General features: G+C 40.9%; 82 protein-coding genes, 7 pseudogenes and 2 riboswitches (1 of these 91 only partly in view). Of the genes and pseudogenes, 68 read left to right on the top strand and 21 right to left on the bottom strand.

Annotated features, from left to right (window positions below; genetic code table 11):
• The 11 genes and pseudogenes from AC623_RS04370 to AC623_RS04420 form a co-directional block, all read left to right on the top strand.
• A protein-coding gene (locus AC623_RS04370) for a purine-cytosine permease family protein (protein ID WP_049660909.1) crosses the window boundary here: on the top strand, positions 1-1223 show its 3' portion. It extends 154 nt beyond the left edge of the window; the window shows 1223 of its 1377 coding nt (coding positions 155-1377); its start codon lies beyond the left edge, outside the window; its stop codon occupies positions 1221-1223.
• 166 nt (positions 1224-1389) lie between these two features.
• The gene (locus AC623_RS04375) at positions 1390-2769 is read left to right on the top strand and encodes an aminotransferase family protein (RefSeq protein WP_049660911.1); all 1380 of its coding nucleotides are present in this window, start codon (positions 1390-1392) and stop codon (positions 2767-2769) included.
• Positions 2770-2862: 93 nt separating this feature from the next.
• Positions 2863-4344 carry an aldehyde dehydrogenase family protein gene (locus AC623_RS04380; RefSeq protein ID WP_049660914.1) on the top strand — a complete coding sequence of 494 codons (1482 nt, stop codon included), beginning with the start codon at positions 2863-2865 and terminating at the stop codon, positions 4342-4344.
• A 190-nt stretch (positions 4345-4534) separates the two neighbouring features.
• Entirely contained in the window at positions 4535-5953 is a 1419-nt protein-coding gene (locus AC623_RS04385) for an APC family permease (protein ID WP_049660916.1), read from the top strand.
• A 186-nt stretch (positions 5954-6139) separates the two neighbouring features.
• Positions 6140-6607, top strand: a complete 468-nt coding sequence (locus AC623_RS04390; RefSeq protein ID WP_049660918.1) for a RidA family protein — start codon at positions 6140-6142, stop codon at positions 6605-6607.
• 158 nt (positions 6608-6765) lie between these two features.
• Entirely contained in the window at positions 6766-7350 is a 585-nt protein-coding gene (locus AC623_RS04395; protein WP_049660920.1) for a hypothetical protein, read from the top strand.
• Between the two features lie 66 nt (positions 7351-7416).
• Entirely contained in the window at positions 7417-8712 is a 1296-nt protein-coding gene (locus tag AC623_RS04400) for a Zn-dependent hydrolase (protein ID WP_049660923.1), read from the top strand.
• Between the two features lie 351 nt (positions 8713-9063).
• A pseudogene (aspA, locus tag AC623_RS04405) lies at positions 9064-10510 on the top strand (aspartate ammonia-lyase).
• 171 nt (positions 10511-10681) lie between these two features.
• Positions 10682-12349: an FMN-binding glutamate synthase family protein gene (locus tag AC623_RS04410; RefSeq protein WP_049660929.1), complete on the top strand. Its 1668-nt coding sequence runs from the start codon at positions 10682-10684 to the stop codon at positions 12347-12349.
• Positions 12350-12421: 72 nt separating this feature from the next.
• Positions 12422-12508, top strand: a riboswitch (cyclic di-GMP riboswitch).
• Positions 12509-12559: 51 nt separating this feature from the next.
• Positions 12560-13450, top strand: coding sequence for a hypothetical protein (locus tag AC623_RS04415; RefSeq protein WP_049660931.1), 891 nt, complete (start codon positions 12560-12562; stop codon positions 13448-13450).
• A gap of 167 nt (positions 13451-13617) precedes the next feature.
• A complete protein-coding gene (locus AC623_RS04420) occupies positions 13618-15327 on the top strand; it encodes a methyl-accepting chemotaxis protein (RefSeq protein ID WP_442853557.1) in 1710 nt (569 codons plus the stop codon).
• A 237-nt stretch (positions 15328-15564) separates the two neighbouring features.
• Here the strand turns inward: AC623_RS04420 and AC623_RS04425 are convergent, their stop codons facing one another.
• Positions 15565-16302, bottom strand: a complete 738-nt coding sequence (locus tag AC623_RS04425) for a helix-turn-helix transcriptional regulator (protein WP_049660934.1) — start codon at positions 16300-16302, stop codon at positions 15565-15567.
• A gap of 136 nt (positions 16303-16438) precedes the next feature.
• Between AC623_RS04425 and AC623_RS04430 the strand changes: the two genes are divergently transcribed.
• The 3 genes from AC623_RS04430 to AC623_RS04440 all read left to right on the top strand — a co-directional run bounded on the left by AC623_RS04430 (position 16439) and on the right by AC623_RS04440 (position 21293).
• Positions 16439-17398 carry a carbon-nitrogen hydrolase family protein gene (locus AC623_RS04430; protein ID WP_049660936.1) on the top strand — a complete coding sequence of 320 codons (960 nt, stop codon included), beginning with the start codon at positions 16439-16441 and terminating at the stop codon, positions 17396-17398.
• Positions 17399-17767: 369 nt separating this feature from the next.
• Positions 17768-18634: an HD domain-containing protein gene (locus AC623_RS20890; RefSeq protein WP_082174323.1), complete on the top strand. Its 867-nt coding sequence runs from the start codon at positions 17768-17770 to the stop codon at positions 18632-18634.
• Positions 18635-18875: 241 nt separating this feature from the next.
• Positions 18876-21293 carry a penicillin acylase family protein gene (locus AC623_RS04440; protein ID WP_049660937.1) on the top strand — a complete coding sequence of 806 codons (2418 nt, stop codon included), beginning with the start codon at positions 18876-18878 and terminating at the stop codon, positions 21291-21293.
• Positions 21294-21349: 56 nt separating this feature from the next.
• On the opposite strand, the gene AC623_RS04445 is transcribed toward AC623_RS04440, so the two are convergent.
• On the bottom strand, positions 21350-22441 hold the full coding sequence (locus AC623_RS04445) for a DUF4236 domain-containing protein (protein WP_049660938.1): 1092 nt from the start codon (positions 22439-22441) through the stop codon (positions 21350-21352).
• Positions 22442-22630: 189 nt separating this feature from the next.
• Between AC623_RS04445 and AC623_RS04450 the strand changes: the two genes are divergently transcribed.
• From AC623_RS04450 to AC623_RS04460, 3 genes are all read left to right on the top strand, one after another.
• Positions 22631-22972 carry a hypothetical protein gene (locus AC623_RS04450; protein ID WP_049660940.1) on the top strand — a complete coding sequence of 114 codons (342 nt, stop codon included), beginning with the start codon at positions 22631-22633 and terminating at the stop codon, positions 22970-22972.
• Between the two features lie 337 nt (positions 22973-23309).
• A riboswitch (cyclic di-GMP riboswitch) is annotated at positions 23310-23397 on the top strand.
• 501 nt (positions 23398-23898) lie between these two features.
• Positions 23899-25386 (top strand): class I adenylate-forming enzyme family protein, encoded by a 1488-nt coding sequence (locus tag AC623_RS04455; protein WP_049660941.1) that lies wholly within the window; start codon positions 23899-23901, stop codon positions 25384-25386.
• 718 nt (positions 25387-26104) lie between these two features.
• Entirely contained in the window at positions 26105-27547 is a 1443-nt protein-coding gene (locus AC623_RS04460) for an aldehyde dehydrogenase family protein (protein ID WP_049660942.1), read from the top strand.
• 99 nt (positions 27548-27646) lie between these two features.
• Here AC623_RS04460 and AC623_RS04465 read toward each other — a convergent pair whose 3' ends face one another.
• Positions 27647-28063 (bottom strand): PaaI family thioesterase, encoded by a 417-nt coding sequence (locus AC623_RS04465; RefSeq protein WP_049660944.1) that lies wholly within the window; start codon positions 28061-28063, stop codon positions 27647-27649.
• Between the two features lie 249 nt (positions 28064-28312).
• On the opposite strand from AC623_RS04465, the gene AC623_RS04470 reads away from it, so the two are divergent.
• From AC623_RS04470 to AC623_RS04485, 4 genes are all read left to right on the top strand, one after another.
• Complete coding sequence (locus AC623_RS04470; protein WP_049666229.1) at positions 28313-29383, top strand: type III polyketide synthase; 1071 nt, start codon at positions 28313-28315, stop codon at positions 29381-29383.
• Entirely contained in the window at positions 29380-29892 is a 513-nt protein-coding gene (locus tag AC623_RS04475) for an isoprenylcysteine carboxyl methyltransferase family protein (RefSeq protein WP_049660945.1), read from the top strand. Before AC623_RS04470 ends, AC623_RS04475 begins: the two co-directional genes overlap by 4 nt.
• Before the next feature lie 163 nt (positions 29893-30055).
• Positions 30056-30652, top strand: a complete 597-nt coding sequence (gene yyaC / locus AC623_RS04480; RefSeq protein ID WP_049660946.1) for a spore protease YyaC — start codon at positions 30056-30058, stop codon at positions 30650-30652.
• A gap of 11 nt (positions 30653-30663) precedes the next feature.
• Positions 30664-31347 (top strand): NAD(P)-binding domain-containing protein, encoded by a 684-nt coding sequence (locus AC623_RS04485; RefSeq protein WP_049660947.1) that lies wholly within the window; start codon positions 30664-30666, stop codon positions 31345-31347.
• A 51-nt stretch (positions 31348-31398) separates the two neighbouring features.
• Here AC623_RS04485 and AC623_RS21860 read toward each other — a convergent pair.
• Positions 31399-31682: pseudogene (locus AC623_RS21860) on the bottom strand (LamB/YcsF family protein); the annotation flags it as partial.
• Positions 31683-31912: 230 nt separating this feature from the next.
• Here AC623_RS21860 and AC623_RS04495 point away from each other — a divergent pair.
• The 18 genes and pseudogenes from AC623_RS04495 (at position 31913) to AC623_RS04575 (ending at position 54251) form a co-directional block, all read left to right on the top strand.
• Positions 31913-32341, top strand: a complete 429-nt coding sequence (locus AC623_RS04495) for a cell wall hydrolase (RefSeq protein ID WP_049660950.1) — start codon at positions 31913-31915, stop codon at positions 32339-32341.
• 212 nt (positions 32342-32553) lie between these two features.
• Positions 32554-34527 (top strand): methyl-accepting chemotaxis protein, encoded by a 1974-nt coding sequence (locus tag AC623_RS04500; protein ID WP_049660952.1) that lies wholly within the window; start codon positions 32554-32556, stop codon positions 34525-34527.
• Between the two features lie 175 nt (positions 34528-34702).
• A complete protein-coding gene (locus AC623_RS04505; RefSeq protein ID WP_049660954.1) occupies positions 34703-36304 on the top strand; it encodes a PucR family transcriptional regulator in 1602 nt (533 codons plus the stop codon).
• 147 nt (positions 36305-36451) lie between these two features.
• Positions 36452-37909 (top strand): CoA-acylating methylmalonate-semialdehyde dehydrogenase, encoded by a 1458-nt coding sequence (locus AC623_RS04510; protein WP_049660956.1) that lies wholly within the window; start codon positions 36452-36454, stop codon positions 37907-37909.
• Positions 37910-37936: 27 nt separating this feature from the next.
• Positions 37937-39277 (top strand): aspartate aminotransferase family protein, encoded by a 1341-nt coding sequence (locus AC623_RS04515; protein ID WP_049666230.1) that lies wholly within the window; start codon positions 37937-37939, stop codon positions 39275-39277.
• A gap of 140 nt (positions 39278-39417) precedes the next feature.
• The gene (locus tag AC623_RS04520) at positions 39418-41133 is read left to right on the top strand and encodes a sigma-54 interaction domain-containing protein (protein WP_049660957.1); all 1716 of its coding nucleotides are present in this window, start codon (positions 39418-39420) and stop codon (positions 41131-41133) included.
• A gap of 214 nt (positions 41134-41347) precedes the next feature.
• Positions 41348-42511 (top strand): saccharopine dehydrogenase family protein, encoded by a 1164-nt coding sequence (locus AC623_RS04525; RefSeq protein WP_049660959.1) that lies wholly within the window; start codon positions 41348-41350, stop codon positions 42509-42511.
• 113 nt (positions 42512-42624) lie between these two features.
• Positions 42625-44706, top strand: a complete 2082-nt coding sequence (locus tag AC623_RS04530) for a hydantoinase/oxoprolinase family protein (RefSeq protein ID WP_049660961.1) — start codon at positions 42625-42627, stop codon at positions 44704-44706.
• Positions 44703-46463 carry a hydantoinase B/oxoprolinase family protein gene (locus tag AC623_RS04535; RefSeq protein WP_049660962.1) on the top strand — a complete coding sequence of 587 codons (1761 nt, stop codon included), beginning with the start codon at positions 44703-44705 and terminating at the stop codon, positions 46461-46463. Before AC623_RS04530 ends, AC623_RS04535 begins: the two co-directional genes overlap by 4 nt.
• Positions 46464-46493: 30 nt before the next feature.
• A complete protein-coding gene (locus AC623_RS04540) occupies positions 46494-47861 on the top strand; it encodes an APC family permease (RefSeq protein WP_049660964.1) in 1368 nt (455 codons plus the stop codon).
• 93 nt (positions 47862-47954) lie between these two features.
• Positions 47955-49442 carry an aldehyde dehydrogenase family protein gene (locus tag AC623_RS04545; protein ID WP_049660966.1) on the top strand — a complete coding sequence of 496 codons (1488 nt, stop codon included), beginning with the start codon at positions 47955-47957 and terminating at the stop codon, positions 49440-49442.
• A gap of 225 nt (positions 49443-49667) precedes the next feature.
• A pseudogene (locus AC623_RS04550) lies at positions 49668-49929 on the top strand (HU family DNA-binding protein).
• A 215-nt stretch (positions 49930-50144) separates the two neighbouring features.
• Positions 50145-50286 (top strand): annotated as a pseudogene (locus AC623_RS21865) (aspartate aminotransferase family protein); the annotation flags it as partial.
• Positions 50287-50481: 195 nt separating this feature from the next.
• Complete coding sequence (locus AC623_RS04555) at positions 50482-51318, top strand: STAS domain-containing protein (protein WP_049660967.1); 837 nt, start codon at positions 50482-50484, stop codon at positions 51316-51318.
• 59 nt (positions 51319-51377) lie between these two features.
• Positions 51378-52601: a YbfB/YjiJ family MFS transporter gene (locus AC623_RS04560; protein WP_049660969.1), complete on the top strand. Its 1224-nt coding sequence runs from the start codon at positions 51378-51380 to the stop codon at positions 52599-52601.
• 166 nt (positions 52602-52767) lie between these two features.
• Complete coding sequence (locus AC623_RS04565) at positions 52768-53163, top strand: hypothetical protein (RefSeq protein ID WP_049660970.1); 396 nt, start codon at positions 52768-52770, stop codon at positions 53161-53163.
• Between the two features lie 236 nt (positions 53164-53399).
• Positions 53400-53765 (top strand): YidH family protein, encoded by a 366-nt coding sequence (locus AC623_RS04570; protein ID WP_049660972.1) that lies wholly within the window; start codon positions 53400-53402, stop codon positions 53763-53765.
• A gap of 132 nt (positions 53766-53897) precedes the next feature.
• The gene (locus AC623_RS04575) at positions 53898-54251 is read left to right on the top strand and encodes a rhodanese-like domain-containing protein (protein WP_049660973.1); all 354 of its coding nucleotides are present in this window, start codon (positions 53898-53900) and stop codon (positions 54249-54251) included.
• 78 nt (positions 54252-54329) lie between these two features.
• Here the strand turns inward: AC623_RS04575 and AC623_RS04580 are convergent, their stop codons facing one another.
• Positions 54330-54722: a hypothetical protein gene (locus AC623_RS04580; protein ID WP_049660976.1), complete on the bottom strand. Its 393-nt coding sequence runs from the start codon at positions 54720-54722 to the stop codon at positions 54330-54332.
• Positions 54723-55233: 511 nt separating this feature from the next.
• Here AC623_RS04580 and AC623_RS22235 point away from each other — a divergent pair.
• The 5 genes and pseudogenes from AC623_RS22235 to AC623_RS20910 all read left to right on the top strand — a co-directional run.
• Positions 55234-55422 (top strand): annotated as a pseudogene (locus AC623_RS22235) (hypothetical protein); the annotation flags it as partial.
• A complete protein-coding gene (locus AC623_RS22075; protein ID WP_269429904.1) occupies positions 55419-55541 on the top strand; it encodes a hypothetical protein in 123 nt (40 codons plus the stop codon). The pseudogene AC623_RS22235 and the gene AC623_RS22075, both read left to right, overlap by 4 nt.
• A gap of 49 nt (positions 55542-55590) precedes the next feature.
• The gene (gene glnA / locus AC623_RS04585; protein ID WP_049660977.1) at positions 55591-56925 is read left to right on the top strand and encodes a type I glutamate--ammonia ligase; all 1335 of its coding nucleotides are present in this window, start codon (positions 55591-55593) and stop codon (positions 56923-56925) included.
• Positions 56926-56968: 43 nt separating this feature from the next.
• Positions 56969-58819 carry an asparagine synthase (glutamine-hydrolyzing) gene (asnB, locus tag AC623_RS04590; RefSeq protein WP_049660979.1) on the top strand — a complete coding sequence of 617 codons (1851 nt, stop codon included), beginning with the start codon at positions 56969-56971 and terminating at the stop codon, positions 58817-58819.
• Between the two features lie 79 nt (positions 58820-58898).
• Positions 58899-59551: pseudogene (locus AC623_RS20910) on the top strand (hypothetical protein).
• A 146-nt stretch (positions 59552-59697) separates the two neighbouring features.
• Here the strand turns inward: AC623_RS20910 and AC623_RS04600 are convergent.
• Positions 59698-60237 (bottom strand): chromate transporter, encoded by a 540-nt coding sequence (locus AC623_RS04600; RefSeq protein ID WP_082174326.1) that lies wholly within the window; start codon positions 60235-60237, stop codon positions 59698-59700.
• Between the two features lie 9 nt (positions 60238-60246).
• On the bottom strand, positions 60247-60840 hold the full coding sequence (locus AC623_RS04605; RefSeq protein WP_049660981.1) for a chromate transporter: 594 nt from the start codon (positions 60838-60840) through the stop codon (positions 60247-60249).
• A gap of 425 nt (positions 60841-61265) precedes the next feature.
• Between AC623_RS04605 and AC623_RS04610 the strand changes: the two genes are divergently transcribed.
• From AC623_RS04610 to AC623_RS04630, 5 genes are all read left to right on the top strand, one after another.
• Positions 61266-62726: an NAD-dependent succinate-semialdehyde dehydrogenase gene (locus tag AC623_RS04610; protein WP_049660983.1), complete on the top strand. Its 1461-nt coding sequence runs from the start codon at positions 61266-61268 to the stop codon at positions 62724-62726.
• 46 nt (positions 62727-62772) lie between these two features.
• Positions 62773-64155, top strand: coding sequence for an aminotransferase family protein (locus tag AC623_RS04615; protein WP_197090941.1), 1383 nt, complete (start codon positions 62773-62775; stop codon positions 64153-64155).
• 102 nt (positions 64156-64257) lie between these two features.
• Complete coding sequence (locus AC623_RS04620; RefSeq protein WP_231603366.1) at positions 64258-65610, top strand: APC family permease; 1353 nt, start codon at positions 64258-64260, stop codon at positions 65608-65610.
• A gap of 211 nt (positions 65611-65821) precedes the next feature.
• A complete protein-coding gene (locus AC623_RS04625) occupies positions 65822-66676 on the top strand; it encodes an MBL fold metallo-hydrolase (RefSeq protein WP_049660985.1) in 855 nt (284 codons plus the stop codon).
• A 181-nt stretch (positions 66677-66857) separates the two neighbouring features.
• Positions 66858-68207, top strand: a complete 1350-nt coding sequence (locus AC623_RS04630; RefSeq protein WP_231603368.1) for an APC family permease — start codon at positions 66858-66860, stop codon at positions 68205-68207.
• 57 nt (positions 68208-68264) lie between these two features.
• On the opposite strand, the gene AC623_RS04635 is transcribed toward AC623_RS04630, so the two are convergent.
• On the bottom strand, positions 68265-69494 hold the full coding sequence (locus tag AC623_RS04635; protein WP_049660986.1) for an ROK family transcriptional regulator: 1230 nt from the start codon (positions 69492-69494) through the stop codon (positions 68265-68267).
• A 310-nt stretch (positions 69495-69804) separates the two neighbouring features.
• Between AC623_RS04635 and AC623_RS04640 the strand changes: the two genes are divergently transcribed.
• Together AC623_RS04640 and nhaC are read left to right on the top strand one after the other, a co-directional pair.
• Positions 69805-70902: an amidohydrolase gene (locus AC623_RS04640; protein ID WP_049660988.1), complete on the top strand. Its 1098-nt coding sequence runs from the start codon at positions 69805-69807 to the stop codon at positions 70900-70902.
• Positions 70903-71033: 131 nt separating this feature from the next.
• Entirely contained in the window at positions 71034-72455 is a 1422-nt protein-coding gene (gene nhaC, locus AC623_RS04645; protein ID WP_049660989.1) for a Na+/H+ antiporter NhaC, read from the top strand.
• 119 nt (positions 72456-72574) lie between these two features.
• Here nhaC and AC623_RS04650 read toward each other — a convergent pair whose 3' ends face one another.
• Positions 72575-73840, bottom strand: a complete 1266-nt coding sequence (locus AC623_RS04650) for a transcriptional regulator (RefSeq protein ID WP_049660990.1) — start codon at positions 73838-73840, stop codon at positions 72575-72577.
• 106 nt (positions 73841-73946) lie between these two features.
• On the opposite strand from AC623_RS04650, the gene AC623_RS04655 reads away from it, so the two are divergent.
• Positions 73947-75056: a mandelate racemase/muconate lactonizing enzyme family protein gene (locus tag AC623_RS04655; RefSeq protein ID WP_049660992.1), complete on the top strand. Its 1110-nt coding sequence runs from the start codon at positions 73947-73949 to the stop codon at positions 75054-75056.
• Between the two features lie 17 nt (positions 75057-75073).
• The gene (locus AC623_RS04660; RefSeq protein ID WP_049660993.1) at positions 75074-75778 is read left to right on the top strand and encodes a GNAT family N-acetyltransferase; all 705 of its coding nucleotides are present in this window, start codon (positions 75074-75076) and stop codon (positions 75776-75778) included.
• A gap of 74 nt (positions 75779-75852) precedes the next feature.
• Here AC623_RS04660 and AC623_RS04665 read toward each other — a convergent pair whose 3' ends face one another.
• Positions 75853-76827: an aromatic ring-hydroxylating oxygenase subunit alpha gene (locus AC623_RS04665; RefSeq protein WP_049660995.1), complete on the bottom strand. Its 975-nt coding sequence runs from the start codon at positions 76825-76827 to the stop codon at positions 75853-75855.
• Between the two features lie 184 nt (positions 76828-77011).
• Between AC623_RS04665 and AC623_RS04670 the strand changes: the two genes are divergently transcribed.
• Positions 77012-78349 (top strand): uracil-xanthine permease family protein, encoded by a 1338-nt coding sequence (locus tag AC623_RS04670; RefSeq protein WP_049660996.1) that lies wholly within the window; start codon positions 77012-77014, stop codon positions 78347-78349.
• A 64-nt stretch (positions 78350-78413) separates the two neighbouring features.
• Here AC623_RS04670 and AC623_RS04675 read toward each other — a convergent pair whose 3' ends face one another.
• On the bottom strand, positions 78414-78755 hold the full coding sequence (locus AC623_RS04675; RefSeq protein ID WP_049660998.1) for a hypothetical protein: 342 nt from the start codon (positions 78753-78755) through the stop codon (positions 78414-78416).
• Between the two features lie 47 nt (positions 78756-78802).
• Positions 78803-79066, bottom strand: coding sequence for a YtzC family protein (locus AC623_RS04680; protein ID WP_049660999.1), 264 nt, complete (start codon positions 79064-79066; stop codon positions 78803-78805).
• A gap of 171 nt (positions 79067-79237) precedes the next feature.
• Here AC623_RS04680 and AC623_RS21350 point away from each other — a divergent pair, with 171 nt between their 5' ends.
• The 4 genes from AC623_RS21350 (at position 79238) to AC623_RS04695 (ending at position 82444) form a co-directional block, all read left to right on the top strand.
• Positions 79238-79375 carry a small, acid-soluble spore protein L gene (locus AC623_RS21350; protein WP_095407466.1) on the top strand — a complete coding sequence of 46 codons (138 nt, stop codon included), beginning with the start codon at positions 79238-79240 and terminating at the stop codon, positions 79373-79375.
• Positions 79376-79687: 312 nt separating this feature from the next.
• Positions 79688-80518 carry a methyl-accepting chemotaxis protein gene (locus AC623_RS04685; protein ID WP_049661000.1) on the top strand — a complete coding sequence of 277 codons (831 nt, stop codon included), beginning with the start codon at positions 79688-79690 and terminating at the stop codon, positions 80516-80518.
• A gap of 220 nt (positions 80519-80738) precedes the next feature.
• Positions 80739-80951 (top strand): copper chaperone CopZ, encoded by a 213-nt coding sequence (gene copZ, locus AC623_RS04690; protein WP_049661002.1) that lies wholly within the window; start codon positions 80739-80741, stop codon positions 80949-80951.
• A gap of 218 nt (positions 80952-81169) precedes the next feature.
• The gene (locus AC623_RS04695) at positions 81170-82444 is read left to right on the top strand and encodes a DUF3238 domain-containing protein (RefSeq protein WP_049661003.1); all 1275 of its coding nucleotides are present in this window, start codon (positions 81170-81172) and stop codon (positions 82442-82444) included.
• 29 nt (positions 82445-82473) lie between these two features.
• Here AC623_RS04695 and AC623_RS04700 read toward each other — a convergent pair whose 3' ends face one another.
• On the bottom strand, positions 82474-82863 hold the full coding sequence (locus tag AC623_RS04700) for a thiol-disulfide oxidoreductase DCC family protein (protein ID WP_049661004.1): 390 nt from the start codon (positions 82861-82863) through the stop codon (positions 82474-82476).
• 113 nt (positions 82864-82976) lie between these two features.
• The gene (locus AC623_RS04705) at positions 82977-83285 is read right to left on the bottom strand and encodes a hypothetical protein (protein WP_049661006.1); all 309 of its coding nucleotides are present in this window, start codon (positions 83283-83285) and stop codon (positions 82977-82979) included.
• Between the two features lie 351 nt (positions 83286-83636).
• Between AC623_RS04705 and AC623_RS04710 the strand changes: the two genes are divergently transcribed.
• A complete protein-coding gene (locus tag AC623_RS04710; RefSeq protein WP_197090942.1) occupies positions 83637-84317 on the top strand; it encodes a superoxide dismutase family protein in 681 nt (226 codons plus the stop codon).
• A gap of 41 nt (positions 84318-84358) precedes the next feature.
• Here AC623_RS04710 and AC623_RS04715 read toward each other — a convergent pair whose 3' ends face one another.
• Both AC623_RS04715 and AC623_RS04720 read right to left on the bottom strand, forming a co-directional pair.
• On the bottom strand, positions 84359-84835 hold the full coding sequence (locus AC623_RS04715; RefSeq protein WP_049666240.1) for a DUF2306 domain-containing protein: 477 nt from the start codon (positions 84833-84835) through the stop codon (positions 84359-84361).
• A gap of 308 nt (positions 84836-85143) precedes the next feature.
• Positions 85144-85344, bottom strand: coding sequence for a cold-shock protein (locus AC623_RS04720; RefSeq protein ID WP_049661009.1), 201 nt, complete (start codon positions 85342-85344; stop codon positions 85144-85146).
• Between the two features lie 358 nt (positions 85345-85702).
• Here AC623_RS04720 and AC623_RS04725 point away from each other — a divergent pair, with 358 nt between their 5' ends.
• Entirely contained in the window at positions 85703-86842 is a 1140-nt protein-coding gene (locus AC623_RS04725; protein ID WP_231603371.1) for a M14 family zinc carboxypeptidase, read from the top strand.
• 136 nt (positions 86843-86978) lie between these two features.
• Here the strand turns inward: AC623_RS04725 and AC623_RS04730 are convergent, their stop codons facing one another.
• From AC623_RS04730 to AC623_RS04740, 3 genes are all read right to left on the bottom strand, one after another.
• Positions 86979-89066 (bottom strand): hypothetical protein, encoded by a 2088-nt coding sequence (locus AC623_RS04730; RefSeq protein WP_049661012.1) that lies wholly within the window; start codon positions 89064-89066, stop codon positions 86979-86981.
• A 119-nt stretch (positions 89067-89185) separates the two neighbouring features.
• Positions 89186-89560: a nucleotide excision repair endonuclease gene (locus AC623_RS04735; protein WP_049661015.1), complete on the bottom strand. Its 375-nt coding sequence runs from the start codon at positions 89558-89560 to the stop codon at positions 89186-89188.
• An 80-nt stretch (positions 89561-89640) separates the two neighbouring features.
• Complete coding sequence (locus AC623_RS04740) at positions 89641-90822, bottom strand: DHH family phosphoesterase (protein WP_049661017.1); 1182 nt, start codon at positions 90820-90822, stop codon at positions 89641-89643.
• Positions 90823-90944: 122 nt separating this feature from the next.
• Between AC623_RS04740 and uvsE the strand changes: the two genes are divergently transcribed.
• Complete coding sequence (gene uvsE / locus AC623_RS04745) at positions 90945-91916, top strand: UV DNA damage repair endonuclease UvsE (protein WP_049661019.1); 972 nt, start codon at positions 90945-90947, stop codon at positions 91914-91916.
• Between the two features lie 106 nt (positions 91917-92022).
• Here uvsE and AC623_RS04750 read toward each other — a convergent pair whose 3' ends face one another.
• Positions 92023-92214: a hypothetical protein gene (locus AC623_RS04750; RefSeq protein ID WP_049661020.1), complete on the bottom strand. Its 192-nt coding sequence runs from the start codon at positions 92212-92214 to the stop codon at positions 92023-92025.
• Positions 92215-92430: 216 nt separating this feature from the next.
• On the opposite strand from AC623_RS04750, the gene AC623_RS04755 reads away from it, so the two are divergent.
• The 5 genes from AC623_RS04755 to ptsP all read left to right on the top strand — a co-directional run bounded on the left by AC623_RS04755 (position 92431) and on the right by ptsP (position 96953).
• Entirely contained in the window at positions 92431-93345 is a 915-nt protein-coding gene (locus AC623_RS04755) for a cation diffusion facilitator family transporter (RefSeq protein ID WP_049661022.1), read from the top strand.
• 120 nt (positions 93346-93465) lie between these two features.
• Positions 93466-94239, top strand: a complete 774-nt coding sequence (locus tag AC623_RS04760) for a YhfC family intramembrane metalloprotease (protein ID WP_049661023.1) — start codon at positions 93466-93468, stop codon at positions 94237-94239.
• Positions 94240-94256: 17 nt separating this feature from the next.
• A complete protein-coding gene (locus tag AC623_RS04765) occupies positions 94257-94793 on the top strand; it encodes a helix-turn-helix domain-containing protein (protein WP_156186994.1) in 537 nt (178 codons plus the stop codon).
• Positions 94794-94974: 181 nt separating this feature from the next.
• Positions 94975-95241 carry a phosphocarrier protein HPr gene (locus tag AC623_RS04770; protein ID WP_049661026.1) on the top strand — a complete coding sequence of 89 codons (267 nt, stop codon included), beginning with the start codon at positions 94975-94977 and terminating at the stop codon, positions 95239-95241.
• A complete protein-coding gene (gene ptsP / locus AC623_RS04775) occupies positions 95238-96953 on the top strand; it encodes a phosphoenolpyruvate--protein phosphotransferase (protein WP_049661028.1) in 1716 nt (571 codons plus the stop codon). Before AC623_RS04770 ends, ptsP begins: the two co-directional genes overlap by 4 nt.
• Before the next feature lie 372 nt (positions 96954-97325).
• On the opposite strand, the pseudogene AC623_RS04780 reads toward ptsP, so the two are convergent.
• Positions 97326-97655 (bottom strand): annotated as a pseudogene (locus tag AC623_RS04780) (YetF domain-containing protein); the annotation flags it as partial.
• Between the two features lie 441 nt (positions 97656-98096).
• On the opposite strand from AC623_RS04780, the gene AC623_RS04785 reads away from it, so the two are divergent.
• Both AC623_RS04785 and AC623_RS04790 read left to right on the top strand, forming a co-directional pair.
• Entirely contained in the window at positions 98097-98810 is a 714-nt protein-coding gene (locus tag AC623_RS04785) for a hypothetical protein (protein ID WP_049661030.1), read from the top strand.
• Positions 98811-99611: 801 nt separating this feature from the next.
• Positions 99612-100124, top strand: coding sequence for a DUF421 domain-containing protein (locus tag AC623_RS04790; RefSeq protein WP_049661032.1), 513 nt, complete (start codon positions 99612-99614; stop codon positions 100122-100124).
• Positions 100125-100546 lie beyond the last annotated feature (422 nt).

The following is a 100546-nucleotide window of genomic DNA, read 5'->3' on the forward strand; positions in this document are numbered from 1 at the left end:
TCATTGGTTTAAATTTTTGGTGGGCGGGCTTGTCCATTATTTTAGGACATGGAATTGGAGCAGCGGTTATGGGGCTCCATTCTGCTCAGGGACCGAAGCTAGGCATTCCTCAAGTTATGCAGAGCAGGGCGCAGTTTGGATATTTCGGGGTTATCTTGCCCATGCTCATTATTTTCACGATGTATTTAGGATATGGGGCGAGCAATACTGTATTGGTTGGTCAGGGAATATATGAAACACTGGGAATCAATCTTAATGTAACAGTTATCATTAGCTTAATTCCAATGGTATTGCTAGCGATATACGGCCAAGGACTGATACAGAAGTCGATGAAGCTATATACGATTTCTTACACAGTGATCTTTCTAGTACTCACTCTCCTCGTAGTTAGCCAAGTATCTATGGAAATGCTTAATCAAGGAGGCTTCTCGTTCAGCCAGTTCATTTTGGCTACCTCTATCTCGGTTACCTGGCAGATTACTTATGGTCCGTATGTATCTGATCACTCAAGATATATGCATCCAACTGAATCGAAAAAAACGTTTATCTATACTTATTTAGGAAGCTTTTTGAGTTCTGTCTGGTTAATGCTTTTAGGAGCAGCTTTAGCCAGTATGGTTACAGACGGCAATGTAATGGCACAAATAAAAGAAATGGGCCACGGTGCCGGAACAGCAATTGTTATTTTGCTCTCCCTTGGGTTGATTGTCATTAACTCATTAAATATTTATGGGGCTGGAATTATCGTTTTATCTATAGCAAGCAATTTCTTCAAGTTTGCTACAACGATAAAAATACGCGTGCTCACCTCTGCGATGGTGGGAATTCTTCTTGCTCTGGCGGCTACTATAGGCGCAGGCAACTTCATGAGTAATTTTCAAATCTATTTAGGATTTATCTTGTTCTTCATCGTTCCTTGGAGTGTCATCAACTTAACAGACTTTTATGTGTTGGGCCGACAAAAACATGATCCAGAGGATTTTATGAATAAGAATGGGGCCTTTGGAAAACTGCGTGTTAGTTCATTGGCTATTTATCTTTTAACGGTCTGCTGCCAAATCCCTTTTATTAACAATGGAATCTATCAAGGACCGGTATCTAAAATGTTGAATGGATTAGATATCGCCTGGTTGGTAGGGATCGTTGTTGCTTTTTGCTTGTATTATAACTTTGAAAAATTGAAGAACAAAACTGAATCCAAGCCTATTAAAGAAGTAGTGTAAGAAAATAATAAAGTTATATAAATATTGTTGACAATATTCTAAAAATTAAGTATATTTTTCATTAAGGAAAATATCTCTAATTATTCCTATTTAATACAAATTTGAGAGCGGGATAGAATGACGTTCCTGAATGTTTATCCACTATTAAAATCTGGAGGTAAAGAAAATGGTTGTATCTCAAACAGCACTAAACATTGCAGAGTTAATTGAAGCCGATAAAAAGCACTACCTTCACCCAACAACAGTACCTAAATTATTTGTTGAAAATGGTCCTAAAATTATTTTTGCCAAAGGCGAAGGGGTTCGTGTAACGGATGTGCAAGGAAAGTCTTATATTGATGGCGCTTCTATGCTTTGGAATGTGAATTTAGGGCATGGGAACAAGGAGCTTGCACAGGCAGCTTATGACCAAATGACAACGCTTGCCTACAGTTCTTCCTTCTATGGCTACTCTAATGAAAAAGCTGTGCGTCTTGCAGAAAAAGTAGTATCTATCGCACCGGGGGACTTAAGCGCAATTTTCTTTACATCTGGTGGATCAGAATCAAACGATACAGCCTTTAAATTAGCACGTTTTTATTGGGATTTAAAAGGACAGCCGACAAAGAAAAAAGTAATTTCTATCAGCCGCAGTTATCATGGAGCTACTGTTTCAGCCGGAACAGCTACACGCATTGAGGGCTTCCATAGCTTTTCCGGATCAAAAGATCCCGATATGGTAAGAGCCAAATCTCATTTAACGAATTGTGAGCTGGGAGACAAAAATGATCCGAACTATGAAGGATGCATTCGTGATGTGATTGAGAAAGAAGGAGCAGACACGATTGCTGCTGTAATCCTTGAACCAATACAAGGAGCAGGCGGGGTTCATGTTTCACCAGATGGCTATTTACAAGCAGTTAAAGCACTTTGTGAAGAAAATAATATTCTCTTGATTGCCGATGAAGTCATTTGCGGGTTCGGCCGCACAGGTAAAATGTTCGGTGTGGATAATTGGAATGTTGTGCCTGATATTATGAGTGTTGCGAAGGGCATTACAGGTGGTTATGCGCAGCTTGGCGGCGTTTTAGTAAGTAAGGAAATTAGAGATACGATCGTACAATATGACAAAATTTTGGGTCATGGCTTTACGTATAGCGGCCATCCAACAGCTTGTGCAGTAGGCTTAAAAACGATTGAGATTCTTGAGCGTGACAACATTATTGAAAACGTTAACAACATGGAGAAAGAGTTGAAAAAGGGATTTGCCTATTTAACAGATAAATATCGTTATTTCACGAAATCAAGAGCAGTAGGCTTGCTCGCTGGATTTGAACTTCAGCAAGATCGAGAGGCAGACTTGCCATTTGCAGAAACGGTCCGACCAGCCACCTTCGTTGTAGAGCAATGCTTTAAACGCAATTTGATCTTAAGAGCGGCTGATTTTGAAAAAGGAAAAGATATCGTGGCGATTGCTCCGCCGCTTATCATTAATAAAGAAGAAATTTCTGAAATGATTAATATCATTGATGCGGCAATGACTGAATTCGAAAGAACAGTGAAGTAATACGTTATGACAGCATGTCAGGGACTATACAGGCTTAGCAGCTAGCTCTCTGGCATGCTTATTTTATTTAAAATAAAGGAGGAAAAATGAGAAATGGCTAACCAAACACTTGAATTAAGCAGTAAAGTAAGTGAGTTTTTAAAAGGAACAAAAAAGCTGTATATTAATGGGGAATTTGTTGAATCTGCTTCTTCTAAAACGTTTGAAACGATTAATCCGGCTACGGGAGAAGTATTAGCGACAGTCTATGAAGCAGAAGAAAAAGACATTGACCTTGCTGTAAGAGCGGCAAAAAGGGCGTTCGAACAAGGACCATGGTCGAAAATGAGTGGAGCTGAAAAAGCTAAACTGATTTTTAAACTAACCGATTTTATTGAGGAACATCAAGAAGAATTAGCACAGCTGGATACTTTAGATAATGGCAAGCCAATTAGTGAATCACGTGCTCTTGATGTGCCGAATGCCATTGAGGAATTCCGTTATTTTGCTGGATGGGCCACGAAGAATATGGGACAAACCATTCCTGTTTCCGGCAATTTCTTGAACTATACACGTCACGAACCAGTTGGAGTAGTAGGACAAATTATTCCATGGAACTTCCCTATTAGCATGCTCTCATGGAAAGTGGCTCCGGCATTAGCTGCTGGCTGTACAGTTGTATTGAAGCCTGCTGAGCAAACACCGCTCTCCGCTCTTTATTTTGCGGAGCTTGTTGAAAAAGCAGGATTCCCTCCTGGTGTAGTGAACATTGTCCCAGGATTCGGACCAGTAGCTGGGCAAGCGCTTGTAGAACACCCGGATGTGAATAAAATTGCTTTTACGGGCTCCACTGTTGTAGGGAAAAAATTGATGAAACAGGCTGCTGATACGATGAAGCGAATAACGCTAGAGTTAGGTGGAAAGTCTCCTAATATTATTCTTCAAGATGCTGACCTTTCAAAAGCTATTCCAGGCGTGTTCACAGGCATTATGTTTAATCAGGGAGAAATTTGCAGCGCAGGTTCGCGAGTATACGTTCATAAAAGCCAATATGAGGAAGTAGTGGCCGGCATGGTCGAGCTGGCTAAAGAAGTGAAGCTCGGAAACGGACTGGATGCCGAAACAACGATGGGCCCTTTAGTATCGAAAAAACAACAGGACCGTGTATTTGAGTATATCAATATCGGTATAAAGGAAGGAGCAAAGCTGGCGACAGGCGGAGGAAAATCAGATAAAGGGTTTTTTATAGAACCCACGATCTTTATTGACGTCGAAGAGCATATGACGATCGCGAAAGAAGAAATTTTTGGGCCGGTTGTCGTGGTGATGCCTTATGACACGCTAGAAGAAGTGATTGAACGGGCAAATAGCTCAGCGTACGGATTAGGAGCGGGTGTATGGACAGAAAACTTGAAAACCGCCCATAATGTAGCGAACCAGTTAAAGTCCGGAAGTGTGTGGATTAATTGCTACGATGCTATCGATCCGGCTTCTCCATTTGGCGGCTACAAAGAATCTGGCTTTGGTAGAGAGATGGGGTCTTATGCTTTAGAAAATTATACGGAAGTAAAGAGTGTTTGGGTGAATTTAGACTAGAAGCCAGTTTTGTTTCTTGATCTTTTTAAAAGAAAGCTAAACTTGTATCGGCAGACGTTAACAGGCTGTCCTTAAATCAGTGAATATCTGACTTTTGGACAGCCTTTTTATTCTTAATTATATGGTATTACCTAGTGTGAACAGTTTTGCTTCATAAAATTTTATTCAGAAACAGGAGGATTAAAAATAAGTGACTAAACAATTAAAGAGAAGGTTAGGGCTATGGGCAGCTGTTGCTACAGGAGTGGGGATTGTTGTAAGCTCTAGTGCGCTAGTGTCGCTGGGGCAAGGGTTTGGTGCGGCAGGACCGGGATTCATACTAGCAATGGGCGTTGCTTTATTTCTAAATCTTTGTGTAGCTTTTTCCTTTGCTGAGCTTTCAAGCATTGTGCCTCGTGCTGGAGGAATCAATCATTTTACACTTCCGGCGCTCGGGCCTTTTATGGGAATGGTTGCTGTCATTAGCGGCTATGTACTCGTTACGATCTTTGCAGGAAGCGCTGAGGCAGGAATTGCTGGGATTGTATTTCGTGATGTATTTGCTCCAGGAATCAATCCGATGGTCATTTCCCTTGCTTTTGTTATATTGCTCGGAATCGTGAACGTATTAGGAGTAGAAGTGTATAGCACGATACAAATTATCCTAACCACTCTTTTAATTGCTTCTACCGTTATTTTGGGCATTATCGGTTTAACGGGAATAGGAGCTACCGGAACCCCCGTGCCAACTACTTTAGAGTTCAATCCTTCCGGCTGGGGAATATTTAGCTTTACAGCGCTGGCTATTTGGCTATTCGTTGGTGTGGAATTTGTGACACCAATGGCAGAGGAAATAAAAAAACCAAAGATTTACGTACCATTAGCTATGATCCTAAGCTTAGTCATCATTTTGCTAGCCGATGCACTTTTCGGATTTGCAGCTATTAAATATGCTCCCCTGCAGCTTTTAGGTGAATCCGCTTCTCCACATGTTGAGGCAGCTGGCGCAATTTTAGGGAAAACAGGGCAAACGTGGATGGGAATTGTCACCATCCTTGCAACCGTTAGTACATTAAATACGTTGATATGTGCGATCGCCCGGATGATTTATTCGATGGGAATAGAAGGGCAGATGCCTAAAGTCTTCGGAAAAACCAACCGATATGGCTCTCCTTGGGTCGCTGTAGCGCTTATGTGTGCTTTGTTTGTTGTATTTTTGCTTGTAGGCCTTACAAATAGCGCATCCATCGTCACGTTCATTTTAGCAGGCTGTTTCTGTTGGCTGGTGACGTATTTTATTGCCCATTTGAATGTTGTTATTTTGCGATATAAATATCCAAAGGTAGAGAGAACGTTTAAGTCCCCTTTAGGATTTACTTTCCAGATTATAGGGATGATCGGAATCCTTTATGTCATGTTTAATATGTCTCCTGATGCAGCTTTAAGAACGGAGATTTATAAGTACTCGCTATTGTTTTTGGGATTAACTGTAATTTATGCTGCTCTTTGGGTCAAATTTGTTATGAAAAAGGGAATCTTCCAAACGACCCCTTTAGAAGAGTTAATTGAGACGACAAGTACCACACCGAGAGATTCAACTCACGAGTTAAAAGAAGACATGAGTATATAAATAAAACCGTTTGCTGGGAAGCTGACAGGCAGAAGAGAGAGTGGATGATAGGCAGAATTTTTAAAATATTCAATAATATCGTTGACTTACAGAAAAAAAGATTGTATATTTCTATTAAGGAATAATTAAGGATAAGTTCCTTAATTAAGTGTTGTAAAAATGTTTATTTAGGAGGAATGGAAGACGATGACGGTACAAGGCGAAGTGAAAAGTCCAGCTATTAAAAGAATTAGAAAGTTCAAAACGGATGAGTACTATCCTTCAAGCTTAGGAAAACCAGAACACCATATTAAGAATGAGCTGAGTATGGCGGTACGGGCAGGAAATCACATCTTTTTACGAGGACAAACTGGTTTTGATTTAGATGGCAATTTTCACGGAATCGGGGATGTAGCAAAGCAAGCAGATCAGGCATGTAAATGTGTGAAGCAGCTGATTGAAGAAGCGGGCGGCACAGTCAAGGATATCTGTAAAATGACTGTATATTTACTGAACAGAGAAGATCGCAGCAAGGTTTACCCAGTTTTAGCAGAGCATTTTAAAGATGTGTATCCTTGTAGCACTGGGTTGATCGTAAGTGGTTTTGCTATGCCGGAAATGTTAATGGAAATTGATATTGAGGCTGTTATTAGTGAAGGAAATGAAGAGGATTAAGGCAGTAGGCTTGTCGTGAATGGCTAGTACGGAAGAAACCGCAATACTCTAAAATATAGGGATTTGCGGTTTCTTTTTTCTATAAAAGATGAGGCAGCAGGCAGTCGTTTATTTTCTCGCTAACGAAAATAATGAGCAAATAATTAAGGAGCTATCACATGAACTTAATCCAAACGGTAAATGTAGAGAAAATTCAATCTCATGTAGAATCTATTAAGGAATTCCAGGCCTTTGCTAAACAACTATTCTTATCTGTTGGGGAAGAAGCAAAGCGTCGTCTTTCTTCCTATTTCGACGGAGTAGAGTATAAATATCAGTTGGCGAGATTACCCGATGTGATTGCGAGGTTCGAAGAAGAATATGGAGAGGCACCTATCGTTGGCTGGGTAGCGATGTCTTTTGCAGATCAAGAGCCTCAGCGCGTACACATTGGGACCTTGCTTAATTACGAAAAATGGCCGCTCACTTATACGATAGGGTTTCACTTGCTTGAAGATGAGTATAAGCAGGTGGCTGAGGAGCTTCATTCTTTAAACTGGGAAAAATTGATTGGCTGCGAGCCAGCTTATCAATACTCAAAGCCAAATGGAGAGCATATGTTCAACAGTACAGCGGTTGAACTCAATTTAGCTTCTTTAACAGAAAGTAAAGAAAAAATGGTTGAAATGATCGTCCGTTATTACGAGCAGGCTGCTCCAGTTGTAGCAAAGTTAAGGAAGAAGAGCTGTATCGTGAGTGATTGAAGGCCTCTTATGATGTGAAGTTTTTACATATTCATTTTTAGAAAAAAGAGAGGAGCGGAACGAGCCGTGCAAATAAATCTAGATCGGTTAGTACGAGATATCGAAAAATATGCCGAGTATGGAAAAAACAACAATGGAGGCATTACAAGGCCTAGTTTTTCTAAGGCTGACCATGAAGTAAGAGCGTTGTTTATCCAAGAACTAGAGGAGTTGGGGCTAAACGTTACAATTGACGGAGCCGCTAACATTTGGGGAAGAAAAAAAGGAACAGGAAAACAAGAAGGAACAATCGTCATTGGTTCCCATTTGGATTCTGTTCCAAACGGCGGCAAGTATGATGGGCCGTTAGGGGTTTTGACAGCAAAAGAAATTATCAAAACATTAATAGAACATGATATTATGCTAGACCATGATCTTGAAATTGTTTCCTTTACAGCTGAAGAATCGAATGACTTCAATTTATCTACATTCGGGAGCCGGTCATTCGCCGGCAAATTACCAGCAGAAATGTTGGAGACCGTTCATGATTCCAAAGGAAATCTTATTAAAACAGAATTAGAAAAAGTCGGCGGCGGTTTAGAGAAATTTCCGGCGATGGGCCAAATGGCAGAAGAGAAAAAGGCGTTTATTGAGCTTCATATTGAACAAGGGAAGCGGTTAGAGAGCCGCAATCTTTCAGTAGCGGTTATTAATAAATTTGTCGGTATGTACCGTAGTACCGTCCGAGTAAGTGGGCAGGCGAATCATTCAGGGACAACGATGATGGAACATCGTCAGGATGCGTTAGCCGCTGCTGCTGAAATCATTCTCGAAGTAGAACGCCATTGTCGTGAAGACGAGACAGATTTAGTCGGTTCTGTCGGCAAATTAAATGTTTTTCCTAATGCTACTAATATTATCCCAGGTCAGGTTGAATTTAATCTTGAGGTGAGAGGGGAAGATGGAGACCGAATTTACAAAGTCGTGGATCTTATCCGAGAGAGCTGGAAAACCATCGCTCAAAAAAGACAAGTAGAAGTCGAGGAAGAAATCTTTTTACGGCAAGACCCTATTGACCTCGATCAAGAAATCGTTAGTATCTTGCAGCGTACGGCTGAGGAAATGAAGGAGCCATACAGAACCTTTGCCAGCATGGCAGTTCACGACGCTGCCCACATGGCGGCTGTCACAAAATCAGCGATGATCTTTGTAAAAAGCATCAATGGGAAAAGTCATTGTCCAGAAGAGATCAGCCTCCCTGAAGACATTGAAAAAGCGGGAAACTTGATGTTAAAAAGCCTTATGAATATCGACCGGGAGTTATCAAAAAATATGACGGAGAAGAATGGTACCCAAGTATTCAGAGAAGCAGCTAATAGATAACATTATTTTTAAAGGGAGCAGGTAACTGTAAGTGGCCAGCTCCTTCTTTTTATATTTTCAAAAAATGCTATAGATAGATGAGAATGTGCTATAGTTGGATATGGAGAGGAATTTTTGTGACAGAAAAAATATTCTTCTAGTAACATTGACTTACACACAGTCCAGTTGTATTCTTAATTGAGTATATTTTAGGAATAATTCCTAAAAATGGATTTGGATCAAGTGCTGTAAAAAAGAAGGTTGTTTATGATGTAAAGAATGTATAGTTGATTTTCAGACATTTTTTAGAGTCGATAATAAGAATTGTTCTAGGTACAGCATGTCAGAGAGAAATGTTTCTGAAAGGAATGGATTTACAATGGTCAAAGATAAAGTGAGAATTGAAAAAGATTTTTTAGGTGAAAAAGAGATTGCTTCAAATGCATACTATGGCATCCAAACAATGCGTGCTTCTGAAAACTTTCCTATTACTGGTTACCGCATTCATGAGTCATTAATCAAAGCGTTGGGGATAGTGAAAAAAGCAGCGGCATTGGCAAATATGGAGACTGGCCGTTTACATAAAGAGCTTGCTGAGGCCATTGTCCAGGCGTCAGAAGAAGTAATAGAGGGAAAATGGAATAACCAGTTTATTGTCGATCCAATTCAAGGCGGGGCTGGTACTTCAATAAATATGAATGCGAATGAAGTAATTGCGAATCGCGCACTCGAATTATTAGAGCACGAAAAAGGTAATTATCGTTATTTAAGCCCTAATAATCATGTGAATATGTCACAGTCTACGAATGATGCTTTTCCTACTGCTATTCACATTGCTGTACTCGCATCGCTAGAAAGCTTGCTTACGACGATGAACGAGATGCACAAAGTCTTTAAGGAAAAAGCGGCGGAGTTTGACCATGTAATTAAGATGGGCCGTACTCACCTTCAGGATGCTGTTCCGATCCGTCTAGGCCAGGAATTTGCTGCGTATAGCAATGTCGTAGAGCGCGACATGGAGCGAATTCAGCGATCACGTACTCATTTGTACGAAGTTAATATCGGAGCAACAGCTGTCGGAACAGGATTGAATGCTGATCCGGCCTATATTAAGAGTGCAACTAACCATTTAGCTGCATTAAGCGGGTTTCCTCTAGTGAGTGCGAGCCACCTCGTTGACGCGACTCAGAACACAGATGCGTACACTGAAGTGTCTGCGGCTTTAAAAATTTGTATGATTAATATGTCTAAGATCGCTAATGATCTCCGGTTAATGGCTTCCGGTCCGCGCGCAGGGCTTGCTGAAATTAGCTTGCCGGCACGCCAGCCTGGCTCATCCATCATGCCCGGAAAAGTCAATCCGGTCATGGCAGAAGTGATCAACCAAATTGCTTTTCAAGTAATCGGAAATGACCATACGATTTGTTTAGCTTCTGAAGCAGGGCAGTTTGAGTTGAACGTGATGGAGCCTGTATTAGTGTTTAATTTACTTCAATCTATCAATATCATGAATAATGGATTCCGCACTTTTACAGAGCGTTGTCTTTCTGGCATTGAAGCGAACGTAGACCGCATGGAAGAGTATGTAGAAAAAAGCGTAGGAATCATTACAGCGGTTAATCCTCATATTGGATATGAGGCGGCTGCTCAAATCGCGAAAGAGGCGATCGCAAGCGGTAAGTCAGTTCGTGAACTGTGCTTGCAGCAAGGAGTTTTAACAGAGGAAGAAATAGATCTTATTTTAAATCCTTTTGAAATGACTGAGCCGGGTATTGCGGGTTCTGCGTTTTTAAATAAGCACACTGTTAGTGCGAAATAGTCACGAGTAACTAAAAGAGCTTTCGAAAAAAGTGTAGGATGATACACTTTTCGGAAGCTCTTTTTATTTATTAAACTGATGTGCTTCCGTCTCAACTCTCTTCATTGCATACATTCTTTTATCTACGTACAAATTAAGAGAAGTTGAATTGTATGACTTGGAGGGGTAATCATGAACGTTGCAGATTTTTTGATTATTATGGGCGCTGTTGTGTTGGCCATTGTTTTCATTATCCTTGTTGCTTTTCTAGTTTATATGGTTTTATTTGACCGCAATCAGAAAAGCCATTCGATTCTAAGAAATTACCCGCTGCTTGGGCGAGTCCGTTATTTCCTTGAAAAGATCGGACCGGAGATGCGGCAATATTGGTTCAACAGTGACACTGAAGGACGGCCTTTTTCTAGAGAGGATTACGAACATATCGTTAAAAGTGCTAAATATAGCCGTGATGTTGTTGGGTTTGGATCAAAGCGCGATTTTGAAGAGGAAGGTTTTTTTATACGGAATGACATGTTTCCGAAGTTAACAGAGGAACTGAAAATGGATAAGGAGGCAAAGGTATTAACGCAAAGATATATTTTATTAAAAGATCCTCTTTTCATGCAAAGAGAGGAAAAACGGGAAGACAATGAAGCGCTCGCTTATTTATTGCATGATGAAGACGCAGTAGTGATCGGACCTACTGCAGAGCAGCCTTTCATTGTTAAAGGATTGATTGGCATGTCAGCAATGAGCTACGGTTCGCTAGGCGATCGGGCTATTACAGCCTTATCAGAAGGATTGGCCTTGGCAAAGGGATCGTGGATGAATACAGGAGAGGGTGGATTGTCTCCTTATCATTTAAAAGGCGGCGTCGATATTATTATGCAGATCGGTCCGGGCTTATTTGGGATTCGTGATAAGCAAGGCAACGTCGATTGGGAAGAATTAAAACGAAAAAGCGAAATCCCCCAAATAAAAGCATTTGAAATTAAGCTGGCTCAAGGTGCTAAGGCACGCGGCGGGCACATTGATGCGGAAAAGGTAACTCCAGAAATCGCGGCGATACGAAAAGTGGAGCCATATAAATCTATTGACAGCCCTAATCGCTTTCGAGATTTTAGTGATGTACCGGCCATATGTGAGTTTATGGAGAAAATTCGCAATCAGACTGGAAAGCCAGTCGGGATGAAAATCGTAGTCGGCAGCAATGATAGTGTAGAAGAGTTGGCTAAGTATATGAAGGAAACTGGAAAAGGCCCTGACTTTATTACGGTGGACGGGGGAGAAGGCGGAACAGGAGCTTCTTACCAAGAGCTAATTGACAGTGTTGGATTGCCGATTAAATCGGCTTTGCCTATTCTTGTAGCGACTCTTCAGAAATACGGAGTGCGTGAACGGGTAAAAATTATCGCTTCCGGCAAGCTGTTTACCCCCGATAGGATCGCGATTGCTCTGGCGATGGGAGCAGACCTTGTTAATATTGCACGTGGGTTTATGATTACGGTCGGATGTATTCAGACATTGAAATGCCAATCCAATATTTGCCCGGTAGGAGTGGCGACGACTGACCCTGATTTGCAAAAAGCACTCGTTATTGATGAAAAGAAGTACCGGACAGCGAATTATTTAATCACGCTTCGACGAGGGCTGTTCCGCCTTTCTGCTGCTGCGGGTATCGAATCGCCTATTCATTTTGAACCGAAACATGTGATGCATAAGGACGACAAAGGAGTCGTCACTTCACTAGAAGATATTTTCCATGAGGTAGAACGCCAAATAGGAACGGATCAAAGTGTGAAAAAGAAGGATGAGGCTCCTTATCAACAACAGCCTTCTATTGAGACAGGTCTTATTTAAAAAGACACAATTCATTCTAGCTATTTTTTTTATAAAATGTTTAAACAATTGCTGCGTTTCCTCCGATAAAAAAAGAGTAAAAGGCAAACTTGGTGAAAGCCAGGGGCGCAAAGCTACGGACCTAAGCAGTGAAGACTGTATGGCCGCCGGGCTGCCATTCTCCTCGTAATTGAAGAGCAATGGCCATTCAATCATGAGGAGGAAAAGAGGATGGGCAAAGTAAGAAAGTTGTTTTTGCTAATGGTTGTGTTATTAATGGCATTCCTAATGGTGAATGAGAGAGCGGCGGCAAGTGAAGGAAGCGGGCCTCGTTCCACATGGTTATGGGATACGCAACAAATTGTCACAAATAAAGATCAATTGCTTACTTTCATGCAAGAACATCAAGTTAGCCAAGTGTATTTGCAAATTAATGGCAGTATTTCAATGGATCGTTACAAAGAGTTTATTAAACAAGCACGGCTGAAGGGCATACAAGTACATGCATTAGATGGCGCTCCATCTTGGGTATCGAGCCAGGGACTTTCCCAGCAGCGCAGCTTTTTCTCATGGGTAACAAATTATCAATCAAAGGCATTACCGGAAGAACAGTTTACAGGCATCCATTTAGACGTGGAACCTTATTTATATGCAGACTGGAACAGTCAGTATAAGAAAACAGTTTTAGCGTATCAAACACTTTTATTAGAAGCTCGGCAGTCTTCTCAGCGCTTAGGTTTGCCTCTTGCAGTAGACATTCCGTTCTGGTTTGATGGACAGTCTTATAGCAATACTTTAGGAAAAGGAAAGCTATCAGAATGGGTCATTTCCAATACAGATGCCATTACGATCATGGCTTATCGCGACACTGCCATTGGAGCGAACGGTATTATTGAGCTCGTACGCAACGAAATGAACGACGCTGCATTGAAACATAAAAAGGTATCGATCGGAGTGGAAACAACTCCTTCCGCGGAAGCAAATTTTGTCTCTTTCTATGAAGAAGGAGAAAGCTATATGTGGGAGCAATTAAATAGCACTAGCTCTTATTATGAGCAACTTTCTAGCTTTAATGGCTTTTCCATCCATTCCTTACACGGCTGGATGGCATTGAAACCATAAAATATGAAACGCGACTTTTTTAGTCGCGTTTTTTGTTTGCTTTTTCTTTCTTTACTAAGTTTGTGGTGTGAGAAAAAATTTTTTGTTAAGTGAAATAAGTACTACATAATCTGGGTTAAACGTCCGATATAACTTAATAAAAACTTCGCAAAAGAGGGAATAAAATGATGATTTTAAATAATTTGAAAATAGCTCAAAAGCTGTTAATGCTAATTATTCTTTTTGCAGTGATGGGAAGCGCTGTTGGTATGGTGGGGTACAAGAATATGAGAGACATGGCTTCTGGATCAGAAACCATGTATAAGGAAAATGTACAACCAATCGATTGGCTTGGACGGATTAATACTAATAACCGTGCGATTGATTCTTTTACGTTAGAGGCATTAATTACTAAAGATTCGGCTAGATACAATGAGTTAATGACGAATATTAGTGATGCGATAAAAGAAAATAATGAGAACATGAAGAAGTATAAAAAAACAAACTTATCTTCCGAAGAAGAGAAGACATTAGAAGTTTTTCAAACAACGTTACTTCAGTTCTCGGAAGTGAGACAACAAGTGCTCGATTTGGCTAAACAAAATAAAAAGGATGAGGCATACGCCCTTTATGTTCAATCGGCAGCTGAAAAACGCACGCAAATTAACAAGGCGATCAATGATTTGCAAGAGTATAATGAACAGTTAGCGAACAAAATTAAAGAGAGAAACAATGAGAAATTAAAGACAGCTACATCCATTTTAATAACAGTTAGTTTAGCAGGAATCGCTATTTCCATTTTAATTGGACTCGTGATAACACGAAGCATTGTGAACCCAATCAGACAAATCCAATCTTTAATGTCCCGAGCTGAAGATGGCGACTTTACAATTGCAGGAAGCTATCGTTCTAAGGACGAAATTGGGCAGCTTGTTTCCTCTTTTAATAACATGATTAATGGTTTAAAACAAATTATCAAAACAGTTAGCGAAACCTCTGAGCTCGTTGCCGCTTCTTCTGAGGAGTTAAGTGCTAGTGCCGAGCAAAGCAGCCGAGCGGGGGAAAGTGTTTCCATTAACATCCAAGAATTAGCTAAAGGCTCAAGCCGGCAATTACAGAGCGTCGGGGAAAGCACCAAAATTATCAATGAGATGGCAGGCTATGCTGAAAAAATCACTTTAAACGCGGAGCAGGCATCCCAAAAGGTAGCCCAAACGTCTGATATGTCATCTGAAGGAAAGCAGTCTATTGAAAAAGTCGTAAAGCAGATGAATTCCATAAACGAAAATGTGACAGGCTTAGGAATCTCTATAAGGGGACTTAGTGAAAGTTCAAGTGAAATTGGAAGAATTAACGAGGTTATTACAGCGATTGCGGCGCAAACCAATCTGCTGGCATTAAATGCCGCCATTGAGGCAGCAAGAGCAGGAGAAGCGGGGAAAGGCTTTGCTGTAGTAGCTGATGAGGTGAGAAAACTTGCCGAACAATCGGCAGCCTCAGCCGAACAAATCACAAATTTAATTGAAGTCATTCAGAACAATACAGGCCAGACGCTGCAATCCATGAAGTCAGCGGCAACAGAAGTGGAGGCCGGTCTGACTGTCGTACAAGAAGCCGGAGACTCCTTTGAGAAAATTGAACGCTCTATTCATGAAGTTGTAACCCAAATCAAAGATGTGGCTAGTGCCATTAACGAATTATCTTCAGGCACCGTACAAGTAGCCACTTCTATGAATATCGTAAAAGATGTAGCAGAAGAATCAGCCGCAAGCAATGAAAGTGTATCCATTGCGACAAAAGAACAGCTAGTGTCGATGGACGAGATTTCCACAGCTTCCGCTACTCTAGCGAAGATATCAGAAGAGCTGCAGCAGTTGATTACGAGATTTAAAGTGTGATTCTAAGTTGTGTTTATCAGGCTCTTGAAAGCATTAAGTGATTGAACGGCTAACGCAAAAATAACTATCACATAAGAGAAGACAAAGGCTGGGCCATCTAAATGCGAAGATTTAGATGGCCCAGCCTATTATAATACTCTCGAAATGTGTAGTTGGTCAATGTACTAGCGTGGAGAACGATTTAAGAGCTGGCGTTTATCGTAATGGCTGATGCTTTCTCATTGCAGAAGAAGCGGCTTATCCATTTTTTTGTATCATTCGTGATAACAAGCTAGTTCTATTCGTCACACCTAACTTTTTATAGATATTCTGCAAATGCTTTTTTATAGTGTGTAAGCTGACAAATAAATGATCAGCCATCTCCTGATTAGTGAGTCCTAATTGTAACAAATCACAAATTTTTTCTTCACTAGGTGTTAACTTTACATCTTCTATTGGGCTATTATTGGGTGAATGCTTGAGAATGTACTGAAGCTTGAGCGAGATAAAATGAGAAAGAAGGTCGATGCTGTTAGCTGCTTTATCATTAAAGCCGGCATTCCCCTGTTCTCCTATGAAGGAAATTCCACCAATTAATTTGTTTTGGCTTATTAAATAAACGCCCATTTCATGATAATGATGATGAGGCTTCATAAAACCATTATAAAACAGACTGTCTTCATACTCTTGTTTAGATACAATATCTTCTATCCGTAATACTCTGGTGTTAGATAACAGAGAAGATACACGTATCGGCAGCAAAAAATCCTCGTCATGGTAATGATGAATGTATTGATGAAGGGATTTCTCTGGTGTATTTCTAGTAACGGGACTATAAATTTCTCCTTTGTCTCTACATAGCCAGAAAATCGAGTGTTCAAGCCCAAAGTGTTTTTCGAATAAGTATAATACCTGTTCCCGAAATTCTGAAAGGGTACGTAAGTCATCTAAATGAAGCAGCATCTCTTTATAAGTATTGAACGGTATCTCTTTCATGCTCTCACCTCGTTAAATCGTATGTATTTAACATAATAAAACTAATTTGTTGATACAGTGATAAGAATATTACACTTTCGGATAATTTTCATACTATTCCCTCTATTTTATAATAAAAAGGAAGGGAGAGGATAGAATGAGTTACTTAAATATGGCAATTGTTCAAGTGGCATCACCTAGTATGAGCCATGATCTAGAGCAGAGGAAGAAAGAAAACCTAAAAAAAATGATGGAGTACATCGACCAAGTTTGTTTTGTGAACCCGACCATTGACCTGATTGCTTTTCCAGAACTATACCTGAACGGACTCGAAGCGGTCTATTGGAAGGAAATGGCGGAACCTATACCAAACGGGCCGATGGTACAAGAGTTGATAGAGAAAGCAAAACAGATTAACAAATGGCTGGCACCAGGTTCTTTTTTTGAATTAGGCGAAAATGGAAGCGTATACAATACCGCTATCTTAATTTCTCCTCAAGGGGAAATTGTTCTTAAATATCGAAAAGTATTTATCCCTTATCCATTAGAGCCATCTACTCCAGGAAATGAATTTCCTGTTTTTGAAATCCCGAATATCGGAAAGGTTGGCTTTTTAATTTGTGCGGATGGCCATTATCCGGAAGCCGCCCGTAATCTTGCATTGAAAGGGGCAGAAGTTATTATTAAACCAACTCTTCAAGGAGAATGGATTGGCGGACTGAGAAATCATACTCCTGTGGCGATTACCCGGGCGATTGAAAACCAATGCTTTGTCGTCAGCATTAACCATCCGTCACCAGTTGGCATGGGAAATTCAGTAGCGGTTGACCCAGAAGGAAGAATTATTGAAGAGTTAGGCATTGCGGAGTCTTTTACTTTCGTACATTTAAACTTAGAAGAAGTTCGACGTGTAAGAGAAAATGGCTCCTGCGGAATGTTCGGCTTTTTAAAAATGCTGAAGGAATTTAAAGAAGCTGGATGCAACGTAGATGAGTGTTATGAAGATGGTATTGAGAATGCAGAAGTATATAAGAACCTTTCTTTTCCTCATGCAAAGACGCCAGATCAGATTACTCGCTATAAAGGTCCAAAAGATTTGAAACCTTCGACTCTCTAAGGTGGAATTATTGGTCGCTGTTTCTACTTCAATAAAATAAAAGTGAAAATTTTTGAATGACAGTTCAAAATTAGCTATCGATCAAACGGTCACGGCAAGGTGAAAACTTTTTTCATCCAGTCGTGGCCGTTTCTGTTTTTATCCTGCTGATTCAATAGCTTTCCTCTTTTTTAATTTCCCATATCATAATGGAAAACAAGGATTAATGCACTGTGGTGAAGAATGAAGTTGATCGTATGGTTTTCAATTCTTTTAACGGATAGAAATATTAATTACACAAAGATTATTGAAAAATACGCGCACAATTGGGTATAGAGGAAAAAAGTGAGAGGGATTGAAACAAAATCTTTGAAAAAAGGATGAAAAACTATGAACTTAATTGAAAAAGCAATTAACTTCGCTGCAACAGCACATAAGGGACAAGTCCGGAAAGTGGCTGATATTCCATACATTGCTCATCCATTTGCCGTTGGAATGATGCTGCAAAAAGCGGGATGCGCTGATGAAGTAATCGCAGCAGGTATTCTTCACGATACGTTAGAAGATACAGAAGCCACTTATGATCAGCTTGTCACGGAGTTTGGCAGACAGACAGCAGATATTGTGCAAGCGGCGTCTGAACACGATAAGTCTTTATCTTGGGAAGAAAGAAAACGGGCGACGATCGAAGCGCTGCCGTTCGTTACGAAGGAAGCACTTCAAGTGATTGTCTGTGATAAGCTGCATAATATTCGCAGCATTTATGAGTCAGTAGAGACAGAGGGAGCGAAAGCCTGGGAGCATTTTAACCAGGGAAAAAGTAATCAGCATTGGTATTACTCGAATATTCTAAAGCAGCTCAAAGCGCGCAGAGGAGAGTTTAAGCTTATTCGTGATTTGGAAAGTGAAGTGAACCGGCTATTCATCGGCAGAGAAAAGTTAACAAACGAAACCATTGATTTGTTATTTGATGTACCTTACCAAATAATAGAGGAGAAAATTCCACTTTTAGAAAAGGCCGGGCTTTTGGAGTTTGTCAAAGAAGTACATGCAGAAGCAGACTTTTATTACCGAAACGGTCGAATGGACTTTGCTTATCGATTGATGGAAGCTTTTCAGACACGAGGAATCGAATTTCAAAGTAATTCGGATGGGCCGATTCTTTTAATGTTATACACAGCCGTTTTGCAAAAACGGCTCGCCTGGTCTGACGATGAGATATACCGGTATTTTAAACGTAATGAGAAGAAGCTGTAGTTTACATGGAATGCACTGCTCGGAATGTGAGCAGTGCTATTTTATTTATCTCTAGAACAAAAGATATGTCATCATTTATGAGCTTTCCACCTCATTAGTTGGAGATATAAAGAAAAAATTGTAAGTGAGCACCTGACTATTTGACTAAATATTCTAAATGTTTAAAAATTTTATTGCTATTGCATAACGGTGAAATTATAATTCGTTTTGTAAATGTAATGAAGAACAGGAGGAATAAGGGATGAAGAAAAAGTGGCTCATGGTCATAATGATGGTGTTCGTGCTCGTTCTTCCACAAAATTTTGCATTGGCTAAAGACCAAAAGAAAGTGGAGAATGTGACGATTATTCGTGATTCATATGGAGTTCCGCATCTATATGCCAAAAATAAAAAAGATTTGTATAAGGCATATGGCTACGTAATGGCACAAGATCGTCTGTTTCAACTAGAAATGTTCAGACGGGGAAATGAAGGAACCGTTTCAGAAATCTTTGGTGAAGAATATGTAACGAAAGATGAGCAGTCAAGACGAGACGGTTATAGCGACCAAGAAATTCAAACAATGCTGAACGGTCTTGATCGTGAAACGAAGCAGTTAATTGAACAATTTGCTGAAGGTATCACAGCCTATGTGAATGAAGCAGTGAAAGCTCCTGATCAAAAGCTTTCAAAGGAATTTCATGACTATGGCTTTTTACCGAGAAAGTGGAAAGCAACAGATGTTGTCCGTCTCTACATGGTGTCGATGACTTATTTTATGGACAACCATCAGGAATTGAAAAATGCAGAAATTCTAGCACGGCTTGAACGTACATATGGAAAAGAGAAAGCGGTAAAAATGTTTGATGACCTTGTTTGGAAAAATGATTTGGAAGCGCCTACAAGTATTCAGCCAGATGACCAAACAGACATTAAAAAGGAAGGAAAAACTTCCATCCAGCCGTTTTCATCGGCCGTGATCGATGCCTCAAAGAAAATTGTAAAAGAAAGAGACAAGTTTGTTCAGTCATCAGAAGAATTAGGATTGCCTTTGAAAATCGGCAGCAATGCGATGATTATTGGGGCAAAAAAGTCTAAATCAGGCAACGCTTTATTGTTCAGCGGTCCGCAAGTTGGCTTCGTGGCACCTGGCTTCCTGTATGAAGTAGGATTGCATTCTCCTGGCTTTGATATGGAGGGATCAGGATTTATCGGCTATCCTTTTATCATGTTTGGCGCTAATCAACATTTAGCTTTAACGGCTACTGCTGGTTATGGAAATGTTACGGATATTTTTGAAGAAAAACTAAACCCAGCTAATTCAACACAATACTTCTATAAAGGAAAATGGAGAAACATGGAGAAGCGGACAGAAACATTCATCGTCCGTGGAGAAGATGGAAAGTCAAAGAAGATAGAAGAGACATTCTTCCACACTGTTCACGGTCCTGTCATCAGCCTCGATAAAGAAAAGAACGTAGCTTACAGTAAATCATGGTCATTCCGCGGCACAGAAGCCAAGAGCATCCAGGCTTATATGAAGGCTAACTGGGCGAAAAACGTAAAAGAGTTTCAGCAGGCAGCTAGCGAGTTCACAATGTCATTAAACTGGTACTATGCTGATAAGAAAGGAAACATTGCCTATTATCACGTTGGTAAATACCCGATCCGGAGCAATCAAATCGATGATAGATTCCCAACACCAGGTACAGGGGAATACGAGTGGAAGGGATTCCAGTCATTCGCTAAAAATCCGCAAGCTATCAATCCGAAAAAAGGATATGTCGTCAATTGGAACAATAAACCGTCTAAGTATTGGAGAAACGGTGAATACAGCATTGTTTGGGGAAAAGATAACCGCGTTCAACAATTTATCAATGGAATAGAAGCAAGAGGCAAGGTAGATTTAAAAGACTTAAACGAAATCAATTACACAGCAAGTTTCGCGCAGCTGCGCACTCATTATTTCAAGCCATTATTAATAAAAACGCTTGAGAAATACCAATCTGAAAATAAAGAGTATGCTTATTTAGTTGAGCAGCTGAGAAAATGGAACAATTTAAAAGAAGATAAAAATCATGATGGCTACTATGATGCCGGAGTCGCCGCTTTCTTTGATGAGTGGTGGAACAACACCCATGATAAGTTGTTCAATGATTCATTAGGCATCGTCTCCGATTTAACGAGAGAAATCACAGATCACCGTATGGGAGCGACACTCGCTTATAAAGTATTAAGCGGGGAGCCAACAAATTATCAATGGAAGTCAAAAGAAGAGGCAGAAAAAATTATTTTGGAAAGTACCGATGAAGCACTTGCTAAGCTTCATAAAGAAAAGGGAGAAGAAGCAGATAAGTGGCGTGCGCCAATTAAAACAATGACATTTGGTGCAAAATCGTTAATTGCTATTCCACATGGATACGGATCAAAGACAGAAATAATCGAAATGAATCGTGGAAGTGAAAATCACTATATTGAAATGACACCAAAACAGCCGGAAGGTTTTAACGTCACACCGCCAGGACAAATTGGCTTTATTCATAAGGATGGGACACTCAGCGAGCATTATGAAGACCAGCTCAGCCTATATGCTAACTGGAAGTTTAAGCCGTTCTTATTTGATAAAAAAGACGTGAAACGAGCTTCCGTGTCAGTAAGTGAGTTTAATGCTCGCAAATAAATAGTACCAAACCGGCAGTCTCATCAGACTGCCGGTTTTTATTAAATAAGATAGAATTATAGTTTTTCTACAGGTTTAAAGCCCTGTGTTTTCTTGAAGTCCATTCGATGCTCGAAATTAATCATAGCATCCGAGCAATCGATCGCATCAAAGTTTAGCTTGTTGAGCGTTTCTTTATCAAACTTTACCGATAAAATCGGAACGAGATTCGGTCGCCCTGTTGAGGTATCAAGCACTTCATCCATCGCATGCACCGTAACCGTATTGAACGGTAAAATTGCAAACATGTCTCGGGCAATTCGGATGGCACAGCTGCAGACGTAATCCTGCTGAATATCGAAATACTTCGTTTTAGACATGTTTTTTACAGAGAGTTTGCCAGTTTTCGTTAATGTTTTGATTTGCGTTGGCACTACATTTTTAGAATGAACGAGAAATTCAACTTCTAATGCACCGGGATCTTCTATAAAAAATTCAAAGCCGCTTCCGAATTCCAATAAGTCATCAAGGGGCGCTAATTCCTCTATTACTTCAAAATAAGCATCAACGTCTTTATTCAGAATTCGATTAGCGATGCTGATCGTTCTCTCTAGTTCGCTGCATTCTTCGGCATCCTTCTGTCTAGCTTGAATAACAGCTGCCTTTAATTCTTCTTCTTTCTTATCAGCGGTTTTTAAAAGCTTTTGAAAAAGAGTTGGTTGAAAGGAATCCAATTCCTGTTGAGCTTCTATTTCAAATTGCCCCTTGTCATTTTTTTGATGAGGATGAGTAGAGCGGCTAATTTCCTCCCAATCAAATGTATCATCACATTCCTTGTGAATCGAGCGAATGAGATCAAGCGTATTTTCGTATACTTCCACTTCATACCTAGCGCGCTCGAGTTCTTGTTGTTTAGCTATTTCTTTTTGTTGCTGTGCAAGTCTTTGTCTTTGCTGCTGTGCAGAGCTTTTATACTTCCTTCCTGAGCCGGAGGTGTGCGTATAAGAAATGCCAGTGCCTGGTAGACTGGCTGTCGTTCTTCGTTGTCCGCTCGAGTTAATAGAGTAGCGTAATCCTCTCACGCCTGCACTGACACCAATACCTCTTTTTGATACATTTATCCGGACGCCTGGCGCTATTTTAAAGCTTTTTCTAAAGCCTAGTCCCATTTCCAAAACTCTCCTTTTAGTAGTGATTATATCACCGGTGCACCAAATACTAAACATAACGAGCAGGCTGTTACTTATTTTTTATTTTCATGTAATTTCATAGACATCTAGACGAAAAGTTCAATTGATACAATGAAAGGTAAGCAATTAAATGAGATACATATTACAACGAATAAAAGGAGTTTCGACATGGAGGAACATGTAAAAAAATCTTTAGAAGAATGGAAACAGGAAATTGGTGAATTGTTAAATGACATTGATAAGGAATATGAAGAAATTAAGCGCGAGCTGCAGGTATATTCTTATAAATTTAGCATTACGAAACAAGTCATTCAGTCAACAATTAATGAAGACATTATCCGCAACATTCGCGAGCTTTATCATACTCCTTTTGAAAAGCGATTTAATCAGTTGAAGGAAGAAATTACAGACTTGGAAGAAAAGAAAAAAGTGTTTCAAATGTTTATTGATAAGATTGATAAAGTAAAGGGAAAAAGCGAAGAGAAGCCCCAGGATGTTGTTCAATTGTAACCAACTAGTGGGCTGTTTTAGGGAAAACAGGTGCTTAAGTGCCCGTTTTCTTTTTTATTTTTCTTTGTTTTTTGATTCAATAGCTAGATGAATAACTTCGATGCTCCTTTTTAAGTAGAACTATCCCTCTTTCTTTTTCAAAAGGTAAAGTGTGAATAAAAAATGATAAAAATGTAGGTTTGGTATTAAAACACCTTAATTTTCGACAGAAAAAGCGATAAAAAGACAAAAATATACATTGTTATTTACAAAATTTAGTCAATGGGTTATGATATAAATCAAAAGTACCTATGACTAAAGTAATAATTATTTGATGATCTATTTATAAATCTACCATACACGATAATGGCAAACTTATTGAAAGATAAGGACGCAAAGCCACGGATCTAAGGTTATATAGTAACTATGATCGCCGGGTTACCGAAAGAGGTTGGATATAGTGAGGAGTACCTTGCGATAGAGGTAATCCCTATCTACTTATGCTCACCAATCTTTTGGTGGGCTTTTTTGTGTGAATTTTTATTTTCGGGAAATTATTAAGGGAAAAAAGCAGATCTCCTAGAGATGATTTCCTTTTATTCTGCAGTTCAACATTACTATACTTTATCCATTAGTCATCGAGAGCTTATGTTGACAGACTTACCATTGTGCCGTCTTTAGGATTCTATAAGGGGATTCAGCAAGGAGGCGATTAGATAAGCTTTTTTGCGACACCCTCCGAATATTCTTCTTGAAGTATCATTTTCCTCTTACCTTCCTTTTATTAAAGATAACAAAGTATCTGTACAGGAGAATGGGTGATCTTAGAATAGATTCTTTTCGTCCTTTTAAATAAATGATCTAACCTTTTGTGTCATCAGCATATATACAGGGGTTTCTGAAGATGTTTTGTGTACGTCAGAAATTTCTAAGAAAGGAATACAGAAATGTCTTATTTATATGATTGGATTTTTAATGAAGAGGCAGATTTATCGAAGAGAGTTTTAACAACACAAGCAGGCACTTATACTCTAGGGGATCTAAAGCAAAATGTAAAAAAGTATTGTTACCTTTTGGAGGAACTAGAAGATTTAAAGGGGAAAAGAGTCGCTATCATTATGCCGGGAGCAGTGAGTTTCCTAAACATCGTACTGGCGGTAAATAAATTAGGAGGGACCGTTATCCCAATTAACCCACTTTTGAAGAGAGAAGAGTTAAATCAAATTCTGTCCTATATTAATCCGCATGTTATTTTTACCATTAAACAACACAATAGTTTTAGCTTAGGGAATGCTGTGCAAATGTGGGCCGAATCTTCAAATGAAGAAGCCATCATTATTCAGTCAGAGGACGGTTTCTACTGGGAAACTAAGATGATTGATGGAGAGGAGAAAATATCTGAAAAAGATCCAACCCCTTATGTAATAGGCTGTACATCCGGCGGTACAGGGATGCCTAAGGGAATAATGGTTGATTGGGAATTTTTTAAGTTTGCCCAAAGGTCGTTAACTGCGGCTGCTGATCTATCAAAAAAAGACAAAATCTTTTTAATGGTACCGGCATCAGGGTTATACGGACTTTGTTGGCTGCTATCAGGGATTTATTCGCAAGTTCCAGTGGTGGCTACTGAATCATTTAGCTTTCCTCATATTATAAAACTGATGAAATGGAATCCCACTAGTAAATTGGTAGCAAGTCCTTGGCTATTCAAAGCTCTATGCATGTTCGATAATATTAATGATGTATCCGTACTTAAACCATTATCAGCCGTGTATCTTGCCGGAGAAATGATCTCAGATGAATTTCTTGAAGGAATTCCCCCTTTAAAAGGCTGCAAGATTACCAGCCTATACGGGCTTTCAGAGTTAGGAGTTATGATGTACACCAAGACGGATATCCGTGAAGGAATAGAATGGACATTATCACCTGAAGTAGAATTCAAATTGGCAAACCGGTCGCCTGAAGGAGTAGGAGAGTTATGCTTTAAAACACCTTGTGGCTTTCTCGGTTATTATAAACATCCTCAATTGATGAAAGAGATTTATGGTGACAGTTGGTTCAGTACAGGAGACCTAGCAAAAGTGACAAGTGAACAGACTATACAAATTGTGGGCCGAAAAAAAGATATGATCAAAAAAGCAGGGAAACAAGTGATCCCAAGTGAAATTGAACAACTCTTAACAGAACTTGAAGTGGTGGAAAAAGCTGTAGTTTTAGGTGTACCCCATTCTGTATTAGGTGAGCAAGTGGTCGCTTTTATCGTGAACAAAGAAGAAATACAGTTAAGAGAGATTCATACTTACTGCAGAGAAAGATTAGCTAGCTTCAAGGTCCCAGATCAGTTTTTTGTTCTGAAGGACATACCGCTAACGCAGGGGAAAATCGATAAGGTGACCCTGAGAAAGAAAGCGATGAGCTTAGCTGCTGTTAATTAAGGGGATAGACATTCTCTTTTGTTAATATGTGGTGCAGCAGATTAGAATCAGCACAAGAAGATGAAGCAAAATAAAAAAGCCAGTGGAATGTAAAACTCTGGTTTTTTTATGCTGTCTATTTAAGAGAGAACATGATTCTCATTGAATGGGATGGTGGCCATCCTTTATTCTAATTTGCCGTTCTAGAGGGCTGGAGAAATAGGAAGACTTCGTTCATTACGATGAGTCTATAAAAATACTTGATCATGAAATAGATCATGATCAAGATACAAAGGCAGCTCTAATTATTACAACAACCGCCACCTGTTTAGTGCGAATCAAACAGAGATAGAGAATGAGAAGTTCTCATTACAAGTTCTTATAATATCAATATTTTTCCAGGCGACAGAAGTTTTATACTAATTAGCGGGATGATACAGCTGTTCTAAGTAAAGTTATCAAGCCAGAGTCCCAAAACAGACAGAAATCCCTGCTAGTAAAAGCGCGATTTCGCTATTTTAATTAACTGAAAATATGCTAAAATAAAAAAAGTTCCACTATTCACGACACTTTTACCAAATGTAGAATTCGCATTTCCGCTCACTTTTCGGCATAGTCAGGGGAAAAACTGCCACTCATTTGCGAGTGAAGTACAGATAGACAAGCTAATAGGAACTTATGCCCAACTGCTTTTTTATAAGCAGTATAAGTGATTATTGTTGTAAGAGGAGGAGAAACAATGCGTTATTTAAATTACATCAATGGACAGTGGAAAGAACCAACGACAGGGGAGTACAAAGAAAATCACAGTCCCCACAATGGAGAGAATCTAGGGGAATTTCCTTCTAGTGCAAAAGAAGATGTTCAAGAAGCAGCAGCTGTTGCGAAGAAGGCGTTTTTGTCATGGAAAAAATGCTCTTTCCAAGAGCGGGCCTCTTATCTTCGTAAAGCTGCAGCGATCTTAAAAGCCAACGTGGAAGAAGTAGGTCGGGACTTGGCACTTGAAGAAGGCAAAACGCTGGCAGAAGCAGTTGGGGAAACGCAGCGTGCGATCAGCATTCTAGAATATTATGCAGCAGAAGGATTGCAGCCAATTGGTGATGTGATCCCGTCTGCTAATGCAGAAACATTATTATATACGAACCGCGTGCCGCTTGGTCCAATTGGATTAATCACTCCTTGGAATTTCCCGATTGCTATTCCAGTTTGGAAGCTTGCACCGGCTCTGATCTACGGAAACACTATTGTCATTAAACCAGCAGACCTCACACCGAAGTCGGTATATCACGTTATGAAAGCTTTTGATGAAGCAGGCATGCCGGCCGGTGTCGTGAACTGTGTGTTCGGAAGAGGTTCGGTAGTCGGCAATGAACTTGTAGAAAATCCAGCTATTAAAGCGATTTCTTTTACCGGTTCCAATCAGGTTGGTCTTCAAATTCAAAACCAGGCTACAGCGAATGGCAAAAAGGTACAGTTAGAAATGGGCGGGAAAAACCCATTGATCGTGCTAGCTGATGCCGAAGTAGAAAAGGCAGTAAATATCGCCATCAACGGTGCTTTTAAATCCACTGGCCAAAAGTGTACAGCAACAAGCCGTGTGATCGTAGAAGAAGGAATTTACGAAGCCTTCCGTGATCGGTTAGTGGAGCGTACAAAGGAACTAAAAGTAGGAAATCCGCTTGAAGCAGATTCGTTCATGGGGCCAGCAGTATCGAAAAGCCAGCAGGATGGAGTGTTGGCTATGATTGAAGCTGGCAAGGCAGAAGCGACTCTTCTTTGCGGAGGAGAAGTGCCGGCAGATGACGACTTGGCAAATGGTTTTTACATAAAGCCGACCGTGTTTGAAAACGTATCTTGTGATGCCAGAATTGCCAGAGAAGAAATTTTTGGTCCTGTCATTGCCTTATTCAAAGTAAGCAGCTACGAGGAAGCCATTGAAATGGCCAATGATACAGAATACGGATTAAGTGCAGCTATTTGTACAAATAACCTTACGTTAGCCAATCGTTTCGTTGACGACATTGAAGCGGGTATTGTTCATGTGAACTCAGAAACAGCGGGCGCTGAGCCGCAAGTTCCATTTGGCGGCTGCAAAGCATCCAGTACGGGATCACGCGAACAAGGGAAAACAGCCATTGAATTTTACACACAAGTGAAGACGGTTTACATGGATCGGATGTAATCTTTCTTTATAAACTAAAAACACCCCTTTTGACTAGGGGTGTTTTGTCTTGCTCGAAGCTGTCTCATAGCTTCTCCACAAAGGATGAGAAGGATATGGTTATTTTTTATCCATAATCATAATAGAAGAGGTTACGCTTGCCGTCAATTTGCCATTTTGTTTTAAGTCCGCTGTCAAGTAAGAAACCGTGCGCCCGAGCCTTTCAACCTTTACGTCAATGTCAACTTCGCCAGTAAAGGTTGGGCGGTGAAAAGTGGTCTGCAGATTAATAGAAGCGAACGTTTGGTTTTCGTTTATTAGCGGAGTAATGGCGTAGGCCATCATAATATCAGCAGCAGCTGCCACAAAGCCGCCCATAATGACCCCGTTTCCATTTAATAAGTGTTCTTCGATCGTCCAAATTCCTTTTGCATAGCCCTCGCCTGCTTCTAACACTTTTACACCGAGCGTCGTATCGCATGCTGGTGGCAAACTCTCCCCGCGAATGACTTCATTCAAGTTGATGGTTTTAATCATTTGTCTCGATCCCCCTATGTATATAAGCGCTTTCAAACTGATACATACACTATTCGCCAGCTCATGGGACATTTCCTGCATTATAGTTGAATAAACGGTCGTAAATAAAGTGTTATGTTTAAAGTTCCTTATTAGAGCGAGAAAAAATCCAATGAACTGGAAAATAAAGTATCAATTGGGTGTATGAGCTATTTAAAGAGGGAAAGATATCAGTAAATTATTTAGTTGGCAGAAGGGATGAAGAAAGAGATGCCGTTTATTAGAAGTGTAGTGACTGAGAATCCATCCTATCGATTTGATCAGAAAGAGGTGGTTGAGGTAGTCCGGAGTTTATTTGGGGGTCATTATAACGATATTGAGCGCCTATTGCGGGTATTTGGCAATGGACAAATTGAAAGCCGTTATTTTGCGGCTCCACTGTCATGGTTTGAAAAGGAGCGGGGATTAGAAGAGAAAAATGACAAATATATGGAGGAATCCGTGCGGCTTGGAAGAGAAGCGGTGACAAAGTGCTTGCAAGAAGCAGGGGTTAATAAGGAAGAGATTGACGCTTTTATTTTCGTTTCCAGTTCAGGAATGGCAACTCCGACTATCGATGTCCGAGTGATGAATGAATTAAAATTTCCCGCTCACGTAAAACGGATTCCGCTTTGGGGGCTTGGCTGTGCAGGCGGAGCAGCCGGCATGAGTAGGGCGCATGATTATTGTCTCGCTTATCCAAAAGCAAAAGTGCTTGTGCTCTGCATCGAATTATGCAGCTTAACCTTTCAGCACGCTGACATGTCAAAAAGTAATTTGATTGGTACATCTTTATTTGCCGATGGGGCAGCGTGCGCTTTAGTAACGGGCGAAGAAGCTCAAATTACGGGTGCCGGATTTTTTACAAAAGATACACAGTCTACATTGATGCCCGATTCCGAAGACGTAATGGGGTGGGATGTGAAGGATGGGGGGCTGCATGTCATTTTCTCTCGAGACATCCCGAGTATTATTGAAAGTTGGTTAAAGCCTAATGTGGAACTTTTTTTAGAGAGGATTGGTAAAAAATTAGATGAGATCGATTACTTTGTTGCTCATCCAGGTGGAAAAAAAGTAATTGATGCCTATGAAGAATCATTAGGATTTAGCAGTGAAAAAACGACTCCTTCTCGAAAAGTATTAGCTTCTCAGGGAAACATGTCTTCTCCAACAGTATTATATGTATTAAAGGAAGTGATCAATCGCCAGCCTTCTTCTGGTGAGCAAGGGCTGCTGACAGCACTTGGTCCTGGCTTTAGCTCGGAGATGGTGTGGCTTGAATGGGGAGAGATGAACCAATGACTTTTTTCTTTATTTTATTTGTCTTTGTCGTGGCACAGCGGCTATTAGAGGTCTTCTATGCTCGCTCTAATGAGAAACGAATGCGGGAGCAGGGGGCGATCGAAGTAGGTTCTGATCATTATAAATGGATTGTTTTATTACATATTTTATTTTTTATTTCTTTTTTAGGAGAAGTCCTTTATTTGAAACTGGGTCTAGCCCCGGGCTGGCAATGGTTCTCTATCATTTTCCTGCTTGCTCAAGTGCTTCGTGTTTGGTCTCTTGCTTCCTTGGGGCCGTTCTGGAATACGAAAATTCTCGTCCTTCCCGGCGCATCACGAGTAAACCGCGGTCCTTACCGCTGGATTTCTCATCCTAACTATGTCGTAGTGGCGACTGAGATTGCCACCCTTCCCCTTATTTTTGGAGCTTGGAGAACAGCTTTAGTCTTTTCGGTTGCCAATGCTCTACTTTTACTGTATGTGCGAATTCCTGCGGAGGAGCAAGCATTACAAAAGCTGAAAAGTTAGTAATAAATATTCGCAAAATAACAAGCCTGCTTTCTTTTATTCCATTACAATGAAGTTAGTGGATTAAGCATAGTGAAGTAGAAATAATGTAAAGAGCCCCGTCTAGTTATTGAAATAGGAGATAGGGGCTTCTATATGATTAGCTGAACAGGGGAGGGGTAGGATGAGCATCTGGTTTCTGAGGAGAAAAAAGCGGCGAACAAAGGGAACGATCAATTGTTACGTAACAGAAAAAGCTAAAATAAAGGAGATGGAGACAGAGGTTATTGTCGAAAAAATAAAAGATGCATTAGAAAAATCAGTGAAAAAAGAGATTGTTTTTCTATGTGTTGGCACAGACCGCTCGACAGGAGATTCGCTTGGTCCTCTCGTTGGAACGATGCTAAAAGAAAAGACGATTCCATACGATGTTTATGGTACGTTAGAGCAGCCTGTTCATGCATTAAATTTAGAAGAGATGATACGGAACATTTATAAGAAGTACGAGAATCCGCTGATATTTGGTATTGATGCTTGTTTAGGGGAGAAACAGAGGATAGGCCTTATTCTTTTTGAGGAGGAACCTTTTATTCCTGGAAAAGCCCTTAATAAAGGGTTTTCTGAGGTGGGGGATGTTCATTTACGAGCGATCGTAAATTATTTAGATCCGTTGTCACCTGCTCAAACCTTGAATAATACACGGCTTTATACGGTTATCAATCTTGCAAAAACAATAACAGATATCATTTGTCTGTCTATACAGAGTAAAAGAATAGAATAGGGGTGAAGAAGATGAAAGTTGGTTTAGTGGGGATTGGAAAATTAGGAAGAGCCATGATGAAGCATTGGTCTTGCAAAGGCCGGGCCATTGGTATTTATCATCCGGAAAGAACAAAAGCGGAAACGTTTATTCAACATTATCCAAGCGGGTACATATTGAACGAGAAAGAACTTTCAACATTGGATATGATCATATTAGCTCTTCCGGCACAAGAGATTGTCCCATTTCTAAATGAATGCATGGACAAAGGGATTCCATTAACCGAGACGCGGATTATCAATATGGCGACAACACTTTATACAAAAGAAGTGAAAAATCAATTTCCTCACCTTTCTATTTGGGGAGTGAAATTTATGGGGCATGCGAGAGATTTATTAGAACGGGGAGATGGTTTGTTTATTACAGAATCTCCTTTGCCAGCCGAAATGGCTGAAGCCTTTCGTGACCTTGGAAGAATCAAGATAGATGGTGAAGAGAAACTATTGCAAGTAAATAAACTAGCCACTTATTATGCGGTGAAAACGGCATTAGAATTGGAGGACCATTTTACAGAACAGGGATTGGCTGCTGACTACATCGAGAGAGCGCTTAGATCACTCGCTCCAGAAGTGATGCGTTCCTATAGTGAGGGGGAGCTTGGCCACTTTGGAAAAGAGATTGTCCGCGAATTGAAAACAGATCGTATAAGTAAATAAAAAAGTCAGACTGCTTCAGAAGGCAGTCTGACTTTTTTGGATAAGAGAAGGCGTTAATGTGCCGTCTGGCGTATAGGTTCGGTCAGCGGATACTTCACTTGCTGTTACTAATCCAGCTGCTTTTCCTGCCTTCATTCATTCCCTGCAAGTCCATACAAAATAAGAGAGGAATCGACAGCGGCAACGATTGCCTGGGAAATTTCTTTGCTAGCCACAGTTTGGTTGTAAAGCACGCCGTGTGGTTTTACATGCTTTAATTAGGTTCCCTCTGCTTTGGCAACTGATGAAAGTTCGTTGCCAAATTGAACAGTCACTGCTGCCTCACAGGGGGGTATTAAAGTTTTTTCTTTTTTCAGTTTTGATTGGCGCATTCTTTTGCTCTTTCTTTAAGTATAAAAGCGTTCAAAATGTCCTGTCACTTTAGTAATCATAGAAATAGAAAGCAAGAGATCTAAGAGGGAAGTTGATTTCTAATTGTTTGTATAAACAGATGATCTCATAACTGTGTCTCATCATTTAGATGGTAAAGAATATACTAAAAGAGAGATTTCACGGAGGTGAAAAAATGGCAGTCGTAAAACATAGGACATCGGATATTGATTTGCTGGCAAGGCTGCTGAGGGCAGAAGCAGAAGGTGAAGGAACACAGGGTATGTTAATGGTGGGCAACGTTGGAATTAATAGAATTAGGGCAAACTGTTCTGATTTTAAAGGACTGCGCACGATTCCCCAAATGGTGTATCAGCCTCATGCTTTTGAGGCTGTACAGAAAGGATACTTTTATCAAAGACCACGGGAACGTGAGCGAAGGCTGGCTCGTCGGTCGGTGAATGGAGAAAGGATCTGGCCTTCAAAATATGCGTTATGGTACTTTAGACCAGAAGGAAACTGTCCGTCGACATGGTACGACCAGCCGCTTGTAGCACGTTACAAACTTCATTGTTTTTACCAGCCAACAGGTGAAGAGTGTGAAAATGTTTATAATATTTACTAAAAAATATTAGCATTAAAAATTTTCTATTATGTACCAGGGAGCTGTTCTTACAGCTCCTTATTTATGTAGGATTATGTCTATTCTTAGCGCTTTTTTATTAAGATTTTGTAAATAAAAAGGCCTGAATATATAAAACTCCTAACCCGTAAGCTATAATGTGTTTGATTTATATAAGTAGTAAAATGTTACTAGTTGAGGGTGAGGGAAAAGTTTTGTTTAGGCTTAAAACATTAAGCAACAAATTGTTCATTATTCTGTTAGCAACTTCGATTATCCCGTTATTGATTTTAAGCATCATTCTACTGTATAACACCGATCAGGCTTTTTCAGCGCTTACCCAGCAAAGCCAGCAATCTACCAAACAATCAGTCGTCCGGAGTCTAGAACGATCTTCAACTGAATTGTTAGATTTAGCAAAAAAGTATAGTCACGATAAAGAACTCATCCGTGCTTTTCAAACAAATAATCGGGAGCTGCTCTTGGCAAAAATACGGCCGATCTTTGAGCGCTTGCAAGAAGAACACCATATTAGCGTATTTGAATTTGGCGGGAATGATGGGACTGTCTTTCTAAGAGGGCATAACCCTCAAAAATACGGAGATGACAAAAGTGAACTTCCTGCTATCCAAGACGCCTTAGAAGGAAAAGAGGCAGCAGGATTTGAATTCGGAAACAGTGGATTAGCAGTGAGAGCATTCATGCCTTTAGAATCGAATAATAAAGTGATCGGAACACTGCAGATGGGGATTGATCAAGATTTTTTAAAGGGTTTGGCGGAGACCGTTCAAGGCGTGCAGCTTAACCTATACAATCCGTCTGGTGAAGTCATGATTTCTTCTACTCCAGAAAATGTTGGAAAACAACTGGATGATAAAGCTGTTATCAATAAAGTGCTAACGGGCAAGGAAGCTTCTATTAAAAAGGGAGAGTTTTTACAAACATACATACCAATGTTTGATCCCACGAAAACGGAAGTCATTGGCATAGTGGAGATTTCACAAGATATTTCAGTTATCGTAAAAGCGGATCATAAGATGACGCTGTTAACTTTCATCGTTGGCGGGGTCACACTGTTGTGTTTGATTATTGCTTCGCTTTTATTTAGCCGTTCCATTTCGGAACCTATTAAAAAAGCAGCCTATTTTATGGACGAATTTGCGAGAGGCAAATTAAATACAATATTTGAAGGCAAAAAGAGGAACGATGAAATCGGACTGTTAACAGAGTCGATTTTCATGATGCAGAATAATGTTAAAGAGATGGTAGAGCGAATTGCTGATACTTCAAAGATTGTTGCCAAACAAAGCAGTGTTCTAAAACAATCCTCTAACGAAATTAACGAAGGGAGCCAACAGATTGCCTCTACTATGAATGAGCTCTCGGCAGGTGTAGAGACACAAGCGGGCTCATCGTTAAAATTAGTAGAAAAAGTAGGAGCTTTTTCTAAAAACATTCAGGCTGCTTATGACCATGGAAAAGATATGTCGGCTACAACGGATCATGTATTAGATTTAACGAATAAAGGAAAGGCCTTAATGGATGCCTCAATTCAAGATATGAGCACGATGCATGAAATTGTGAAAGCATCGATGAACCAAGTGAAGGATTTAGACGAGCAAGCGAAGCACATTTCAGGAATGATAAAGGTGATTCGGGATATTGCAGAGCAGACAAACTTATTAGCACTCAATGCCGCGATTGAAGCAGCTAGAGCGGGAGAACATGGAACAGGCTTTGCTGTAGTCGCAGGAGAGGTTCGTAAGTTATCAGAGCAGGTGGCTGACTCGATTAGCGGTATTACGGAGATGGTGAATGGGATTCAACAAGGTTCGAGGGAGGTAACGGTATCCTTGCAATCGAGCTTTGAGAAAGTAGAGGCAGGCGCAGAACAAATTCAAATGACAGGTATGACCTTCGACGAAATAACAGGGACCATTTCAACTCTTGCTCAAAAGATTCGTGTGATTACCACACACTTAACCCAACTGAATGGAGAAACAGAAAGCATTGGATCAACGGTTGAGAGCATCGCTTTAATCTCTGAACAATCTGCTGCTGGTGTTGAAGAAACCGCTGCTGCAGCCCAAGAAGCAAATAGCTCTATGGAACAAGTTAAAAATTATGCAGAGAAGTTAGCGGATCTTTCTGAAGAACTAAATGATTTATTAGAACAATTCAATCTGTAGGAGATCATTCTGTAAAAATTTCTTCCTGTAAAAGACGAGGACGCTCCCAAAGCTAAGCTTTTGGGAGTGTTCTTTTTTCTAAGTTTTTTGCTTTTTCCATATAATTGAATGATACTAGATTTAATATTAAACTTGATATAAATAGAATGAGGTTAGAGGGTGCGGGGGTGGATACGTGAAGAAAGAGATGAAATTATCAGTTCAGGAAGTGTTAGACCTTGACTATTTTCAACAGGCAGAGGTCGTAGCGGGAAAAAATGGCCGGCATCGGGCAGTAAAATGGGTGCATGTAATGGAGGTCTCTGACGTAAGCAACCTTCTCAACGGCGATGAGCTGATTCTTTCCACAGGGGTAGGATGGAAAGCAGGAAAAGAAACGCTCTTATTGCTTGTACAGCAATTAATTGATTGTCAGGCAGCAGGGCTTTGTATCGAGCTAGGAAAATATATGAATGAAATTCCAAGTGAAATCCTTCAGCTTGCCGATCATCATGACTTTCCCATTATCGTCTTTTACGAGGAGGTTCGCTTTGTTGATATTACAGAGAGCGTTCATACCTTAATTATAAAAAAACAATATCAAATGATTGCTGATTTAGAAGACTACTCTCGTCGAATCAATGAAATATTGTTAGAAACAGCTCCAAGAGAGAAAGTACTGAAAATGATGCATCAACAAATTCAGCTGCCGGTCATTTATCTTCCGAGGGAGGGGCGTGCAGAGATTGTTTCAAATAAATCAACTAGAGAAGAGCAACAGCTTCTTGCTGATTTAAATCAAAATAAGCTAGAAAAAAATTGCCATATTGCCCGCCAGCCTATTCATATATGGAGCCAAAGCTTTGCGGAGTTAATCATTATCTCAGAGAGAGGAGAAATAACAGAATTTGAAACATTGATCTTAGACCGTACGACTACAGCGCTTGCGCAGGTTATTTTACGAGAGTTATGGATTGAAGAAAGAAGAAAGGCAAAAGAGGCCGATTGGGTTCAAAAGTGGCTGCAGGGAGAGCATACGGAAGAGCAGATCAATCAGTTCCTAAAAGAAATAGAGCCAAAATTGAAACCGAAACGGGCAGTCGTCTTTCTGTTACAAGTGGATCAAGCTGATATAGAAAACTCTGATTTAACCTATTTAAAGATGCTGCTTCGGTCTATTTTCCAAGAACAAGGTTTTTTTCTTTTATCAACGATCTCTAAAAACGAAATCATTTTCATTTTGCTAGATAAAAGAAAAGAAGATACTTGTAAGCAACGAATCAAAACAGCCATAAACCAGATTAAAAAGTCAGACTACATTAAAAATTACTCTTCTTTGCCTGGGAAAATTAGTGCAGGAACGATTGTTGATAAATTGACTCACATAAAATCAAGTTATGAAAAAGCAACGATCGTAGCGACTATTAGGGAAAAGGTTTCCTGCGAAATGAAAAGTTATTTTTACGAAGACTTGCATATTTATAGATTGATTTATGCTGTCCATGAACAAGGGGTGCTTCAGGAATTTGTTTCGGACTATTTAAGCACTGTCCTCGCATATGATGAGTATCATCATGCTAAGTTGATGAGCACGTTAAAAACTTATTTAGCATGTAATGGTTCAAAAAAGGAAACGGCAGAACGGCTTTATATTGTAAGACAAACGCTCTATCATCGGCTCGAAAAACTATATGAATTACTAGGAGAGGACTTTATGGAACCGCCAAAACGGCAGGCGATTGAGTTTGCTGTTTCGGCATATGAGTATTTCAAGGCGATTGGCCAAGACTTTTCATAAACGACAAAAGGTAAGGAAATAAATTGTAATTGGCCAAAATGTAGAAAAAATTTTCTGAATATTTTACGATTTGTCTAATGAAAGGGTTCTCCAATGAAACTATAATGAAGCTATCAAACAGTTTAAATTAGTGCAGGAGGGTTTACGATGGTAGTGACAAAAGATGTGAAAACAGTGAAGAACTTTATTAATGGACAATGGACAGAGTCATCTAGTGAAAAGATAGAAGAGATCCCGAACCCGGCAACAGGTGAAGTGATTGCTAGACTAACTGTTTCTACAAAGGAAGATGTGGATCAGGCAGTAACAGCAGCGAAGGAAGCGTTTCAATCATGGAAGAAGGTAGCAGTACCTCAACGTGCTCGCATTTTATTTCGTTATCAGCAGTTGTTAGTGGAAAACTGGAAAGAGCTCGCCGAAATTGTGACGCTTGAGAATGGAAAAAGCTATAACGAAGCCTACGGCGAAGTGCAGCGCGGCATTGAATGTGTCGAGTTTGCTGCGGGTGCGCCGACTTTAATGATGGGGAGTCAGCTTCCAGATATTTCTCCAGGCATTGAATCGGGCATGTACCGTTATCCACTCGGAGTCGTTGGCGGCATCACGCCATTTAATTTTCCGATGATGGTTCCGTGCTGGATGTTCCCGCTTGCTATTGCTTGTGGAAACACTTTTATCTTGAAGCCGTCTGAACGGACTCCTCTTTTAGCGAATCGTTTGGCAGAGCTATTTAAAGAAGCCGGACTTCCTGATGGCGTGTTGAACATTGTTCACGGAGCACACGACGTCGTCAATGGAATGTTGGAGCACAAAGATGTAAAAGCGATATCCTTCGTAGGTTCTCAACCTGTTGCGGAGTATATTTACAAAACGGCTGCTGCGAATGGGAAGAGAGTACAAGCGTTGGCAGGAGCTAAAAACCATTCTATCGTATTGCCGGATGCCGATTTAGAAAACGCAGCCGCTAACATTACGAGCGCTGCTTTCGGATCAGCTGGTGAACGCTGTATGGCAGCCTCTGTCGTAGTGGCTGTTGGAGATATTGCAGATCAATTAGTGAGCCTTCTTAAACAAAAAGCGGATGATATTAAAATGGGCAATGGCATGGAAAAGGAAGTGTTTCTTGGACCAGTTATCCGCGAAGCTCATAAGGAACGGACCATTGGCTATATTGACAGCGGTGAAAAAGAAGGGGCTGTGCTTGTCCGTGACGGCAGAAGAGAAGGGAAAAATGAAAAAGGTTATTTTGTCGGCCCGACGATCTTTGATCATGTGAAAACAAATATGAAGATTTGGCAAGATGAAATTTTTGCTCCAGTACTTTCTATTGTACGGGCTGAAAGCTTGCAAGAGGCGATTGAGATAACAAATGAATCCGAGTTTGCCAACGGGGCTTGCCTCTATACAGACAGTGCAAAAGCGATCCGAGAATTCCGTGAAGAAATTGATGCAGGGATGCTCGGCATTAATCTAGGTGTACCAGCTCCAATGGCATTTTTTCCGTTCTCAGGTTATAAAAATTCCTTCTATGGCGATCTTCATGCGAACGGTAAAGACGGCGTAGAGTTTTATACGCGCAAAAAGATGTTGACTGGCCGTTATTAAGAGAATCAAAAATGGAGGGGAACGATGATGCAGGTAACGAAAAAAGAGCAGGATCTGCAAAAAAGGGATGAGCGTTATGTTTGGCATGCGATGAGGGGATCAGCGCCAGCTGTCGGAAACATTATTGCACAGAAAGCAGAAGGGGCTTGGATAACAGATATAGACGGCAACAAGTATTTGGATGGGCTGTCAGGTCTTTGGTGCGTGAATACTGGCTACGGAAGAAAAGAACTGGCAGAAGCTGCTTATGAGCAACTGCTGGAAATGCCTTACTTTCCTTTAGCTCAAAGTCATATTCCTGCGATTAAGCTAGCCGAAAAGCTAAATGAGTGGCTTGGCGGCGATTACGTTATCTTTTTCTCAAATAGCGGTTCAGAGGCAAACGAAACAGCTTTCAAAATCGTTCGCCAATATCATCAACAAAAGGGAGATCACAGCCGATACAAGTTTATTTCCCGCTATCGTGCTTATCACGGTAACTCAATGGGAGCTCTCTCGGCCACGGGCCAAGCTGAACGAAAATATAAGTATGAGCCGCTCGCTCCGGGATTCATTCACGTGAATCCGCCGGATATGTATCGCCGTCCTGATGATGAGCAGACGCTTGAGAGTGCCGAAGAAGTGGATCGAGTGATGACCTGGGAGTTAAGCCAAACAGTAGCAGCGATGATTATGGAGCCTATTATTACAGGAGGAGGCTGCCTGATTCCTCCGCAAAACTACATGAAGAAAGTAAAAGAAATTTGTGAAAAACATGGAGCCCTCCTAATTTGTGATGAGGTCATCTGTGGCTTCGGCCGGACAGGCAAACCATTTGGATTTATGCATTATGATGTGAAGCCTGATATTATCACAATGGCGAAAGGGATTACGAGCGCCTACCTTCCATTGTCAGCGACAGCTGTCAAAAGGGAGATTTACGAAGCTTATTGCGGCAATGATCAATACGACCGGCTTCGTCATGTCAATACATTCGGGGGAAATCCAGCGGCTTGCGCCTTGGCGTTGAAAAATTTAGAAATTTATGAAAATGAAAAGTTGATTGAGCGGTCACAGCAGCTTGGAGAGCGCATGCTCAAAGAATTGGAAGAGCTAAAAAGCCTGCCGTTTGTTGGGGACATCCGTGGAAAAGGTCTGTTGATTGGCATTGAATTAGTAGAAGACAAACAGACGAAGAAGCCGGCAAAGGCTGAATTAATCAATAAAGTGATCGGCCTTTGTAAGGAGAAAAAACTGATTATCGGCAAGAATGGTGACACCGTAGCTGGTTACAATAATATACTGCAGCTCGCACCTCCATTGAGCATTACAGAAGAAGACTTTACCTTTATCGTACAAACAGTAAAAGAGTGCCTAAGCTCTATATAATTTGAAATTGGGAGACTGCTTTAGAAATCCTAGAGCAGTCTTTTTTCTCGTTTCGTTAAAAGGGGTTTCTTAAAATAAAGAGAACTATTTAACTTAGGTAAAACAGAGTGATAGTACTAATAATTCAAGGAGGATCTAGAATGAAGATTGAAGAGTATCTTATTAAAGAATCTGCATGTATTCCTTGGCCGACAACCTTTGAAGAACTTGTTATGGCTGCAATTAGATCAAGCTGCAAATGGTTTATATTATATACTTCTGAAAATATTATAGGATGCGTAAGGAGAGAGGCAATAGCTGAAAAAATTGAAAACTTTGGCTTAATGGGAATGAAAGCGGTGTCAATCGATGATGTAGTGATAGAAGCTTTAGTTTCATATAGCGGAGATCAAAATCAACTCATGTATGAAGAGAATAAAATAATAGTCATTAAGGACAAAAACAATGAGATTCAAGGTGTGCTTGATTGGGAGCTTGATGATAACTTACGTAATGTCATGACGGGCGATGAATGGCTTATGAAAGAGTTTCAGACTGTCTTTGATGAATACTATAGGAGTGTTCTCGTCACAGATGAAAAAGGAAAAGTTATTCGCGTAACATCGGAGGATGATCAGCAATATCTGGGGAAAAATGTGTTTGATCTGGAGAAAAGAAAAATCTTTTATCCATCCATTACGGCTAAGGTCTTTAAATCAGGAAAGAGAGAGAATGGATTACAATATACAAACACTGGTGAGATTTTTGATATAGAATCTATCCCCGTTAAAAATGAGCAAGGCAAAATTGTCCGAGTTGTCTCTATAACAAAAAATTCTTCGGAGGTAAATCAACTCAAAAACAGACTAGAAGAGTCAAGGCGTTTGTTGGATAACTACCAAAGAGAGGTAGCACGAATTCAGCAAGAGAAATATGAAGATAAACCTTTTATTTATACAAGTAAAAAAATGGAGGATTTATTTGAACTGATCAAGTCAGTGGCAGCGGTCGATGCCTCAGTCCTTGTTTTAGGTGAAACAGGTGTAGGAAAACAAATGGTGGCTAATCAAATTCATTTATTAAGTGATAGAAATGACAAGCCCTTTATTACGATCAATTGCGGAGCTATACCGGAGAATTTATTAGAATCTGAACTCTTTGGATATGAAGAAGGTGCTTTCTCAGGTACAAGAAAAGGAGGAAAGCTGGGGATTTTTGAGATTGCTAATAACGGCACTCTTTTTTTAGATGAAATTGGAGAAATGTCTCTGGCTCTACAAGTAAAGTTGTTGCGAGTTTTACAGGAGAAAGTGATTATGAAAGTAGGAGGAACAAAAGAAAAAAAGATAGATGTAAGGATTATCACAGCTACAAATAAGGACCTCAGCCAAATGGTCAAAGCAGGCACTTTTCGTGAAGACCTCTATTACCGTATTAACGTAGTACCTATTCATATTCCCAGCCTTAGAGAGAGAAGAGAGGACATACAAGCTCTTGCTTTTCATTTTCTTCAAAAATTTAATCAGAAATACAAAAAAAATGTCAACTTTGGCTCCCTGCAACTAGAGCAACTATTAAGTTATTCTTGGCCAGGGAATGTCAGAGAGCTGGAAAATGTAGTAGAAAGATTTGTAGTAATGGAAAAACCCATTTTCTTTAGAGAGAAGGAAGCAGCCCCCGTATCCCTTGCCAGTATTGAAAAAGGAGAAGAGGAAGTGGCTAATCTATTTGAGTTTTTAGAAAACGTTGAAAAGCAGCTTTTGCTGAAAACGATGAGGAAATGCAGCACGACAAGAGAGATGGCGAAGTCCCTTGGAGTCAATCAGTCTACTATTGTACGAAAACTACAAAAGTATAAATTAATAAAAGAATCCTAACGGGATAGAAGAAGGTTAACACGTTAAATACCTTAACAATGATTGTCTAGATGCACGTGAACATCTCTTTTGATGCAGGATGCCATCAAGATAAACAAACATTTCTGAAAATTGTTGATATAACAGTACTTTTGCCAATAAAATGTTTGGCATCATTCTTGCTATATATTAAACAAGCTATACATAGCAAATTAATATTTAGGGAGGCGTCAATGTGAAAAAAGTTGTTGTTTTAGGTGCGGCAGGCACAATTGGCCGAGTGATTGTAAGGGACTTAGTTGAGAGCGGCGTGGAGGTAGTTGCGGCGGATTTGGATCTGAATAAATTAGAGGAATTAAAAAGCTGGGTAAATAATAAGATTTCAGTTGTTTCCTTAAACATTAAAGATGAACAGCGAGCAAAAGAGGTACTCAGCCAAGGCGCAGTGTGTGTGAACGCGTCTAACTACATTTTTAATTTGGATGTTATGAAAGCTGCTGCGGCTGCAGGAGTGAGTGTACTTGATTTAGGAGGTCTTTTCAAACGCACCAATGAGCAGCTAAAACTAGATGCAGAAATGAAGGCTGCGGGTATTTTATCGATTGTTGGAATGGGGTCTGATCCTGGTACTTCTAACATTTTCAGCCGTTATGGTGTGGAAATGCTGGATGAAGCGGAAGAAATTCATATTCGTTACGGATCAACCACTTCAGGTGTTACCTTTGCTTTTGCCGTTGATACGATTATTGATGAAGCTATAAAGAATGCCTTAGTTGTAAAAGATGGAAAACTGCTTGAGATTCCACCGTTGGCAGATGAAGAATACACAGTTTTTCATGAAGACATTGGTATTCAAAAAACATATTCCATCATTCATTCTGAATTAGCAACATTGCCAACCAGCTTTCCTAGCGTTAAACAGATAACATACAAAGATACTTGGGATCCGGAAACGATTGAAAAAATAAAAACCTTAACCTCTTTAGGGCTTTTAGAAACAGATCCTGTAGAAATTGCAGGCAATAGCGTTTCACCTAGACGCCAAACGGTCTCATTGCTGCAAACAGTGTTAGCTAAAAAGGAAGAACCTGTCTGGGGAAAAGATGCCTTGTTAGTAGAAGTAAAAGGAATGAAGAATGGCAATAAAACATCCATCAAGTTAGAGTTAGTAACAGATTATCAACCGAAATGGAACGTCAGCGCCACTCAGTACGCGACAGCTATTCCAGCTTCTATCGTTGCTCAAATGCTTCTTAATGGTGAAGTGACAGATAAAGGGGTCAAACCGCCAGAGAAATGCATCGATCCGAAAAAGTTTTTAGCTTATCTGCGTGAGAAAAGTGTTGAAGTAAACATTACACATAGTGAAACTAAAAAAGATCAAGCTATTTTTGTATAAATCCTAAAGCGAGTATTTGTCAATAAAATACAGAATATTAAAATTTTATTTATCTTTCATGAAAATGAAACTAATAGTCTAAGTAAAAAACTACGTGATGAGAGGTAAAAACTATGAGTGTAACTGGAAATGTATTAAATAAAGTTCGGGTGGGAATCGATACGGGCGGAACCTTTACGGACTGTGTTTTATGGCAGAATGAAAAGCAGCCAATAGTTGTTAAGGTGCCTTCCACACCACAAAACCCGGCGGAAGCCATTATAAACGGTTTGCAACGTCTTTGTGATCTGGCAGGAATTCCAGTCGAGGAAGTCGACCTTCTTGCCCATGGGACCACAGTGGCTACAAACGCCATGCTGCAGGAGCAATGGGCTAAAGTCGGCCTCATTACGACTAAAGGTTTTCGGGATACATTAGAAATTGGTACACAGATGCGGCCTGAACTTTATCAGCTTCAACAGAAAAAAACGGCGCCAATCGTACCGCGTCATTTACGAATGGAAGTAACAGAGAGGATTGATCCTCAGGGAAAAGTAGTGGACGAGCTGAATAAGGAAGAGGTCTATGAAGTATTAAAGGAACTCCTCTCTGAGGATGTTGAAAGTCTTGCGGTTTCTTTTCTGTTCTCTTATGCCAATTCAGAGCATGAAGCGATGGTTCGAGAGGCAGCAGCGGAGCTTGATCCGGAATTGTATGTGTGTATTTCTTCAGAAGTCAGTCCTGAGTTTCGTGAATACCCGCGGACATCCACAACCGTAATCAACGGGGCGCTGGCTCCTGTTGTACGCCGTTATATCCGGTATTTACGTGAGGAGCTGCAATCAAGAGGCATTGGAGAAAAATTGAATATCATGCAGTCAAACGGAGGAATCGTCTCAGGAAAAGAAGCGGAGGTTTCCTCGCATAATCTCATCCTTAGCGGACCTGCCGGTGGAGCAGTGGCCGCGGCCGAGATTGCTCGCAAGGCTAATTTCCCTAATGCCTTAACTTTTGACATGGGAGGTACGAGTTCGGATATTGGCATTATTATTGATGGGAAACCGCAAGTTGTTCAAGGCACTTCGGTAAATGACGTTTATCCATTGCAAGTACCAACTGTTGACATACACACGATTGGAGCGGGTGGAGGCAGCATTGGATGGAAAGATAAAGGCGGAGCATTGAAAGTGGGACCTAAAAGTGCAGGCGCTGTGCCAGGACCTGCTTGTTATGGAAAAGGGGGGACAGAGCCGACAGTAACAGATGCAAACCTCTTTCTTGGGCGCCTTGATCCAGAAAACTATCTAGGTGGCGAATTTACAGTTTATCCTGAAAAATCATATGCTTCATTAGAAAAGCTTGCGAAGGAACTGGACCTTGATGTGGAACGTGTTGCTTCCGGAATATTGGAAGTTGCCAACGCTAGCATGGCTGGAGCGCTTCGTGTTGTATCTAGCCGCCGGGGATATGACCCGCGGGACTTCGCACTGATTGCCTTTGGCGGAGCGGGTCCATTGCATGCCACTGCATTAGCGAGGGAACTAGGCATTAAAACCGTCATTATTCCTTCTTCAGCAGGTGTGCTATGTGCACAGGGATTGCTTTTAAGCGATATGCGGCATGATTTTACTCATACAGAAGTCGTAGCTCTTGACACTGCTGATTCAGCGAGCTTGGAGAGAAGCTTTGTGGAGTTAGGTGGGCGAGGGGCTACACGTCTAAAGGGAGAAGGAGTACCATCTGAGCGCATACGTTTGAAGCGGTCATTAGATCTTCGTTACAAAGGGCAGGAATATTATTTGAACGTCCCGGTTGAGGGAGAGATTACAAGTGAATTACTTCAAGAAGCAGCCGGCAGCTTTCATGAAGTTCACAAAAACACCTATGGTCATGCTGCAGAAAATGAGCCTGTAGAAGTTGTGAATTTAAGGTTATCTGCCATTGGAGAAATTGAACGTTTAGACGATGAACAAGCGGTAAAGCAAGAAGTTGGTCTAAATGCGAACACACCTATCAATCATCGCTCAGTATACTTTAATGAGTATGGATGGATGGATACACCCATTTATCACCGTGATGGTTTTAGTATAGATACTGAAATTGAAGGACCAGCCATTATTGTTCAAATGGATACGACAATGATTGTAGAGCCAAAACAAATTGTTAGAGTAGACGAGCAAGGAAACTTGATTGTGTCATTGGAGGGGAGAGCATGAGAAAACAATCGCAGCTGTCAATGGATAAACCAGAAACAGAATCAAAAATCGATGCTATTACATTAGAGGTAGTCTATAGCGGTCTGCTCGCCGCTGCCGATGAGATGAGTGGTGTGCTTGGGAGAAGTGCCTATTCGCCCATTATTCGAGAGATGATCGATTACTCTTGTGGGATCTTTGATAATAAGGGCAATTTGATTGCCCAGGCAGAAAACATTCCAGCCCACCTAGGTTCAATGGGCACGGCCTTGCGAGATCTTTTCAATGATTTTCCTCTAGATACATTTCAGCCAGGAGATGCGTTTTTAGTCAATGATCCATATCGCGGTGGTCAACACACGCCGGACTTGCATGTGTTTACTCCAGCATTCCATGAAGGACAATTGATTGGAATATGCGGCACGATTGCTCACCATGCAGATATGGGAGGGAAAAACCCAGGTACTGAAGGCTTTGATAACAAATCTATATTTGAAGAGGGCTTACGTATTCCTCCTGTAAAACTGGCAACAGCAGAACAAATTAATGAAGCTGTTACAACCATTATTGCTGGCAATGTTCGCGAGCCTAAAGCAACGATGGGGGACTTGCGTGCTCAAATTGCTGCATGCCGTTATGGAGAAGGACGTCTGAAGGAGTTAGCGAACCGTTATGGAGTGGACACTTTACTAGAAGTAATGAAAAAGTCGATGGACTACTCTGAATTGCGTATGCGGACAGAGTTAGCCGCGATGAAGGATACGGAGGCAACGGCTAGTGGATGGCTTGATGACGATGGCGTTGGCGGTCCTCCTGTCGAAATACGCATCAAAGTTATGAAGAGAGGACAGGATATTGAGGTTGACTTTACAGGTACTGGTCTGCAAATGGAGGGAGGAATGAACGTTCCGCCAGCTGCTGCTGCTTCAGCTGTATTATATGCCATAAAGTGTGTAGTCGATCCATCAACACCACAAAATCAAGGGTGCTTCCGTCCTATAAAAGTACGGCTTCCTGAAGGCAGTATTGTTAATCCGCACTTTCCTGCTGCTGTTAGTCTGCGTCATCTTGCTGTTCAACGAATAGCTGATACTATTTTACGCGCCCTTTCTGAGTTGTATCCAGAGCGTACAGCGGCCGGAACATTTGTTGGATTCTCCAGCTTGGCCATTGATAGCTGGCATCCTATTCATGGGAACCCAAGAGTCATACAGGACGATCTCGGGGGAGGAATGGGAGCCCATCCAAATGGAGATGGCATTGATGCAGTCGATACTCACTGCGGAAATGTGGCGATTTTACCGGCAGAGGTCTGCGAGTTATCTTATCAAGTTCGCGTTCGGTCAACAGAGTTGATTCCGGATTCAGGGGGGCCGGGTACATGGCGCGGGGGACTTGGAATTAAAAGAGAGTACGAGATACTCGAGCAGGAGCATAAAGGATTAGTGTATACAGAACAGTCTAATCCGGACTTCGCTCCTTGGGGATTAAAAGGTGGAAAAGCAGGTTCGTCTGCTAAGATCAGGCACGTTAGAAAAGATGGCCAAGAGGTTGAAATGAGAAAGGGATATTTTCAGGCTCAACCAGGAGATCGTATTATCATAGAAACATCTGGCGGAGGAGGATATGGAGATCCAGTACTGCGCGATGTGCAAAGAACGATTAAAGATGTTCAAGAAGGAAAAATAAGTCTTGAAGCTGCAGAGAGGGTTTATGGAGTAGTGATTAAAGACGGTTGTATTGATGTGGAGGCAACTCGATTAAAACAATCCAAATAAAAAGCATGGCAATAGGAGGAGGTTAGGGGAATGGAGGATAGGTTGAAAGTTGAGCAAGAAGTCAATCAAGGAGCGGATGAAATCGAGAAATTTGGATATAAGCAGGAGCTCCAGCGTTCATTGACATTTTGGGATTTGTTAATCTACGGTCTGTCTTTGATGGTGCCGATTGCTCCGTTTGCGATCTATGGATATGTAGCTCAAGCTTCAAATGGAATGGTTTCTCTTGCCTACTTAATTGGAATGATCGGGATGATTTTTACTGCTCTAAGTTACGCACGGATGTCAGAGGCTTTTCCAATTGCCGGATCTGTATATTCTTATGCACAGCGAGGAATTAACGACTTTGTTGGTTTTCTGGCTGGATGGATTATCCTGCTTGACTATATTTTTGTGCCTACACTCATATATTTAGTTGCGGCAGCCGCTCTTGAAGGGATTCTGCCGGGAATTCCCACTATTGCTTGGCTGGTTCTTTTCATTGGGAGTAACACTGTTCTTAACATAGTGGGGGTAAAAGTCACTGCCAAAGCCATAAAGGTTATTACCTATCTCATTCTTATCGTTTTAGCTGTATTTGTAGTATCCGGTATTTTCGCCATTATAAATGGAGTGAATGGGGCTGAGTTTTCGTTCAAACCATTATTTGATCCTAGTAACTTCAGTATAGAAATGGTAATGAGTGCAGTTTCAATTGCAGTATTAAGCTTTTTAGGGTTTGACGCAGTTTCAACAATGGCAGAGGAAGCAAAAGGAGAAAATAAAGTCATTGGAAAAGCGATTATTTTCTCTTTATTGGCAGTAGGAGTTCTCTTTGTTGTTCAAACGTGGATCGCAGCGCTTATTTATCCTGATTATCAGGGCTTTAGCAACATAGACACTGCTTTTTATGAAATTGCTGAAATAGCCGGAGGTCCATGGTTAAAGTGGATTACTGCCTTGGCAATAGCGATTGCTTTCGGAGTGGCAGACGCCTTAGTGTTTCAAGCGGCAATATCTAGACTGTTGTTCAGTATGGCCAGAGATAAAAAATTGCCTTCAGTCTTGGCTAAGGTACACCCGAAATATAAGACGCCTTATATAAGTACCATTCTTGTAGCAGTAATTTCGTTGGCTGTTGCCACTCTTTTCTCATCCCAAATGGGCAGCTTAACCTCTATAGTAAACTTTGGGGCTTTAACAGGATTTATCTTATTACACATTTCAGTGATCAACTATTACATCCGGCATAGAAAAAGTCGTGATTATCTGAATCATCTTTTTTTTCCGATAATCGGCTTAATTATTATCGGGTATGTATGGTACAGTTTAGCAGCGTTAGCTAAGCTGCTCGGTATAGCTTGGATTGTTATAGGAATGGTCTACATGTTTTATTTGAAATGGAAGAACAATAGCTGATCTCAACATTTTCTATGTGCGAGACATGTCTTTTAAATTGAATGAAACGATTAGTAATAAACTAGCTTATGAGAATTCAAGGAGGAGCAGAGTATGGGGGCTAACTCAGCATATACAATTTATTCTGAACCAATGTATATCGATGGTCAATGGAAAGACAGCGGCAGTGGCAAAACCCGTCAGATTATTAATCCGGCTACAGAAGAAGTCATTGCTGTAGTTTCAGAAGGCGATGCAGAAGATGCAAAGCGAGCGATTGAAGCAGCCAGGAGAGCATTTTATGAAGACGGATGGCAAGACAGCTCAGCAAGAGAGCGGGCTGTCCTCCTTACGCGCATTGCTGATAAGCTAGAGGAGCGTTTGGAAGAGATAGCGGTGGTGGAGACTTTAAACAACGGAAAGACACTGCGAGAAGCGCGCCATGATGTATTAGATGCCGCCGATCAATTCCGTTATTACGCTGGACTGGCGACAAAACCACACGGGCAGATATACGATGTTCCGGATCACACGCAGGCTATGGTCATAGCTGAACCTGTAGGGGTAGTTGGTCAGATTGTTCCATGGAATTATCCATTGGTGATGGCAACACAAAAAATGGCTCCTGCGCTGGCGGCTGGCTGTACGGTAGTCATTAAGCCAGCTGAACAGACGCCGCTTTCTATTATCAAATTGTTTGAAATCATCGGTGAAGCAGGGTTTCCCTCTGGAGTAGTAAATCTCGTACTTGGCGCAGGGCAAACAGTTGGAGCAGAACTGGCCAGTAATCCATCCGTAGATAAAGTCTCTTTTACTGGCGGATCAAAAACCGGAAAACTTATTATGAAAGCCGCGGCTGATTCTATAAAAAAGGTTGGTCTTGAATTAGGAGGGAAGTCACCTAATATCGTCTTTGCTGATTCAGACTTTGAGACAGCGCTTGATTATGCCCTTTATGCTATATTTGCCAACCAGGGGCAGGTTTGTTCTGCAGGATCTCGATTATTACTAGATGAAGCACTTTACGATCGGTTTGTTCCCGCTCTGGTGAAAAAGGCGCAAGAGATAAGGGTTGGATCTGGAAAAGAACCAGAAACAGTTATGGGGCCATTAATTACAGAAGAGCATCTACAGCGAGTATTGGAGTACATTGAAATTGGAAAACAAGAGGGAGCGACCCTATTATGTGGAGGAAACCGTATTAATAGGAGAGGGTACTTCCTTGAACCTACCATTTTTACCGACACTACTCCAGACATGCGTATTGTCAAGGAAGAAATTTTCGGACCAGTCCTCGTGATCCAGACGTTTAAAACGGAAGAAGAAGCAGTTAAATTGGCGAATGATACACCATATGGTTTAGCGGGAGCTGTATTTACATCCGATGCTGCCAGGGCTATGCGAGTTATACGCAAGCTCCGTGCTGGGATCACTTGGATTAATACTTATCATGCAACTTATAATGAAGCACCTTGGGGAGGATATAAACAAAGCGGAATAGGAAGAGAATTAGGGACTTATGGATTCTCCGAATATTTGGAAGTGAAACAGGTCAATATCAATCTTGATGTGAAGCCAAGCGGCTGGATTAATGGAAACTAACGATGAATTCACTTGCTTCTAAGGAAAATAAATAATTTGTCACCCACAGGAGGGCTATATGGCAGTTGTCGCATGGAATACAATGGGGACGATCAGCAGAGCCATAAGAAAGGGCTTAGTGGAAAGTGAAATAGAAATTATTTTAGGAGATACAAGCATATAGGAAAAACCCGTCAAAACATCTGCCATTGAGCAGATGTTTTTTAACAGAGTGAGGAATAATTAGTGAATGTTGTTGCAGAAAAAGCTGAGTTAAGCAAACAAGATGCTGCTAAAGCGTTGAATGCGTTATTTAAAACGATTTCTAATACGCTTGCTAAGGAAGAAAAAGTCTAGTTGTTGGAGTTGGAACATCTGAGGTGCGTGAATGTGCAGCAACCCACAAACTGGAGAAGAGATACGGGTTGCTGCTTCTAAAGCTCCTGCTTTTAAACTAAGCAAAGAGCTAAAAGAAGCTGTTAATAAGCTATATCTATGGCTGTCTTGAAAAAGGTTCTAAGGATTACTCTTTAGAGCTTATCTTCATTCACTTACGGTGATTAGTTAGTCTGTATTGTGATTTATTTGCTGTTACAATTTGTTCCGAAACATAGAAGAGGTCTTAGGAAAAGTTTTTATTCCATATTTCGTAGAACTTGTTATTCGACTGGACCATAATAAATAGAGGATCCTTTTTGCTCGTGTAAGACACACGAATTATAAGAGAGAAAACTGATTATCGGCAAGAATGGTGACACCCATAGGCGGTTATAATATACTGCACCTTGCACCTCCATTGAGCCTTACAGAAGAAGACTTTACCTTTATCGTACAAACATTAAAAGGGTGCCTGCGTTCGCTGTAAGCACGTAAGAAGACTGTGTTGGGGATGCCAGCACAGCTTTTTTGATGAAAGAAGATTGGAGGTCTTTTTTAACAATTTAGACAATTGTTATGGTACACTAATGATAGAATTCCTCGAAAATGATATCGCTAAGAACTTAATGAGAAGCGCAAAAACAGCGTTTAATGAAAGTTTGCAGCTTTTGGAGGCAGAAAAATGAAAAATGAGCTTCAACTTCTAGGAAAGAAAATTATCGAAAAGAAAGTTCAACTTGCTGAAGAGATACATAATGAAAGGCTGAAGGGAATAAGTGCAAGAGAGAAAGAACAATTAGCACCTGTAGAAGCGGGCATTTTGGAAATGAGAGCTGAATTCATTCATTTGTTTGGTGAAGCTCTTCTTAATTATGCTAAGGAAGAGTTTGTACATGAAAGTATCGCCAAATGGGGAAAAGAAACAGGAGAAGCGATTTTTCAGCTTGGTGTTCCGCTTGATGAGGCGCTAAAGGATACCCGGTTTTATCGGATGTTTATCTGGAAGGCAATCAGAGAAGAAGTGAAAAAAAATCAGATGACGATAGATACGGTTTTCGACGCTAGTTCCATCATTGACGCTCTCTTGGACGAAGCGGTTTACTACTTCAGTTTAACGTTTGTGGAATTTCATGAGCGCATGCTAAATGAAGCCAAAAAGGCCTTTATCGAAGTATCAGCACCTGTTGTGCCTGTAACGAAAGAGATTGCCATTCTTCCGTTGATTGGGAATGTTGATGCAGAGCGTGCGCAGTACTTAATGGAGACCACATTAACTTCAGCAAAAAAATTACAGCTATCTCACCTCATATTAGACTTATCGGGCGTTCTAACCGTTGATACGATGGTAGCCGATCAAATTTTTAAAGTGGTCAACGCTTTAAAGCTTCTCGGGGTAGAAACGATCATAACCGGTATACAGCCAGAAATTTCTCATACACTCGTATCAATTGGAATTGATTTTAAATCTATTCAAACAAAAGCAACGTTGCAGCAAGCGTTAGAGGATTTATACAATTGATGTTTAAATAGCCAAGCTAGCTTGAAAATAAAGGGGAGCAACGGCGGAGGAGGGAGTGTATGGGGCAAGAGCAGCCAATATGGAAATATGCTTTTACATGTGTGATGGTAACGATTAGTACGCTTGGATTTGGCCGCATGTCTTATGGCATTTTAATGCCGTTTATGAAAGAGGACTTGGCACTTACATACGAACAAGCAGGCGTACTTGGTACAGCCACCTCGGTGGGATATTTAGGACTCGTCCTGTTTGCTGGTATTATGGCAGCGAGATGGGGTTCAAAACGATTAGTCGTCATTGGTACATTACTTGTTGCCGCGGGACTATTTTACTTATCTTTTGTACAAAGTTTTCTTTCTTGCATGCTGGGGATGATTCTTCTTGGTATCGGCACCGCTTTTACATATACTCCGCTTGTTAATATCGTCGTCGGCTGGTTTCCGAAGCAGCGTGGGATGATGATTGGCTTTCTCGTCAGCGGACTTGGATTAGGTACATTGATTTCAAGCACATTGATTCCATTTTTTACTGATTGGTTTTCTTTAAACGGCTGGCGCTATCTCTGGGTTTTATATGGAGCACTCTCCTTGTTGTCTGCTCTTACTGCCCATTTAGTCCTGCATGATCCGCCCGTTCCTGCCCGTAAAAATACGGAGGAGCGAGAATCATTATTTCAAGAAGTTTATTTGCATAAACGAGTTTTGCTTGTCGCCCTTATTTATGGACTGATCGGCTTCGCTTACTTAATCCCTCAAAGCTTCTTATTTAGCTTTATGCTAGAGTCCCACATCACCCGTTATGCAGCTGGACAAATTATGGCGTTTGGAGGCTTGTTGTCTATTTTCAGCGGACCGCTGTGGGGGACCATTTCAGACCGGATTGGCCGAAAGAAGTCCTTGCTGATCACCCTTTTTATTGGAGCCATTTCAATGGCTATACCTATTGCATTCCCGGTGAATGCAGGGTTTATCGCTAGCCAGCTTCTTTGGGGAATCACGGTCGTTGGCATGCTGTCACTCATTCAAGCTTTATCGACAGAGCAAATTCATCCAGCCTATGCCCCTATCGCCTTAGGGTATGTGACGGTATACTTTGCTTCTGGACAATTGCTTGGACCGGGTCTTGGAGGATGGATGATTGACCACGTTGGTGGAATCCCTTCCTCTTTTATGCTTTGTAGTCTTTTGTTGCTTTTAGCTTTCGGCCTATCAACACAGCTGCACAAGCAAGCGGCAGCAGAGCAGTTAGTATTGCAAAAGGAACATCATACGACAGATGGTTAAATAAGAAAAAATGTGAAACATAACTAGAGGTGGATAGAGAAACCCGCGTAGCAGTCTCTTTTCTGTCTTTTGGCCTAATTCAATATAGAGCAAAAGGTATGTAGAGTTCTAGCAGGAATGTTTCTCTTTTTGTCGAAATATATGAAGAACAAAGGAGGAAGCAAAAATGGAAACATTAACAGAAAGAGAACAAGTCATCCTTGCTTATTATGTTCAATATTATCTTGGGAACGATCCCAACCATATAGCTGAACTTCATAAACTAATGATGGAGGGAATGCCTTCTTACCCAGAACGAATGGAGCAGTTAACAAAAGAAGGGCTGCTTAATGGTACAGAGGTTATTCCTTCGGTTCCAATAGAAAACGGCGGAGACAAAATCACGCAGCCGATGATTACGAACAAGGGCATACTTTATATTGACAATATTTTAAATATCCAGTCCTACGCGGTTGAAGGGAATAAGCTATCTTATATAAAGAATAGTTTATTAACGAATAACCTGCAGTTGTCCGTTGATGCTATTTCTGCCTATGTTAAAACAGCAGTTGGCATTGAATAAACAGCAGTAAGAAAGCTTTTCGAAAAGTGAGTGAATCAGCTCATTTTAGAAGAGCTTTTTTTATGTCCAAAATGATTATTTGTCCTTTGCATTTTTTGGTGGAATGGCGTCTTTTTATTTAGGAGGAATAGGAAAGAGTAAGCAGAGAATTTGCACGTTATGTTCTTATGTGTAAAATGAGGGTAGAAAAAAAGGGGGAAAGATACTAAGGAGGCCTAAGAACGAGAGTGACGATAATGAAAAAAGAAAAAGTAGATGAATCTAAATATATTCAACAGCACTTAGCGAATGAACGAACTTTTCTTGCATGGCTGCGCACAGGCATTGCTGTGGTGGGGATCGGTTTTTTAGCTGTAACGCTGCATTTTAATTACGGATCAAAGGTTAGTGAAGTAACGGACAAAATCACCTTGCTGATGATGATCTTTGCTCTGGTTGTCGGTCTTTCCATTTTAGTTACAGGGGCGATTAGCTATTTTGTGAAGCGGAGAGAAATCAATGAAACGTCTTTTCGTTCATCGGCTATCATGATTGCTGTAGCCACGATCGCTGTCAGTGTGTTGGTCTTACTGCTTGGAGTTTATTTTATCCTAGTGTTATAAGAGATTGTTAGAAGAAAACCTTCCGAAAAAATATTGACTGGACAATGAATTTGATTTAATATACACAAGGGGGTATACTAAATTTATAGCCAATATGCTTTGGAAATCTATTTGATTTAGTTGGAGGGAACTATGTTTATTCTTTTAGGCGTGATCGTATTGTTGATATTGCCTATGTTATATAAGCGTTACGTACCGGTTGGCGGAACAGAAGAGATTCAGGAATGCCATAATAACGAGAATGTCTCATTGGTTGATGTTCGCGATTTTCATGAAGCCAGCCGAAATCCAGTTTCGTCTGCTGTTCATATTCCTTTGCCTTACTTGGCAAGACAGCATAACGAAATTTCTAAGAAAGAAGTCATTGTGATCGTATCCGACAAAGTACTGCTTAATTTAAGCGTCCGCCAATTAAAAAAATATGGCTTTGACGTAAAAGGGTACTGTTGCAAAAAGAATACCATTTACTCACCGCTATCAGTATAAAATAACTTATATGAAAAGGGTTCTTTGACTGCCGGGATGCATAATCGATAAATTTAAACAGAAAAAGGTAAAGCAGGCTCATTGTGCTAATGAGCCTGCTTTATTATTATTTTTTAAACGAATGGTTTGAGAAATAGAAGGGATAGGGGTGTTTAAAGATGGCCGATTTTTATACGAGCGATAGGAAATGAGTTCGCCGTTCTGATTAGTGACATCCAGTTGCAAGAGGTAGGAACCCCTTTTCTCCATATAGTAGGAGACCTCCTTGTCCTCTAATGTATAGAAGTTGAACGTTGTTCCTAGCCACGTTTTAGCCGTCATTTTCGTGTCGGGATGGGTTGAAATATACTCATCTAGTTTAGCGATAGAGGTAGAAGGCGGAGTAGCCAACTCTATTGCTTTTTCTTTTACATAATCTGCCGCCTGGCTAAACGTATCCTTCACTTTTTCAACTAATTTATTTTTTTTCATATGCAACATCCTCCTCACTTTTTATCCTTATTCCCGTTTTCCTAATAGATTATCAGAAAAATTTTTCTGTTTATTTATCGAATCGAAGTATTTGCTGAAATTCAACGATAACATGTCAAAATTATAATCTCTATCTGAAGTGAGAGGTCTTTTTTAATCATTCAAAGCGTTTTCTATAAAACGCTTTCGGTTAATTGTTCTCATTAATAGATTAATTAAATCCAAACAATATATTGGTTGGATTGATTCTTGGAACATACAATAACTAGCAAGGGGATACACAATATTTTTAACGACCGCTTGAAATAATCTTGCTAAAAAGGAAATACAATACTAAACAGCAGAAAGGATGAGGGGGATCATGCTCCCGCAAAAACAAGGACTTTATGACCCAGCCTTTGAACGTGGCGCGGCAGCGGATTTGTTGCCCATGGTGAAGGAACAGCTTCCTGCAGTGTTGTTAAATAAGGTTTATCTGAAGCCTCGTGGCGGCTAGGGAGGTGATCCGCTCACAGAGGATGGATTCGGAATTATGGTTCAGCTTCCTCATCAATTTTTTCAAACGGCTTGTTCACAACTGAGCATATCAAGTAAAGAGGAGTATGGTGTTGGAATACTCTTTTTGCTGCAAGAGACTCAGAAGCAGAGATTACACAAAAGCATGTTGAATGACATGATTGCTGATGAGGGAAGGATTTGATTGGCCGGCGCAGTTCGTGCCCATTGCAGCTGGTGATGGGCGCAGAAGCTAAAGTTTGGTCGTTTGGGCCATCCAGAAAGGGTGTAGTGCCGCCGGGGAATGTGATCGCTATCTTATGAAGAAGGAATGACTGTTATAAATAAAAAACAATGGGAGGGAGAGGAGAGTATGACACGGTTTAGCAAAGAAGAGATTTTTAGATTAGTTCGGGAAGAGAATGTGAGATTTATCCGGCTGCAATTTACGGATATTTTAGGAACAATTAAAAATGTGGAGATCCCGTCATCACAGCTGGAGAAAGCGCTGAGCAATAAGATGATGTTTGATGGTTCCTCTATTGAGGGGTTTGTCCGGATTGAAGAGTCAGATATGTACTTGTATCCAGACCTAAATACATTCGTGATTTTCCCTTGGACGGCCGAAAAAGGAAAAGTTGCCAGATTTATTTGTGATATTTATCATCCAGATGGCACGCCTTTTGAAGGAGACCCTCGCAGTAATTTGAAGAGAGTGTTGAATGAAATGAAGGAATTAGGATTCACGAATTTCAATGTTGGGCCTGAACCGGAATTCTTTCTATTTAAGCTGAATGAAAAAGGAGAGCCGACACTTGAATTAAACGATAGTGGCGGTTACTTTGATCTTGCTCCTACAGATCTAGGTGAAAACTGCCGGCGTGACATCGTATTGGAATTAGAAGAAATGGGATTTGAAATTGAAGCTTCTCATCATGAGGTGGCACCCGGTCAGCATGAAATTGATTTTAAATATACGGATGCAGTGAAAGCATGCGATGACATCCAAACATTTAAACTAGTCGTGAAAACAATTGCCCGTAAGCACGGCCTGCATGCGACCTTTATGCCAAAACCGCTGTTCGGCGTGAATGGCTCCGGTATGCATTGTAACTTGTCCTTATTCAGGGATGGGGAGAACGTTTTTTATGATAAAGATGGAGGTTTGGCGCTGAGTAATACGGCCAGACAGTTTGTAGCTGGTATTTTGAAGCATGCTCCGAACTTCACTGCGATTACCAATCCGACAGTGAATTCATATAAAAGATTAGTTCCGGGATACGAAGCTCCTTGTTATGTAGCCTGGTCAGCGAGAAACAGAAGTCCTCTGATCCGCATTCCGGCTTCTCGAGGGATGAGTACACGAGTGGAGGTGCGTAGTGTGGATCCTTCGGCTAATCCATATATGGCGATGGCTGTCCAGCTCGCTGCCGGATTAGATGGCATTAAAAATCAATTAACACCGCCGAAAGCGGTCGATCAAAATATTTACGTCATGTCTAAACAAGAGCGAGAGGATAACAGCATTGTTGATTTGCCAGCTACTCTTGCTCAGGCGATCAAAAATTTTCAAGGAGATGAAGTCATGACACGGGCTTTAGGCCCTCACTTGTGTGAACGTTTTATTGAAGCGAAAATAATTGAATGGGATTTGTTCCGTACGCAAGTTCACCCGTGGGAGCGTGAGCGGTATATTATGCAATATTAAAACGGGGTTGTTTTAAAAATTTAATAGAAAAGAGTGATGGCGAGTGTGTGGGATAACAGGGTGGGTTGATTGGCAGCAAGATTTGACAACTCAGGCATTCATCGTGGAAAAAATGGCGCATACGTTAGCGAGACGCGGTCCAGATGCTTCGAATGTATGGAGCAGCCGTCACGTGTCTCTTGGTCACACTCGGCTCATTGTTGTAGATCCGGCTGGCGGAACTCAGCCAATGGAAAAAGAAGTAAATAAGCAGACTTATACGATTGTATACAACGGAGAGCTTTATAACACGGAAGATCTTCGCAAAGAGTTAGTAAAGACAGGGCACGTTTTTCGCTCTCATTCTGACACGGAAGTCTTGTTGACGGCTTATATAGAATGGGGAGAGAAATGTGTAGACTATCTAAATGGAATTTTTGCCTTTGCTGTTTGGGATGAGAGGAAAGAACAGCTTTTTATCGCAAGAGACCGTCTTGGAGTTAAACCGCTTTTCTACAAGGAGGGAAATAGATCCATTTTATTCGGCTCTGAATTAAAAGCTATTCTATCTCATCCTAAGGTGAAGAGTGAGGTAGGAAGAGAAGGACTCCAAGAAGTATTTGGATTAGGACCGTCTCATACTCCGGGCCATGGGGTTTTCCGTGGAATCAACGAGCTTAGGCCGGCTCACGCACTTACCTACTCTCGGAACGGGTTGAAAATTTGGAGGTATTGGAATGTAAAGAGTAAGAAACATAGTCACTCACTAGAGGAAACGGTGGAACAAGTCAGATTTCTTGTGAAGGATGCAGTCGAACGGCAATTGACAGCTGATGTGCCGGTCTGCACGTTTTTATCAGGAGGAGTCGATTCGAGCGCGATCAGCCAGTTTGCATCTGATTTTTTTAGAGAAAAAGGCCATGGATCGCTTCATACGTACTCTATTGATTATGTCCATAATGATCAATACTTCCAAGCAAGCACTTTCCAGCCTGAGGAAGATAGACCGTGGATTGAAAAGATGCAGCAGCATTTAGGGACGGTCCATCATGCGGCTGTTATTCAAAACGATGAGCTGTCCGATTACTTAACGAAAGCTGTAAAAGTGAGAGATTCGCCGGGAATGGCGGATGTTGACTCTTCCTTGTTATGGTTTTGTGAACAGATTAAACCTCACTTTACTGTTGCTTTATCTGGTGAGTGTGCAGATGAAATTTTTGGGGGCTATCCGTGGTTTTATCGAGAAGAACTGTTAAAGGATGAAGGTTTTCCTTGGATGAAATCTCAAGAGGAAAGACAGCAATTGCTTCTTCCGCACTGGCAGCAACGGCTGGATCTCGCAGCATATGTACGAGACCGGTACGAAGAGACTGTCCGGGAAACCCCTCAATTAGATGGAGAAAGCCCGTTGGAAGCACGTCGCCGGGAAATGTTTTATTTGAATATGATTTGGTTTATGACGACATTGCTTGAGCGCAAAGATCGAATGAGCATGGGAGCGAGCTTGGAGGTGAGAGTTCCATTTGCTGATCATCGGCTTGTAGAGTACGCCTGGAATATCCCCTGGGAGATGAAAATGCTGAATGGAAGGGAAAAAGGAATTTTGCGCCAGGCTCTGGAAGGGGTTTTGCCTCATGCTATACTTTACCGGAAAAAAAGCCCTTATCCCAAAACTTATCATCCAGAATACACTGCAAGAGTAAAGAAACAGTTAACGAACATTATGAGCAATCCCTCATCTCCTATCCTTGAATTACTCTCAAAAACAAAAGTGACAGATATTATTCGCTCAAACGGCTCCTCCTTTAAAGTGCCTTGGTTTGGCCAGCTTATGACGGGTGTACAGCTTATTGCTCATCTCGTCCAGATCAATGAATGGCTCGAACAGTACAACATTAATATTCTAGATAACTAAACATCAGGGGTGAGTTCCCGCTGCGTTACTATAAGGTCGCAGTGGTGAACTGGCCTAAAATAAAAGTGGAGGAATGCGAATGGATGACTTGTACCTATTAAACAGTATATGGATTATGGCGGGGACGATTTTAGTAGTTTTAATGCAAGGTGGCTTTATCTTGCTGGAGGCTGGGTCAACACGAATGAAAAATGCCGGGCATATTGCTGGAAAAACGGTTTTTACATTTGGGGTTGCTTCGATCGTATTTTGGGCGGCTGGTTACGGTTTTATCTTTGGAGACAACGCTAACTTTTTTGTTGGGTTATCTGAGTTTTTCTATTCTAGTGATAAAGTGTAAGAGATAAGTTACTCAGCTGCTGTGTTTTTCATGTTTCAACTGGCACTTGCAGGAATCTCCCTAACTATCGCTTTCGGAGGATTCGCCGAGCGGGCCGAGTTTTCAGTTTATCTTGTTTTTGCTCTTATTTTTTCAGCGATTATTTATCCTGTCGTAGCCCATTGGATATGGGGAGGGGGCTGGCTGCTCATGGCAAGCAGGACTTTGAGGGGTCTACAGTCGTTCACTATGTATTTATTGTGTCATTCGTTGCTTTAGTTATTATGAAAAAATTAATGAACGGACTACGGGTAACGGAAGAAGAAGAGTTGGTGGGGTTGGACTTAAGTGAGCATGGCAGCTATGGATATCCTGAAGCGTTCGTAGTGAAAGAACAAAGGATAGCGAAGTAACTCTGTTTCCTTTATAAATAAAAAGGTGTGCAGATAGATCCCTTTTATTTAGTGTACGAGTTATTAATACGACGGTATGATAGGTGTGTTGTCACTCATCCGCTAAGTCTCATGCAGAACGGCTAGGGAGAGAGCCCTTACTGCTGCTAGGTATACAGGGCCACTCCAGCTAGACCGGAAAGAATAATGACAACTGCTGGGTGTAAACGGAATTTTGTTAATGCCAGCAAAGAAAAAACAAATATTAGCAAAAGGCTGAATGATTCGTTGGATAAGGTAGTAACCATGCCGCTGGAAAAGGCGAATTTAATGGCTGCATATACAATCAAGCTAACGATAATCGGACGCAATCCATAAAAAGCGGACTGGACAATAGGGTTTTTGTTTGCCCGGTAAAAGAAAACAGCTAAAATTAGAATGATAATAAGTGAAGGCAAAATGACACCTAACGTCGAAGCAACAGCACCGGCAAAGCCGGCTGTGTGATAGCCGACGAAAACAGCGCAATTTGTAGCGATTGGTCCCGGTGACATGCCGGCAATGCCGATAATGTCAGTAAACTCCTCGGTCGTCATCCATTGATGAGCGGTCACTTCCATCTCAATAATAGGGATTGTTGCATATCCTCCTCCAAACGAAATAAACCCAATGATAAAAAAGGTCTTAAATAGTTCGAGTAACATCATGAGCTGTGCTCACCCCAGTTTTTGCTTGAGTCCATCAAGCTTTGTTTTGTAGCCGAGCCATGTTCTAATTTTAACGAGACAAATCCCGGCAGCAATTCCTCCAAGAATCATCACAACAGGATGAACATGAAGGAAAAATAACAGAAGAACAGCAATACTAGCGATCACAAGTGTTGTTTTGTCAATAATCGCTGTTGGGGCAAGTTTATAAGCGGCTAAGCAGATTAGAGCCACAACAGCTGGGCCGATGCCATGAAAGGCTGCTTCAATCTTCGGGTTATCGTTGAAATAAAGATAGAAAATACTGAGCCCCACCACAATGAGGAAGGTAGGGAGCAGGATGCCGATCATAGCTGCGATGGCCCCGCTGACACCAGCAATTCGGTAACCTACAAAAGTAGCTGAGTTAATTGCCATCGCACCGGGAGCAGAGCCCGCCAGCGCTACAACATCTGTTATATCACTTGTTTTCATCCATTTCTTTTTAATCACTACTTCCTTTTCAATGAGAGGGATCATCGCGTAGCCACCCCCAAACGTAACAGGGCCAATCTTAAAAAAAGTGAAAAATATGTCCGCTAACAGATTCCAATTTTTGCTCATTTGAACACCTCTTTACGTTTCTTCTGTAGCAGTCTCTATAGTATAACATTCTTTATTCCGTTTTGGTAATAAGTTTTTTATTCCTCCCATGAAGTCAAAAGAATAGAGAATTCAATAGGATAATATAGCTGCTTTAGACAAAATAAATAGAAAAACAAAGGTGATCCTTTAATAAGTATAAATGATTTTTGTGCTTAAATAATTAAAAATATATGAAAAAAGTATAAAAATTGACCTTTACAATATGACTTTTGAATTTTTAAATAAATCTTTTGACTGAAATGGATAAAACACTTAAAATAGTAGCAATAAATAAAAAATTCAGAAAAGAGGGGAAGAAAAAAAGTGCTGAGATCGAGAGCGTGAAAACAGCTAATCTAGCACGATATTCGACAGAAAATACAATGAGCAAAGGGAGGATCTACATGACAACTGTAGCAAGAGAGGTAAAAACAGCTAATTTATATATCGATGGAGAGTGGGTAAAGCCTGTTTCTAAAAGTTATTTTGATGTCGTGAGTCCAGCGACAGGAGAAGTTGTACTAAAAGCAGCACTGGGGAGTGAGGAGGATACAAAAAAAGCAATTGACGCTGCTGTTGCTGCTTTTCCTGAATGGTCAGCTAAGACAGGGAAGGAGCGGGCAACAATCCTTACCCGTTTATATCAATTGATGCTTGAGCATTCAGAAGCTTTAGCAGAATCTGTTTCAATTGAAATGGGGAAGCCGATTCAACAAGCGCGTGGTGAGGTAATGAATGCCGCTGAATACGTCCTATGGAATTTGGAAGAGGGAAAACGCATTACGGGAGAGATTGTTCCTTCCTCTGTTAAAAATAGGAGATTACAAGTGATTAGGCAGCCAATTGGACCAGTTGCCGCCATTACACCGTGGAACTTCCCGCTTGGCATGATAACGAGAAAGTTGGCTCCTGCACTCGCAGCTGGCTGCACAGTCGTTTTAAAGCCAGCTGAACAAACACCAGGAAGTGCTATTTTATTTTTTGAGCTGGCAGAAAAAGCAGGAATCCCAAAAGGGGTTATCAATTTAGTAACAGGTTCTCCTGAAAAAATCGGAGACGTTTTATTATCTGATAAAAGAATTCGAAAAATTACATTTACAGGGTCGACAAATGTCGGAAAGCTTTTATTGAGAAAAGCAGCCGATCAAGTGAAGCGGGTATCCATGGAACTTGGAGGACATGCACCGTTCATCGTCTTTGAAGACGCCGACTTGGATCATACGATTGAGCAGTTAATCCGCTGTAAGTTTCAGAATTGCGGACAAACGTGCATTTCTGCCAATCGTATTTACGTACAAGAATCTATTCAAGAGCGGTTTCTATCGCTTTTAAAAGAAAAAACAGAGTCGCTTCGCGTCGGCAGTGGTCTCGAGAAAGAAGTAGACGTAGGACCTTTAGTTAGCAAGGAAGGGTTGAGTAAGGTTGAAGAGCAAGTAAATGACGCCGTAAAACAGGGAGCAACACTTGTAACCGGAGGCGAAAAGCAGAAAGTGGACGGCTATGAAAATGGTTATTTTTATAAGCCGACTATTTTAGCGGGTGTGACAGATGAGATGTTAATTGCGACAAACGAGACATTCGGTCCAGTGGCGCCGATTTTCACGTTTAAAACCGAAGAAGAAGTGATTACGAAAGCAAATGATACGGATTACGGATTAGCTGCCTACTGTTTTACAAATGATTTATCGCGTTCTGTGCGTGTATCGGAAGCTCTGGAATATGGCATGGTTGGAATCAATGATACGGTTCTCTCCCAAGTAGAAGGTCCGTTTGGCGGCATTAAAGAGAGTGGTATGGGGCGCGAAGGCGGTACGGATGGACTCGACGATTTTCTAGAAAAGAAATTTATTTCAACGATTATTTAACAGTTAATAGCCTATGAACGATTGAATAAGACAGGAGGAGATTCGAGTGAGTAACACAACGGGAAAAATCAGCATTGAACAATTAAGGGAATTAGATAGAAAGCACTTTTTGCATCCAACTACTGCTATTAAACATCACCAGCAAAATGGCCCCTCTCTCATTGTGGAAAAAGGAGAAGGAATCTACCTAACAGATGTAAATGGAAAAAAATATATTGACGGGATGTCTTCACTTTGGAATGTGAACATCGGTCATGGGCGTGAAGAAATTGCGCAAATAGCTGGTGAACAAATGCAGAAATTGGCTTTTAGTTCTTGTTTTCAAGGGATGTCTCATGAACCCGTCATCCGCCTGGCGGAAAAGATTGCTGAATTGACGCCTGGGGACTTGAATGTCAGCTTTTTTACATCGGGCGGTTCTGAATCAAATGACACAGCTTTTAAGCTAGTGCGCCATTATTGGAAATTAAAAGGAGAGGAGAAACGCACAAAGATCATCGGACTGAAACGGGGATACCATGGTATAACAGTCGGTGCCACGAGTGCCACAGGGATCGAGCAATTTCAAAATATGGCGACTTCGCAAGCTCCGGGTTTTATTCATGCTACGACAAGATTTCAGACGGACTGTGAACGAGGAGACCGCACAGCGCCGGATTTCGCTGGCAGCATGAGAGGAATCATTGAGAAAGAGGGAGCTGACACAGTTGCGGCTGTCATCTTAGAGCCGGTGCAAGGAGCTGGAGGAATGTTCATTCCACCGGAGGGATACTTGCAGGCTATCCGGGAGCTTTGTGATGAGTATGGCATTTTAATGATAACGGATGAAGTGATTTGTGGCTTTGGCCGTACAGGAAAAATGTTTGGAGTGGATAATTGGAACGTCGTGCCAGATATCATGACAGTCGCTAAAGGAATTACGAGTGCATACAGTCAATTAGGGGCTGTCATTATGAGAGAGTCATTGCGCGATGAAATGGCTGTGCTGTCAGAAGGCCCGTTTTTCCATGGATTTACTTATAGCGGCCATCCTGTTGCTTGTGCTGTTGCGTTGAAAAATATTGAAATCATTGAAAGAGAAAATTTAGTTACGAATGCTAAACAAATGGAAGCTGAACTTAAGAAAGGGTTTGCCCGTTTAGAAGAGAAGCATCCGATCGTAACAAAAACAAGAGCGATCGGGCTGCTGGCAGCTTTTGAATTATATAAAGATCGGGAGAAAGAAATTCCTTTTGCTCCTTCTGAAGAGGCGGCTCCAAAGCTTGTTCAAGAATGCCTAAAAAGAGGATTGATCGTGCGGCCGGTCACGTTTGAAGGGGCCAATACTATTGTTATTGCTCCGCCTTTAACGATCACAAAAGAACAAGTAGAAGAGATGATTGGAATTTTTGATGAGGCATTGAGCAGAGTCGAAGAGCAGTTAAGCTAAAGTGTAGCGTGTAATTCTTATGAGGGTTGAAAGAAACAAGAGCAATTTCAACAAAATCAAAAACGGATGTGTTTGGGATTGCTCTTCATAAGGAGGGAAATAGTGAGTACAGCTAATCAACAAGGGCAGCAGAGCTTGCAAAGAGTGCTGAAAACAAGGGATTTAGTCATATTTGGCCTCATTTTTATTTCGCCTAACTCTGCACAGTCTTTATTCGGGGAGTTAACATTTACTTCTGGAGGACACGGGGTGTTAGCGATCTTTGTCGGATTGATTGCAATGATTTTTACAGCTGCAAGCTATGGGAAAATGGCTTCTATCGTACCGAAAGCTGGTTCGACATACAGTTACGTAACACACAGCTTAAATCCAGGCTTAGGCTTTATCGCCGGCTGGGCCATTCTGCTAGATTATTTGATTTTTCCTATGATGATTTACAAATTGAGTTCTACCTTTGCCATGGAGTTATTTCCATTTGTTCCTTTATGGCTTATGCTGCTCATCTTGATCATTCCAATGACTTTCTTCAATTACCGGGGAGCTAAGTTGTCCGCTCATCTAAACACCATAATGTTAATAGTGAAGTTGATTAGCGTCTTTCTTTTCATAGGATGTGCGGCGTATGCCCTCATCATGGATGGAGGAATAGCGAATCTCGTTCAAGTGAATGGGCTCTATAAAGCAGAAACGTTTTCTGTAAACGCTTTAATCGCAGGAGCTTCTATTGCTGTACTTGCTTATATTGGGTTTGATGGCATTACGGCATTAGCTGAAGATGCCCAAGTGTCAGGTAAAACGGTGGGGAGAGCTGCCATCATTACGTGTGTAATCAGCTCTTTGCTCATTGGGATTCAGGTTTATTTTGCTTCAGTGATCCAATCGCAAGTAGGCAAAATAAAACATATAGATACCGCCTTTTACGATATAGCTGCCGTGGTGGGAGGGAGCAGTCTGGCGGTCATCACAACAGTGATTCTTGTTGTGACCGGAACAGCAACAGCTTTAGCTGGACAGGCTTCAGGATCCAGGGTGCTGTTCAGTATGGGGCGTGACGGGGTTCTTCCGGCTTTTTTTGCTCAGCTGCACCCAAAGTATAAAACACCTGTTTACAGTGTTTTTCTATTAGCTGTATTGGGCTACGTTGGAGCACTTATGATTCCTATTAGTGTCTTTTTTCTAATTGTTGTGTTCGGAGCGATTGTCGGTTTTATCTTCGTTAATATTTCTGTCATCGCAGAATGTTTTATCAAGAGGAAAGAAAGAAGAGGAAAAGACTTTTTCACACACTTCATTTCTCCTTTACTTGGAATTAGTGTATGTGTATACATTTTGCTTGGAATGGAATTGGTGGGACAAGTTGTCGGTATTTGCTGGCTGTTGATAGGGGGACTTGTCTTAATGATTAAGACACAAGGCTTCCGAAAAGAAGTGAGCGCTCTGAATATCGATCAATAAAGGGGAGGAGTGAGTGTTCTTTTGTTTTTATTCCGTAATGGTTAAAAGTATTCTGAAAAATAGGCTAAAAATATTTTTTTTGAATTCAACTAAAAAACTTTTGACTGAAATGGATTAAAGATTTAAAATAAAAATAATTCAGAAAACTATTATTACCATAAGTAAAATAAGAACCTTATACATGAGAATGTGAAGAGGGAGGTACACAGGAATGATAGAGGTAAAAGTAACGATGCTGGGGACGGGGAGTCCAAGACCTGATCTCGAACGTTCAGGTCCAGCACAAGTTTTAAGCGTTGGTGATACACACATTTTAGTGGATTGCGGCGAAGGAACGACTGCCCAGCTGATGAAAGCAGGCATTGCGCCAGAACAGATTCATTATTTATTTATGACCCATCTTCATTCTGATCATCTATTCGGATATGGACAGTTTTTGCTAGGGGGATGGGGGCTTGGGCGACGCAAGCTTACCATTGTCGGTCCGAAGGGAATGAAACAGTTTCACGAAACGATTCTTCATTTGTTTGCAGAAGACATTTCTTACCGTACATCACTCGGCAGGCCAGGGAACGGCGTGTTAGATGTTAATATTATTGAAATTGATGAGCCGGGGGAAATTCATTGTGGGCTGCCATGGAAGATTACGGCTGCTGAGATGGTTCACAACGTACTGACGTATGGCTACCGTTTTGAAATAGGAGAAAAAACAGTCGTCCTATCAGGAGACACGGCCCCTACACCAGACATCGTAAAACTTTCAAAAGATGCTGACCTTCTCGTTATTGATGCTTGCCTGGCACCGACCGGGGTGTATCGCAACACAGACAGCGCAGAACTGAAGGAGATTTGGGATAACTTGCAAAGAGAACACTGTACACCAGAACAGGCAGGCAGAATTGGCAGGGAAGCCGGAGTGAAAACGCTCGTTCTAACTCATTTTCTTCCCAACATTAATGAGGAAGAGACAAAGCAGGAGACAGCTGCCGTATTTGATGGAGAGATCATTGTCGGCAGAGATCTTCAAGTTATTCCAGTAACCAATACTGTATCGGTCCATCATTAAGGATGATTTAGGAAAATATGTAATGAGACTCATCTTGATTGTTCACCTCAGATGTTGAAAAGAATATAAACAATTCATAGGTAACGAAGCCTTGTGAGCTTTGAAAAATCAGGCAATTCCAAAGGAAACGATAAATGAACCACTTTATTCTTTGGGATTGCTTTTTATGAGGGGGAAAACAATGAGTGTAATGAATCAAGGAGACCAAAGTCTCAAAAGAGTGCTGCGAACGAGGGATCTAGTCATTTTTGGATTGATTTTTATTTCGCCGAATTCTGCTCAATCTCTGTTTGGGGGGTTAACGTTTACTTCGGGAGGTCATGGAGTTTTAGCTATTTATGTAGGGCTGATTGCCATGATTTTCACCGCCATAAGCTATGGGAAAATGGCTTCCATCGTTCCAAAAGCAGGTTCAACCTATAGTTATGCAACCCACAGTTTAAATCCAACGCTAGGGTTTATTGCAGGGTGGGCCATCCTATTAGATTACTTGATTTTCCCGATGCTTGTCTATAAGTTAAGCTCCTCCTTTGCGATCCAGTTATTTAGCTTTATTCCATTGTGGGTCATGCTGCTCGTTTTAATTATCCCGATGACCTACTTTAACTATCGGGGAGCTAAGCTGTCTGCCCATTTGAATACAGTCATGTTAGTGATTAAACTAATCAGCGTTTGCTTGTTTGTAGGGTTTGCTTTGTATGCGCTTACAAACGAGGGGGGAATCGGAAGTTTATTTGATATAAAAGGAATCTATCATAAAGAATCCTTTTCCATGAATGCTTTAATAGCAGGAACATCTATCGCGGTTCTCTCTTATATTGGCTTTGATGGAATTACAGCGCTTGCCGAAGATGCCAAAGTATCAGGAAAAACTGTTGGGCGAGCTGCGATTATTACGTGTGTCATTAGTTCATTTTTAATTGGGATTCAAATTTATTTTGCTACGCTCATCCAAAATAAATTAGGCGCCTTGAAAAATGTGGATACCGCTTTTTATGATATTGCCATTGCTGTTGGCGGCAGCGGCTTAGCGGCAGCCACTACGATCGCCCTCGTTCTAACTGGAACAGCCACTGCTTTAGCGGGGCAGGCATCAGGCTCAAGAATTCTCTTCAGTATGGGAAGGGATGGTGTTTTGCCGGCTTCCTTAGCTTACTTGCATCCGAAATATAAAACACCGGTGTATAGTGTTTTAATCTTGGCTGTGTTAGGTTATATCGGCGCTTTACTTATTCCTATTCAAGTCTTTTTCGTGATTATCGTATTCGGGGCGATTATCGGGTTCATTTTTGTAAACGTTTCCGTTATCATTGAATTCTTTGTGAAGAGAAAAGAGAGAACAGGCAAAGACTTTTTTGCTAATCTCATCTCACCCATTTTAGGAATTATCGTCTGTCTGTATATTCTGCTCGGAATGGAGACAATCGGACAAGTGGTCGGTGTTTGTTGGCTGTTAGTCGGCGGAGTGGTTCTGGCTATTAAAACACAAGGATTCCGAAAAGAAGTAAGCACGATGAATATAGAGCAATAAAGAATAGAAAATAGCTCCCTTCACAATGAGGGAGCTATTTTCGTGTAAAGTCATTCATTACGCCATCGTATGATCGGTTAAATAGTGGTCAATGACCATACGGCCAGCTCCGATAGCGCCGGCATTTTCCCCAAGCTGCCCACGAGTGAAAATGATTTCTTGATCAGAATAAAGGTTTTTACAGCGATTTGCGGCCGTTTCGGTCACTGCTTCATAAAATAAGTTCATCCTTGTGTACGTAGGTCCACTTAGGATAATAACGTCAGGAAAGAGGACGCGAGCTAGGTTTGCTAGCCCAACACCAGCATAGTAGGCAGCGTTTTTGACAATGCGTGTAACGAGAGGATCATTTTCATTTACTGCCCGGCAGATATCCTCGAAATCTATGTCTTTAGAGTCTTTAGTCCATTCGGTGATGATAGAAGGAGCCCCTTGTTCGAGACTAGCAAGGATATCTTCTTTCATCGCAGCAATAGAGGAATAGGCATTAACACAGCCATTGCTGCCGCAAATACACTTCCTGCCGTGCAGATCCACAATCATATGTCCTTGTCCCAGCATGCCTACCTTATCTGTTCCACGGATGAGCCGGCCGTCCATAATCATAGCTGTCCGCGTGCCGGTTCCTTTAATAACATGTACAACATTTTTATATTTTTTAAACGGTTCTTGATGATATTCTGCTAGAAGCGCTGTGTTTGCCCCATAGTCGAGCAGCGTGTGCCATTGCAGTTTTTCACTTAACAATTCAGTGATCGGCACATTTTGCCAACCGCTAGATGGGAATTGGATTGGGTTTAAAATCATTCCCTTTTCACGATCTAATGGTCCGATTGTCCCGATGCCAGCTCCTAGTATTTGATCAGACGTCAGCTGAAATTTATTCAGCATGTGTAGAACCTGAGAAGAGATGAAGTCAGTTGTAAAAGCAGGAGTAGATGTTTCGTTCATTCTGAGGTTTGCTTCATCTAGAACCGTAAGTCGAAGGTTCATCAATAATACTTTCGTATACGTTCTAGATATATCAATGCCGATCACGTAACTGGCATCTTCTTTTATGTCGTACATGAGCGGCTTACGTCCCCCGCTTGATTCTCCATACCCGCTTTCAACGATAAGCCCCATATCTATCAGTTCATCAATCAGTCGAGAACACGTTGTCTGTCTCATCCCTGTGTACTTAATTAAATCACTTTTGGAAACGGGGCCGTGCTCTATGATCAAACTATACAATTCCTTTAAGCTTTTTTCTTTTTGGGATAAAGCTCCTGTCAGTTGTTTTAGCATTTTTGTCCTCCGGTTTTACTTTCAATACAAACATTATAACGATTCCTGGCAAAATGGTCATATAATTCATTTATTTTGAAGAGACGAACGATAAAATAAATGAAAGAAATGGACTGTTGAGCATAAGAATAAGCCGTGCTCTGCTTGTATAAGGAAGGATTTTTATAAAAATTTATCAACAATTCCGGGATACATACGTGAAAAAGTGATACTATCTAAATAACTTTGAAAGGCGGTGGGAAGCGAGTATATATTTTAGAAGAGCGGATTGGTAGTTGTGTAAAAGTGACATAGAAAAGGAGAGTTCTGTATGACAGTAAAAGTGGAAGATCAAGTGCTGCAATGGTTTGATTATTTTCACCAGCACCCTGAAGTGAGCTGGCAAGAAGAAGGGACCACGCAAAGAATTACGGAAATCTTAGATGGGTTAGGAGTCTCTTACCGCCGGTTTCCAGACGTAACGGGAGTCATGGCGGAGATTGGCGAGGGAGATCAAACAGTGGCTGTCCGTGCCGATATTGATGCATTGTGGCAAGAGGTAGATGGAGTGTTTCAAGCCAATCATTCGTGCGGCCATGATGCTCATATGTCGATGGTGTTAGGCGCTTTGCTTTATTTGCGGAATGAACCGCTTAATAAGAAAGTCCGCTTTATTTTTCAGCCGGCTGAGGAAAAAGGAAATGGTTCGGTCGCTATGATTGACCGAGGGGCAATGGAAGGAGTGACCCATCTTTTTGGTGTGCACGTACGCCCGAAAGAGGAGCTTTCATTTGGACAATTTGCACCAGCCATTCATCACGGAGCTGGTATTTTCTTGGAAGGAAAAATTATTGGGGTAGATGCCCATGGAGCACGTCCTCATCAAGGAAAAAACGCTATTGATGTGATTGTGGCCTTTCACCAATGGATCAAGTCAATTTATCTATCACCATTCGAAACCTACTCGGCTAAGCTGACAAAAATTTTAGCGGGGGGAGAGAGTGTCAATATTATCCCAGGAACAGTTGAGTTCTCTGTCGATGTACGTGCCCAGAAAAATGACACATTGCGAGTTCTGCAAGAACGCTTAACAGAAGGCTTGGAAGGATTGAAGAAGCTCTATGGCGTAGAGATAGAAGCGAATTGGATTGACTATACCCCGGGAGCGGAAGTATCAGAGGAAGCGGCAGCTGTTGCTGAAGAAGCTATTCGTTATGTAGCAGGAGACGAGGCTCTTGCACCGCCAGTTGTTACCTCTGGAAGTGACGATTTTCATTTCTATACGATTAAACATCCGGAAGTAAAAGCGACGATGATTGGCGTAGGAGCAGATTTAGTGCCAGGACTTCATCATCCCCATATGACATTTAACAGATCCGTATTGGATACCGGTGCAAAAATTTTAGCAGAAGCACTTAAAAGAGCTTAGTAGAGAAAAAGTTTTTATAAAAATAAAAAATCGAATTGACGTACAGCCATTGACCAGTTATTATTACCCTATTAACGTCCATTATGCGACAATTGAAAGTTTTCGAAAAAAAGAAAGATTGGGGTAAGAGAATGAAAAAAGAGATGTCTTTTTGGGTAGCCATTATTCCGCTGGCTGTCATGATTGCTGTCATGGCTGTAACTGTAGTAGTTTTAGAGCAAGGACCGCACATTCCATTGATTGTTGGTACAACGACAGCCGCACTTGTCGCCTGGCGTTCAGGATTTAAGTGGGAAGAAATTGAAGAGGCCATGTATAAAGGGATACGACTCGCACTTCCGGCTGTTGTTATTATTATGCTTGTCGGTTTAACGATTGGTGCTTGGATCGGCGGAGGCATTGTCGCCACGATGATCTATTATGGATTGAAAATTATTACACCGTCATTATTTTTAGTATCGATTACCATCATTTGTTCTATCGTATCTTTAGCGATCGGAAGCTCTTGGTCTACAATGGGAACGATTGGTGTAGCAGGAATGGGAATTGGCCTCAGTATGGGAATTCCTGCACCAATGATTGCCGGGGCTGTTATTTCAGGTTCTTATTTTGGGGATAAAATGTCACCGCTTTCAGATACAACGAACTTAGCTGCAGGTTTGACAAACACGGATTTATTTGTCCATATTCGTCATATGTTCTATACGACCATACCGGGGTTAATTATTACGTTAGCTGTATACGCGTTTTTAGGAAGAAGTTTTGGTGAAAGCGGAATTGATACAGCTGACATTCAACAAACCATGAATGTACTTCAAGAGAACTTTGTCATCTCACCATTTTTACTGCTTATTCCATTGCTTGTTATTGTATTAGTGGCTAAAAAGGTGCCTGCCATTCCGGCCTTAATTATCGGAATTGTTCTCGGTTTCGCCTCTCAAGTCTTTATTCAGGGCGGCTCTTTTACAGGAGCAATTGCTGCCCTGCAAAGCGGTTTCGTCATTGATACAGGAAACGAAATGGTGGATAACTTATTTAACCGCGGCGGTTTAGATTCCATGATGTATACCGTTTCCATGACGATTGTGGCCATGACCTTTGGCGGCGTTCTAGAGTACACGGGAATGCTTGAAGTGATTGTTAAACAAATCTTGAAGTTGGCGAAAACAGGAAAAACGCTCGTTGCCTCAACAGTTGTTTCTTGCTTTGCGACAAACGCTTCTTGTTCGGAACAATATATTTCGATCGTTATTCCGTCGAGAATGTATGCAAAAGCCTATCAGGAAAAGGGACTTCATTCGAAAAACCTGTCTCGTGCTCTTGAAGATGGAGGAACATTAACGTCTGTATTCATTCCGTGGAATACGTGCGGAGTGTTTATACTCGGAACGCTCGGTGTTCATACATTTGAGTATGCACCATATGCAATATTGAATTTTGTCGTGCCAATTCTTTCTATCATTTATGCATTAACCGGATTCTCTATTGTAAAGCTGACAGATGAAGAGAAATTAGCATTAGCACAGCAAGAGGAAACTACATTAAATCAATAAGAAGTGAAGACAAGCAAGACAGGTGTTTTCAGTTAGCCTGGTGCATTGCAGATAAGCTCCTCTCTACACTCTAAAAAAGGAAAGAAAAAGCTCGTTTCATAGAACTTTTTCTTTCCTTATTAGTAAATAGGCATATTTAATTCGTAAATTGAACGAGGACGTCCTTGTTGATACGTCATTTCTTCACCAACAATTTTCACAAAGCCATGATCGACGAGCTTTTTTAAGATCCGTTCAGTTGACCGGCGTGTGACCTGCAAGTAGTCCGAGAGGTCAGCAGCTGTAAATTGAAGGGATTGCCGAGACTTACTAAATTGAATGATTTTTGATATATTTGCAGGGCTAAGCTTTGTTTCTTTGGCGATTTGCAACCATTCGGGATGATCATTTTTTAACCGTTGGGTTTTCTTTTCTTTTGGAAAAGGACCGAGCAGTTCTTTGTCTTCTGTCAGTATGTAGCCGCAACTTTCAGGTTCGTGATGGGCCGCAAAACTGCGGGCAATTTTCGCATTTTGATTGGCTTCTGCGGCTGTAAATCCATAGCCAAAGCCGACAGCTACAGGCTCTTGCCAATTGAGAAGAAACTCGTGGAAGGCCTCGCTGTTCATGACGATTTCAATATCACCACGGGTGCTGTACAGTAAAAAAGCAGTTTCCGATGATGGCTGAATGGTAGCGTTCATTTTGCGGGCAAATGCAGCCAAATGTTCTTTCTGAGTAGCCTCTGTCTGCTTTAAGGAAATATAGCCGGCTGCGATTGTAGCCGAGTGGCTTTTCGTTAGTTCTGCTTGCGCTTTTGCATTTTGTAAGCCGTGTATCAATGATTTGACCGGATCGATCATCCTCTGGGCGGGAACACCGAGCTGTTGAAGTTTGTCATACACAGCATGGATACTTGTTAACGCTCTATCACTTTTTCCTGCTTGAAAGAGAGAGTAGTGAAAATCAACGATATCATTAATATCAAATTTATTTGGCAATTTATCCGCGTAATCCATTATATAAAGAGGGACGTCGCGAAAGCCGATATCGGCAAGAATGTTTTGAATAAATGAAGATTCAGTCAAATCGATCGAAATTCGCTCTAATGAAATATGTTGATGAGAAATAAGAGAAAGAAGAGAAATGGCAATCGCTGTTTCATCCTGTTCTAGATAAAGAGAAGGAATCGGCATTGACTCATGTACTTCTTTAGAAAAATAGTAAGGTAAAGCTCCTGAGAAAAACAAAATATCGCAAGGTTTTAGATGTTTGACCAGCTCGGCGGCTTCTTCCGGCCGATCATATACATACGGCTCAATGTCAATTTCTCCGACTTGAGGTGCAACAGAGAGAATCGTACGGATAAAATCCGCTGAACCGATTACAGCAATCTTAATGGTCATGGTTCCAGCTCCTATACAAAGATAAAAGTTCAGCTATTTAGCGACTATTTAACGATAACTATAACAAATATAAAAAACAATTGTAAACTGAAAGGAAGAAAACTTTATGAACATTACAGCCATTCATTTATACGCTGCACATTTCCCTTTGCACACTCCGTTTATTGTAAGCTATCATACGTATGATTATATGCCATCTATTATTGTAAAGGTAGAAACAGATGAAGGCATCATCGGGTATGGAGAAACTGTAGCTGATGAGCACGTAACAGGTGAAACATGGGAAGGCGCTTTTTATACTTTAAAGAATACACTAGCCCCTGCTCTATTGGGAAAAAATCCATTAGAAATTGAAAAAATACACGATATTATGAATAAGGCCGTTTACGGAGCACCCGCTGCAAAAGCAGCTATCGACATCGCCTGTTTTGATATTCTCGGCAAAAAGCTGAAACAGCCTGTTTACCAGCTGATCGGCGGCCGTTATCATGATGAGTTTCCGATTACACACGTATTAAGCATTGCTGAACCTGACTATATGGCAGAAGAGGCTGCCACCATGGTTGATCAAGGGTATCGTTCCTTTAAAATGAAGGTCGGCAACGATGTGAGAAAAGACGTCGAACGGATAAAAGCAGTGCGTTCAAGAGTAGGAGAGGAGATCGCAATTCGAGTGGATGTTAATCAAGGATGGACAAATAGCGCCACAACATTAACAGCGCTGCGTGCCCTTCGTGAAGTAAATCTCGACTGGCTGGAGCAGCCGGTATTAGCGGATGATATAAATGGTATGGCATTTATTCGATCAAAGACGGATATTCCTTTAATGGTGGATGAAGGATTAAAAGGTCCGCGGGAAATGCGTGAAGTCATCGAAAAACAAGCAGCTGATAAAGTGAACATTAAATTAATGAAGTGCGGAGGGATTTATCCTGCGGTAAAATTAGCTCATCAGGCGGAAATGGCAGGACTTGAATGTCAAGTTGGTTCGATGGTTGAATCGTCTATTGGTTCTGCCGCTGGATTCCACGTGGCTTTTTCAAAGAAAGTCATCACAAGTGTTGAATTAACAGGGCCTTTAAAATTTTCAAAAGATGTCGGAAACCTTCATTATGACGTTCCATTTATTAGACTAACGGAACAGCCGGGGCTTGGTGTAGACGTGGATGAAAAAACATTGGCGGAGCTGACGGTTTTCGAAGCAGCCATCCGTTAACAGAAGGGAGAATTTTTGTGAGAGTCATTCATGAAGGAAGATTAAGCACATCCAATCAAGCATTTACTATTGTACGATTATCGATGGAGCATATAGACCTTATTCTAGAATTACAGAAAGTAGTCATTGAAACGTTAGAAAACAAAGACATACTACAGCCTCTTTCCTATGAGGAATTTCAATATATCCTTGAGGGGAAAGGTTTGATGATTGGGGCATTTGCAGACAAAAAGCTCATCGCTTTCCGGGCCTTACTGGTGCCGCCTCTTGATGAAGAGCATCTAGGGAAGGATATTGGTTTAACAGAAGAAGAACTCCCAAGTGTCATTTACCAGGAAATCTCGAATGTCCACCCTGACTATCGCGGAAATGGCCTGCAAAAGCTTTTAGCCCAATGCATTATGAAAGAATTAGAGACACTTGACCAAAAGTATAAGTATGTTTGCTGTACGGTGGCACCATTTAATATCCCAAGTTTAAAAGATAAATTTGCACAAGGAATGGAAATGGCAGCGTTAAAAGAAAAATACGGCAGTCGGCTTCGTTATGTTTTTGTAAAGGAACTAAGAGAAGATCCTACCAAAAAAGAGTGGGAATTCACAACACGCCGAATGGACGATACGGCTGGGCAGCAAGAGCTGTTTAAGCAAGAGTGGAAAGGATTCCGCATGGAAAACCGTGAAGGCACCCAATGGGTTGATTTTAGAAGAGGAGTGCAGTAAGACTGCACCTTCTATATGTAATATAACAAACTAAACAAAAAATCGGGCAAATCGCCCGATTTTTTGTCTAGTTATTAAGATGTTCCTAACGTCACACCAAGTTTTTTCAAGTATTGGCGATAGGCAATACTTACCCGGTCAGAGATAAGGGAAAGCTCGACCTGCAGATCAAGCGGCAGCTCTTCTGGTTTTTGGTTTTCAACAACCGGTTTGTCTTGAGAGAAAATCTCGTCTTGGAACTCAATCAGCTGTTGATCTGTTAGTCCAGTGTCGTAGTTAAAGGAAAGAATGCCATAAGCAATGGATGTCGTTTCAGTAACAGGACGGACTGTTAAGAGAATGGTCATCAATGTATCATTTTCACGATCTTTCTTCGTGAATTTTACCGTTAATGGACGAATGATTTCATACGTATAGTAGACATATTTTGGTACGCCAGAACCATCGGGATCCGGCTGGTAAATCGCAATCTCATCAGAATAGATGCGGTTATCTTCCCAATGAACAGCATAATCCCCAATTTCGCGGTGTTCTTCTGATCCAAGATAGCCTTGATGTACAACAGCCAGGTGTCCAACGTCCAGGAAGTTTTCAACGATACGCGGCGGTTTTGCTTGTACTTCTTGTGGTCCCCAGATCACACTGTGAAATTCCGTGTCTTCCATTTCTTCATAACGGAAAAATTCCGGTTGATTGTTCGCTAAATTTACCCAGATAAAACCATACTTTTCTACACAGCCATAGGAAACGGCTTTTGCTTTCTTCGGAATAGCTCTTCCTTCTGGAAGCTGGGGAATCTTTACACAGTCCCCTTTATCATTATATTCCCAAGCATGGTAAGGGCAGACAAGACAATCATTTTTCACTTCTCCAAGTGATAGGGCGGCTCCTCTATGAATACATAAATCTTTAAAAGCATGAACACCTTCACTATTTCTAAAAATAGCTAGCCGTTCTCCCATAAGAATAACTTGAACGGGCTTTTCTTTTACATCTTCTGAACGGCAAGCCACAATCCAATCTTGCTGTAATACTTCGTCTCGTATCATAGTTTGTATCCCTCCGAATCAATTTCATGCCTTTATTTTAATAAGAGAAGGGCAGTTGGTCAATACGAATCCGAATTAAAATATATTATTTTAAAAAAATGTTCGTTTTTTATATACAAAAAAGATTTTTTTATATATAATCCACTTGAAAACGCAGAAAATACGAATAAAAGGAAGGGTTGCAGTGGAAAATAAGTCAGGAAATAACATTATTATTGGAGTAGATGATAAGGTCAGCCCTGGTAAAGCGTTCGTCCTTGGTTTACAGCACGTGCTGGCTATGGACTTATATATTGCCCCTATCGTTATTGCAGGCCTGCTTGCGCTTAGTACAGAAAATACGTCTTTCTTTATTCAAATGTGCTTCTTAGCAACAGGACTTGCGACATTGATTCAAACAGGTGCCGGGATTAAACTTCCGGTTGTACAAGGTCCGTCTTATGTGCCAATTGGTGCGATCGCGGCGATTGGCGGAAAGCTCGGTCTTGGAGCGATCGCTGGTAGCCTCATCCCGGGTGCCATTATTATTGCTCTTCTTGGATATCCGTTAAAATGGTTTGCTAAAGTGGTTAGAAGGATTGTTCCGCCACTCGTCGGCGGCACTGTGATCATTATTGTCGGCATTGCTTTAATGCCTGTTGGACTGAACAACGTATTTATTTCAGAAGGAAACATTGGAAACAATATTCTGATCGCGGCTGTCTCGGCTTTAGTACTCGTTATTTGCATGCTGCTTGGCCGCAAAAAGAATGGTTTTAGTACGTTTTTACGCTTAGTATCTGTTATTATCGCGATTGTCGTCGGCACAGTCACAGCCAGCTTTTTTGGTACAGTTGACTTTTCTCCAGTGAAAGAAGCGAGCTGGTTTGCACTGCCAACCTTATTCCCATTTGGAAAGCCGGTATTTGATGCCGGTGCCATTATCACAATGGTGTTTGTCTATTTCATTATTTTAATGGAAACAACAGGTACTTGGTTTGTTGTATCCACAGTGACAGGGAAAGAACTCGACGAAAAGCGTTTGAACCGTGCTTCTGTTGGAGAAGGACTTGGCTGTTTTATTGGAGCTTTGTTCGGCAGCACGCCGATGACAGGTTATTCATCGAATGCAGGCCTCTTAGCCATTACTGGTGTAGCAAGCCGAATGGTTATTATGGCAAGTGGATTGATTCTTGTCTTCCTTGGTCTGATTCCTAAATTATCTACAGCCATTACGTGTATTCCTGAGCCTGTTATTAACGGAATTTTTGGTATCGTTTGTGTCGCCATTGTTACAAATGGCATGAAGGTGATTCAGCCCATTATTATTGATGATCGGAATATGATCGTGATTGGTATCCCAATTTTATTAACCATTGCTGTTACTATTTTACCGAAGGAAGTATTAAGCAGTGTTCCTGACTGGGCTAACTACATTTTGTCTTCCGGTATTACGGTCGGGGCATTGGCAACGGTTCTTCTCAACTTGGTTATCCCGGAAGAAAAAAGAAGAGTAGAAAAGGAAGTAAGCAGTATACAATAGGTTAAGAAGAGACCATCGTTCCTCTAAAGGGAAGCGATGGTCTTTTCTTGTAAAAAGGAGGTGGTTAAGGAAATCGAATGGGAATGTCTAATTTATGCTGATCCCTATAGGAACGATAAGCGACGATACTCCGGTCTTTTGTCTGGGCATCTAATTGCAAAATATGCGGGCCCTTCATTTCTAAATAGTAACGGATGCCCATCGTTTCAAGGTCATAAAAGGTGAAAGTTTTTCCTAAAAAAGTTTTCGTTGCTTTTTTTGTATCATGATGAGTCGGAATGAAGGCGGCTAATTCTGTAATAGAAGCAGCAGGAGTACCTAATAAGTCAAATGTTTTTTCTTTGATATAGGCGGTAGCCCGTCCGACTGTCTGTTTGGCCTGATCCATCATCTCGTTTATAATCATCGTCATCACCTCAAAGGCTGGCCCAGTTGTGATGGGCCAGCTATGTGTTAATGGTCTAATAAAATCATGCTGTTTTGTACTTGCTGCAGCTGCAATCTCATGCGATGGAGCTGCTCTCTTTGCTGGGCATTTGCGCTAAGCAGCAGCTTATCCAACTCGTTATACGCATCTTCCAACATGAATTGGGACCCAGAAAAGTTTCCATCGTTATCATGTTCTTGTCTCGCTGCTTCCTTGTATTGTTCTTCCGCATGGTTAATAGCACTTTGGCATCTTTCCAAGCATTCATCAACGGATTGCCTTGTTGCCATATCGATCCTCTCCTTGCGACAATAATTAAAAACTTGTCGTCGGTTGTAGTGTTGCCTTTTTTATTTCCGATTATCAGAGCCAAAGTTTGAAAAGGCATTAAGTGGCCATGTGACATTTTTCCATACTACAGCTTGCGCTTTACGCAAATAGTAAAGGAAGGAGGTGTTTAAATGAGCAAGAATCGAAATCGAGGCAATAAGGCGTTTAGCGGGGTCAATCCTCAAGGATATGCAGGGGGCGGCAAAGGAGATACAAGCCCTAAATCACAGCTTGAAGAGAGAGCAAAACATAGTAACACGAAGCGCTAAAATAAATTCCCCTGCCATTACGGCGGGGGAGCTATCAGATAGGCATACCTATCTTTGCTTCATTTTATGTAAGTAAAACCTTCTTTTTACGCCAGACCTGTAACTGTAATATTGCCGGTATCATGTTATACACTGTACGTAAGAGTTAACCTTATTTAGTTCCTTTCCTCATTTGTTTGCTGCCCTGCTTAGATCTCAAGGATACACCTTCTTTATTGTTAAAAAACAGGTCTATTTACTCATAACAAATTTCATAGATTTGTTGGTTGAATAGTGATAATATTTACATAATAAGCAAGGGGGGGGAGAGCAATGACTCATCAATTACGAGAGATAGCTGAGAACTTGCCAATTATTCAACAGTCCTATCCGGAAGATACATGTTTAATTTTAAGTGACAAAGAAAAAATCATTGGCTATCTTCCAGGAGAAGCAATCGACTTAAAATTAAAAGTCGGAGAAAGCATGTCAAAATACAAAAAGTCTGCTACTTATAGAGTCCTGCAGACAGGAGAAAAAATTCGTGAAGAAATACCAGCTGATATGCTTGGTGTTCCTTATATATCCACTTGCACACCGATTAAGCAAAACGGACAAGTTATTGGAGCCTTTGCCGCTGTAGTTTCCAATCAAAAGATGGAAGACCTGCGTAAAGGAGCAGAAAAGCTTAGTTCCGTTATTAGTCAAATGACGGCTTTCTCGGAAGAAATAGCTGCCATTACCAATTCTTCAGCAGATAAGCTTCAAGAGTTGTCTCAGCAATCCGAGGCCATGAAGAATAATATGAAGAGTGTAGAAAGAATCATTCAACAAGTGAAGGAAATCTCCTCGAGATCGAATATTTTGGGATTAAACGCCTCGATCGAAGCCGCTCGCTCTGGAGAATTTGGAAGAGGCTTTTCAGTTGTAGCGAATGAAATCCGAAAAATGGCTGCAAATAGTAATTCAGCCGCTGAGGATATTCAACAGCAACTGGAATTAACGCAAAAAGAAATTACAAAAATAAATGCCTCCATTCAGGAAATTGCCGCTCAAACAGAAGAACAATCGGCTAGTACCCAAGAGTTCCACTCAATGGTAGAGAGAATTTCAGATACAGCTGAACTTTTAAATAAACATGGAAAGACTCATCAAAAAACCTAATCGCAGCTGCCAGAGGAGGCAGTCTTTTTTATGGGACTTTCGTGATTGAACCATGTTTTTTCTTTCCGCCCATTGATTCCTTGCAAAAGCTCTTCTTCGTGCATGTGTATAAAGCATGTGTTTATTTAAATAGAGAAGAGTGAATAAATAAAAAGAAGCAGGTCCCATCCCTGTAACAAGGCAGATCGTCATAAAGCAATAAAATGGAGGGGGAAGAACAATGGAACAAGTCACGTTGTATGTACAAGGAATGTCTTGCGATCATTGTGTTCATGCAGTTGAAAGCAACGTTGGAAAATTAAATGGAGTCGAATCTGTGAAAGTATATTTAGAGGAAAACACAGTGGACGTGTCTTTTGATCAAAACGTTGTCTCTATAAAGGATATTACGGGTGAAATTGAAGAACAAGGATATGATGTAGAACAACAGTAGGTCGTGCTGCTTTTAGCACGGCTTTTTTATGTAATTATGGCTCAGGCTAACTTGTCTAATGCATGAAAACCCAAGTCATACGCTACTTTAATGAAGAACGAAGACAATTTGTGAACGATTGGCAGAAGGTGTGGAAAATATCCGATTAGGGTATAACAAAAGGTGTTTTCCTAGTACTAATGGTTCTTTAAATGTAAAAAAGCGGGGTGGCAAAAGCGATGTATCGTTATTCTATAGCTGCATTGGGTTTAGCGGGAAGCATTTTCTTGTCTTGGAGAAAAAGGCGACAACAGAGATTAGCCCGCATTAATAGCCTGATGATCAAATCCATTAAACAGAGAGAAAATGAGATTACCTTTCATTGGATGGAAGGGAAGGGAGCTTATAAAGTATACAGAGAGGATGAGCTGATTTATTCAGGAACCGATCAAGAGATAACGGATACAGGACTAGTTCCGGGAAAAACCTATCTATATACAGTGAAAAAGATGGGTCCTGCCAACCAGCTCGCTAATACGATAAAAATACAAACCTCTACTGTAACGAAGGATCAAAACCCTGCGAACGTATTGCAAAACTTAATTGTTACGACCATTGTAACCCATTCAGTGATTAGCATGGAATGGGAGCCTATTGAAGGTGTTAAAGAGTATACAGTTTACCGTAATGGAGAAAAAATAGCGAAGGTCAAGGATTGCCGATTTATCGATGATACGATCGAGAGCGACAAAGACTATCACTATTCCATTAAGGCGGCTCGTCCACTCGCGCTCTCTGAAAAAACAATGAGCGAAGAAAAGTTTGCCATTGCGGGAATCATCGGCTTTTTTAAAAAGGACACCTCAGAGAAAGAAGCGGTATTGGAGCGGTTTAGCTTAACTAAACAAATTGGAATGGTTGAAAGTGTGTTAAGGCCAAGGGAGCAGGCTTCTGACCGGACAGAGTGGGCGATTCGGTACACTACATTTTTAACAAATAAGTGGCTAAAAAATCCAAACTTCTTTTCTACTCTTCGTTATTTCGAAGGAGATGGGCGGGGATTTGATCCAGAAGCCCCTAATTATCGTACGAGAGCAGATATCTTAATCAATTATGATGGACGAGGCCCTAATGTTCGTTTAGTGAAAGATGTTGGTAAAACAAAAGCTTACGGGTGGATAAGAAGATTTAAAGAAGAAGAGACTGCCTCAGCGGAAGGAATTCAGTTAAAGAAGTCAAATGTAACAAATAAAGAAGCCTCCATTCAGCTTATCCATTCTGTAGGAAATCCCCTCGTTGCTTCACCGGCCATCGACTATAAAATGCATGTCCGCCTTTACAAGAATGGGTTTTATGATATTAGTGGAGTACATGATCAATCTCCGCATCAAGAGGTGTATTTGAAGAATAACTATACTTCTTGGCAGCCTATTCATCAGGCTGAAAGCAAGGGTCTCGAATGGCTGTCTACTACTATGGCTGATCAATTTTGGCGTGTGTCTAATTTCAAATAAAAAAGGAAAAGCAGAAGGCTTTTCCTTTTTTATATAAATCGTGCTCGCACGCTTAGCGATGGGAGCATACAGCTTTCCTTTTTTCCAAACCACTTATAACGATTTTTAGCAATGAAATCATAGGCGATGTTTCGGATTGGGCGAGGAACGATGATAAAAGCATATAGCAATTTCCAAGCTCCTTTTAAATGCCTGCAAATTCGAAGGGCCGCCGCCGATTTATAATACACCTTATCGCCTTCAATCAAGATCATGCTGTCGATATCCGAAGGAACGTGATGTTTCTTTAATAATTCCTGTCCCGTGTCACTTTGCAAAGAAGCAAAATGAAACATCCCTTTAGGATCGTTTTTTATAATAAACTGAACACTTGAATCACAAAAATTACATTCACCATCAAATAAAACAACAGGATGCATGTGAGGTCCTCCTTATCTCTTATAATATAAAATTCTCTCTTTCTCTACTTTAACCTCTTTCTTATCATGTAAAACACTTCATCCGTTTAGTATAGTTATCCTTGGCCGATCGTTTAGATTCTCTTCTCGATTTCTTCAGGGCTCACTTTTTGTAATGGAACTGTTTGTTCCAAGGCTTTTATTTGTTTGATAGCTTCTTCATACTCGATTGATTGATTGTACACTTTCTTAAAGACAATCACTTTTTCAGGCGCTTCCATTAAGATTTTTACTTCTATCTCATTATTCGCTCCTTTTGTATCTTCATCTCCAAGTGATATGCCAGAAGAACTTTTTTCCTGTTGAGAAATAAATAACTGTTTGTTTCCTTGTTCGGATTTTGCTAGTTCCGTTAATTCACTTAAATTTTGTATTTGCTGCATACTTGATCACCTCACGTTACCTTTACCTTGTTTTTGCAAAAATATTCTCTGATGAAAAAATAAAAATAGAATAGTTGCCGTTCACAAAGGAGGAATTCCCTCTGATAAAAGAAGAGAATGAATGATTTGTAAGTGGTAATTTTTTATTTCTTCTTTTACAAACAAGACAGTGACAGTTCGCTAAGCAAATAGGAGTGGAATACGTTTGAAAGGCTTTAGGATAGAGGGCAAGCAGTCTCTCTTTTTTACGGCTTCACTAGGTCGAATGAAGTGAAATCCACTAAGGGTGTTTAAATAAGTTTTGAACGGTGTAAAGTGAGTGTATGTGTACATAATTTATGGAAGGGGAGGATGATTGTGAGAAAACTATTGTTTTTCGCTTTTATCTTAGCTGTAATGCTAGTCATCAGTGCTTGTGGCGGCGGAGATGACAAAGCAGCGGATGAACAAAAAAGTAAAGAAACGACTGCTGAGGATGATACAACAGCAACAGAAAAACAGCCAAGTAAGGAAACTTCAACAGAGGAACAGGCTCCTGCATCTCCAGATACACCGGTTGCCGGCGTGGGAGAAGATAATGATGCTGCGGTCATTGATTTAAAGAATGGTGAAGGTAAAAAAGTGGGAACAGCTGAACTGAAACAAACAGAAGAAGGAGTAGCCATTAAAGTAGATGCTTCAGAACTGCCGCCTGGTGAGCATGGATTCCATATTCATGAAACGGGAAAATGTGATGGGCCGGATTTTGAATCAGCAGGCGGTCACTTTAATCCAACGAATGCCAGCCATGGAATGAATCATGAAAAAGGGCCTCATGCTGGTGATTTGCCAAACTTGAATGTAGGGAAAGATGGAACAGTTAAAACGGAAATGATCGCAAAAGATGTCTCACTTAACAGTGGAGAAGATCATTCTTTACTGGATCAAGATGGATCTGCTCTTGTCATTCATGAAAAGGCGGATGACGGTAAATCTCAACCAGCGGGAGATGCTGGATCACGTATTGCGTGCGGAGCGATAAGTGCTCAATAACAGAATAACAGCCTTTCCCACTTGGGAAAGGCTGTTATTCGTTAACTTGCTATCTTTTTTTGTTTTGGAACATATTTATTTCCAATTTTAATGATAATTGGGGTGCCGATAATGGTCGGCAATAGCCAAATAGCGAGTATAGGCACCTCATTTAAAAGTGGGATCTTCGGACTATTCACAACGAGGGTAGCTGTGACGATGCCAATATAAGAACCGAGCATTCCTGCAATATGCTGGCTTAGCCAATTTTTTCTCTTTTTCTTTACAGACACGTAGCCGAGCAAAGCAAAGGCGAAAGAGAAAAGAGCGATATAAAAAAGATAGGCGCTTTCCTGCCAATGTGTAATAGCCATGATGACAGCGGAGAGAAAAACGAGTGAATAAGACCAGAAATATATTTGACCTGTGAGTGTGTGTTTTCCTTTTTTCTTCTTGGAAAAGCCAGCAATCAGCCCCGTGATCAAACAAATAAAGCCCGTGACAATATGGATAATTAGTATCAAATTAAACAAATGAATCACCTCTTAAAAAGTAATGAGGAGCTATCGGAAGCACGCAAAAAAAAAGCAACTGCACGTTCAATAGAAAGTTGAAGGTGAGTTGCCGCTTGTCTAGAATAGTCTTCGCTATCCCAATTTCATTAAGTTAGTGGTGTTATATAATAGGCTGTTGACAAGCACGGGATTTCTTCGTTGCTCGCCTGTTTGCAGTGCTTATGACGATCGCGGTCATTTAGATCTTCACCAGGCTTCGTATCTCAAAGGATCATCCTTTGAGATCGGCTCGAGAGCCCTGATACTAACCTTTATCTACATTCTTTATATGATTATGCTTTTTGAACGTTCGTTGCTTGCAAGCCGCGTTGACCTTGTTCTGTTTCAAATGTAACGTTTTGACCTTCGTCTAAAGTTTTATAGCCGTCACCTTGGATAGCTGAGAAGTGAACGAATACGTCATCTCCACCTTCACGCTCGATGAATCCGAACCCTTTTTCTGCATTAAACCATTTTACTTTACCTTGTTCCATCTTACTTCCTCCTCTTATGTGCACAGCACACTTATAGTACTATCCTTGCTCAAATCCATTAGACGAAAGGTATTTTCGCTTAATCTTTTTCTTCGAACAAAAATAATTCTTCTTAACGATAACAGATGCTGTAAAAGAAGGCAACAAAAGGAGAGAATAACTTGCCGACAGTATTCGCCAAGTCATTATATTTAAAGAAGAAATTGTCGAAAAAGCTTTCGGTTTCACAGTATTCCCAACTTTTTTCCTATCTTTTTTAGCAAACAAGCAAGAATAAATCAGCTATTCGTCTGATTTATTAAAATATTCTAACATTTTATAATGGTAGCGTATGTAAATAAAAATTGGGGGGATGAGCGTGAAAAAAGTCATGATGTTTGTTTTGGGCTTCACATTGTTATGTTCTGCTGGGTTTTCAACTTCTGCAATGGCAGCTGAAACGGTACCAGGAGGACCTTCGACAAATGGAGAGCTCAGCTATGACAGCGTTGTTACATATGAGGATATGATCAAAATGTTAAAGGACATCGAGAAGACGAGCAAAGGCAAGGTTGAGGTCTTTAAGTTAGACCAATACGGGAAAAGCGAGCAGAATCGCAGCTTCTATGCAGCGAAGGTTGGGACAGGCCCAATTAAAGTATGGATACAAGCTCAAATTCACGGAGACGAAAAATTGACAACACGTGCTGTTTTAGACTTGCTGAAAACATATGGCAGCAGCGGCTCAAAAGATGTAGAAGCTATTTTAAAGAATGTAACCATCTATGCGATTCCGATGTACAATCCGGATGGCAGCATTATGAATACAAGATCAACGACACTGTATGAAAATGGAGAGCCAAAGCTTGGATCTGACGGCAAGTCGTTAACAATTGATTTAAATCGCGACTGGGCGGTGAATGGCTTCAAAGCAAAAGAATCCCTTGTATTTTATAAGTATTGGGCTGATGTAAAGCCTGATTATGCCGTAGATCTTCACCACCAAGGCTTTAAAACGGTATATGGCACGAATGAATCTACTACAATGTCACTCGGAGTCTCGCTTGCTCCAAACGGCCCGACGTTGCCTTCTGTGAAAAACTACAATGACGTTACCCGCCAAATGCAAGTATACGTCTATGATGCGTTAAAAGACTATGGCTATATGCACATTGACCGCTACCAGGTCGGAAGCGGTGAGAAGAGGTATGAAATCGACATTAAAGGCGGAGTTGTTTCGGCCATGATGCTCGGTTTGAATTATAATAATCTTAATCCGACACACCACAGCAATCCGGCGATTTTCTTTGAAACAAAAGGAAATACACGCGAAGGCAATCTTGGGCAAAAGTCGAATGGCCATTTGACAAAGCAAAATTATCTGGGGTTAAAGGCTATTGTTGAAGGCATTGCCTCTGGAAAAGTGAACAGCGTAGATCCTAACCGTTGGGAAGAAATCCCGGCTTATCCGCTTGCCGGCTATCAGACAGATACAGGACTTACCCCTATCGGCTATTAATAAAATACCCGATATTCCATGACACCCGCCAGTTAGCAGTATTTACTCACCGCAAATTTGAAAATACTGACCACAACATTATAAATACGAGTGGTGTGGACAACCGCCGCACGAAACCAGCCATAGGAGCTAAAACCTATGGCTGGTTTTTGTGTTCCGTTAAATTAATCGTTTTAAAGGACACTTCCTTTTTATCCGTACCATTAAAAGAGAGCAGGCTATTTTTCGCTAATTGAGAGGATAGAGTGAGCAGCCCCATATTATTGCTTGTTTCAATCATCATTCCTTTTTCAGCGGTCAGAAAAGTTAGCTTTTCCTGCCAACGGCAATGAGACGGACAAGAATCTAAAGAAGTTTCAGGCAGGAGGTCGTAGTTATCATTGCAATATTGGATCATGCTCTGTTTTTTCCATGGAACGACATTCAATAAGGCAGCCATTTTTATCATCATAGCTGTTATATCGGTGAAGCTCTCGTTATTGAGCGGGCTGCTAGTGAACTGAACAATGCGTTTTTGCTTCTCTTTTTTCATGTAAAAGGATGAAACGGCGGCCGAAGCATAATGAGCATCACCTGAAATAATAAAACAGTCACTTGGATTCCACTTGAAAATCCAATGAAGAAATTCACTAACTCCTTTTGCATTGTACTTCCACGCTTCGTGATCGATTGCTTCGTGAACAGGAATTCCGAATGTGCGTAGAGGGTAAACGAAGGAATCAAGCGCAAACTGAATTAATTCCACTCCGTATAGAGGTGAGGGAGAAGCAATGATTAGCTGTTCACCACTCCTCCATCCGCTTTCCAACAACGAAGCGGAGGCTTGCTCAAAACCGGTCTTGCTGATGAGTTGTGGGCTTGGAAGTGTCTCGCTAATGATATTTCCGATTTCGACGGGCCGCGGAGAAAAATCATACGTTCTTTTTGTGCGGGTATCAAGAAATAAGGTTTTAGGTGCAGTTGGAGTGACAAAATGCCATGAAGGATCATCCCACATGCTGTTGATCCAGTTCAGGTAACTGGAAGAGCCTGGTTTCATTTCTTTAAAATGATTCTCTATCATTTGGATAAACGAAGGAGCGAAGGATGCAGGGTCGTTTCCCCAGCCTTGAAAAGCCCAATAAGCTGTTAGGCCGTTGGCGACCACATGTCTGCCTAATAGAGAGTGACGCACATTTTCTTTCCAATCAGCAGAAAGGTTCCAGTCATCGGTAATATCATGATCATCAAATATCATGTAGGAAGGAATATTGGCAAGCAGACGGCTGATGCGAGGAAGGGATTGAATAAATGAGCGTAAGTTCTTGCGTTGTTCATTGAAGCGTTCTTCATTTTGCAGCTTTTCCTTTAAGTAATTTTTATCAGAAAAAGCAAAATAAATATTGCCGCCTAACTGTTCGTCTGCAAAAGTAGGCAGCTGAATAAGATTCCATAGTTGTGGGCTGAACGATAGTAAATACATGGCTGCATATTCCCCAAATTCAATAAGATGATTATGAGCTTGATTTGAAGTGAATTGGCAAAAGTTTTTCATAATGAAAGAGCGGCCGCGTATCTGGCTCAGTGAGTGACAAAATGGTTTTTCTAAAAGCCGGGCATCAATGGATGATAAGTCTTCTCCTTTTCCCATCAACTGCTTTCCAATAGAAAAGATAGATGGAAATATAGGATCCGCTACATCATCTGCATAAATTTGATCTCCAAGAAGAAAAAGAGAATGGGGGCGCTGGTCAAGCTGATCATACACCTCCTCAAAAAGCAGGTCGGCACTTGCTAGTGCGTCCTGACCCTTGCCGTGCAGCTTGCGGCAGGAGCCATATAGCACCCTGGACGTTTCTGTTTCATTGATAAAAAAGGAAGGGTAACGTAACGGTCCATATACAATCGAACGGGAATCATCAGGAGAAAGCATGCCAAGACTGCCCAAATCAGATTCATCTGAAAAGAAAAGATTGTATCCTAATAGAGTGTTAACAGGAAAGCTATCGTTGATCGGAGTTAGATGGATTAAATGGATAAAAAGGTGTTCCCCCAGTTTGATGTTTTCTGCATGGCTGCGGCTGCTCAGGAGTGAATAGTCGTAAGAAGCAGTTTCTCGGTTAGGATGAATCAGAAATAACCGGGCTTTTATTTCGAAAGGACTGCTCGTCGCAATCCAAATATAGACATTGTGAGTATCGACCCTTCGTAAAATAGGGCCGGCTAGAATTGCAGGAAGCTCCACTAGAATACACCACCCTTATTTAAAAACTTTATATAGTATATTCGCTGCCTTTACCCTTTGTTCGAACGCAAAAAAGCAAGCACGCTCTAAATAGCGGCTTGCTTCCAGAAATAGTGTGTTTATCTAAAAAATGCTTTGTCGATATTATACTTTGATTGGAATTTATTAATGATGTAGGTTTCATAAATTTCTCGTTCCATCGGGTCCTCGACGTAGCAGACTTCAATCTTATAGACATCATCCCGATGCAGCTTAATTGGGGAAGCAGCGTCCTCAAAGCTTTTACGGATGCGCATTCTTAATTTTCTCGCTTTCCCGACGAACATTAATTCATCATGAGCATCATAATACATATAAATGCCGCCTTTATCGCGGGCAATTTTGTGGTAGTCAATGAAGCCGTATTGTCTGGCGATGGCCGCTTCACTTGTATCTCCTTCTGCATTCTTTTTTACAATCGTAAGGTCTGGTTGTGGTACTTCAATTTTTATCATTTGCAATCGCTCCTATTCTTCTTTAAAGCGTACCATAAATGACAGGAAAAGCCACTATTCCTTTGTTCATTACGTCAATTTTATTTAATTTTCCCTACTAATTCCTGCAGATAACGAACAAATACATCATCTTTAGCAAGCGCCGCCTCGAAGGTTCTCTTCAGAAAGTTTTCTCCTTCTTGAAAGCTTGAGAACGTCTCGGGCAGCAGGGTGCCATCACGGTTAACGGCCCATTGTTCTTCGGTCGACGAATGGAGAAGAAAGGTTTCGCCTGACCGATTTTGATAGAGCGTGCCGAATGAGGATTCTTTCACGTTATAGCGATTTCTTTTCGCATCTTCCCGCAGCGGCATTAAGTGAAACGTTTCCGTGACAAAGTGTCGATAGGCATCTTCTGTCATAGAGGCACCAGCCGCTTTGGCATGCCCGCCACCGCCGTAATAGGCGGCCACCTCAGATACATCTATATGATCATGTATCGTACGGAACCCCAGCCGCTTTCCGCCAATATTCAAGATCGCGATATAGTCAAGATGAGGATTTTCTTTCCCTAGTTCGTTGCCAAGCTCAGAATGGTAAGATTCGGCATAAACAACTCCGGCTAATCGCTCGCCAACTTTGGCCTGTACAAGCTCTCGTCTTTTCCGGCGGATATAGCGGGCGATTTTATCATCTTCCATATCTAATATTTTCTCTTCTAACTCATCGAAAAAGAAATGATCATGATAACGAAGGCGACTCATCATCCGATCTTCAAACTCTTCTATTGAGACTAAGAAGAAGAGGGCATTTAGCCTGCGGGCTTCCTGGTTATCATTTCTTTCCCATTCCCACGTGTCATATTGCCTGACAAGCTCTACAAATTCAGCGATGGCATTAGACGGTTCAATTAATTCCTGTGTTAGCAAATAGTCATAAAGCAAAGAAGTGGCAGATGTCAGCTTTCCTTCTTCGTCTTCAACAATGACATGTCCCCATTCATAGTCGTTAAAATGCAAAGCTGTCTTGTGGTGGTCAATCAGCTGTACGTTTCCGCCGGCAAGATGAAATTCGTTGAGTTTTTCTTTATTTTCGTCATTAACCGATAAATCAGTGATCCATAAAGAAGTTTTTTTATCCTGATTTTCTAAAAACCATGCTACCTCATAATCAAGGCCGGAAACGGAGTTATAGCGCACTTGCACTTGCTTTCCAAGCGCAAGCTTAGCGAGAATGCCGCAGCCAACACCGTCTAGATCATTGTGTGATAATAATTTGTACATTGCTTTCACCTCACTATATTAAGTATGTTACCCAAAGTCGAGAAATTGAAGTATAAAAACAACCATTCCAGCTCAGTTTACGAAAAGTACATCAAAAATATAAAAACGTTGAGGTGCAGCAAATGACATTGATTCGTCTTGGTTATGCAGCAATGAGCATGAATGTGAAGAATGGCTCTCCTTCACAACCGATGACCTACACGCAATTTGAGAAAATCAAAGACAAAGAAGCAGCCATTAGAAAGCTCGAAAGAATTGCTGCTTCTAACTTGAAAAATTGCTTACGGCTTTTACGGCATAACGCTGCTCATGAGATCCATTTTTTTCGGCTTAGTTCGAAATTAATACCGCTCGCTAATCATCCTGATTTACCGGACTGGAATTTTATTGATCCTTTAAAAGAAGAACTGTCTGCCATCCGTGCTTATTTAGAAGAGCATCCGGCTATGCGGATTGACTTCCACCCCGAACACTTTGTGGTATTAAATACACACAATAAAGAAGCTTTCCAAATGGCTTTAAAGACACTTGTGATGCATAAGAAATTATTGAAAGGGATGGGGATTGATCCTGAGCATCGCTGCGTTCTTCACGTAGGCGGCGGCTACAAAGATAAAGAAAAAGCGCTCGAGCAATTTATTCAGAATTGGGGACTGATTCCTGAAGCACTTCAGAGGATGATTATGCTAGAAAATGACGATACGACCTTTACTGTAAAAGATACGCTGTATCTTTGTGAAAAAATGGGTATTCCGCTCGTATTTGATTATCATCACTATCTTGCTAACCACGAGGAAGGGGAGATGTGGGAAGAGGAGTGGCAAAGAGTGGTCCATACTTGGACAAATGCAAAGCTGCCTTTAAAAATGCATATATCTAGTCCAAGATCTGAGAAAGACTTTAAAGCTCATGCCGATTTCATTGATGAAAAGGAATTGTTAAAGTTTTTGAAGGAAGTGAGCGGAAGTGTTCCGCAAATCGATATCATGATTGAAGCGAAACGAAAGGACGATGCGTTATTCTCTTTAATGGAAACATTAAAAGAAAAAGAGGGGATCCATATCATTGATGGGTCCAGTTTTCAAATCAGTTAAGGAAGAGTCCCAGGCTATTGGCCCACGTTTTCAATGAACCTGGGGATTAGGAATATACTTTGTTTATGTTCTTGTCCGGACAGCTGATGCAGTGTCCGGTTTTTCTTTATTCTTCTTCACGCATCGTATCATCAACGATCGCTCTTAAATCTTTATGAAACAGCTCATCGCTGCATACTAAGCTGTCTTCATGCCCTTGATTTACAATTCTTTTTAATTCTCCTTCATCGCCTTTGGCATTAATAATTTCTAAAATTTGATTTAGCCCTTCTGACGTTTGTTTGTCTTCATCCTTCAACGAAACCAGCCTCCTTTTTAGTGTATATTCTTCCCTTAAAAAGCGTCTTCAATCCTGTTTATAGAGGCGGAGCGGAGGGGAAATACTTTGCTAAAAGGATAGGAGGAAAAATGGTGTAAAAATATTTGAATATTTTTACAAAACGCTTGAACAAAAGGAGAGCATCTGAAATAATATAAATATATGAGCATATATTCATATAAAGGAGAAAAGATAATGGGACATTCACACAGCCATGATCATGGGCATAGCCATCATCACCATTCAAGCAACAAGAAAGCGCTAAAATTATCATTTATTTTAATTGCGGCTTACATGGTCGTAGAAGTAGTGGGCGGAATTCTAACGAACAGCTTGGCATTGCTGTCGGACGCGGGCCATATGCTAAGCGATGCGGCAGCGCTTGGTCTGAGTTATTTTGCTTTAAGCTTTGGGGAAAAAGAAGCTACTTTATCGAAAACGTTTGGTTATAAACGGTTTGAAATCCTGGCTGCTTTTATTAACGGACTTACTTTACTTGCCATCTCCGTTTACATTTTTGTAGAAGCGTACAGAAGGATCATGGCTCCCCCCGAAGTAATGAGTATCGGAATGCTGACTGTTTCGATTATTGGTTTACTCGTTAATATCGCAGCCGCTTACATCTTAATGCGGGGAGATAAAGATGAAAATTTAAATGTCCGCAGCGCTTTTTTGCACGTTCTCGGTGATTTACTCGGTTCAGTCGGAGCCGTTGCGGCCGCCTTACTGATCATGTTTTTCGGTTGGAATTTAGCGGATCCAATTGCCAGTGTGATCGTGGCCATCTTGATTATTATCAGCGGTATTCGGGTGACAAGAGACTCTTTTCATATTCTAATGGAAGGAGTGCCAGCGAACATTAATGTTTTACAAGTACGGGAGGCCTTGCTTAGTTTGCCTGGTGTGAATGATGTTCATGACTTACACGTGTGGGCGATTACTTCTGATTTTCCCGCATTAAGCTGCCATGTTGTCATTAGTTCAGAGACAGATGGGCAACAGCTGCTTAGAGTCATTCAAAAAAAGCTGCACGATGAATTTCACATTGAACATACGACGATTCAAATTGATTTCTCTGATTATCCTTGTGAAGGAGATCATTGTAATTAAGAAACAGGCGCTGCTAAAGATGGCGCCTGTTTTATAAATATTAAAAAGATGATTGACTTTTCAAGAAAGCTACTTTATTATCATTATTAATAATGATAATAAAAAACAGGGGTGAAATAAATGGTTGAATCGTCAGCGTTTGTGGGAATGGGGTTTCAGTTTTTCATTTCAATCTTGCTGCCGGCAGCTGCTATTATCTATTGGCGGAAGAAAGGGAATTTTTCTTGGAAAGTATGTTGGGCTGGAGTAGGGGTATTTATCTTATTTTCACAAGTACTTGAGAGCGGGCTGCATGCTGTTATGATTAATCCGGCAGGTCCCTCATTAAAAATGACTGATAATCTCTTAGCTTATGCGTTGTATGGCGCGCTGGCGGCTGCATTGTTTGAAGAATTAGGCCGTTATGTTGTTTTTTTGTTATTATTGAAGCGCAGACGGGAATTTGGCGACGGTGTGTCGCTCGGCATCGGCCATGGAGGAATCGAGGCCGTATTGATCGGGGCGATTGGAGCAGTCAACATCTTGGTATATGCCATCATGATTCGTAACGGTACCTTCGAAACGAATCTTAGTGCACTGCCTCCAGAACAGGTAAGCCAGTTAAAAATGAGGATCATGGAATCCGGCTTCGGCTCTTATCTGCTTGCTGGAATCGAACGCACTGGAGCTATGATTATGCAGGTGATGTTCTCTGTCATGGTGCTGTTTGGAGTGCGGAGCAGAAAGTTCAAATACGTGTTATATGCGATCTGTCTTCACTTTTTGATGGATTTTATCGCAGCGCTTTATCAAATTGGCACGATTAAAAGCCTATGGGTGATTGAAGTGTTTGTAGCTGCATTCGCCTTGTTATCTATTTATATTATTCGACAATTAAAATTGCGATTTAAATGAGAAAGGAATGAATGAGCGTGAAGGAATCGAAAGGGGAGGTACTGCTTCATCCTGTTCGTATGAAAATTGTGCAAACGCTTGTTAACGGCCGAAAATTAACGGTACAGCAAATGGGGGAGAAGCTGCCGGATGTCCCTCAGGCTTCTCTTTACAGGCATTTAAAAAAGCTAGTTGAAGCAGATTTAGTCATAATAGCAGAGGAAAACCAAGTGCGCGGCACGGTCGAGAAAGTATATGCCCTTCCAGAAACCTCGCAGGCGATGGCACCAGAAGAGTTCTTGAACTTAAGCAAGGAAGAGCACGTAAGCTATTTTATTAAGTTTATGGCAACAGTACTGGCAGACTTTGAGAGCTATGTAAACCAAGATTCATTCGATTTCTTAAAAGACGGAGCGGGTTACCGGCAAGCAATGTTTTATGCGAGTGATGAAGAATTTAAACATTTCCTGACCGTGTTGGGACAGGAAATGATGAAGTTAATTCAAAATGAACCGGCTCCCGAACGCAGGCGGAGAACAATGTCTACGATCGTAACAGCGGAACAACAAAAATAATGGCAGGCTCATGCCGGATGGTAACAGACCATCCGGCATGATTTTTAGATGATAGGGAATACATATAGAAGCAGTTTTTCACAACGGAGAAAAAGGTTTTGCGCAAGTGCTTATAGTTTGGACAAACTAAAAAAAGTGATATGATTTAAGTTACATTATATGTATAAAGGAGATTGATGACATAATGGAAAAAACATTCACAATTATAGATGAAGCAGGGATCCACGCGCGTCCAGCCAGCATTTTAGTCCAGGCGGTCAGCAAATTCTCTGCAGATGTCAATCTTGAATATAAAGGTAAAACAGTTAACTTAAAATCAATCTTAGGGATTATGTCCCTTGGTATTCCTTCAGGTGCTGAAATTAAAGTAACGGCATCTGGTGAAGATGAAAATGAAGCAATCCAAAAAGTAACAGAAGTATTGGAAAAAGAAGGACTCGCTAAATGAGTCAGCTATTAACAGGAATCGGGGCCTCTGCAGGAATTGCTATTGCAAAGGCCTTTCGATTGGAAGAACCTAATCTTACAGTTGAAAAGAAAGAGGTCGCTGATCGAGAGGCGGAAAATCAGCGCTTTGATCGCGCAATTGAACAATCAATAGAGGAGCTTAAGAAAATTAAAGAACATGCTGCAGAAGCGCTTGGCGAAGATAAAGCCGCTATTTTTGAAGCACATTCCCTCGTTTTAAGTGATCCCGAGCTCATTAATCCAGTAAAAGATAAAATCATCCAAGAGGGCTCAAACGCCGAATTTGCGATGAAAGAAACAGCAGATATGTTTATTTCTATGTTTGAAGCAATGGATAATGAATATATGAGGGAGCGTGCGGCAGATATCCGCGATGTAACGAAGCGGGTGATCGGACACTTGCTTGGAGTGGACATACCAAATCCGAGTCTCATCTCCGAAGAAGTGATCATTGTGTCCGAAGACTTAACGCCATCAGATACTGCTCAATTAAATCGGCGGTTTGTTAAGGGATTTACAACAAACATTGGCGGGCGAACTTCCCATTCGGCCATTATGGCACGTTCATTAGAAATCCCGGCAGTGGTTGGGACGAAAACAGCGTTAAAGAACATTGAAAATGGTGTGCCTCTTATCATTGACGGCCAGGAGGGAAAAGTCATTGTGAATCCCGAGCCTGCTGTTGTAAAAGAATATGAGGAGAAAAAGGCCGCCTTTGAAACACACAGAGCAGAGCTTACTAAGCTTGTAGACAAGCCAACCGTTTCAGCAGATGGCTGTCGTGTAGAGCTGGCGGCTAATATTGGTACGCCTGAGGATGTAGATGGGGTTCTTCAAAATGGCGGAGAAGGCGTTGGGCTGTACCGCACAGAGTTTCTTTATATGGGCCGCGATCAGCTGCCCACTGAAGAAGAACAGTTTACGGCCTACAAAAAAGTGCTGGAACGGATGGAAGGGAAACCGGTCGTTGTTCGGACGCTTGATATCGGCGGGGATAAAAAGCTGCCTTATTTAACTCTTCCAGAAGAAATGAATCCATTTTTAGGCTTCCGGGCCATTCGCTTATGTCTCGAAATGCAGGACATGTTCCGCACTCAGCTGCGCGCACTTCTTCGTGCAAGTGCTTATGGCAATCTGAAAATCATGTTTCCAATGATTGCGACGCTGGAGGAATTTCGCCAGGCGAAAGCTATTTTACTAGAAGAAAAAGAAAAGCTGCAACAAGAGGGGGCGGCCGTTTCTTCTAACGTTGAAGTAGGAATGATGGTTGAAATTCCGTCATCTGCTGTGATGGCAGATACATTTGCCAAGGAAGTTGATTTCTTTTCGATTGGAACAAATGACTTAATCCAGTACACATTGGCAGCTGATAGAATGAATGAACGAGTGTCTTACCTGTACCAACCTTATAACCCAGCGATCCTCCGTTTGATTAAAACGGTGATTGACGCGGCTCACAAAGAAGGCAAATGGGCAGGAATGTGTGGAGAAATGGCAGGAACGGAAGGGGCTATTCCGATTTTGCTCGGTTTAGGACTTGATGAATTTAGCATGAGTGCTTCCTCTATTCTGCCAGCCAGAAGTATTATCTCTCGTTTATCTAAAAAAGAACTTAGCGAGAGCATCGAACAAATATTACACATGGACACAGCCGAGGAAGTAGAGAATTTTGTAAAAACCCATTTTTTATAAGTATAAACAGGTAATGAAGAAGAGACTACGCAATTTTGTTGGGTAGTCTCTTTTGGTGGATGCAGATTTGAAATAAAGTTGCATAGTTTATAAAAAAGCCGCCCTGTTTCTAGTATGCCGACGCATAGATCACTCGCCCGGTTAAGTTTTTTATACAAACTAAGTCTAGATGGATGAAGGAAGAATCAATTTTGGTTAATCTTTTCTTACATGCGAGTTTACCTTCTAATATGAAATCAAGGTTAATAGGTATTTTGGGTCGGACTTTATTTTGGCACTGCACTTTAACGACTATAAAAATATATCCCCATTAAATCTGTTTTTTTTTTGCTCCTCTGCCTCTTTCTTGACTCCCCGCACGCCAGTACTTAGTTATTGAAGCTGCTTGGGGCTTGGCTGCTGACGGTTATTTATCTCCTGAAATATATTTGAATTATTATTGGTTGCCTGTTGAGAGGTTACATTAGACGAAGGAGTATTTTGAGCTTGGGACGGCAAAAAATATTCATTCATTAACTGTTTAAATTCTCTTACAGTTAAAGGTTTGGCATCCTCTTTTAACTCGTAGCCTAATTGTCCGTTAGGTTCGAGCGTCGCAGTTTTGAGGTCTTCAATTTTAGAAATTCCTTGATTGCGCAGTCTCATTTCTAACTGGTCAACTGTGAGGCGCAGCTTGTTCAAATTCTGAACGTTTAACTTTCCATACTATTCCCTCCTTATTATCTATTAGGCTATGCTCGGGTATATAAACCTGTTCTAAAATCTAAAAAGCGTCTCTCATGAATAGAAAACAAAAAGGCTCGCAATAAAAGGGCTGCAGTAGAATTCTTTGTGAGGACGCAAAGTCAATTTTTAATATAAACTAAAAGCTGTTAGAGTTAGCCTCCTTCATATAAAAAACACAACGTAGAGATGCTTAATGTATAACTATGACTCTCAAACCTATCACGAAACTTCCAAAAGCTAAATGACATCATTAAGGTTTAGCTCTCCGCTTGAGGATCCTTTCTATTAGTTACTAAATAGCTTTGTAGAAGCTGTTTTGTCTATGCTCTAGCTCTTTTTATATAAACAACTCTCCATATTTTATGTTTTGTTGATTATGGATAGGGAAAAGGTGAACCAAAAAGAGCGGGGGATTTAATGGGAGAAGGGATTACTTTTGTATTGGCTGTTGGTTTTGCAGTTGTTCACTTTTTATCAAAATATATGAAGTTTTTGGATGGTATCCCCCGCAGCCGGCTGTTGTCAGCTGCAGGAGGCATTTCTGTTGCCTATGTGTTTCTTCATTTGCTCCCGGAGTTAAGCGAATACCAAATGGCTAGAGGGGAATCCGCTTTATTTGAGACAGAAGTATATCTTTGGGCGATGTCTGGGCTGGCTATCTTTTACGGATTAGAAAGAATGGCTGCGCTGTCTAGAGAAAAGAAACAGCACCAAACATCGAAGGGCAAAGGTGTGTTTTGGATACACATCATTTCGTTTGCGCTGTATAATGCGCTGATCGGTTATCTGCTTGTAGAGGGGGAGTATAAAGGGTTAAAAGGTTTGTTGTTTTATTTTGTCGCCATGGCTGTTCATTTTATTTCTAATGATCATGGACTGCGTGAGACTCATGAGTCAACTTATGACCAAAAAGCAAGATGGCTTCTATCGCTGGCAAGTCTAATAGGCTGGTTTGTAGGTGTATCCATGACCATCCATGAAGCTATCGTTACATTCTTATTCGCTTTCTTAGCAGGTGGCACTATTTTAAATGTAATGAAAGAAGAATTACCTGAACACAGGAAAAGCAGCTTTTGGGCTTTTCTGTTCGGACTTATAATCTATTCGGTACTATTATTCTTAGCGCTCTAGGGAGAGGGAACAACCCTTTTTGACAAGGCTAAGTCTTGTTCTGTTGATTTGGAAGCTTGCCTCTGCCTATAACAAAAACAAAATTAACAAAAATAAGGGAGGGGAAACGAATGAATTTTCTTTGTATCAAGGCGATGGAAGCATTCAGAAAAGACGCTGAACGCCAAGGCTATAATAATGCCCGATCAGAGAAGAATGATAAAATAAAGCACACTAAAAACTGATAAATAATGACTTGAAAAACCTTTAGTGACTGTTCACTGATTTTATAAATAACAGAGTGTAAAGCACAATTATTCATCCAATAGCAGCTGTGAAAAGTTATTAAAGCTTGTGAATATCAGGCCTTTGTTTAATGTTTGATAGTCATAGCGCAGCTTAATGCAGGTTTTGAGATTAAATTGAATAAAAAACAACTAGCATATTTATTCACCTAATGACTCTTTTTTGTCTACACTTCCTTTCTGGACGATTATGAGAGAGGAAAAGTTTTTAGAAGAAGCAGCCGTATATGGATCGTGTATAGTAAATGAAATAATTCCTTTAGATAAAAAAGAGTTATAGCCATCCCTATTTAGAAGGGCAACTCAAAGGACAAAATATGTTTTGTCCTTTGAGTTGCTTCCTGTAATGAATGGTCAAGGTTATGGAAGGTTTCATGTCTGATAAAATTTGGGCAATTTTAAAGCAACATGCCGCTTTCTCGCTTGTTACTTTAAGATAAAACGCTTTTGTGCGTTTGTAGGAATTTTGTCAAGAGAAGGAGTAAGGAGAATAAAGTAAGAATACTGAGGTGTAAAAATGTTTTTTAACAGTTGGGAAGCAATTGGAAGAACTTTTGTCGTTGGAGTTTTAAGCTATATTGCATTAATTTTTATTTTAAGGATGTCCGGAAAACGGACTCTTTCAAAAATGAATGCCTTTGATTTTGTTGTAACGGTGGCACTTGGTTCTACTTTGGCAACTATTCTATTAAGTAAAAAGGTAGCTCTAGCAGAAGGGGTGACTGCTTTTTTTGTGTTAATCGGCATGCAATATGCAGTAGCGTGGCTGTCGGTTAGATCAACGCTCGTAAGCAAAATGATAAAGTCTAATCCTCAACTTCTTTACTATAATGGGCATTTTCTTAGAGATACTATGAGAACGGAACGGGTTCTTGAAGTTGAAATTCTTCAGGCTGCTAGGTCAAATGGTGTAGGATCGATGGATAAAGTAGAAGCTGTTGTGTTAGAGACGAATGGACAAATCTCCGTTATTAAAAAGTCAACTGAAACGGAGCATTCGACTTTATCTAATGTAAAACATAACGAGTGAGTTTATTCATGAAACTTTACAAGAAAGGTGTCTTGTTTAAATTCCAACAAAATCTGCAAGAGGCAAAAAATAAAAAATATTAAAAATTGAAAAAACATTTGTATTATTATTCATATATAAGATTATTTGAGATTGCTCATCCGACAATCTACTAAAGGAAATTGAATATACAAAAGTATTATTATTTAAATAAAATGTATAAAAATACGATAAGTTGTGTTAATATAATTATTAGAAAGAATCAAAATGTAAAAATAGATTGAAAATTGTCATTGTAAACGCTATTATTTTACTAGATAAAGAGAAAGTTGACGGAGTAAAATACTAGTTTTTGTTTATTGTTGAAAGAAAAAAAGGAAAAATGACTCAGGGGGTTGGCAACATGGAAATTTCATTCAAAAAATCTCTTCTATCGGCCGTGG

This window comes from Bacillus sp. FJAT-27231, from assembly GCF_001183975.1.
GTDB classification, from domain to species: Bacteria; Bacillota; Bacilli; order Bacillales; family Domibacillaceae; genus Pseudobacillus; species Pseudobacillus wudalianchiensis.

Excerpts from the sequence above, each read along its gene's own strand:
- AC623_RS04375 (WP_049660911.1), top strand. The coding sequence starts at position 1,390 with ATGGTTGTATCTCAAACAGCACTAAACATTGCAGAGTTAATTGAAGCC.
- AC623_RS04380 (WP_049660914.1), top strand. The coding sequence starts at position 2,863 with ATGGCTAACCAAACACTTGAATTAAGCAGTAAAGTAAGTGAGTTTTTA.
- AC623_RS04390 (WP_049660918.1), top strand. The coding sequence starts at position 6,140 with ATGACGGTACAAGGCGAAGTGAAAAGTCCAGCTATTAAAAGAATTAGA.
- AC623_RS04395 (WP_049660920.1), top strand. The coding sequence starts at position 6,766 with ATGAACTTAATCCAAACGGTAAATGTAGAGAAAATTCAATCTCATGTA.
- AC623_RS04410 (WP_049660929.1), top strand. The coding sequence starts at position 10,682 with ATGAACGTTGCAGATTTTTTGATTATTATGGGCGCTGTTGTGTTGGCC.
- AC623_RS04415 (WP_049660931.1), top strand. The coding sequence starts at position 12,560 with ATGGGCAAAGTAAGAAAGTTGTTTTTGCTAATGGTTGTGTTATTAATG.
- AC623_RS04420 (WP_442853557.1), top strand. The coding sequence starts at position 13,618 with ATGATTTTAAATAATTTGAAAATAGCTCAAAAGCTGTTAATGCTAATT.
- AC623_RS04425 (WP_049660934.1), bottom strand. The coding sequence starts at position 16,302 with ATGAAAGAGATACCGTTCAATACTTATAAAGAGATGCTGCTTCATTTA.
- AC623_RS04430 (WP_049660936.1), top strand. The coding sequence starts at position 16,439 with ATGAGTTACTTAAATATGGCAATTGTTCAAGTGGCATCACCTAGTATG.
- AC623_RS20890 (WP_082174323.1), top strand. The coding sequence starts at position 17,768 with ATGAACTTAATTGAAAAAGCAATTAACTTCGCTGCAACAGCACATAAG.
- AC623_RS04440 (WP_049660937.1), top strand. The coding sequence starts at position 18,876 with ATGAAGAAAAAGTGGCTCATGGTCATAATGATGGTGTTCGTGCTCGTT.
- AC623_RS04445 (WP_049660938.1), bottom strand. The coding sequence starts at position 22,441 with ATGGGACTAGGCTTTAGAAAAAGCTTTAAAATAGCGCCAGGCGTCCGG.
- AC623_RS04450 (WP_049660940.1), top strand. The coding sequence starts at position 22,631 with ATGGAGGAACATGTAAAAAAATCTTTAGAAGAATGGAAACAGGAAATT.
- AC623_RS04455 (WP_049660941.1), top strand. The coding sequence starts at position 23,899 with ATGTCTTATTTATATGATTGGATTTTTAATGAAGAGGCAGATTTATCG.
- AC623_RS04460 (WP_049660942.1), top strand. The coding sequence starts at position 26,105 with ATGCGTTATTTAAATTACATCAATGGACAGTGGAAAGAACCAACGACA.
- AC623_RS04465 (WP_049660944.1), bottom strand. The coding sequence starts at position 28,063 with ATGATTAAAACCATCAACTTGAATGAAGTCATTCGCGGGGAGAGTTTG.
- AC623_RS04470 (WP_049666229.1), top strand. The coding sequence starts at position 28,313 with ATGCCGTTTATTAGAAGTGTAGTGACTGAGAATCCATCCTATCGATTT.
- AC623_RS04475 (WP_049660945.1), top strand. The coding sequence starts at position 29,380 with ATGACTTTTTTCTTTATTTTATTTGTCTTTGTCGTGGCACAGCGGCTA.
- yyaC (WP_049660946.1), top strand. The coding sequence starts at position 30,056 with ATGAGCATCTGGTTTCTGAGGAGAAAAAAGCGGCGAACAAAGGGAACG.
- AC623_RS04485 (WP_049660947.1), top strand. The coding sequence starts at position 30,664 with ATGAAAGTTGGTTTAGTGGGGATTGGAAAATTAGGAAGAGCCATGATG.
- AC623_RS04495 (WP_049660950.1), top strand. The coding sequence starts at position 31,913 with ATGGCAGTCGTAAAACATAGGACATCGGATATTGATTTGCTGGCAAGG.
- AC623_RS04510 (WP_049660956.1), top strand. The coding sequence starts at position 36,452 with ATGGTAGTGACAAAAGATGTGAAAACAGTGAAGAACTTTATTAATGGA.
- AC623_RS04515 (WP_049666230.1), top strand. The coding sequence starts at position 37,937 with ATGCAGGTAACGAAAAAAGAGCAGGATCTGCAAAAAAGGGATGAGCGT.
- AC623_RS04520 (WP_049660957.1), top strand. The coding sequence starts at position 39,418 with ATGAAGATTGAAGAGTATCTTATTAAAGAATCTGCATGTATTCCTTGG.
- AC623_RS04530 (WP_049660961.1), top strand. The coding sequence starts at position 42,625 with ATGAGTGTAACTGGAAATGTATTAAATAAAGTTCGGGTGGGAATCGAT.
- AC623_RS04535 (WP_049660962.1), top strand. The coding sequence starts at position 44,703 with ATGAGAAAACAATCGCAGCTGTCAATGGATAAACCAGAAACAGAATCA.
- AC623_RS04540 (WP_049660964.1), top strand. The coding sequence starts at position 46,494 with ATGGAGGATAGGTTGAAAGTTGAGCAAGAAGTCAATCAAGGAGCGGAT.
- AC623_RS04545 (WP_049660966.1), top strand. The coding sequence starts at position 47,955 with ATGGGGGCTAACTCAGCATATACAATTTATTCTGAACCAATGTATATC.
- AC623_RS04555 (WP_049660967.1), top strand. The coding sequence starts at position 50,482 with ATGAAAAATGAGCTTCAACTTCTAGGAAAGAAAATTATCGAAAAGAAA.
- AC623_RS04560 (WP_049660969.1), top strand. The coding sequence starts at position 51,378 with ATGGGGCAAGAGCAGCCAATATGGAAATATGCTTTTACATGTGTGATG.
- AC623_RS04565 (WP_049660970.1), top strand. The coding sequence starts at position 52,768 with ATGGAAACATTAACAGAAAGAGAACAAGTCATCCTTGCTTATTATGTT.
- AC623_RS04570 (WP_049660972.1), top strand. The coding sequence starts at position 53,400 with ATGAAAAAAGAAAAAGTAGATGAATCTAAATATATTCAACAGCACTTA.
- AC623_RS04575 (WP_049660973.1), top strand. The coding sequence starts at position 53,898 with ATGTTTATTCTTTTAGGCGTGATCGTATTGTTGATATTGCCTATGTTA.
- AC623_RS04580 (WP_049660976.1), bottom strand. The coding sequence starts at position 54,722 with ATGAAAAAAAATAAATTAGTTGAAAAAGTGAAGGATACGTTTAGCCAG.
- glnA (WP_049660977.1), top strand. The coding sequence starts at position 55,591 with ATGACACGGTTTAGCAAAGAAGAGATTTTTAGATTAGTTCGGGAAGAG.
- AC623_RS04600 (WP_082174326.1), bottom strand. The coding sequence starts at position 60,237 with ATGATGTTACTCGAACTATTTAAGACCTTTTTTATCATTGGGTTTATT.
- AC623_RS04605 (WP_049660981.1), bottom strand. The coding sequence starts at position 60,840 with ATGAGCAAAAATTGGAATCTGTTAGCGGACATATTTTTCACTTTTTTT.
- AC623_RS04610 (WP_049660983.1), top strand. The coding sequence starts at position 61,266 with ATGACAACTGTAGCAAGAGAGGTAAAAACAGCTAATTTATATATCGAT.
- AC623_RS04625 (WP_049660985.1), top strand. The coding sequence starts at position 65,822 with ATGATAGAGGTAAAAGTAACGATGCTGGGGACGGGGAGTCCAAGACCT.
- AC623_RS04630 (WP_231603368.1), top strand. The coding sequence starts at position 66,858 with ATGAGTGTAATGAATCAAGGAGACCAAAGTCTCAAAAGAGTGCTGCGA.
- AC623_RS04635 (WP_049660986.1), bottom strand. The coding sequence starts at position 69,494 with ATGCTAAAACAACTGACAGGAGCTTTATCCCAAAAAGAAAAAAGCTTA.
- AC623_RS04640 (WP_049660988.1), top strand. The coding sequence starts at position 69,805 with ATGACAGTAAAAGTGGAAGATCAAGTGCTGCAATGGTTTGATTATTTT.
- nhaC (WP_049660989.1), top strand. The coding sequence starts at position 71,034 with ATGAAAAAAGAGATGTCTTTTTGGGTAGCCATTATTCCGCTGGCTGTC.
- AC623_RS04650 (WP_049660990.1), bottom strand. The coding sequence starts at position 73,840 with ATGACCATTAAGATTGCTGTAATCGGTTCAGCGGATTTTATCCGTACG.
- AC623_RS04655 (WP_049660992.1), top strand. The coding sequence starts at position 73,947 with ATGAACATTACAGCCATTCATTTATACGCTGCACATTTCCCTTTGCAC.
- AC623_RS04665 (WP_049660995.1), bottom strand. The coding sequence starts at position 76,827 with ATGATACGAGACGAAGTATTACAGCAAGATTGGATTGTGGCTTGCCGT.
- AC623_RS04675 (WP_049660998.1), bottom strand. The coding sequence starts at position 78,755 with ATGATTATAAACGAGATGATGGATCAGGCCAAACAGACAGTCGGACGG.
- AC623_RS04680 (WP_049660999.1), bottom strand. The coding sequence starts at position 79,066 with ATGGCAACAAGGCAATCCGTTGATGAATGCTTGGAAAGATGCCAAAGT.
- AC623_RS21350 (WP_095407466.1), top strand. The coding sequence starts at position 79,238 with ATGAGCAAGAATCGAAATCGAGGCAATAAGGCGTTTAGCGGGGTCAAT.
- AC623_RS04685 (WP_049661000.1), top strand. The coding sequence starts at position 79,688 with ATGACTCATCAATTACGAGAGATAGCTGAGAACTTGCCAATTATTCAA.
- copZ (WP_049661002.1), top strand. The coding sequence starts at position 80,739 with ATGGAACAAGTCACGTTGTATGTACAAGGAATGTCTTGCGATCATTGT.
- AC623_RS04695 (WP_049661003.1), top strand. The coding sequence starts at position 81,170 with ATGTATCGTTATTCTATAGCTGCATTGGGTTTAGCGGGAAGCATTTTC.
- AC623_RS04700 (WP_049661004.1), bottom strand. The coding sequence starts at position 82,863 with ATGCATCCTGTTGTTTTATTTGATGGTGAATGTAATTTTTGTGATTCA.
- AC623_RS04705 (WP_049661006.1), bottom strand. The coding sequence starts at position 83,285 with ATGCAGCAAATACAAAATTTAAGTGAATTAACGGAACTAGCAAAATCC.
- AC623_RS04710 (WP_197090942.1), top strand. The coding sequence starts at position 83,637 with ATGATTGTGAGAAAACTATTGTTTTTCGCTTTTATCTTAGCTGTAATG.
- AC623_RS04720 (WP_049661009.1), bottom strand. The coding sequence starts at position 85,344 with ATGGAACAAGGTAAAGTAAAATGGTTTAATGCAGAAAAAGGGTTCGGA.
- AC623_RS04735 (WP_049661015.1), bottom strand. The coding sequence starts at position 89,560 with ATGATAAAAATTGAAGTACCACAACCAGACCTTACGATTGTAAAAAAG.
- AC623_RS04740 (WP_049661017.1), bottom strand. The coding sequence starts at position 90,822 with ATGTACAAATTATTATCACACAATGATCTAGACGGTGTTGGCTGCGGC.
- uvsE (WP_049661019.1), top strand. The coding sequence starts at position 90,945 with ATGACATTGATTCGTCTTGGTTATGCAGCAATGAGCATGAATGTGAAG.
- AC623_RS04755 (WP_049661022.1), top strand. The coding sequence starts at position 92,431 with ATGGGACATTCACACAGCCATGATCATGGGCATAGCCATCATCACCAT.
- AC623_RS04760 (WP_049661023.1), top strand. The coding sequence starts at position 93,466 with ATGGTTGAATCGTCAGCGTTTGTGGGAATGGGGTTTCAGTTTTTCATT.
- ptsP (WP_049661028.1), top strand. The coding sequence starts at position 95,238 with ATGAGTCAGCTATTAACAGGAATCGGGGCCTCTGCAGGAATTGCTATT.
- AC623_RS04785 (WP_049661030.1), top strand. The coding sequence starts at position 98,097 with ATGGGAGAAGGGATTACTTTTGTATTGGCTGTTGGTTTTGCAGTTGTT.
- AC623_RS04790 (WP_049661032.1), top strand. The coding sequence starts at position 99,612 with ATGTTTTTTAACAGTTGGGAAGCAATTGGAAGAACTTTTGTCGTTGGA.